General features: G+C 62.1%; 65 protein-coding genes, 9 pseudogenes, 1 riboswitch and 1 other annotated feature. Of the genes and pseudogenes, 37 read left to right on the top strand and 37 right to left on the bottom strand.

The genetic code is table 11. The features are described from left to right. Positions 1-1075 (bottom strand): L,D-transpeptidase family protein (locus JCM21793_RS04180; RefSeq protein WP_025029553.1); only part of this gene is annotated, 1075 nt, incomplete at its 3' end. Between the two features lie 448 nt (positions 1076-1523). On the opposite strand from JCM21793_RS04180, the gene JCM21793_RS04175 reads away from it, so the two are divergent. The 5 genes from JCM21793_RS04175 to JCM21793_RS04155 all read left to right on the top strand — a co-directional run bounded on the left by JCM21793_RS04175 (position 1524) and on the right by JCM21793_RS04155 (position 5785). After that, on the top strand, positions 1524-2267 hold the full coding sequence (locus JCM21793_RS04175; protein WP_007010263.1) for an amino acid ABC transporter substrate-binding protein: 744 nt from the start codon (positions 1524-1526) through the stop codon (positions 2265-2267). Between the two features lie 29 nt (positions 2268-2296). Then, positions 2297-2971 carry an amino acid ABC transporter permease gene (locus JCM21793_RS04170; RefSeq protein WP_007010264.1) on the top strand — a complete coding sequence of 225 codons (675 nt, stop codon included), beginning with the start codon at positions 2297-2299 and terminating at the stop codon, positions 2969-2971. Beyond that, positions 2968-3699 (top strand): amino acid ABC transporter ATP-binding protein, encoded by a 732-nt coding sequence (locus JCM21793_RS04165; protein ID WP_025029552.1) that lies wholly within the window; start codon positions 2968-2970, stop codon positions 3697-3699. The genes JCM21793_RS04170 and JCM21793_RS04165 overlap by 4 nt, the downstream gene beginning before the upstream one ends. Positions 3700-3881: 182 nt before the next feature. Beyond that, positions 3882-5102 (top strand): HTH domain-containing protein, encoded by a 1221-nt coding sequence (locus JCM21793_RS04160; RefSeq protein WP_025029551.1) that lies wholly within the window; start codon positions 3882-3884, stop codon positions 5100-5102. 35 nt (positions 5103-5137) lie between these two features. Continuing rightward, entirely contained in the window at positions 5138-5785 is a 648-nt protein-coding gene (locus tag JCM21793_RS04155) for a Vgb family protein (protein WP_007010267.1), read from the top strand. A gap of 7 nt (positions 5786-5792) precedes the next feature. On the opposite strand, the pseudogene JCM21793_RS24055 reads toward JCM21793_RS04155, so the two are convergent. The 3 genes and pseudogenes from JCM21793_RS24055 to JCM21793_RS04140 all read right to left on the bottom strand — a co-directional run bounded on the left by JCM21793_RS24055 (position 5793) and on the right by JCM21793_RS04140 (position 7927). Next, positions 5793-6742: pseudogene (locus JCM21793_RS24055) on the bottom strand (acetyl-CoA carboxylase carboxyltransferase subunit alpha). A gap of 100 nt (positions 6743-6842) precedes the next feature. Further along, entirely contained in the window at positions 6843-7769 is a 927-nt protein-coding gene (xerD, locus tag JCM21793_RS04145) for a site-specific tyrosine recombinase XerD (RefSeq protein WP_036539572.1), read from the bottom strand. An 8-nt stretch (positions 7770-7777) separates the two neighbouring features. Continuing rightward, positions 7778-7927: a hypothetical protein gene (locus JCM21793_RS04140; protein WP_007010270.1), complete on the bottom strand. Its 150-nt coding sequence runs from the start codon at positions 7925-7927 to the stop codon at positions 7778-7780. Positions 7928-8076: 149 nt separating this feature from the next. Here JCM21793_RS04140 and JCM21793_RS04135 point away from each other — a divergent pair, with 149 nt between their 5' ends. The 3 genes from JCM21793_RS04135 to JCM21793_RS04125 are packed head-to-tail and all read left to right on the top strand — an operon-like array spanning position 8077 to position 11083. Continuing rightward, positions 8077-8697: a shikimate kinase gene (locus JCM21793_RS04135; RefSeq protein ID WP_007010271.1), complete on the top strand. Its 621-nt coding sequence runs from the start codon at positions 8077-8079 to the stop codon at positions 8695-8697. Continuing rightward, positions 8694-9821: a 3-dehydroquinate synthase gene (gene aroB / locus JCM21793_RS04130; protein ID WP_007010272.1), complete on the top strand. Its 1128-nt coding sequence runs from the start codon at positions 8694-8696 to the stop codon at positions 9819-9821. Before JCM21793_RS04135 ends, aroB begins: the two co-directional genes overlap by 4 nt. Further along, entirely contained in the window at positions 9818-11083 is a 1266-nt protein-coding gene (locus JCM21793_RS04125; protein ID WP_007010273.1) for an HlyC/CorC family transporter, read from the top strand. The genes aroB and JCM21793_RS04125 overlap by 4 nt, the downstream gene beginning before the upstream one ends. 18 nt (positions 11084-11101) lie before the next feature. Here the strand turns inward: JCM21793_RS04125 and JCM21793_RS04120 are convergent, their stop codons facing one another. Next, the gene (locus JCM21793_RS04120) at positions 11102-11383 is read right to left on the bottom strand and encodes a BolA family protein (protein WP_025029548.1); all 282 of its coding nucleotides are present in this window, start codon (positions 11381-11383) and stop codon (positions 11102-11104) included. 145 nt (positions 11384-11528) lie between these two features. Between JCM21793_RS04120 and JCM21793_RS04115 the strand changes: the two genes are divergently transcribed. From JCM21793_RS04115 to JCM21793_RS04095, 5 genes and pseudogenes are all read left to right on the top strand, one after another. Continuing rightward, complete coding sequence (locus JCM21793_RS04115; protein ID WP_025029547.1) at positions 11529-12146, top strand: J domain-containing protein; 618 nt, start codon at positions 11529-11531, stop codon at positions 12144-12146. Positions 12147-12248: 102 nt separating this feature from the next. Beyond that, positions 12249-13234, top strand: a pseudogene (cobS, locus tag JCM21793_RS24050) (cobaltochelatase subunit CobS). Positions 13235-13308: 74 nt separating this feature from the next. Continuing rightward, entirely contained in the window at positions 13309-13656 is a 348-nt protein-coding gene (locus JCM21793_RS04105) for a GFA family protein (RefSeq protein WP_025029546.1), read from the top strand. Then, on the top strand, positions 13637-15568 hold the full coding sequence (gene cobT / locus JCM21793_RS04100; RefSeq protein ID WP_202901396.1) for a cobaltochelatase subunit CobT: 1932 nt from the start codon (positions 13637-13639) through the stop codon (positions 15566-15568). The genes JCM21793_RS04105 and cobT overlap by 20 nt, the downstream gene beginning before the upstream one ends. A 25-nt stretch (positions 15569-15593) precedes the next feature. Further along, positions 15594-16574: an esterase-like activity of phytase family protein gene (locus JCM21793_RS04095; protein ID WP_051556110.1), complete on the top strand. Its 981-nt coding sequence runs from the start codon at positions 15594-15596 to the stop codon at positions 16572-16574. Between the two features lie 159 nt (positions 16575-16733). Here the strand turns inward: JCM21793_RS04095 and JCM21793_RS24045 are convergent. Continuing rightward, positions 16734-18484, bottom strand: a pseudogene (locus tag JCM21793_RS24045) (hydantoinase B/oxoprolinase family protein). Then, entirely contained in the window at positions 18481-20568 is a 2088-nt protein-coding gene (locus tag JCM21793_RS04085; RefSeq protein WP_025029543.1) for a hydantoinase/oxoprolinase family protein, read from the bottom strand. The pseudogene JCM21793_RS24045 and the gene JCM21793_RS04085 overlap by 4 nt, the downstream one beginning before the upstream one ends. Positions 20569-20762: 194 nt before the next feature. Between JCM21793_RS04085 and JCM21793_RS04080 the strand changes: the two genes are divergently transcribed. Then, the gene (locus JCM21793_RS04080; protein WP_025029542.1) at positions 20763-21590 is read left to right on the top strand and encodes a ferredoxin--NADP reductase; all 828 of its coding nucleotides are present in this window, start codon (positions 20763-20765) and stop codon (positions 21588-21590) included. Positions 21591-21928: 338 nt separating this feature from the next. On the opposite strand, the pseudogene JCM21793_RS24040 reads toward JCM21793_RS04080, so the two are convergent. The 7 genes and pseudogenes from JCM21793_RS24040 to JCM21793_RS04045 all read right to left on the bottom strand — a co-directional run bounded on the left by JCM21793_RS24040 (position 21929) and on the right by JCM21793_RS04045 (position 30039). Then, positions 21929-23028, bottom strand: a pseudogene (locus JCM21793_RS24040) (branched-chain amino acid ABC transporter substrate-binding protein). Between the two features lie 160 nt (positions 23029-23188). After that, on the bottom strand, positions 23189-23542 hold the full coding sequence (locus JCM21793_RS04070) for a DUF6867 family protein (protein ID WP_007010284.1): 354 nt from the start codon (positions 23540-23542) through the stop codon (positions 23189-23191). Further along, on the bottom strand, positions 23542-24276 hold the full coding sequence (locus JCM21793_RS04065; protein WP_025029541.1) for an ABC transporter ATP-binding protein: 735 nt from the start codon (positions 24274-24276) through the stop codon (positions 23542-23544). Before JCM21793_RS04065 ends, JCM21793_RS04070 begins: the two co-directional genes overlap by 1 nt. Beyond that, positions 24273-25856 carry an ATP-binding cassette domain-containing protein gene (locus JCM21793_RS04060; RefSeq protein ID WP_025029540.1) on the bottom strand — a complete coding sequence of 528 codons (1584 nt, stop codon included), beginning with the start codon at positions 25854-25856 and terminating at the stop codon, positions 24273-24275. Before JCM21793_RS04060 ends, JCM21793_RS04065 begins: the two co-directional genes overlap by 4 nt. Next, positions 25856-27247: a high-affinity branched-chain amino acid ABC transporter permease LivM gene (gene livM / locus JCM21793_RS04055; protein ID WP_007010287.1), complete on the bottom strand. Its 1392-nt coding sequence runs from the start codon at positions 27245-27247 to the stop codon at positions 25856-25858. Before livM ends, JCM21793_RS04060 begins: the two co-directional genes overlap by 1 nt. Beyond that, positions 27247-28170 (bottom strand): ABC transporter permease subunit, encoded by a 924-nt coding sequence (locus tag JCM21793_RS04050; RefSeq protein ID WP_025029539.1) that lies wholly within the window; start codon positions 28168-28170, stop codon positions 27247-27249. The genes livM and JCM21793_RS04050 overlap by 1 nt, the downstream gene beginning before the upstream one ends. Positions 28171-28542: 372 nt before the next feature. After that, positions 28543-30039, bottom strand: a complete 1497-nt coding sequence (locus JCM21793_RS04045) for a CoA-acylating methylmalonate-semialdehyde dehydrogenase (protein WP_025029538.1) — start codon at positions 30037-30039, stop codon at positions 28543-28545. 145 nt (positions 30040-30184) lie between these two features. On the opposite strand from JCM21793_RS04045, the gene JCM21793_RS04040 reads away from it, so the two are divergent. The 5 genes from JCM21793_RS04040 to JCM21793_RS29670 all read left to right on the top strand — a co-directional run bounded on the left by JCM21793_RS04040 (position 30185) and on the right by JCM21793_RS29670 (position 33848). Further along, positions 30185-31066, top strand: coding sequence for a LysR family transcriptional regulator (locus JCM21793_RS04040; RefSeq protein WP_025029537.1), 882 nt, complete (start codon positions 30185-30187; stop codon positions 31064-31066). 74 nt (positions 31067-31140) lie between these two features. Then, entirely contained in the window at positions 31141-32703 is a 1563-nt protein-coding gene (locus JCM21793_RS04035) for a serine hydrolase (RefSeq protein ID WP_025029536.1), read from the top strand. Between the two features lie 67 nt (positions 32704-32770). Then, positions 32771-33073: an alkylphosphonate utilization protein gene (locus JCM21793_RS04030; protein ID WP_025029535.1), complete on the top strand. Its 303-nt coding sequence runs from the start codon at positions 32771-32773 to the stop codon at positions 33071-33073. 201 nt (positions 33074-33274) lie between these two features. Next, a complete protein-coding gene (locus JCM21793_RS29675) occupies positions 33275-33421 on the top strand; it encodes a hypothetical protein (RefSeq protein WP_202901395.1) in 147 nt (48 codons plus the stop codon). 94 nt (positions 33422-33515) lie between these two features. Further along, on the top strand, positions 33516-33848 hold the full coding sequence (locus JCM21793_RS29670; RefSeq protein ID WP_007010800.1) for a dihydrofolate reductase family protein: 333 nt from the start codon (positions 33516-33518) through the stop codon (positions 33846-33848). 17 nt (positions 33849-33865) lie between these two features. Here JCM21793_RS29670 and JCM21793_RS04020 read toward each other — a convergent pair whose 3' ends face one another. From JCM21793_RS04020 to JCM21793_RS03975, 10 genes and pseudogenes are all read right to left on the bottom strand, one after another. Beyond that, positions 33866-35032, bottom strand: coding sequence for a diphosphate--fructose-6-phosphate 1-phosphotransferase (locus JCM21793_RS04020; protein ID WP_025029534.1), 1167 nt, complete (start codon positions 35030-35032; stop codon positions 33866-33868). Between the two features lie 89 nt (positions 35033-35121). Continuing rightward, positions 35122-35976: a universal stress protein gene (locus JCM21793_RS04015; RefSeq protein ID WP_025029533.1), complete on the bottom strand. Its 855-nt coding sequence runs from the start codon at positions 35974-35976 to the stop codon at positions 35122-35124. Positions 35977-36087: 111 nt separating this feature from the next. Beyond that, positions 36088-37572 carry a SulP family inorganic anion transporter gene (locus tag JCM21793_RS04010; protein WP_025029532.1) on the bottom strand — a complete coding sequence of 495 codons (1485 nt, stop codon included), beginning with the start codon at positions 37570-37572 and terminating at the stop codon, positions 36088-36090. A 72-nt stretch (positions 37573-37644) separates the two neighbouring features. After that, positions 37645-37700, bottom strand: a sequence feature (sul1 is cis-regulatory element that is thought to sense ions involved in sulfur or methionine metabolism; They are found in Alphaproteobacteria). Positions 37701-37774: 74 nt separating this feature from the next. Then, entirely contained in the window at positions 37775-38524 is a 750-nt protein-coding gene (locus JCM21793_RS04005; RefSeq protein ID WP_025029531.1) for an SDR family oxidoreductase, read from the bottom strand. An 84-nt stretch (positions 38525-38608) separates the two neighbouring features. After that, positions 38609-40413, bottom strand: a pseudogene (locus JCM21793_RS24025) (DEAD/DEAH box helicase). Positions 40414-40573: 160 nt separating this feature from the next. Next, entirely contained in the window at positions 40574-41968 is a 1395-nt protein-coding gene (locus tag JCM21793_RS03995; protein ID WP_025029530.1) for a DHA2 family efflux MFS transporter permease subunit, read from the bottom strand. A 59-nt stretch (positions 41969-42027) separates the two neighbouring features. Continuing rightward, positions 42028-42426 carry an arsenate reductase (glutaredoxin) gene (gene arsC, locus JCM21793_RS03990; protein WP_025029529.1) on the bottom strand — a complete coding sequence of 133 codons (399 nt, stop codon included), beginning with the start codon at positions 42424-42426 and terminating at the stop codon, positions 42028-42030. A gap of 11 nt (positions 42427-42437) precedes the next feature. Beyond that, positions 42438-43517, bottom strand: a complete 1080-nt coding sequence (gene arsB / locus JCM21793_RS03985; RefSeq protein ID WP_025029528.1) for an ACR3 family arsenite efflux transporter — start codon at positions 43515-43517, stop codon at positions 42438-42440. A gap of 10 nt (positions 43518-43527) precedes the next feature. Next, a complete protein-coding gene (locus JCM21793_RS03980; RefSeq protein ID WP_025029527.1) occupies positions 43528-44037 on the bottom strand; it encodes an arsenate reductase ArsC in 510 nt (169 codons plus the stop codon). Between the two features lie 12 nt (positions 44038-44049). Next, positions 44050-44382: an ArsR/SmtB family transcription factor gene (locus JCM21793_RS03975; RefSeq protein WP_025029526.1), complete on the bottom strand. Its 333-nt coding sequence runs from the start codon at positions 44380-44382 to the stop codon at positions 44050-44052. 645 nt (positions 44383-45027) lie between these two features. On the opposite strand from JCM21793_RS03975, the gene pyc reads away from it, so the two are divergent. After that, positions 45028-48495: a pyruvate carboxylase gene (gene pyc / locus JCM21793_RS03970; RefSeq protein WP_025029525.1), complete on the top strand. Its 3468-nt coding sequence runs from the start codon at positions 45028-45030 to the stop codon at positions 48493-48495. Positions 48496-48584: 89 nt separating this feature from the next. Next, positions 48585-49763, top strand: a complete 1179-nt coding sequence (locus JCM21793_RS03965) for an MFS transporter (protein WP_025029524.1) — start codon at positions 48585-48587, stop codon at positions 49761-49763. 64 nt (positions 49764-49827) lie between these two features. On the opposite strand, the gene JCM21793_RS28555 is transcribed toward JCM21793_RS03965, so the two are convergent. From JCM21793_RS28555 to JCM21793_RS03950, 3 genes are all read right to left on the bottom strand, one after another. Beyond that, on the bottom strand, positions 49828-49986 hold the full coding sequence (locus JCM21793_RS28555) for a DUF3309 domain-containing protein (RefSeq protein ID WP_007010814.1): 159 nt from the start codon (positions 49984-49986) through the stop codon (positions 49828-49830). Positions 49987-50116: 130 nt separating this feature from the next. Beyond that, on the bottom strand, positions 50117-53278 hold the full coding sequence (locus JCM21793_RS03955; RefSeq protein WP_025029523.1) for an efflux RND transporter permease subunit: 3162 nt from the start codon (positions 53276-53278) through the stop codon (positions 50117-50119). 120 nt (positions 53279-53398) lie between these two features. Further along, entirely contained in the window at positions 53399-54538 is a 1140-nt protein-coding gene (locus tag JCM21793_RS03950; protein WP_025029522.1) for an efflux RND transporter periplasmic adaptor subunit, read from the bottom strand. Positions 54539-54850: 312 nt separating this feature from the next. Between JCM21793_RS03950 and JCM21793_RS31145 the strand changes: the two are divergent. Beyond that, a pseudogene (locus JCM21793_RS31145) lies at positions 54851-54976 on the top strand (TetR family transcriptional regulator); the annotation flags it as partial. 525 nt (positions 54977-55501) lie between these two features. Here the strand turns inward: JCM21793_RS31145 and JCM21793_RS03940 are convergent. After that, positions 55502-56299, bottom strand: coding sequence for a 3-hydroxybutyrate dehydrogenase (locus JCM21793_RS03940; protein WP_025029520.1), 798 nt, complete (start codon positions 56297-56299; stop codon positions 55502-55504). Positions 56300-56475: 176 nt separating this feature from the next. On the opposite strand from JCM21793_RS03940, the gene ispG reads away from it, so the two are divergent. After that, complete coding sequence (gene ispG / locus JCM21793_RS03935; RefSeq protein WP_007007565.1) at positions 56476-57753, top strand: flavodoxin-dependent (E)-4-hydroxy-3-methylbut-2-enyl-diphosphate synthase; 1278 nt, start codon at positions 56476-56478, stop codon at positions 57751-57753. A 3-nt stretch (positions 57754-57756) separates the two neighbouring features. On the opposite strand, the gene JCM21793_RS03930 is transcribed toward ispG, so the two are convergent. Beyond that, a complete protein-coding gene (locus JCM21793_RS03930; protein ID WP_025029518.1) occupies positions 57757-58284 on the bottom strand; it encodes a MarR family winged helix-turn-helix transcriptional regulator in 528 nt (175 codons plus the stop codon). 139 nt (positions 58285-58423) lie between these two features. On the opposite strand from JCM21793_RS03930, the gene JCM21793_RS03925 reads away from it, so the two are divergent. Continuing rightward, entirely contained in the window at positions 58424-58759 is a 336-nt protein-coding gene (locus JCM21793_RS03925; protein WP_025029517.1) for a cupin domain-containing protein, read from the top strand. A 44-nt stretch (positions 58760-58803) separates the two neighbouring features. Here the strand turns inward: JCM21793_RS03925 and JCM21793_RS03920 are convergent, their stop codons facing one another. Beyond that, positions 58804-61263: a response regulator gene (locus tag JCM21793_RS03920; RefSeq protein ID WP_036539548.1), complete on the bottom strand. Its 2460-nt coding sequence runs from the start codon at positions 61261-61263 to the stop codon at positions 58804-58806. Between the two features lie 193 nt (positions 61264-61456). Further along, positions 61457-62365 carry a polyprenyl synthetase family protein gene (locus JCM21793_RS03915; RefSeq protein WP_051556111.1) on the bottom strand — a complete coding sequence of 303 codons (909 nt, stop codon included), beginning with the start codon at positions 62363-62365 and terminating at the stop codon, positions 61457-61459. 139 nt (positions 62366-62504) lie between these two features. Between JCM21793_RS03915 and mtgA the strand changes: the two genes are divergently transcribed. Both mtgA and rpmF read left to right on the top strand, forming a co-directional pair. Then, a complete protein-coding gene (gene mtgA, locus JCM21793_RS03910; protein ID WP_025029514.1) occupies positions 62505-63281 on the top strand; it encodes a monofunctional biosynthetic peptidoglycan transglycosylase in 777 nt (258 codons plus the stop codon). Between the two features lie 152 nt (positions 63282-63433). Then, complete coding sequence (gene rpmF / locus JCM21793_RS03905) at positions 63434-63616, top strand: 50S ribosomal protein L32 (RefSeq protein WP_007007560.1); 183 nt, start codon at positions 63434-63436, stop codon at positions 63614-63616. A 61-nt stretch (positions 63617-63677) separates the two neighbouring features. Here rpmF and JCM21793_RS03900 read toward each other — a convergent pair whose 3' ends face one another. Further along, positions 63678-64094, bottom strand: a complete 417-nt coding sequence (locus JCM21793_RS03900; RefSeq protein ID WP_025029513.1) for an ACT domain-containing protein — start codon at positions 64092-64094, stop codon at positions 63678-63680. A 48-nt stretch (positions 64095-64142) separates the two neighbouring features. Further along, positions 64143-64754, bottom strand: a complete 612-nt coding sequence (gene phaR / locus JCM21793_RS03895) for a polyhydroxyalkanoate synthesis repressor PhaR (protein ID WP_025029512.1) — start codon at positions 64752-64754, stop codon at positions 64143-64145. Between the two features lie 305 nt (positions 64755-65059). Here phaR and JCM21793_RS03890 point away from each other — a divergent pair, with 305 nt between their 5' ends. The 7 genes and pseudogenes from JCM21793_RS03890 (at position 65060) to JCM21793_RS24010 (ending at position 73912) form a co-directional block, all read left to right on the top strand. After that, positions 65060-66244: an acetyl-CoA C-acetyltransferase gene (locus JCM21793_RS03890; RefSeq protein WP_007007557.1), complete on the top strand. Its 1185-nt coding sequence runs from the start codon at positions 65060-65062 to the stop codon at positions 66242-66244. A 109-nt stretch (positions 66245-66353) separates the two neighbouring features. After that, positions 66354-67073, top strand: a complete 720-nt coding sequence (phbB, locus tag JCM21793_RS03885; protein ID WP_025029511.1) for an acetoacetyl-CoA reductase — start codon at positions 66354-66356, stop codon at positions 67071-67073. A gap of 667 nt (positions 67074-67740) precedes the next feature. Further along, a pseudogene (locus JCM21793_RS24015) lies at positions 67741-70780 on the top strand (helicase-related protein). A gap of 9 nt (positions 70781-70789) precedes the next feature. Further along, positions 70790-71179 carry an RNA-binding S4 domain-containing protein gene (locus tag JCM21793_RS03875; RefSeq protein WP_007007555.1) on the top strand — a complete coding sequence of 130 codons (390 nt, stop codon included), beginning with the start codon at positions 70790-70792 and terminating at the stop codon, positions 71177-71179. A gap of 138 nt (positions 71180-71317) precedes the next feature. Continuing rightward, a complete protein-coding gene (gene fdxA / locus JCM21793_RS03870; protein ID WP_007007554.1) occupies positions 71318-71656 on the top strand; it encodes a ferredoxin FdxA in 339 nt (112 codons plus the stop codon). Positions 71657-72036: 380 nt separating this feature from the next. Next, the gene (locus JCM21793_RS03865; RefSeq protein WP_007007553.1) at positions 72037-72609 is read left to right on the top strand and encodes a CarD family transcriptional regulator; all 573 of its coding nucleotides are present in this window, start codon (positions 72037-72039) and stop codon (positions 72607-72609) included. 446 nt (positions 72610-73055) lie between these two features. Continuing rightward, positions 73056-73912, top strand: a pseudogene (locus JCM21793_RS24010) (RNA polymerase factor sigma-32). Positions 73913-74003: 91 nt separating this feature from the next. Here JCM21793_RS24010 and JCM21793_RS24005 read toward each other — a convergent pair. The 4 genes and pseudogenes from JCM21793_RS24005 to thiB all read right to left on the bottom strand — a co-directional run bounded on the left by JCM21793_RS24005 (position 74004) and on the right by thiB (position 79026). Continuing rightward, positions 74004-75490 (bottom strand): annotated as a pseudogene (locus JCM21793_RS24005) (M48 family metalloprotease). A 107-nt stretch (positions 75491-75597) separates the two neighbouring features. Beyond that, on the bottom strand, positions 75598-76329 hold the full coding sequence (gene thiQ / locus JCM21793_RS03850; RefSeq protein WP_244439652.1) for a thiamine ABC transporter ATP-binding protein: 732 nt from the start codon (positions 76327-76329) through the stop codon (positions 75598-75600). Continuing rightward, a complete protein-coding gene (thiP, locus tag JCM21793_RS03845; RefSeq protein WP_244439654.1) occupies positions 76229-78001 on the bottom strand; it encodes a thiamine/thiamine pyrophosphate ABC transporter permease in 1773 nt (590 codons plus the stop codon). The genes thiQ and thiP overlap by 101 nt, the downstream gene beginning before the upstream one ends. Positions 78002-78021: 20 nt before the next feature. Further along, entirely contained in the window at positions 78022-79026 is a 1005-nt protein-coding gene (gene thiB, locus JCM21793_RS03840; protein ID WP_007007549.1) for a thiamine ABC transporter substrate binding subunit, read from the bottom strand. A gap of 37 nt (positions 79027-79063) precedes the next feature. Continuing rightward, positions 79064-79177, bottom strand: a riboswitch (TPP riboswitch). On the opposite strand from thiB, the gene JCM21793_RS24000 reads away from it, so the two are divergent. The 4 genes from JCM21793_RS24000 to JCM21793_RS23995 form a co-directional block, all read left to right on the top strand. Then, positions 79152-79823, top strand: coding sequence for a thiamine diphosphokinase (locus JCM21793_RS24000; RefSeq protein WP_502685572.1), 672 nt, complete (start codon positions 79152-79154; stop codon positions 79821-79823). It overlaps the preceding riboswitch by 26 nt. After that, the gene (locus tag JCM21793_RS31685) at positions 79802-79918 is read left to right on the top strand and encodes a hypothetical protein (protein ID WP_502685571.1); all 117 of its coding nucleotides are present in this window, start codon (positions 79802-79804) and stop codon (positions 79916-79918) included. The genes JCM21793_RS24000 and JCM21793_RS31685 overlap by 22 nt, the downstream gene beginning before the upstream one ends. 80 nt (positions 79919-79998) lie before the next feature. Further along, positions 79999-81732, top strand: a complete 1734-nt coding sequence (locus tag JCM21793_RS03830; RefSeq protein ID WP_025029508.1) for an ABC-F family ATP-binding cassette domain-containing protein — start codon at positions 79999-80001, stop codon at positions 81730-81732. Positions 81733-81796: 64 nt separating this feature from the next. Continuing rightward, positions 81797-82039: site-specific integrase (locus tag JCM21793_RS23995; protein WP_162175210.1), on the top strand; the 243-nt coding region annotated here is incomplete at its 3' end.

The raw sequence follows: 82039 nt of genomic DNA, 5'->3' as shown, positions 1-82039 counted from the left end.
CGGCTTCCAGCGCATTGCTGAAGGCGTGAGGCAGGCTCTGCCGTATAGGCCGAAGCCGTTGCTGCAACAGCAGGTGTCGATGCCGGCTGAGGCGCTCGGCGACCGCGGTCGGCGAGGGAATGTTGGGCGGCAGGCGCGAAACCTTTTCGCCCCGCGCGCGGCGTTTGCTCCAATCCGCCACCAGGCGTGCTTCCTCATGCCCGGCGATGGTTTCGGAGCGTGTAGCAGTCGACTGCGCCTTGAGGGCCTTGTTGAAAGCGATGTCGTATTGCGCCTGGTATTGCCGGTAGGCCGTAAGCAGCGATTCGGGCTGGCTCATCGGCGGGCATGCAGCGGTCGGCGAAAGACGCTCTCCGTCCACGGCCTCGCGGTTGAACACATAGCGCTTGCCGCACACATCCACCTTCGGCGGGATCTTGGTCAGCTCGAAGTGGTCGTAACCTTCCTTGAGCATTTTCCAGAAATCGTAATTCGGGTCGCTCCGGTAGCGGACCATGTTTTCGGCCGTCATGCGGAACGGAAAGGCCTGAACCTGGAACTCGCGCTGCCCGCCCTTGAAGGAGTCGCGGGCGAAGGCGTAGATCTCCGAGATCTGTTCGTCGGTCATCGAGTAGCAGCCGGCGGAGGAGCAGGCGCCATGCACCATGAGGTGCTTGCCGGTGCGGCCATTGGCCTGATCGTAGGCGTTCGGAAAACCGATGTTGAAGGCGAGGTAATAGCTCGACTTCGGGTTCATCTGGCCGGGGCGGACCGTGTAGAAACCTTCCGGCGCCTGGCGGTCGCCCTCAGTGAATTTCGGCCCGAGCTGGCCCGACCATTTGCAAATGTCATAGCTGGCTATGATGTCGTAGCGGCCATTGGTCTTGGCCTTCCAGACTTCCAGCTTTCCCTCTTCCTTGAAGATGCGCATCATCACGGGAGAGGTCTTGCTCATCCCCTTGGCCTTCATCGTCTGCACGACGCGCGCCGGCAACTGACGCTCGGCCTTCGGCGCGATGTCTTCAAGTGTTTCGTTGCATGCAGCCAGCGCAAGCGCTGTCGACAGCAAGAAGGCGTATTTGATCAGGCGTGTCATGGATGGTTGTCGTGTCCCGCCTATTTGGCCCCCGTGCGGAGAATCTAAAATGCCACTCCGCTTATAGAAAATGAACCCTTATGCTTTCGAAAAGATTACCCGGCTCGTTAGGCATTGCAGTCATGCCGTGACCATTTTGTGGCATTTTGTCGGGCTTTGTGGCCTTTTCGCGGCTTCTAGGGGAGGAATGTTGTGCGCGCAAGAGGCTGAAGCGTGTTCGCGAACTGGCTTTCTGCCCGGTAGATCGCCTTCGTGCCTATGACAAAGCGGTTAAATCATACTCAAACAATCCTTATTTTTGGTATCCGATACGTCTCTCTGCGCCATAAGTATAAGAATTTTGCTTTTTAAATAAGGAAATCGGCATGCCTATAGAAAATTTTTCTACACTGACTATTTGTGCCGCACCGAGCAACACGCAGGCGCAGGGGCGCCGCTGGAGATTACAATGCGCAAACTGGCACTAGCAGCCGCAATTTTCGCCGCCACCGTTTCGGCATCCCAGGCAGAGACCATTCGTGTCGGCATGTCGGGAGGCTATTTCCCGTTCACCTTCGTCAAGCAGGACAAGCTTCAGGGCTTCGAGGTGGATTTCATTGATGCCGTGGTCAAGGAGACGGGTGATGACGTGGAATATGTCACCATGAGCTTTTCCGGCCTTGTCGGCGCGCTCGAATCCAACCGCATCGACACGATCGCCAACCAGATCACCATCACGCCCGAGCGCGAGGCGAAGTTCGCCTTCTCGCAGCCCTATGTGATCGACGGTGCGCAGGTGGTCGTGAAGAAGGGCAATGAGGGTGAGATCACCGGACCCGAAAGCCTCAAGGGCCGCTCGGTCGCCGTCAACCTTGGCTCCAATTTCGAGCAGCTTCTGCGCGAACTGCCCTATGCCGACGAGATCGAAATCAAGACCTATGAGAGCAATCTCGAGCAGGACACGGCGCTCGGCCGCGTCGACGCTTTCGTCATGGACCGCGTCAGCGCCAGCCAGGTGATCAAGGAAACGCCGCTGCCGCTGGCGCTCGCCGGCCAGCCCTTCTCCGAGATCCGCAACGCGCTCCCGTTCCGCAACGACGATGAAGGCAAGGCGCTGCGCGACCGCGTGGACGCGGCCATCACCACGCTGAAGGAAAACGGGACGCTGACCGAAATTTCGCAGAAATGGTTTGGTACCGACATTACGCAGTAAACACGCAACGCCACTGAGAGCCGGGGACGATGAGACCGCTTGATCTCGACTATATGCTGGGGCTCGTCCCCGTGCTTCTCAAATATGTGCCGCTGACGCTCGCCATGGCGTCGGTGGCCATGGTTTTTGCGCTGTTGCTCGCCTCGCTGATGGCCATTGTGCGCGTCATGCGGGTGCCCCTGCTTGATGGTTTCACACAGATCTTCATCAGCTTCTTTCGCGGTACGCCGCTTCTGGTGCAGCTCTTCCTGTTTTATTACGGTCTGCCGCAGGTGTTTTCGTTCCTGACAGCCATCAATGGCGTCACTGCGGCCATCATGGGGATCACCCTGCATTTCGCGGCCTACATGGCCGAAAGCATTCGCGCCGCGATCCTCGGCGTTGATCGCTCACAGTGGGAGGCGGCGCGCTCAGTCGGCATGACGACATCGCAGATGATGCGCCGCATTATCCTGCCGCAGGCGGCCCGCATCGCTGCCCCCACGCTGGTCAACTATTTCGTCGACATCATCAAGAGCACCTCGCTTGCATTCACGCTGGGTGTGACCGAACTGATGGGCGCGGCACAGAAGGAAGCGGCCGGCAGCTTTCTCTATTTCGAGGCCTTCATTCTCGTCGCCATTGTCTACTGGGTCATCGTCGAGGCGCTGACGGTCGTCCAGCGCCAGCTCGAAGCACGGCTCGGAAAGGCGGTGGCGCGATGATCTCGGTCAAGGGGCTCACCAAGCACTTCGGCGCTAATACCGTGCTTGACGGCATCGACCTCGACATTCGTTCCGGCGAGCGGGTGGCGATCATCGGACCCTCCGGCACCGGCAAGTCGACTTTGCTGCGCTCGCTCAACTTTCTCGAAAGGCCGGACGAGGGAACCATCACCATCGGCCCCGTCACCGTCGACGCGCGCAGGGCAGGTTCGGCGGACGAACTGGCGCTCAGGCGGCAGACCTCCTTCGTGTTCCAGAACTACGCGCTCTTTGCCAACAAGACCGCGCGCGACAACATCGCCGAGGGTCTCATCACCGTCCGGGGCTGGGAGAAGGCCAGGGCGCACGCCCGCGCCGAGGAGATTCTTGCAACGATCGGTCTCGCCGACAAGGCGCAGAGCTATCCCGCCGCGCTTTCCGGCGGCCAGCAGCAGCGTGTCGGTATCGGCCGCGCCATGGCGGCAGAGGCCGAGATCATGCTGATCGACGAGCCCACCTCGGCGCTCGATCCCGAATGGGTGGACGAGGTGCTGCAATTACTCAAGCGTATCGCGGATGCGCGCCAGACCATGCTGATCGTCACCCACGAGATGCAGTTCGCCCGCGACATAGCCGATCGCATCCTGTTCATGGATGGCGGGAAGATCGTCGAGCAGGGGCCGCCCGACACGATGTTCACCGAGCCCAGGGACCCGCGCACCCGCGCATTTCTGCGCAAGGTGCTTTGACCGGGCTGATGAGCCTTACATGGCTGGTATGAGCCCCGGTACGTATCCCGGTCGTGTGCACAGTCATGATTTTCTCCTTAGCACGACCGCATTTCATCCGCGTCTTGTCGGTGGGCGGCTGTCCGGTAGAGTAGGGAGCGGTTTTCGGGGCGGGGGAGTGAGACAATCGTGGCGCGATTTAGATGGACGCTCTGATCACGGCAGCGGGCCGTGCCCTGGCGGCGGGTGATCCTCTGGCCGCGCTCAATCGCATTGCCCTGCGCAGTGATGCGCCGGCACTCGCATTGCGCGGTATTGCCATGGCGCAACTCGGCGATCTGGAACTGGCCAAGGCGCTTCTGCGCCGCGCGGCCCGCGCTTTCAGTCCGCGCGAACACAGGGCCCGGGCACGCTGTATTGTGGCGGAAGCCGAGATTGCCCTTGTCTCGCGCGATCTCGGCTGGCCGGAGAAGGCGCTTCAACGGGCACGCGATACGCTGGAACGTCACGGCGACACCATCAACGCCGCCTATGCCCGCTACCTCTCCGCGCGGCATCTCCTGCTGATCGGTCGTCTGGATGAGGCCGAGCGGGAACTCGATATGCTCGAACCGGGCTTGCTGCCACTGCAGGCGCAGGCCGGCTGCGACATGGTGGTCGCTGGCATCGCCATGCGTCGGATCGAAGCCGCGAAGGCGAAAAGGGCTTTGGAGCGCGCTGCTGCTTCTGCAGGGCAGGCTGGTATTCCAGCGCTGTTAAGCGAGGTCGACGACGCCACTCGGGCGCTGGCGGCGCCGGCGGCGAGGTTGGTGGCGAGCGAGCGGGACGAACTGCTCCTGCTCGAACAGGTGGAGGCGCTTCTTGCGGGGAACATGTTCGTGGTGGATGCCTGCCGGCATGTGATCCGCAGCGAAGGCGCGATCATCGGGCTTGAGACGCGTCCGGTTCTCTTCGCCCTTGCGCGGGCGCTTGCCGAAGCATGGCCGTCGGACGCGTCACGCGAGACGCTGGTGGCAAAAGCGTTCAGAGGCCGCGTTGCGGACGAGTCCCACCGTGCACGTTTGCGGGTCGAGATCGGCAGGTTGCGCGCGCTTCTCAAGGACCATGCAGGTCTGCGCGCCACGGATGCCGGTTTCGTTCTGACCGTTCCGGAGGGGCGGAACGTGGTTGTTCTGGCGCAGCCTGTGGAAGACAGCCATGCCGATGTGCTTGCCCTGCTTGGCGATGGCGAGGCGTGGTCCAGCGCGGCGCTTGCTCTGGCGCTTGGCGTCAGCTCCCGCACTGTCCAGCGGGCGCTTGAGCGGTTGCGGGAGGGGGGCAAGGTGCGGTCTTTCGGGCGCGGCCGTGCCTGTCGCTGGGTCGTGCCCACACTGCCCGGTTTCCCGACAAACTTGTTACTCCCGGCCAAAATCACCGACGGATAGGCTCGATCCATGATCAATCGGAAAGGAAATGGATCATGACCAGATCAAAAGCAGACATCATCCAGGAACTCGGCCCCTTCCCGGAGGTGGAGGCCGTTCACGGCGTCACCCATGACGGACAGAATGTGTGGTTTGCTTCGGGAGACAGGTTGAACGCCGTCGATCCCGGAACAGGGAAGATCGTTCGCTCGATCGAAATGACGGCAATGGCGGGCACGGCTTTCGACGGCACGCACATGTTTCAGATCGCGGAAGACCGGATACAGAAAATCGATCCGAAAACGGGTTCGGTTCTGGCAAGCATTCCGGCACCGCAGGACGGAGGCAGCTCCGGTCTGGCCTGGGCCGATGGCGCGCTTTGGGTCGGGCAGTATCGTGAGCGGAAGATTCACAAGATCGACCCGGAAACCGGTGCGATCCTGCGCACGATCGAGTCCACCCGGTTTGTTACGGGCGTCACATGGGTGGATGGAGAGCTATGGCACGGTACGTGGGAAGGTGACGAAAGCGAATTGAGGCGCATCGACCCCGAAACCGGGGCAGTGCTGACCCAACTGGACATGCCGTCCGGTATGGGCATTTCGGGTCTCGAATCCGATGGTGGAGACCGCTTTTTCTGCGGTGGCGGAAACAGCGGTACCGTCCGCGTTGTCCGCAGACCGCAGCGCGCTTCCGCCGCCTGATCGGGGCCTACAATGTCCGGCCGATGGCGAGGAACTTCTCGCGGCGATGCTCGCGGTAATCCATCTTGCCGTCGGCCATTTCGGCAAAACCCTTCTCGATCTGGTCGCCGGCCGCCGCAATCACCTTTTCCGGTGCCCGGTGTGCGCCGCCGATGGGCTCGGGGATAATACCGTCGATCACCTTGAGGCCCATCAGGTCCTGTGCGGTGATCTTCATGTTGGTGGCGGCATCCTTGGCGCGCGCTGAGTCGCGCCACAGGATGGAGGCGGCACCCTCCGGCGAGATCACCGAATAGATGGCGTGTTCCAGCATGTAGACCTGGTTGGCCGTGGCGATGGCAATTGCACCGCCCGAGCCGCCTTCGCCGATGACCACGGCGATGTTCGGAACTTTCAGACCAAGGCAGCGGGAGGTCGACTGGGCGATGGCTTCCGCCTGTCCGCGCTCTTCCGCGCCAATGCCGGGATAGGCGCCGGTCGTGTCGACGATGCTGATCAGCGGGATGCCGAAACGGTCAGCCAGGTCCATCACACGCACCGCCTTGCGGTAGCCTTCGGGCCGGGCCATGCCGAAATTGTGCTTCAGCCGGCTCTGCGTGTCATTGCCTTTTTCCTGTCCGATCACCGCAACGGATTCGCCATTGAAGCGTGCAAAGCCGGCGATCACCGCATTGTCTTCGCCATAGGCACGGTCGCCGGCCAGTGGCGTGAAGTCGGTAAAGAGCCCGCGCACATAATCGAGGCAGTGCGGGCGGTCGGGATGGCGGGCGACCTGTGCCTTCTGCCAGGCGTCAGCGACCTGTAGATTTCGATAAGCGCGTCCTTGGAGCGCTTCTCAAGGCGTGCGATCTCGTCGGCAACGTCCACCGCTTCGCCGCTTTCGGCGAGCTTTTTCAGTTCAAGGATCTGGCCTTCGAGATCGGCAACGGGCTTTTCAAAATCGAGATAGTTGTACATTCACTCGCCAAATCGAACACGAGACACTGCGATAGAGGCATCTCTTGGTTGAACACGGCCTGCCGCCGGTAATGTGACGCTCCACATAACGTTGATGAAGCTAATCGGCAAGCGGATGGTGCTTTTGAACCAGCTCGGCAAGGCGTTTTTCAAGCACATGCGTATAGATTTGCGTCGTGGAGATGTCCGAATGGCCGAGCAGTTCCTGCACGGCGCGCAGGTCCGCGCCGTTCTGCAGAAGATGGCTTGCAAAGGCGTGGCGCAGCACATGCGGCGAGATTTTTGCCGTGTCGATCCCCGCCCGCGCGGCGGCCCCCTTCAATTCCCGTGCGAAGACCTGGCGTGGCAGGTGACCACTCTCAGAACCGGCGGGAAAGAGCCAGGTGCTTTCTGCCCGGGAGGGGCTCGTCTTCCGCACCGCGAGCCAGGCCTGCATGGCCGCGCGCGCCTTGCCCGAAAGCGGCACGATGCGCTCCTTGCCGCCCTTGCCGCGCACGGCAAAGAAACGCTCATCCCGCAGCGCAACCGTGACCGGCAGGCTCACCAGTTCTGAAACGCGCAGCCCCGAGGCATAAAGCACTTCGAGCAGCGCGTGGAGCCGTAACGCGGTAACGTGCTCTGGTGTGCCCGGAGCGGCCTCGCGGGCCTCCGTTTCGGCCCGTTCCAGCAGGCTTCCGGTCTCTTCCTCGCTCAGCGTCTTCGGCAGGCCGCGCCCCTTCTTCGGGCTGTCGAGCACGCCCGTCGGGTCGTCGCCGCGCAGTCCTTCGGCATAGAGAAACTGGAAAAACTGCCTGAGTGCCGAGAGCTTGCGGGTCTGGGTCGTCGCCGCAAAACCCTGAGCCGAGAGGGCGGTGAGGAAATCGCGCAGATCGTCAGCGCCGGCATCCTGCAGGGCCTGTCCCTTTGCCGCCACGTGCTGGGCGGCGTCTTCCAGATCGCGGCGATAGGAGGCAAGCGTGTTGTCGCTGGCGCCGCGCTCGGCGGCCATCATCTCCAGAAAGGCCTCGATCCGCGCGCCGCTGCCGATCCGGGAGGTCATTGTGACGGGTTCAGTTTATCTGCCGGGATCCGCACGCTCATCTCGCCGGTCTGCGGTTCCACGAAGGTCACGAGGGCGACCATCGCACCATAAACCAGCCCGGCCAGCACCGCGATGATCATCAATAGCCGAAAAAGTGTCGGCATGCCTTCAATGCCCCATTCTGACTTCCCCTGCCCAGCCCGTTTATGGGATGCCGGTCTGTCGATTGCAAGCGGGTAACTGCGTTGCCTGCCTGTCAAGCGCTTGACGGATCATGGCTTTTGTGTCGAAACCGGCAGGCAGAGGCGCGAGCATGACAGTCACCGAAAACCTATCCGTTCCAGATATCGAAAATCTCGCCCACCGGCTTGGCAGGCGCTCGCTTGTGTTCGTCGGCCTGATGGGTGCCGGCAAGACGGTGATTGGCCGGCGTGTGGCCGATGCACTGAAGCTGCCATTCATCGACAGCGATCACGAGATCGAGACCGTTTCGCGCATGACGGTGCCGGACCTGTTCGCGGCCTATGGAGAGAGCGAATTCCGCTCGCTGGAGCGTCGGGTGATCGCGCGTCTGCTTAAAAGCGGGCCGCGTGTCGTCTCCACCGGCGGCGGTGCGTTCATGAGCGCGCAGACACGGCGGGCCGTCGCGCGCCGCGGCATCTCGGTCTGGCTGAAGGCCGACCTGCCGACCCTGATGGAACGCGTCGGCCGCCGCTCCAACCGGCCGCTCCTGAACAATGACGATCCCGAAGGGGTCATGCGTCGCCTGATGGACGAGCGCTACCCGCTTTATGCCGAGGCCGACATCGTTGTTCACTCGCGCAACGAGGCCAAGGAGGTCATCGTCGCCGAAGTGATTGCCGCTCTTGACGACCATCTGCAGAACCAGGCCCCGAAAGGGGAGGACGAACACCGGAAGGACACCCGATCATGAACGATGTGAATGCCGCGCCCGCCAAAGTGCGTGTTTCGCTTGGCGCGCGCTCCTACGACATCCTGATCGGGCCGGACCTGCTTCGGCGGGCGGGTGCGGAGATCGCGCGCCGCCTTCCGGGCGTGCGCGCCGCCATCGTCACCGACGCCAATGTCGCGGAAAATCATCTGGCGACACTTCAGGGCAGTCTCGCTGATGCCGGCATCGAGGCGAGCGCCATCACAGTTGCCCCCGGCGAGCGCTCGAAAAGTTTCGCAACGCTTGAAGAGGTGGTGTCCGGCATTCTCGATGCCCGGCTTGAGCGCGGCGACATCGTCATTCCGCTTGGCGGCGGCGTGGTGGGCGATCTGGCTGGCTTCGCGTCCGGCATCGTGCGGCGCGGCATGCACTTCGTGCAGGCACCCACGTCGCTGCTCGCCCAGGTGGACTCCTCCGTTGGCGGCAAAACCGGCATCAACACCGCCCATGGCAAGAACCTCGTCGGCGTGTTCCATCAGCCGCAGCTTGTCATTGCCGATACGGCGGTGCTCGACACGCTCTCGCCGCGCGAGTTCCGCGCGGGCTATGCCGAAGTCGCCAAATACGGCCTCATTGACCGGCCAGAGTTCTTTGCCTGGCTGGAGAAAAACTGGCAGGCGGTGTTTGCCGGCGGGTCCGAGCGGGTTGAGGCGATCGCGCAGTCCTGTCAGGCCAAGGCCGATGTGGTGGCCCGCGACGAGCTGGAAAAGGGTGACCGCGCGCTGCTCAATCTCGGCCACACATTCGGTCACGCGCTGGAGGCAGCCACCGGTTATGACAGCGCGCGTCTTGTGCATGGCGAGGGCGTTGCGATCGGGATGGCTCTGGCGCACCGCTTCTCCACGCAGCTCAATCTGGCAAGTCCCGACGATGCCGAGCGCGTCGAGGCGCATCTCGCCGCTGTCGGCCTGCCGACCCGGCTTTCCGATGTGCCGGGCGGTCTGCCTGGCGCAGAGCAGCTTTTGACCTATATCGCGCAGGACAAAAAGGTGTCGCGCGGCGCGCTCACCTTCATTCTCACCCGCGGCGTTGGCCAGTCTTTCGTTGCGAAAGACGTGCCGACCAGCCAGGTTCTTTCCTTTCTTGAGGGAGCTCTTTCGCAATGACAGCCGAGATGTGGATCACCGGTGGCATCATTCTGGGCCTGATCGCGCTCTCCTTTCTCTTTTCGGGAACCGAGACCGGCATGACGGCTGTCTCACGGGCCAGGCTCCATACGATGGAGGCCAATGGCGACGCGCGCGCCGGCCTGGTCGACCGGCTGATCCAGCGGCGCGACAGGCTCGTCGGCGCGCTGCTGATCGGCAACAATCTGGTCAACATCCTTGCCTCGGCGCTGACAACCAGCCTGTTTCTGAAACTCTTCGGCGATGCCGGCGTGCTCTACGCCACCGTCATCATGACTGTTCTGCTCGTCATCTTCGCCGAGATCCTGCCGAAATCCTGGGCGCTGGCAAAGCCGGAGCTTTTCGCTCTCACCGTGTCGCCCTTCGCCCGTGTTGTGGTGCTTCTGTTCGGCTTCCTGTCATCGCTCGCCAATGCGATTGTCCGGCTTCTTCTGGCAATCTTCGGTGTCGACCTGCAAAGCCGCGAATCGATGCTTTCCGCCCATGAGGAGCTGCGCGGCACCGTGGAGGTCCTGCACCGTGAGGGCGCCGTGGTCAAACAGGACCGCGACCGTGTCGGTGGTCTGCTCGACCTGCATGAACTGGAAGTTTCGGACGTCATGATCCACCGCACCAACATGCGCTCGGTCAATGCGGATGAGGCGCCCGAAGTCGTGGTGCGCGAGATCCTTCAAAGCCCCTATACCCGCATCCCGATCTGGAAGGGCTCGACGGAAAACATTGTCGGCGTGGTCCACGCGAAGGATCTGCTGCGCGCGCTGGGCGATGTGCAGAACGACTATACCAGGATCGACATCGCCAAAGTGGCCTCGAAACCATGGTTCGTGCCCGACACGACCACGCTGCAGGATCAGCTCAACGCCTTTCTGCGCCGCAAGGCGCACATCGCCATCGTTGTCGATGAGTATGGCGAGGTGGAGGGCCTGGTAACGCTCGAGGACATCATCGAGGAAATCGTCGGCGATATCGCCGACGAACACGATGTGGAGGTGCAGGGCGTCAAGCAGGAAGCAGACGGCTCCATCGTCGTGGAAGGTTCCGTGCCGATCCGCGACCTGAATCGCGCACTCGACTGGGACCTGCCGGATGAGGAAGCGACGACGATCGCGGGTCTCGTCATCCACGAGACCCAGACCATTCCGGACGAGAAGCAGGCATTCACCTTCTTCGGCAAGCGTTTCATTGTCATGAAGCGCGACAAGAACCGCATCACAAGGCTGCGGATCAGGCCGCTGGGGTAACCGCCCGGTACTGCCGTATCACCAGCGCGTCGGCTCTCCCGGCGCTGCCGGCTCGATCGCCAGTGCGTGCACGGGGTCCTTGAGCTCTTCGGCAAGCAGTTCGTTGACGGCGCGGTGCCGCTCGACGCGGCTCATGCCGGCAAAGGCTTCTGCGACAATCCGCACACGAAAATGCGTTTCGCCCGTGCCGTCGAAATGCTCCTGATGGCCCGCGTGCAGGTGGCTTTCATTGATCACGGCAAGCCGTTCCGGCGAAAATGCGCTGGTCAGCTTGCTTTCTATCGTTGACTGGATGGACAATCGCGTCTCCTCACACCATATGGGGGACATCCCCAAATTCACGTTCGATTCAAGCGCTAGGTCGAACTTTGGCCAAAAGTCAATTCTTGTATCCCGGCGCTGAGCGGCCATACTTCCACACTGATTTGGTGACACGCAGTCCGATATGAAACCCTACTCGAAATATTTCGAGAAAATTCGCATTCGACCCGACCCGCAGGCGGAGGCGAAATCTCGCGCGCCACGCTGCCAGTGGGATGGCTGTGATGAGCCGGGCATGCACCGTGCGCCTGTGGGGCGTCACGCGGAGGGCCAGTATTTCCGCTTCTGCGTCGATCACGCGCGGCAATACAACAAGGGTTATAACTATTTCTCCGGTCTCAGCGACACGGAAGTCGCGCGCTACCAGAAGGAAGCGCTGACCGGGCATCGCCCGACCTGGAAGATGGGCGGCAGTGGCGAGACCCGAGCGGCGGCCGATTTTTCGACCTATCGCTCCGGCCGCGCTGCCTATCACAACCGGATGGGCGACCCTTTCAACATGTTCGGCGAGCAGCAGGCCGCGCGCAAGCCGCGCGAAAAGCGGCTGAAGCCGCTTGAGGCCAAGGCGCTCGAAACACTGGGCCTGGGAGCACAAGCGACTGGCGAACAGATCAAGTCGCGGTATAAGGATCTGGTGAAGCAGCACCATCCCGATGCGAATGGTGGCGACCGGGGTTCTGAAGACCGGCTCAGAAACGTGCTTGAAGCATACCGTCTGTTGAAACAGGCGGGTTTCTGTTAAAGCGGGCGTCTGATAAGACGCGTTGAACAAAGTCTGATGAGACGCTCCGGAAAAACGAACAGTTCAAGCGATGCAGGCGAGGGCCTGGCCGCTGGAGGCATGATGAACAAGATTGACCGCGATATCGCCAATTTGCCCGACACGACCGTTTCGGTGAAAGACACGTTCGGCTTTGAGTCCGACATGGTTGTGCCGGCCTATTCCGTGGCCGATTCCCACGTGCCGGATGTCGATCCCGACTATCTGTTCGACAAGCAGACGACGCTCGCGATTCTGGCAGGTTTTGCGCACAATCGCCGCGTGATGGTTTCCGGCTATCACGGCACCGGCAAATCGACCCACATTGAGCAGGTCGCCGCGCGTCTCAACTGGCCCTGCGTCCGCATCAACCTCGACAGCCATGTCAGCCGTATCGACCTCGTCGGCAAGGACGCCATCGTGGTCAAGGAAGGCAAGCAGATCACCGAATTCAAGGACGGCATCCTGCCCTGGGCCTACCAGCACAATGTCGCGCTCGTCTTCGACGAGTATGACGCCGGCCGCCCGGACGTGATGTTCGTCATCCAGCGCGTTCTGGAATCCTCGGGCCGCCTGACCCTGCTCGACCAGAGCCGCGTCATCCGTCCGCATCCCGCTTTCCGCCTGTTCGCCACCGCCAACACGGTCGGCCTGGGCGACACGACCGGCCTCTACCACGGCACGCAGCAGATCAACCAGGCGCAGATGGACCGCTGGTCCATCGTCACCACGCTCAACTATCTGCCGCATGACGATGAAGTCGCCATCGTTCAGGCCAAGAACAAGCACTTCCAGACCGAGAAGGGCCGCGAGACGATCTCGCGCATGGTCCGCGTTGCCGATTTGACGCGCTCGGCGTTCATGAATGGCGACCTGTCGACCGTCATGAGCCCGCGTACGGTGATCATGTGGGCCGAAAACGCCGAGATCTTCGGCGATGTCGCTTCGCCTTCCGCTTGACCTTCCTGAACAAGTGCGACGAGTTGGAGCGGGCGCTGGTCGCCGAGTTCTACCAGCGCGCTTTCGGTGAGGAACTGCCGGAGAGCGCTGCCAACGTTGCGCTGAGCTAAAGCATTTTGCAGTCAGGTGGAAACACCTGACGTCCGCAGAAATGCGGAAAAACACACAGTTCCAGGAGGAACGGATGCGTTATCAGGGTGGATGTCATTGCGGCGCCGTGCGCTACAGCGTCGAAGTTGATCTCGAGAATCCGATCACCTGCAATTGCTCCTATTGCAGCAAGCGCGGCAGCATTCTCGCCTTTACGCCGCTCGACAATTTCACTCTGGAAAAGGGTGACGAAAGCCTGACGGAGTATCGCTTCAACACCAACACGATCGAGCATCTCTTCTGCTCAGGTTGCGGTATGGAATCCTTCGCCCGAGGCGCGATGCCGGACGGCACGAAAATAGCGGCGGTGAATGTACGCTGCCTCGACGGTGTCGACCTCAACGGTCTCAAACCCCAGGAATATGACGGCCGCGCCCACTGAGCCGATCCCGAGAAAAAGACGACCCGTGAGCCAGACCAACCGAAAGCCCGGACAACCCACCGACGCACCGCTCGACCCGTTCAAGCGGGCCACCACCGCCTGCATGCGCGCTGTTGCGGGTGATCACGAGCTTGAGGTTTCCTTTTCCAAGGACAAGCCGTCGCTCACGGGCAGCCGCGCCCGCCTTCCGGATCTGCCCAAGCGGGCGACCGCCGAGGCGCTCACCGTCACGCGTGGCATCGGCGATTCCATGGCGCTGCGCCGCGCCTGCCACGACACCGATCTGCACCGCCGCCTTGCGCCGGAAGGCAATGAAGCGCGTGCCATTTACGACGCCGTCGAGCAGGCTCGCGTCGAGGCCATCGGTTCGCGCGCCATGCAGGGCATGGGCGACAACATCGCCGCCATGCTGCAGGACAAATATGAGCGCGCCAACCTCGCGGAAGTTTCCGAGAAAGCCGATGCGCCGCTTGAGGAGGCCATCGCGCTGATGGTGCGCGAAAAGCTGACCGGTCGCCCTGCGCCGAAGAGCGGCGAAAAGCTCGTGTCGCTCTGGCGCGACTGGGTCGAGGACAAGGCGGCGGCCGACATCGACGCGCTTGCCAGCCAGATCGACGATCAGAACGGCTTTGCCCGCGCCGTGCGCGATCTCCTTTCCTCCATCGACCTTGGCGAGGACCTTGCTGAGGAAGAGCAGACCGAGGAAAGCGAGGAAGACAGCGACGCACCCGAAGCGCAGGAACAGGCCGAGCAGAGCGAGGAAGACGAATCCGGCGGCGAAGAGAGCGAGGGCGAGGAGTCCAGCGGCGAGAGCGAGGACACCGAGACCGGCGAAAGCGAGGCCGGTGACACCACCGCCGACGATGTTTCCGAGGACGACGAGATGGATTCGGAGACGCCCGGAGAGGCGCGCCGTCCCGACAGCCCGTTCGACCAGGCCGCCCGCGACATCGACTACAAGGTCTTCACCACCGAGTTCGACGAAACGGTCGGCGCCGAAGAGCTTTGCGACGAGGAAGAACTCGACCGCCTGCGCGCGTTCCTCGACAAGCAGCTTGCCAATCTGCAGGGCGTGGTCGGGCGTCTCGCCAACCGTTTGCAGCGCCGCCTGATGGCCCAGCAGAACCGCTCCTGGGATTTCGATCTGGAAGAGGGCGTGCTCGATACGGCGCGGCTCGTGCGGCTGGTCATCGATCCCATGCAGCCGCTCTCCTTCAAGCAGGAGCGCGACACCAATTTCCGCGACACGGTGGTGACGCTGGTGCTCGACAATTCGGGCTCCATGCGCGGCCGGCCGATCACGGTGGCCGCCACCTGCGCCGACATTCTGGCCCGCACACTGGAGCGCTGCGGTGTGCGCGTCGAAATCCTCGGTTTCACCACGCGTGCGTGGAAGGGCGGGCAGGCGCGCGAGAAATGGCTCAAGGATGGCAAGCCCGCCAATCCCGGCCGTCTGAACGATCTGCGCCACATCATCTACAAGAGCGCTGACGCGCCCTGGCGTCGTGCCCGGCGCAATCTCGGCCTGATGATGCGCGAGGGGCTTCTGAAGGAAAACATCGACGGCGAGGCGCTTCTGTGGGCGCACCAGCGCCTGATGGCGCGGCCCGAGCAGCGCAAGATCATGATGATGATTTCGGATGGCGCGCCGGTCGACGATTCCACCTTATCGGTCAATCCCGGCAATTATCTGGAGCGGCATCTGCGTGGCGTTATCGACCTGATCGAGACCCGCTCGCCGGTCGAGCTTCTTGCCATCGGCATCGGCCATGACGTCACGCGCTACTACCGCCGCGCCGTCACCATTGTCGATGCGGAGGAACTGGCCGGCGCCATGACCGAGCAGCTTGCTTCGCTGTTCGAGGAAGAGGGCGCGCGCCGCGGCGGCGGCGCGATGCGGCGTGCGGGCTAGTCTGCGTCCCTTAGGCCTGCGCCTGTTGCTTGTGGCGCTCACCCTTGCGATCGCCATCTCGGTAAAGGCTCAGGAACCGGCCATTTCCATGGCGGTCAATGCGGTGCCCATCCGCCATTTTGCCGTCGGTTCTCACGATAAGCGCTTTGGACCGCTGGAGTTTGTCGGCGGTCTTTCCATGACCTCGCCGGTCGATCATTTCGGTGCGTTTTCGTCTTTTCGCTTCATTTCGCCTGGCAGTGAGTTCATCGGCGTTTCCGATACGGGCTTCTGGTTCTTCGGAACATTGACCCGGGATGCCGAGGGGCGTCCGTCCGGCTTTGCCGAGTTCTCCATGCAGCCCATGGTGGACGGAGACGGCAACTCCACCCGCGAGAAATGGACCACCGATGCCGAAGGCATCGCCGTCAGGGGCGAACTGGCGACGGTGAGCTTCGAGCGCGTTCAGCGCATTGCCGAGTTCGAGATCGAGCGCGATGCCATGGGATCCGCCATCCGCGATCTGGATTATCTCGTTCCGCGAGAGGAGTTGCGCAGCAATCGCGGCTTCGAAACCATCGCCTATGCGCCGTCGGGCGGACGGCTGGACGGGGCGCGTGTCGTCGTTGCCGAGCGCAGCATCGATGAGGACGGCAATTGCTTTGCCGCCATTCTCGAAGGGCCGATGAAAGGCGTCTTCACCGTCGCGCGCTCCGAAGGTTTCGACATCACCGATGGCGCGTTTCTGCCCGATGGCGATCTGCTTCTGCTGGAGCGTCGCTTCACCTTCGCCAGCGGTGTGGCCATGCGCATTCGCCGGATCGATGGCGCAACCATCGCGCCGGGCAGGGTGGCCGACGGCCCGGTGCTCTTTACCGCCGGCATGGATCACCAGATCGACAATATGGAAGCGCTCGATGTCTGGCAGCGCGCCGATGGCGCGACTATGGTCTCGCTTATGTCCGACGACAACCACTCGCTGCTGCAGCGCAATCTCTATCTGGAGTTTCGGCTGATGGGCGAGTGAGTGGCGCCCTATGGGACCAAGCACCCTCGCCCTGCGACAAGCTCAGGATGAGGGTTACTGAGAGGGCAATTGTTGGCTCGCTGCCTTGTGCTTTGCGCCGGCGGCTCAACAGCCTCATCCTGAGCTTGTCGAAGGGCGAGGGCGCCTGGCTCGACCCTCTCAACCGCCGCGCTTCGCCAGCGTTGCCACTTCGTCCACAGCCTGACCATTCGCGCTGAGCACCACGCCAAACAGCGCTTCGGCTTCGTCTGCCGTATAATATCCGAGCGCCACATCCCGCAGCACCTTTTCCGGCGCGCGCTTCAGCGGATCGCCATAGCCGCCGCCGCCCGGCGTGCCGACACAAACGCGGTCACCGGCTTTCAGCGGAATATCCTGTTCCTTGGAAAGATGAGGCGGCACATGCGCTTTTCCATCGCGCCTCACCGTCACTTCGTTCACCCTGCCGTCTCTGCCGCCCAGCACGCCTTGCGGGCCTGTCCGGCCGTGATCCATCACGAAGGAGGCGCGGGCGTCGCCGCGCAGAAGCTCCACCTCATAGGAAAGGCCGAACCCGCCGCGGTGCTCGCCGGCCCCGCCGGAGCCTTCGCGCAGCGCATAGCGCCGATAGAGCACGGGAAAGGCCTGCTCCATCACCTCCACCGGAGGCGATTTCGAGATGCCAATGGTGGAGCAGCCATTGGTCAGCCCGTCATGGTCGACATTGCCGCCATATCCGCCACCGGAGATCTGGTACATCACGAAATCGCGGCCGCGCGCCGGGTCGTGCCCGCCAAGCGCAAAATTGCCGCTGGAACCGGCAGGGGCCGCGGTGACCTTTTCCGGCAGCGCCTTCACCATCGCCGCGAACACGGCTTCCGCAATGCGCTGCGACACCTCCGCCGCGCAGCCTGAAACGGGGCGCGGATAGCTCGCGTCGAGAAACGTGCCCTCCGGCCGCTTTATGATCAGCGGCTCGAATGCCCCCGCGCTGAGCGGCACTTCGGGGAAGATGTGGCGCATCGCCAGATAGACGGAGGAAAGCGTTGTCGCGAGCACGCTGTTCATCGGCCCAATGCAGGGCGGGCTCGATCCTTCGAAATCGAAGGTCAGCGTGTCGCCCTTCTTTTCGATGGCGAGCGCAATGGTCAGCGGTTCGTCCACCACGCCATCGGAATCCACGAAAGCCTCGCCGCGGTAAACCCCATCGGGGATCGGCGCGATCAGCGCGCGCATCTGTGTCGCCGCGCGGGTTCGAAGTTCGGCGATGGCCTGCCGCACCGTCTCGTCGCCATAGCGGTCGAGCACCTGCGCCAGCCGCTCCGCACCCACTTCCAAAGCCGCGCCCTGCGCCCGAATATCGCCGATACGCTGATCCGCAACGCGGATGTTGGAGCAGATGATGGCGTAGATTTCAGGATCCAGTTCGCCCTTCTTGAAAAGCTTCACCGGCGGCAGGCGCAGCCCTTCCTGCTCCACCGCCGTGGCGGAGGCGGAAAAGCCGCCCGGAACCGCACCACCAATGTCCGGCCAGTGGCCGGTGTTGGAGAGCCAGCAGAAGATTTTCCCATCACGCCAGACTGGCATGGCGAAGCGCACATCCATGAGATGTGTGCCGCGAGATACGGGTCGTTGACGATGTAGATGTCGCCGGGTTCGGGCGCTGCCGTCTCGCCGCTGGCGATGCGCTCGATGAGCGTGTGCGTGGAATACTGCATCACGCCGACGAAGACCGGCAGACCGGCCGAGCCCTGCGCAATCAGCGCGCCATCCTCGGCGGCGTAGATGCCGTCCGAACGGTCGTTGGCTTCCGCAATGACGGGCGAGAAGGCGGCGCGCGAGAAGGTCAGGTCCATCTCGTCGCACACCTGCTGAAGTGCCGCCTGAATAACGGAAAGCGTGATGGCGTCGAGAGAAGAGGTGTTGTTCATCGGCCCGCTCCCACCGTGATGATGATGTTCCCATCCGCATCGGATGCCGCCCGGTCGCCGGGCTCGATCACCGTTGTCGTGTCGAGCTGTTCGAGGATCGCCGGCCCCTCGATCACCGCATCGAGCGGCAGTTTTTCGCGGGCATAGACCGGCGTGTCGTGCCATTCCCCAACAAACCAGACCTGCCGCCGCTCGTTCAGCGCCTCGGCCAGCGTTGCCACACGTCCTGCCGGGTCGATCAGGCTGGCAAGGTCGATATCCGCGCGCACGCCGATCACGGACGTGTTGAGATTGACGAGATTGGCGCGGATCTCCGGCAGCCGCACCTTGAAGCGATTGTAATAGGCCTCCTCGAAGAGCGCCTGCAGCGTATCGCGATCAACCTCGGGGCCGGGCAGTGGCACATTGATGAGATGCGTCTGGCCGACAAACTGCATGTCCGCCGTGTGCACACATTCAATGCGCTCCGGCTGCACCGTCTCTTCCGCGATCAGCGCCTCGCCCTCGGCGCGCTGCTCTTCAAGCACGCTTTTGACGAGTGCTACATCGAGGCTCGCCACAGGGCGGTTCACCGTGCGCACGAAATCGTGCCTGAGGTCCGCGACCACGCAGCCGAGCGCGTTGGTGATGCCGGGGCGCGCCGGCACCATCACGCGTGGAATGCCCAACTCGCGGGCAAGGGCCGCCGCGTGCAGCGGTCCCGCGCCGCCAAAGGCGAAGAGCGCAAAATCGCGCGGGTCGTGCCCCTTGCCGAGCGAAACCATGCGGATAGCGCCCGCCATCTTGATGTTGGCGATCTGCAGCACAGCACCCGCCGCTTCCACGCCGGAAAGTCCGAGACGGCTTCCAAGCCTTTTTGCAAAGATCGCCTCCACATCGGAAACGGAAACCGGATTGTCGACGGAGAGAAGTTTTTTCGAGTTCAATCTGCCAAGCAGGAGATTGGCATCGGAGATGGTCGGCTCCATGCCGCCGCGGCCATAGCAGATCGGGCCGGGCTTTGCGCCCGCGCTCTGGGGCCCCACTTCCAGAAGCCCCGCATCGTTGACGCGTGCAATCGATCCGCCGCCGGCACCCACAGTGTGCACGTCCACCATGGGCACGTGGATCGGCATCGCATACTCCACCTCGATCTCGTTGGAGACCGCAGGCCGCGCCCCGCGCACAAGCGCCACATCGGTGGAGGTGCCGCCCATATCGTAGGTGATGAGATTGTCGACGCCCGCCCGCCGCGCGGTAAAGGCGGCGGCCATCACGCCCGAGGCCGGGCCGGACATCACCGTCTTGGCGGCCTCACGGGCCACGTGGGCAGCGGAGATCATGCCGCCATTTCCGTTCATCACCAGAAAGTCGCGCGCATAGCCGAGGCCTTGCAACTCGTTCGAAAGCCGGGCGATGTAGCGCTCCAGGATCGGCTGCACCGAGGCGTTGACCGCAGCCGTTACGCCGCGCTCGAACTCGCGCGCTTCGGAAAGCAGCGCATGTCCAGTGGTGATGTAATTGTTGGGCCAGAGTTCGGCGGCGATTTCGGCAGCGCGCTTTTCGTGCGCCGGGTTGGCATAGGCATGGAGAAAATGGATCACCAGTGAAACGCAACGCTGATCGAGCAGCGCCTTTACCGCCGCGCGCACGCCATCCTCATCGAGCGGGGTGAGCACGTTTCCGGCGGCGTCCATGCGCTCATCCACTTCGAGCCGCAGATTGCGCGGCACCACCGGAGTGAAGGTCCCCGTCATGCCATAGGCCTGTGGCCGTGTGCGGCGGCCAAGCTCGATGATGTCGCGGAAGCCGGCGGTGGTGATCATGCCGGTTCTGGCAAGCTGCCGCTCCAGAACCGCATTGGTCGTGGTGGTGGTGCCATGCACGATCAGGCCGATTTCGGAGGCCGGAACCCCGGTCTCGCGTATCGCGTTGACCACGCCAAAAGCCTGGTTTTCGATGGTGGTTGGGGTCTTGGCGACCCGCACTCGCGGACCCATATCAGATCCTTCGCGGGAATCGATCAGGATCAGGTCGGTGAAGGTGCCGCCCACATCGATGCCGACGACGACAGAACCCGAATTGATGCCTTTTTTCTCATTCATGGGTGAAATCCGGAATGTGAAACCTTTGTTGACCCGACGAATTGAAATAGGTGTCGAACGTACGAAACTTGCGTCAAATTCATTTGTATACTAATAAATTTGACAGGCAAGAGCAGCCATTGATACCGCGATTTGGGTTTGCATCCGGACCGGAAACAGGCATAGAGACTTCCGACCGAACGAGGATAGTATTCATGGACAGCGCTGCGCTCCGCGAGAACGACGCCGAAAAGACCCCTGAATTCCCGATTCCCGCCGGCTGCTTTGCCGAGCGCGTGACATCGGTGAAACATTACACGGACAATCTCTTTGCCTTCCGCATCACGCGGCCGCAAAGCTTCCGTTTTCGCTCCGGCGAGTTCGTGATGATCGGCCTGCCCAATGCGGAAAAGCCGGTGTTTCGCGCCTATTCCATCGCCAGCCCTGCCTGGGACGAGGAAGTGGAGTTTTTCTCCATCAAGGTGCCGGATGGCCCGCTGACCCAGCACTTGCAGAAGATCCAGCCCGGTGACACGGTGCTCATGCGCCAGAAGTCCACGGGCACGCTGGTCAATGATGCGCTGACGCCGGCGAAAAACCTCTACATGATCTCCACCGGCACGGGCATCGCGCCCTTCGCGAGCCTGATCCGCGATCCGGAGACCTATGAGAAGTTCGACAACATCATCCTCACCCACACCTGCCGCGACGTGGCCGAGCTTGAATACGGCAAGGAACTGGTGACCGCTCTTAAAGACGATCCGCTGATTGGTGAGCTGGTCCAGGGACGCCTGACCCATTTCACCTCAACCACGCGCGAGACCTCGTCCGTCATGGGGCGCATCACGACGCTGATCGAGAATGGCGAGTTGTTCAAGGCGCTCGGCACCGAGCCCTTCGACCGCGAGAACGACCGTGTCATGATCTGCGGCTCCATGGCCATGCTCAAGGATGTGAAGGCGCTGGTCGAGAAAGCGGGTCTCGAGGAAGGTTCCAACGCTGAGCCGGCGGATTTCGTCGTCGAACGCGCCTTCGTGGGCTGATTGCTCCTCCGCTGAGTTCGCGAGGGGGAATGCCGCGCTCCCCCTTTGCTCTACTGGTTGACGCGCCTGCGCAGCTCGATGCAAAGCCCTGCTTTGTTGTCTGATGGCTTGACCACAGGATTCATGCCGGCCGGCAGGTGTCAGGAGGCAGGCACAACAGAGACGGGTGTTCTTCAGAAGTTGCGGTTTATGCTGATGTTTTGGCATGGACCCTTGGATCAGGTCCAAGGATCACGAGGGCGTGGGTGAAGGGGCATAAACGTCTGTGACATGCGCTTCGCCAAAAGAAAACGGCCCGGCATCGCTGCCGGGCCGCAGACCTCACACCGAGCAGTGGCTTACTGCTCGAGGTAATCGTATTTGCCGTCTTTCCACTCGTAGAAGACATAGCCGGGCAGCGTCACGTCGCCCTTGTCGTCGAAGGACAGGTCGCCAAGAACGGTCGAGAAATTGCCGTCATTGAGTGCGGTAACGACCGGATCGTAATCGGTGGAACCGGCTGCCTCGACGGCATCCTTCCAAGCCTGGATGGCGGCATAGGTGTAGAGTGCGTAGCCTTCAGCCGTCTTGCCGGCAGCGAGCAGCTTGTCGACGACTGGCTTTGCGATCTCGTTCTTGCGCGGATCGGGCGAGAAGGTCATCAGCGTGCCCTCGCCGGCATCGCCGGTGATGGCCCAATACTCGTCGGTGACGAGGGCGTCACCCGAGACAAGCACCGTGTCCATGCCCTGCTCGCGCATCTGACGCGCCATGAGGCCGGCTTCCGTGTGGTAGCCGCCGACATAGAGAACGCCAATACCTTCCTGCTTCAGCTTGGAGACGAGCGCGGTGTAGTCCTTTTCACCGGCGGTGTAGGCTTCGTAGAGAGCCGGGGTGCCCCCGGCAGCTTCGTAGGCAGCCATCGTCGCATCGGCAAGGCCCTTGCCATAAGCGGTCTTGTCGTGAACGAAGGCCACTTTCTTGTCGCCGAAATTCTCGACGAGGAACTTGCCGGCGACATCGCCCTGCTGATCGTCACGGCCGCAGACGCGATAGACGCCGGGGCCGGGGCGGTTGTCGGTGAAAGCCGGGTTCGTAGAAGCCGGCGAGATCTGGATGATGCCTTCCTCTGCATAGACCGACGAGGCCGGGATGGACGAACCCGAGCAGAAGTGACCTGCAACGAAGGAAACGCCGGAGCCTGCGAACTGGTTGGCAACAGCGACAGCTGCTTGGGATCGCAGGCGTCATCGCCCACTTCCAGCTTCAGCATTTCGCCGTTGACGCCACCGGCCTCGTTGATGTCAGCCACGGCCTGCTCGGCACCGGCTTTCATCTGCTCACCGAAGGAAGCATATTGACCCGTCATGGGGCCAGCAACTGCAATCGTGATGTCCGCCCATGCGGAACCGGTCATCATCAGGCTGAGTGCTGCGCCAGCCATAAGTGCCTTTTTCATGACTTCTCCCTTTAAAACACCAGAAGTTCCCTTGGCTCTCCGGAAATGGTGTTTGGCTTTCCGGTTTGGCCTTTGCGGACCGCAGCGGCCCGCTTAATCGGCATGAAACCCCAATTCAAACAAGAAATAAAGGCTTCATACCGGTTAATCATGAATCCGTTCAGCCTGAACGTTGCCAGCCCAGTGGTCCACTGCGCCGATACTGGAAGCTATACTGTGTCGCCATCTGCCCGGCGCGCGTAATACGCTTGCCGACAAAAGCGATAATCAGCAACACGATCAGGTCGACGATGTAGTAGTGAAGCGAGAGCAGCGTGCCGCTGAACAGCGCGAAATGGATGAAGCGCGTCGCTGCCGCCAGAAGCACGATGTAGAAGGCAAGCTGAGCATCGGCCTGCCAGGTGCGCGCCATGGCGCGGCCCGTAAGGTAGGCGGCACCGCCTGCAAGAAGGATTGTGACGAAGAAGAACTCCCAGAAAGTGACTTCCCAGATCGGTCCATTTGCGTGTTCCATCAGTGCCTCCCGCCTTCGAGATACGCCGCGCGCACTTCTTCCTTCTTGAGAAGCTCCGCGCCGGTGCCGCTCATGGTCACATTGCCGTTGACCATGACATAGCCGCGATGAGCAAGCTTCAGCGCGTGGAAGGCATTCTGCTCGACCAGGAAGACCGTCAGCCCCTCCTTCTCGTTCAATTCGCGGATGGCATCGAAGATCTGCTTCACGATCAGCGGTGCAAGGCCGAGCGACGGTTCGTCCAGTAGCAGAAGCTTGGGCCGGCTCATCAGCGCTCGCGCGATGGCAAGCATCTGCTGCTCACCACCCGACAGCGTGCCGCCGCGCTGGCTGATGCGTTCCTTGAGGCGCGGGAACAGCTTGAAGACCTTGGCGATGTCCTCGTCGAAATACTTCGGATCGACGAGAGCTGCGCCCATCTGCAGGTTCTCCATCACCGTCATGCGCGGGAAGATGCGGCGCCCTTCCGGCGACTGGGCGATGCCGAGGCTGACAATGTCGTGCGTCGGCATCATGGTAATGTCGATGCCGTCATAGACGATCTGGCCGTTGCGGGCGCGGGGATCGCCGCAGATGGTCATCATCAGCGTCGACTTGCCGGCACCATTGGCGCCGATCATGGTAACGATTTCGCCGCGATGGACATCCATATCGACACCACGCAGGGCGACGATGTTGCCGTAATAGGTCTCGACGCCGCGCACCGAGAGCAAGGGTTCGTTCTGAGCGCTCATGCCTTGCCTCCCTTACCGGTGGTCTTCTTTTTGGGCTGTGCGCCCCGCTTGCCGGGCACGCTGCTGGCCACCTCGCCCTTGTCAACGCGTTTGGAGAACTCGGTTTCGCCGCCCTTGGCGAGAACTCTGGCCTGCTTGACCCACTCTTCACGCTCGATGCGACCGGGGAAGGCGAGATAGGAACCGACCCATTGAACCTCGGCCTTTTTCCACGCCGCGATCTGGTCGAAATGCCAGACGCCGAGCGCATTCAGCTTCTTTTCGCTGGCGGGGCCGATCCCCTTGACGCGGGTGAGGTTGTTGGCACCGCCCGCGCGCGGCTTTTTGGTGCCGTGCGGCTGGCTGCCGGGATAATCCCCGGCATTGGCGATCTTCACCTCGCTGGCGGCTGGAGCGGGTTTCGGCTTCGCAGCGGTCCTGGCGGCAGTTTTCGGCTTCGCTGCGGTGGATGCAGCGCTCGAAGCCTTTGCAGAGGACGCCTTTGTTGCCGTGGATCTGGCTGTCGATGTCTTCGCAGTCGAGGCCTTTGACGAGGGTTTTGCCTTTGCTGCCGTCTTCTTCGCGGCGGGGGCCGCCTTTGATCTAGCAGTCGGCTTTTTCTTTGCGGGCCCGTCGCCTGCAACCTTTTCGATGTCCTCGCGCACTTCGGGCATATCGATCTCGGCCTCGTCGTCGACACCCAGATAGGCGGCGATGACCTTGGGATCGTTCTTGACGAAATCCGCCGGCCCGTCGGAGATCTTCACACCGTAATCGAGCACGATCACATGGTCGGAGATTTCCATCACTACGCCCATGTCATGCTCGATCAGCAGCACCGACACATCGTGCTCGTCGCGGATATATTTCAGCAACTCGTTGAGCTCGGCGGATTCGCGCGGGTTGAGGCCGGCGGCCGGCTCATCGAGGCACAGAAGCTGCGGCTTCGTGCACATGGCGCGCGCGATCTCCAGACGACGCTGCGCTCCATAGGGCAGATCGGCCGCCGGATCGTCGGCGCGATCGATGAGATGCGTGCGCTCCAGCCAGTAGACAGCCCTGTCGACAGCCTCCTTTTGCGCCTTCTTGTAGCTCGGAAGGCCCAGAATCCCCCCGATCGAGAAGCCGGAAGCAACCATCAGCGGGTTGTGCTGGGCGACAAGCAGGTTTTCCAGAACCGTCATACCGCCGAACAGGCGGATGTTCTGGAAGGTGCGCGCCACCTTGGCCTTGTGCGAGATCTCGTGATCCGGCATGCGCTCGAGAAGATAGACCGCACCGTTTCCGGTGGTCTTCCAGCGCTGGCCGCTATCGGTCAGCGTTTCCACATCATCCTGCTGCCGGCCCGGCCCGTGGCGCATCACGATGCGCCCCTCGGTGGGTTTGTAGAAGCCGGTAACGCAGTTGAAGACCGTGGTCTTACCCGCACCGTTGGGGCCGATCAGGGCGGTGATGTCGCCCCGGCCGACATTGAAGGAGAGGTCTCCGACGGCCACGAGGCCGCCGAAGCGCATGGTCAGATGCTCGACGCTCAGGACCGGATCGCGATCCCAGCCGGGCGTCGACTGATCAGAGTTTTTCATGGTCGTTGCCGCGTCCATCAGTGTCCCTCACCCTGAGCCACCATATCGGCGCCGATACGTTTCTTTTCCTTCAGAACCACGGAAGGTTCGCGGGTCGAAATCAGGCCGCGCGGCTTCCACACCATGATGAGCACCATGGCGAGGCCGAAGATCAGCATGCGGTACTGCACCGGATCGAAGCCTGAGCCGAAGACCTGCTGGAGGAAGCCGAGATTGCGCAGCATCTCGATGCCGCCGATCATCACGATCGACGCGATCACCACGCCCACCTGCGAGCCGAGACCGCCCAGAACCACGATGGCGAGAATGATCGCCGATTCCAGGAAGGTGAAGCTCTCCGGCGAGATGAAGCCCTGCCGCGTGGCAAAGAAGGAGCCTGCAAAGCCGCCGAACATGGCGCCGATGGAGAAGGCCGTCAGCTTGGTGTTGCGTGTGTTGATGCCGAGCGAACGGCACGCGATTTCATCCTCACGCAGCGCCTCCCAGGCACGCCCGATGGGCAGGCGGCGCAGACGCATGGTCACGAAATTGGTGATCAGCGCCAGAATGAAGATGATGTAGTAGAGGAAGATGAAGCGCTGGATCGGGTCATAAGCAATGCCGAAGAAATCGGCAAAACCGCCTTCGCCACGTTTCAGTTCCAGACCGAAGAATGTGGGCTTGGGAATGCCCGAGATGCCGTCCGGCCCATTGGTGAACTCGTACCAGTTCAGGAGAACGACGCGAATGATCTCACCGAAGGCGAGCGTGACGATCGCCAGATAGTCACCACGCAGGCGCAGCACCGGGAAGCCAAGCACGATGCCCCAGCACGCTGCGAGAATGCCCGCCAGCGGCAGCGCGAACCAGAAACCCATATCGAGATACTGCGCGAGCAGCGCGAAGGAATAGGCGCCAACCGCATAGAAGGCGACGTATCCCAGATCGAGCAGGCCTGCGAGCCCCACCACAATGTTCAGGCCCCAGCCGAGCATGATGTAGGTCATGATCAGGATGGCCAGGTCGATGAACTGGCGGTCCTTGCCGGGAAAGAAGGTGGTGAAGAAGAAGGGCAGCACGAGCGCAAAGGCAAAGAGCGCCCGCATGAGCCATTTGCCCGTTCCGGCAAAGCGCGAGCCGCTCGGCATCGCGCCGGCAATCTTCCGTGTGATTGGGCTGTCGGTCTTGAGCACGAAGAGATTGAGGAGGAGCCGGCCCACAAAGACGACGAGGATCGAGACGATCCATGCGCCCCAGCGCATCTTGAGATCAAGTCCGCCGGGCGCGATGTCCGTGCGGATGCCGATGAAGAAGAAGCCGAGAACGGCGACCAGAAAGCCGGCAGTGGCGGCATCCTTGACCGAAGCGGCAAAGGAATTGGGATCGTTCTGCGGCGCAGCGACCGCCCTGTTAGAACCGTTCGTCGCCATCAGACCTTCTCCACTTCAGGCTGCCCCAGAAGGCCGGACGGCAGGAAGATCAACACGATTGCCAGGATCGAGAACGCCGCGACGTCTTTGTATTCGACCGAGAAATAACCCGACCAGAACACCTCGATAAGGCCGATCAGAAGACCACCCAGCATGGCGCCGGGGAGGGAGCCGATACCACCCAGAACGGCCGCGGTGAACGCCTTAACCCCGGCCAGGAAGCCGATGTAGAAGTCGATCACGCCATAGAGCAGCACAAACATCAGGCCGGCCACGGCGGCCAGCGCGGCCCCCATGACGAAGGTCAGCGAAATGGTGCGGTCGACATTGATGCCGAGCAGCGCCGCCATCTTTCGGTCCTGTTCGCAGGCGCGCTGTGCGCGACCGAGCGGCGTGCGGGTGATCAGCAGCGTGAATCCCGCCATCAGCGCGATGGTCGTCAGAATGATGATGATCTGCATGTAGGAAAGCTGAACCGAAATGCCGGTCGCACTGCCTTCCATCAGCGTTATGCCACCCTGGATCTGCGGCGGCAGCGGCTTGACGCGTGCGCCCTGCGTGATCTGCACGAAGTTCTGCAGAACGATCGACATGCCGATTGCGGTGATCAACGGAGCGAGGCGGAAGGACCCACGCAGGGGGCGGTAAGCGAGCCGCTCGACCGTCCACCCCCAGGCGGACGTGAAGATCATGGCCACGATGAGCACGATGAGCAACACCACGGGCAGAAATGCAAAGCCGAGCACGGTCGTCAGGATGAGGAACATCGCCAGAGCGATGAACGCACCGATCATGAAGACGTCGCCATGCGCGAAATTGATCATTCCGATGATGCCATAGACCATGGTGTAGCCAATGGCGATCAGCCCATAGATGGAACCCAGCGTCAGCCCGTTGATAAGCTGCTGGACGAAATATTCCATGTTATATGCAACTCCCCTGAAATGTCGCCATTCAGGCGCATTTCTTATTCTTTCCCCTTGATAGTCGTAGAGGAATGACGCCCGATTGCAACGGCAAACTTCCCACGACCGGCTCCAGACCGAAGGCCGGTTTCTCCGGCTCTTGTTGACGCGGGAAGCTAGCACTGGACCAGTGCAATGTCATTGCATTGACAGGAAAAATTTGAGCGCATCGCGCAGATTCCCTCGGAATTTACGGTAAAGACGCACCAATATTGCAAGTTTTAGACAAAAAAGAACAAAACAGCGCTACGGAGACCGAAAAGCAAAAAGCCCGCATCGGGTGTCGATGCGGGCCTGGCGAAACACTGGAGAAAACAGGCGGAAATCCGCCTAATTCATTGTCGGAATGACGAATTCCGCACCATCCTTCACACCTGAAGGCCAGCGTGAGGTGACCGTCTTGGTCTTGGTGTAGAAGCGGAATGCATCCGGTCCGTGCTGGTTCAGATCGCCGAAAGCGGACGCCTTCCACCCTCCGAAAGTATAATACGCGATCGGCACTGGAATGGGGACATTCACACCCACCATGCCGACATCCACGCGGGCAGCGAAATCACGCGCCGCGTCACCGTCACGGGTGAAGATGGCAACGCCATTGCCGAATTCATGATCATTGGGCAGCGCCAGGGCTTCCTCATAGGTGTTGGCACGCACAACCGAGAGCACCGGGCCGAAGATTTCTTCCTTGTAGATGCGCATGTCTTTCGTGACGTTGTCGAACAGACAGCCGCCCATATAGTAGCCGTTCTCATAGCCCTGCATTTTGAAATCGCGGCCATCGACGACAAGTTTCGCGCCTTCCTTCACGCCAAGGTCGACATAGCCCTTCACGCGCTCCAGCGCCTGCTGGGTGACGAGGGGCCCGAAATCGGCCGAAGCATCGGTCGAGGGGCCGACCTTGAGGCTCTCGACACGCGGGATGAGCTTCTCAACCAGCCTGTCGGCCGTCTCCTGGCCCACGGGTACGGCCACCGAAACGGCCATGCACCGCTCGCCGGCGGAGCCGTAACCAGCACCGATCAGCGCATCGACCGTCTGATCCATGTCGGCATCCGGCATGATGATGAGATGGTTCTTTGCACCGCCGAAGCACTGCGCGCGCTTTCCATTGGCGGTGGCGCGGCTGTAGATGTATTGCGCGATCGGCGTGGAGCCCACGAAGCCGACAGCCTTGATGTCCGGATCGTCGAGGATGGCGTCAACCGCTTCCTTGTCGCCGTTGACGACATTGAGAACCCCCTCGGGCAAACCCGCCTCAAGGAAGAGTTCGGCAATGCGCATCGGCACGCCCGGATCGCGCTCGGAAGGCTTCAGCACATAGGTGTTGCCGCAGGCGATGGCTGGCGCGATCTTCCAGAGCGGAATCATGGCCGGGAAGTTGAAGGGCGTGATGCCCGCCACCACGCCGAGCGGCTGGCGCATGGAATAGACGTCGATGCCCGGGCCCGCGCCCTCGGTGTATTCGCCCTTCATCATGTGCGGCGCACCGATGCACACCTCGACCACTTCGAGCCCGCGCTGAATATCGCCCTTGGCATCCGGAATGGTCTTGCCGTGTTCGCGGGCGAGAAGCTCGGCAAGCTCGTCATAGTCGCGGTGCACGAGTTCAAGAAACTTCATGAGCACGCGCACGCGGCGCTGTGGATTGGTCTTCGCCCATCCGGGCTGTGCGGCCTTCGCATTCTCGACCGCAGCACGCACTTCGGCGGCGCTGGCAAGGGCAACCTTGCAGCGCACCGTGCCATCCATGGGCTGCATGACGTCCTGGCTGCGCCCGCTCGTTCCGGCAACATGCCTGCCGCCGATGAAGTGACCGAAATCCTCCATAAGACTTCTCCCTGATTTTGAAGTTGGCGTCATTCTCTCCACTCCCTCCCGGATTTGCAACGTGACACGCACAGCAACCGTTGTGCAAAAAATAAAGTCGAAATAAAATGTCGCGTGCGAAAAATATCGAGCATGGGAGAGCCGGTTGAATTGGGACGATGTGCGCGTTTTTCTGGCCGTCGCGCGGGCCGGGCAGATTCTTGGCGCGGCGAAGCGGCTCGGGCTCAACCATGCGACGGTCTCACGCCGGGTGGCTGCACTGGAGGAGTCCATAGGGGCAAAGCTCTTTCACCGGTTGACGACCGGAACCGAACTCACGGCCGCGGGCGAGCAGTTGCTGGCAACCGCCGAGCGCATGGAAGCCGACATGATCGCCGCGCGGGCCGAAATCGCCGGCGAAAGCGAGGATGTGACCGGCACGGTGCGGATCGGCGCGCCGGACGGTTTCGGCGTGGCTTTCCTCGCTTCGCGGCTCGGCGCCCTGACCGAGCGGCACCCGGGACTTTCCGTACAGCTTGTGCCGGTTCCCCGTTCGCTCTCGCTATCGCGCCGCGAGGCCGACATCGCCGTGACGGTGGACCGCCCGACGGAAGGTCGGCTTGTGGCCGCCAAGCTGGTGGATTACACGCTCGGGCTCTATGCTTCCCGTGCCTATGCCAGGAAGCACGATCTTCCGAAGCGCGCTGCCGACCTTGGCCGTCATCGGCTTGTTGGCTATGTGCCTGATCTCGTGTTCAGCCCGACGCTCGACTACGCCGCTGAAATCTCGGAAAACTGGACTGCCGACTTTGCCGTTTCCTCAGCCATGGGCCAAGTGGAAGCGGTGCGCTCCGGTGCCGGCATCGGCATATTGCACACCTTCATCGCGCGCGGGGATGAAGAGCTGATCGCACTCGACTGGGTCGAACCGATCCGTCGCAGCTACTGGACGGTCTATCACGAATCCATGCGCCCGACGCGCCGCATTCAGGTGACGTCAGCGTTCATAGGCGAACTGGTGGACAGGGAGCGGCATCTCTTCTGCTGAGCTGGCGTTTTACTTTCGTTAAAGACTTCCTTTCAGAACGGTCGGTGCAATCGGTTTATACTGGAGGTTTAAACATGGCGCCCCGCATTCTTGCAGCCGCTGCCGCGCTGGCTCTGACTGCCGCAACGGCAGCCGCTCTGGCCAATGACCTGCCGCCACCCGCACAGACTGCAGGGGTAGCCATTCCGGAGGGGCAGATCGGCAAAGCCGTTGAAGCGCTCGACGGCATTATCGAGAAGTCCATGAAGGAACATGGCGTTCCGGGTCTGGCGGTCGCGGTGGTTCGCAAGGACGAAGTTCTGTTTGCCAGAGGCTATGGCGTGCGCAAGGCCGGCGAGGAAGCAGTGGTCGACACCGACACGGCATTCCAGCTCGCCTCGCTTTCCAAACCGGTGGGTGCGACCGTGGTTGCCCAGCAAGTCAGTCAAGGCACAGTTGGCTGGGACACGCCGATGACCGACATCCTGCCCTGGTTCAAACTTTCCAATCCCCAAAGCACGGCGCTCCTGACCATTGGCGACCTTTATGCGCATCGATCGGGCCTGCCCGACCACGCGGGCGACGATCTTGAGGATCTGGGCTACCCGCAAAAGGTGATTCTGGAGCAGCTCCGATACCTGAAGCTTGGCGCGTTCCGGCTCAAGTATGCTTATACGAATTTTGGCCTTACGGCCGCCGCCGAGGCAGTGGCGAGCGTTGCCGGCAAGGACTGGGCCACGCTCAGCGAAGACGCAATCTACAGGCCGCTCGGCATGAACAGTACATCCTCGCGGCTGAGTGACTTTCTGGCGCGGGATAACCGCGCTTTCGGCCACATGCGCAATGGTAATCACTGGGAGGTGCTCTACCAGCGCGATCCCGACGCACAATCGCCCGCCGGCGGGGTGAGCGCCAGCGTGAACGACATGGCGACCTGGCTCCGTATGCTGCTTGGCAACGGTGAATACGATGGGCGCCGGATCGTCGATGCTGCTGCGCTCCTGCCGGCACTCAGCCCACAGTCGGTGTCCGGCAGGCCCGAAACACCCGCCGCTCGCGCCAGCTTCTACGGATACGGCTTTGGCGTAGGCGTCTCGCCTGCGGGCCGCGTGATGATCAGCCACTCGGGCGCGTTCGCCCTGGGAGCAGCCACCAACTTCATCATGATCCCGTCGGCTGATATCGGCATTGTTGTCCTGACCAATGCGCAACCGATCGGCCTCGCCGAAGGTATCTCCATGAGCTTCATGGATCTTGTGCAATACGGTGAAATCCAGCGCGACTGGCTGGCCATGTATCCCGTCGCCTTTGCGCCGATGCTGGCGCCGGTAGGCGAATATGCCGGAAAGGAAGCGCCCGCAGACGCGAAGCCCGCACGCACGCTTGCCAGCTACACCGGCACTTTCGCCAATGATTATTTCGGCAACCTCGTTGTCGAAGAAGCGGACGGCGGGCTCGTGATGAAGGTTGAAGGCACATCGAGCAGCTTCCCGCTGCAACACTGGTCGGGCGATGAGTTTGTCTTCTATCCGCTGAACGAGAACGCCATGTCGGGCTCGATCTCGTCGGTCCAGTTCTCCGTTGATGGCGCGCTGGCGCAAGACGTTCGTGTGGAGTATTTCGACCAGTTGAACGACGGCACGTTCGTTCGGAAATAGTCCGAGCAACCATGACACCTGTTTGAGAAAGCGGCGGGCTCTTTGCCCGGAGCAAAGAAGGCGCGATATGACCGACAGTGATGACGAGTATGTGTATGACGAGGTAACCGGCGAATGGATGCCAGCCTCGGAAATGAAAGCGCTTGAGGCGCAGCGCGGCGCGGTCGTCGACGCTGAAGGCAATCCGCTGGCGGATGGCGATTCCGTAACGCTGATCAAGGACCTGAAAGTGAAGGGCGCCGGCCAGACGCTGAAGCGGGGCACGGTGATCAAGACGATCCGCCTGACGGACAACAGGGAAGAGATCGATTGCCGTCACGAAGGCATCAAGGGTCTTGTGCTGCGCACGGAATTCGTGCGTAAGCGCTAGCACAGATTGCGCCTTCCGGACTTCAGCCTGGAGGTCCGGGATGGCCCGCATGGTGTTTTAAATCATCTCGTTTGCACCACGATGCGCGTACTCCGCTGCACCGTGTCGGATATCACCCCGTACGTTCGTCTTGCAGACACAGCGTTCCCGCTGATGTTCAGTTTCACGCAAGTCGGCGGCAGGCCGCCCTGGGAGATATCCATGTCCAGAAAGATCATTGTCACACAGTACATGTCGCTCGACGGGGTTATCGAAGACCCCGTCGGCATGGAAGGTTCCGGCCTTGGAGACTGGACCGGGCCGTTCAGCCGTGGCCCGGACGGAGACGCTTCAAGCATGAGGAACTGATGGGCTGCGACGCCATGATCTATGGCCGAAAAACCTATGACGGTTTTGCTGCTGTCTGGCCCAGGTCGATGACGAGGCGGGTTATGCGCGCCGGATGAACGCGCTGCCGAAATATCTCGCATCAACGACGATCGAAGACCCGCAATGGAACAACACGTCGCTGCTCCGCGGCGATCTGGTGGAAGCGGTGCGCGCGCTCAAGGAAACCCCGGGAGGCGACATCCTGATCTTCGGCAGCGGCTCGGTGGCGCATACGCTGATGCCGCACGGGCTGATCGACGAATTCCGGTTGATGGTCTATCCGACCGTGCTCGGCCGTGGCAAGCGGCTCTTCCCTGAAGGGACCGCCACCATGCTGGAACTCGCCGAATGCCGCACTTTCAACGACGGGATCGTGCTCCTGCGCTACACGATGCGCAACAGCTAGTCACACGCCGGCAGGCTTCATACAAAAGGCGTCGCCGGATCGTAGCGGCGCGGCAGGAGGCGGTGGAGATAGGCGAGGCCCTCGTCTGACAGACGGTTTTCATCCGGCCTGAGATAGGTCTCGGGCATGTGGCGGGTCTTGCCGGCTACGGCGTCGAGATCGACCAGACGGCACACCGTCTTTTCGCCATCGAACTGAAGCGCGACGGATCCGTCGCCTTTTTCCACCGAACGGATCGCGAAGGCACCGGCATCGAACGCCTCGCGCGCGTCGATCTCGCTGGTGGTGGCGATGTTGCCGCGCGGCAGATAACCGAACGTGTCGACGCGGGCGCGCTGGCCGGCGAGATCTTCGGCCAGAATGCGCTCGATGGCTTGGCCAAGATCGCTACCGGAGAGCTTGAGATTGCCGTGGGCATCACGCTCCTGCATCTCGGCTGGCACCAGCGTTTCAACGAGCGAGCGACCGTCGGCATCGGCCACGCCCTCCGACATGGCCACGACACAGCGCCCGTGGCGGGCGACCGTCGCCTTCACATCCTCGATGAAGCGACCACGCTCGAAGGCGCGCTCGGGCACATAGACGAGGTGCGGGCCGCTTTCTTCATCGAGCGCCCAGGCGGCAGCGGCGGCCGTGAGAAAGCCCGCATGGCGGCCCATGACGATGCCCACATAGACGCCGGGCAGAGCGCGGAAATCGAGATCGACGCTCAGGAAAGCGCCGGCCACCATTTCACCCGCCGAGATGAAGCCCGGTGTGTGGTCGTTTTCCATCAGGTCGTTGTCGATGGTCTTTGGCGCGTGCATGAAGGTCATGCCACCGCCAGAAGCATCGCGCAGGATTGCCTGCGTGCCGGAGGTGTCGTTGCCACCAATGTTGATGAAGGCATCCGCGCCGACGTCCTTGAGACCTTTCATAATCTCTTCGCAATAGGCCGCGTCGGGCTTGTCGCGGGTGGAGCCGAGCGCCGCACTCGGCGTGGCGGCGATGCGCAGCAACTCGGTCTCGGAGAGATCGGACAGGGTGACGAAGCGGCCATCGCGAATGCCCCGCACGCCATGCAGCGCACCGAGCACCCGACATCCGGGATAGAGTTTCATGGCTTCCAGCGCAGCACCGGCAACGGTCTGGTTGATGACGGCGGTGGGACCGCCGCCCTGGGCGATGACGAAGGTTTCGGCCATGGCTCGCGCTCTTTCCTTGCAATGCGATTTTGCCATTCATGGCATGGCGAATGCGGGGCTGGAAAGAGCTGTCATGCCAGCATGAAAGATTAGCGGAAGAGCATGACCGGTATCTTGCAGGAGCGCAGCATCGTCTCGGTGGTCGAGCCGATGATCAGGCTGCGAATGCGCGAGTGGCCATAGGCGCCCATGACGAGCAGACCGAAATTCTCGCTCTCGACACGCTCGGAGATGACCGTTTCAGGCTGACCGGGCAGCACTTCGCTTGTCGCTTCGATGCCACCGCCCCGCAACACGGCTTCTGCATCGGCAAGCCGGTTGCGCGCCTCGCTGGTGTCGCTTCCAACCGTGAGAAGCTTGACGGCGAGGCCGGCAAAGAGCGGCGAGCGCGCCATGGCATCCACCGCCTTCATGCTGCTTGCGCCCCCGTCATAGGCGACAAGCACCTTGTCGATCGGCTTGAAAGCGCGGTTGGCGACGAAGACCGGGCGGTGGCTCGACCGCACCACACGCTCAAGATTTGAGCCGAGATGCAGTTTTGCAAAATCCGCCGCCTCGCCGCGCTTGCCGATCACCAGAAGATCGGAATCTTCCTCCACTTCGGCCACCGTCTCCACCACATCGCCATGGCGAATGCGGCCAGAGACCTTTTCGATACCGGCGGCACGCACGGCAGCCTCGCCATCTTCGAGGATGGCACGGCCGCGCTTCATGGCAAGGCGCGCGCGTTGCTCGTCAAGCTCGGAAAGCTCCTTAAGGAGCGATGACCGCGCGCCAAGCGCGATGTTGCCGGAGAGATCGGACGGGGCGCTGCCCGTCTCACGGCGACCAAGGACGTGGAGAAGCTCCACGGATGCTTCAAGCCTGCCGGCGATCCATGCTGCGTGTTCGCAGACGCTCTGCGAATAGATGGAGCCGTCGATGAATGCGGTGATCTTTGACATCTATTTCCCCTGTAGCATCGGGCCGAAAAGTTGAATCCGGTTTTCGGCGATACCGATGCTCAATTAAAAAACTAGATCGTCCCTTGTGCGTCCGAAAGGACGCACGGCGATCTAGTGGCCCATCAGCTTTTCAAGTGCGCCCGGCTTGTCGTGAATGCCAAGCTTGTCGACGATCGTTTCGCTGGCCTCGTTCATGCCGATGATTTCCACCTCGGCACCGTCGCGGCGGAATTTGAGCACGATCATGTCCAGTGCGCCAACACTGGAAATGTCCCAGATATGCGCGCGCGAAACATCGATGGTGACCTTGTCCAGCCCTTCCTTGAAGTCGAAGGCAGCGTTGAAGTCTTCAACCGAGGCGAAAAAGAGCTGTCCCTCCACGCGGTAGGTGCGCTCGCGCCCATCGTCCGACAGGGTGGAGGTGACGCGGAAGATCTGAGCGATCTTGCCCGCGAAAAAGATGCCGGAGAGAAGCACGCCAACCAGCACGCCGATGGCGAGATTGTGGGTTGCCACCACACAGACGACCGTGGCCAGCATGACCACGGAGGACGACAGCGGATGCTCGCGCAGGTTCTTGATCGACGACCATGAGAAGGTGCCGATCGAGACCATGATCATGATGGCGACAAGTGCGGGCATCGGGATCTGCCGCACCCAGTCGCCCAGAAGCACGATCATGAACAGAAGAAAGACACCGGCGACAAAGCAGGAAAGACGCCCGCGACCGCCGGATTTCACATTGATCATCGACTGGCCGATCATGGCGCAGCCGGCCATGCCGCCGATAAAGCCAGTTGCCGTGTTGGCAAGGCCCTGGCCGATGCATTCCTGGTTCTTGTTGCTCTGCGTGTCGGTGAGCTCGTCCACCAGCGAGGCGGTCATGAGCGATTCCAGAAGGCCAACCGCTGCCACCGCCGCCGAATAGGGCAGGATGATCTGGAGCGTTTCCAGATTGAGCGGAATGTCCGGAATGAGGAAGACCGGGAAGGTGGAGGGAAGCTCGCCCATGTCGCCCACCGTGCGCACATCGAGGCCGAAGGCGATGGACACCGTGGTGAGCACGATGATGCAGATGAGCGGCGACGGAATCGCCTTGGTCAGACGCGGAAACAGATAGATGATGGCAAGGCCTGCGGCGACCATCACATAGGTGAGGTTCGGCACACCGATCAGCTCGGGCAGCTGCGCCATGAAGATCAGGATCGCCAGAGCGTTAACGAAGCCTGTCATGACCGAGCGCGATACGAAACGCATCAAATGGCCGAGCTTCAGGAGGCCTGCCCCGATCTGCAACAGGCCGGCCAGCACCGTGGCGGCGAGCAGATATTGCAGCCCATGCTCCTTCACCAGTGTGACCATGAGCACGGCGGTGGCGGCTGTCGCCGCCGAGATCATGCCCGGCCGGCCACCGGCGATGGCCGTGATGACCGCGATGGAGAAGGAGGCGTAGAGCCCGACCTTGGGATCGACACCGGCAATGATGGAAAAGGCGATGGCTTCGGGGATGAGCGCAAGCGCGACCACGAGGCCGGAAAGGAGATCGGCGCGAATATTGCCGAACCATTCGTCACGGTAATGGGAAAGCGAGAACATGGAACCTTCAGGAGACATGACCTCCCAACCGCCGACAGGCTTCTGCGGCCGGGAAAGACAGAAACGATCGAGGTTGCGCCGGCGGATCAGCGGCCGGCAGAGCCACCCGGAGTTTCACCGGGTCCTAAGCGGATGCGCGGTGTTTAACCCGGATGATGCTGCAGCGCAACACGTGCGCACAGCCCTTCGCCCATTCGAATGGTCAGCGCGGGTGCAGGCCGCCCTCGTCGGCATCGATGTCGATGGTCAGGGAGACATGCCTGGGTCTGGTGAGCGCAAAAATCACGGCTTCAATCACATCGCGGCCAGTCCCCCTCTGCCCTTTCTGCCTTTGACCGGCGGCCTTCCAGTCGGGGTGGTCTGGCTGGACATCATCGAGATAGGGGGGATTGACGAGGATCGAGCGAAAGTCCGTGCCCGCGAAGGTCTGCCGGAGGCCTTCGGCCAGCGCTGTCTGACCGTGCTTGGCGGCGTAGAACGGCACGGAGACCGACTGCAATGCCGCATTCGGGAGGCCGCTTATGGAACCGATGGTCACAACGTCCGGTGCTTCGGATGCTTCCATCAGGGAACGTAGGCCCTGGGTGAACAGGAAAGTTCCGGCTATGGCAGAGTTGATCACCTGTAGCACGGCCTTATCCTCATAAGGCTCCGTGCTGCTTTCAAGCCACATGGCCGCGTTGTTGATCAGGATGTCGACATGAGACAGGCGCGCTTCAATCTGCTTTACGGCATCCCGCACGCTCGGTGCGTCCGCCAGGTCGAGGGTTACGAGGTCGGGGTGATGCCCGGACAGCCGGGTCACGGCGCGACCAACCGTCTCGAGATCACCCATGCGTCTCCCGCAAAGGATTAAGCGGCACCCGGCCATGGCGAGGCTCGTGGCAAAGGCCGCACCTAGCCCGCGACCAGCACCCGTAACCACGACAATCTTGCCCTCAAGTCCACTCATCGCAGTCCCTCATGCCCATATTCAACCGGATTCAGATGGCTGATTTGGGCATGCGAAGGGAGAGCGACAAGCTCCCAGAAACGACTAGTCCTTGGGCCTGCGGGCGGGCTTCTTCTTGCCGCCTGCGGGCTTGGCGAATTTCGGCTTGCCGGGTTTGCCGTCTTTCTTCGCCCAGGGCTTGGCATCGTCGCGCCATTCGCCGCCCTTGCGATGCGGCTTGCCGGCCGGCCTGCGCTTGCCGGCGAAGGGTTTCGGCCCGCTGCCGCGCGCTGCGAATTCAGGCGCTCCGTCCAATTGCACGACCCGGATGCTGCGCTCTAGAACGGCCTGCGGGCCGATGGCCGCAAGGAAGCGGTCGACACAGGCGGCATCGAGCTGAACGAAGGTCTCGTCCTGCTGCATTTTGATAGCGCCGATCTCGCGCTTGGTGATATCGCCGGCACGGCACAGAAGCGGGATGAGCCAGCGCGGCTCGGCATTCTGCTTGCGGCCAACCGACAGGGAGAACCAGACGCTCTCGTCGAATTCCTCACGGCGCGGCGCGCGTTCCTCGCGCATGCCGCCACCGTCCTGGATGGTCACTTCCGTGACATCCTCCGGCGCGGAGAGCTTTGCGCGGTGAAGCCTGACAAAGGCCGCCGCGATCTGCTCGGCCCCGTGCTTCTCAAGAAGCGCTTTGACGAAGTCTGCCTCGTTTTCCTGAATGGGATCTTCGAGATGCGGGTCGGCCATCAGGCGTTCGTCATCACGCTGAAGAACCTCGTCGGCGGAAGGCGGGCTGGTCCACTCAAGCCGCACCTTGGCATCGCGCAGAAGGCGCTCGGCCCGGCGGCGACCATTGGGCGCGACGATGAGCGCGCTGACACCCTTGCGCCCTGCCCGCCCGGTGCGGCCAGAGCGGTGCAGAAGCGTTTCGGCGTTGGTTGGCAGATCCGCGTGAACCACGAGTTCAAGATTGGGCAGGTCGATGCCGCGGGCTGCAACATCGGTCGCGACACAGACACGGGCGCGCCCGTCGCGCATGGCCTGAAGCGCATGGGTGCGCTCGCTCTGGCTGAGCTCGCCCGAGAGGGCTACGACCGAGAAGCCGCGATTGTTGAACCGCGCGGTCAGATGGTTGACGGTGGCGCGCGTGTTGCAGAACACCAGCGCATTGCGCGCCTCATGGTAGCGCAGCGCGTTGATGATGGCGTTTTCGCGCTCCTGCGGAATGGCGAGGAAGCGCGATACTCGATATCGCCGTGCTGCTTCTGCTCGGCAGCCGTTGTGATGCGGACTGCATCGCGCTGATAATTCTTCGCCAGATTGGCGATGGTGCGCGAGACAGTCGCCGAAAACATCAGCGTGCGGCGCTCGGCGGGTGCGGCATCCAGAATGAACTCTAGATCCTCGCGGAAGCCGAGATCGAGCATCTCATCGGCCTCGTCCAGCACGACAGCGCGCAGGTCCGACATGTCGAGCGCGTTGCGGCGGATGTGGTCGCACAGGCGGCCGGGTGTGCCGACGACGATATGCGCACCGCGCTCAAGCGCGCGGCGCTCAGTGCGGATGTCCATGCCGCCGACACAGGACGCGATCACGGCGCCGGTCTCGGCATAGAGCCATTCGAGCTCGCGCTTGACCTGGAGTGCCAGTTCACGCGTCGGTGCGACAGCAAGGCCCAGCGGGGCGGCAGCACGATCAAAACGCTCCTCGCCATCAAGCAGGCTCGGCGCCAGCGCGATGCCGAAGGCAACGGTCTTGCCGGAACCGGTCTGCGCGGAAACGAGCGCATCGGCGCCCGCGGGTTCCAGCTCCAGAACGGCCTTCTGTACCTGGGTCAATTCGGTATAGCCGCGCTTGTCCAACGCCCGGCCAAGCGCTGGCACAATGCCTTCGAACTCGGTCATTCATCTTCTTTCGGAAATGAGCGCGCTTTGTGAGATCGTCTGTGGCAGATGGTCTGGAGGGCGCGCAGCGCGGCCATTTCGCCAACGCTTTTGCGCCCTACTACGCGTGTCGGAGGCAAATGTACAGCGTGGTGAAATAAATTCCGCTCACTTCGAACGCTCATCCGGCAGTGGCTTCGTGCTGGTCCCGCGCGGTCAGGCGCATCATGACCAAAGCGAGGAGCATGGTGAGCGCCGAGATGATCGAGAGCGTCACGAACGCATTGAAATACCCCCCGGCACCATCCGCATGGGCGAGAAGGACGACGATCAGGACAGCACCGATTGCGCCGCCGACACGCTGAACGATGTTCACCAGCGTTGCCGCATCGCCCATTTCCTCTTTATGCGCGGCGGCGTAGGCAGCCGTCATGGCCGGCATCTGGCCAAGCGCCATGCCGATGCCCCTGACAACGAGAAGCGGTGCCAGCCACAGGGCCGGGAGCGGCGTGGGCAGAAGGAAGGGCAAGGTGCTCAAGAGGAGCGCAAGTGCGCCGACGAGCGTTACCCGACCGGCACCGAAACGGTCAGTCAGCGCGCCGCCGACCGGCAGGGCCAGAGCGCTGCCGAGCCCCATGGCCAAAAGCAGAAATCCGGTCTCCACCGTGTCGCGGGCCGCGATCACCTGAAGGTAGAGCGGCAGAAGCAGGAGCCCGCCATACATGTTGGCACCGGTCAGGCTGGTTGTGAGCGTGGCTGTAGAAAAAATCGGCCGCCGAAGAAGCGTAAGGTCGATAAGCGGTGGCCGCGCACGTGTGGTGTTTGCAACGAAACCGGCGACGAGGACGAGGCCGGCGATGAAGCAGACTAGGTTGGTGCGTGTGAGGCCTTCGGCACCGAATTCGGTCGCGCCATAGAGGAAGAGCGGCAGCCCGGCACCAAGCAGAAGCAGACCCGCAATATCGAGACGCCGCGTCTCGTCCCGGTCGCCGGCTGGAACAAGGCCCTTTGCGAGAAGAAGAGCCGCAACGCCGACCGGAACGTTGATCCAGAACAACCAGCGCCATGACGCATGATCGAGCAGGAGTCCGCCAATTGCCGGGCCGATGGCCGGCCCCAGTGCAACGACAAGCCCAAGCGCGCCCATGATTCGGCCAAGCTGCCTGGGACCTGCGGTCGCGCCGATGATCGCCTGTCCCGCCGGCACCATGAGTCCACCGGCCAGCCCCTGAAGGAAGCGGGCCGCGATCAGCGACCACGGCCCGGGCGCGATGGCGCAGAGCACCGATGCTCCCGTAAACCCCGCAAGGCCGAACGCCCACAGGCGGCCATAGCCGAAACGGTTTCCGAGCCAGGCGGCGGCAGGAAGGGAGATTGCCAGCGCGACCAGATACCCAGTGGCAATCCACTGGATCAGAGGCAGCGTGGTGGTGAGATCTTCCCGTATCGTTTCGAGGGCGAGATTGACGACCGTGGAATCGAGCATCGCCATGAACGCGCCGGCGCCGGTGAGGGCGGCGATCTTCCATATCCGCGCGGGGATGGCCGGCGGCGGTGTCTTGCGATCCGTGCTCACGGGCCGGAACTCTCAACCGGCCCGGAGCTGAAGTCAACGCGCGATCACGTCGCAGCCTGCTACCGCACCACTTCGCCGTCTTCCTTGGTGAAAGCTTTCACCGCGTCTTCCGGCAGGAGCTCCAGCACGGTCTCGGACGGGCGGCAGAGTTTCGTGCCGAGCGGTGTCTCCACGATGGGGCGGTTCATCAGGATCGGGTGCTCGACCATGAAGTCGATCAGCTCGTCATCGCTCCATTTGTCTTCGCCAAGGCCCAGCTCGTCATAAGGCGTGCCCTTCTGGCGCAGGATCGCGCGGGGCGACACGCCCATGGCGGCGATCAGCGACACCAGTTTTTCGCGGCCGGGCGGGGTCTTGAGATATTCGATCACCTGCGGTTCTTCACCGGCTTCGCGGAGCATGGCCAGCACATTGCGCGAGGTGCCGCATTTCGGATTGTGATAGATGGTGACGGTCATGATTGTCTCGCTCAGCTCGTGGGAAACCAGTCTCGGGTGCGGTTGGCGAAGGCTACCAGCGACAGCATCACCGGCACCTCGACCAGAACGCCGACCACCGTGGCAAGGGCCGCGCCGGAATTCAAGCCGAACAGGCTGATGGCGACGGCGACGGCAAGCTCGAAGAAGTTCGACGTGCCGATCAGGGCGCAGGGTGCGGCGACATTGAACGGCACCTTCCAGATGCGGGCCGCGAAATAAGTCAGGAAGAAGATGCCATAGGACTGGATCAGGAGCGGCACCGCGATCAGCACGATCAGGATCGGCCGTTCGACGATGACATGCCCCTGGAAACCGAAGAGAAGCACCACCGTGACCAGAAGCCCGATGACGGAGACGGGTTTGAGCGAAGCAGTGAAATCCGCAACCGCCTTCTGCGCCTCCGCACCCGAGGCGCGGCCGGTCAGCCATTTGCGGGTCAGGAACCCGGCGACGAGCGGGATCACCACGTAAAGGCCTGTGGCCAGAAGCAGCGTCTCCCACGGCACGGCGATGTCGGTCACGCCGAGCAGAAGCGCGACGATGGGGGCGAAAGCGAAGATCATCACCACATCGTTGAGCGAGACCTGAACGAGCGTGTAGGTGGCATCCCCCTGGGTGAGCTGGCTCCACACGAAAACCATGGCCGTGCAGGGTGCGGCACCCAGAAGGATGAGACCGGCAATATATTGCTGCGCATCGGCGGGCTCGATCCACTGCGCGAAGACATATTCGAAGAACAGGACGCCTAGGGCTGCCATGGTGAAGGGCTTGATGAGCCAGTTGACGGCAAGGGTCAGGACGAGGCCCTTGGGCCGGTCGCCGATATGGCTGAGGCTGGCAAAGTCGACATTGACCATCATCGGGAAAACCATGGCCCAGATGAGCACGGCGACGACCAGATTGACCGAGGCGTATTCGAGCGAGGCCAGAAAGCCGAACAGGCCCGGCATCAGATTGCCAAGGGCGATGCCGGCGATGATGCACAGCGCCACCCAGATGGAGAGGTATTTTTCGAAGAAGCCGATGCCGCCGGCAGGGGCTTCATCGCGGTTCAGAATATGGTCGGTCATCAAATGGATCCTATTGCGAATGGGCCGGCGTACGGCCGATCTCGTCGAGACGGCGCTGCAGGGAAAGCCGGTCGAGCGAGGCGAGCGGCAGCGCCGTAAATATTGAGATGCGGTTGTTGAGCATGCGATAGGTGTCGGCGAAAGCGAGATGCTTCTCGGCCCCGGTGCCCGTCACCGCCGCCGGGTCGGGTAGCCCCCAGTGCGCCGTCATCGGCTGGCCGGGCCAGACCGGACAGGCTTCCTGGGCCGCGCTGTCGCAAAGCGTGAAGACGAAATGGAGGGTGGGCGCGTCGGGCGTTGCGAATTCGGCCCAGTCCTTCGAGCGGGCGAAGGAAATGTCGTGGTTCATGTTTTCGAGCAGTTCCAGCGCGAATGGATGGACCGAACCCTTGGGCTGGGAGCCAGCCGAAAAAGCTTTGAAACGCTGGGTGCCAACCCGATTCAAAATTGCTTCTGCAAGAATGGAGCGGGCCGAGTTTCCGGTGCACAGAAAAAGCACATTGAACGTTTTATCACTCATGGCGCAGGCCTCCTAGCAGTGACAGGTCGCAGCCTCGATGGCGGGGCGACACAGGTCAGGGTTTCCGTTGCAGCAATCTTCAAGGAGGAAGGCGAGAAGATCGCGAAAGCCAGTCATGTCGGCCGTGTAGCGAATGATGCGTCCTTCCCGCTCGGCGCGGATCATGCCCGACTGTGAAAGAACCTTCAGGTGCGCGGAGGCGGTGTTCTGGACAACGCCCAGTCTGGCCGCAACCTCCCCCGCCGGCAGACCCTGCGGTCCGGCTTGAACGAGTAGGCGGAACACATCAAGCCGGGTCTCCTGACCGAGCGCGGCGAGCGCGTATATGGCTTCGGTTTTTTGCATTATCGAAATATCCGGATTTATCGATATATTGAGCCCGCTTCTCGCATGGTTGCGGGATGGCGTCAAGAGGGATCGGGAATGCGGGGGCGGCTGGATGAAGACGGGGCCGAGCGTCTACGCATTCTGCCGATGGGTCCAGGGGCAAGCCCGGGACGACGACCTCCCGCTCCCCGCCTGTCGGGAGAAGGTCCCGGCAGGGGGAAGGGGCAGGTGGCGCTTTGCGATCTTCTCCACCTCTGTCGGTATCCCTGCCATTGATTGCGCTCGCCCTCATTTTCACCTGCTCCCCACAAACGGGGAGAAGGGGACGTTCGATGCTGGCCTGCACTCTTCAAACGGAGCATGAGCGAGCACCTGGCCGCGTTCCTGCGCACTCTGCGGCATCTGGAGCCACCGCTCAATGGACCCAGCCTCTCGCTCCCGTCCGCCGGAACGACGAAGATGGAGCCGTCCATCAGGTCGAAGCAGGGGGCGGTACCATGCGAAACGGAAAATCGCCGCGTCAAAACCTGCCAATCTTCCTTCGCGTCAAGAAAGTTTGCACCGCAGCATCGTCCACGCTAATCATACGCGTCGTTTTGGCGCGGAGGGGAGTTTCGCGCCGGGCAATCCCGCACCATCCTTCTCTTCCCGGAGTTTTTGCCAGTGCAGATTAAGAAGATTCTTGTCGCAAACCGTTCTGAAATCGCCATCCGCGTCTTCCGCGCAGCCAATGAACTCGATATCCGAACGGTGGCCATCTGGGCCGAGGAGGACAAGTACTCGCTGCACCGGTTCAAGGCGGACGAATCCTATCAGGTCGGGCGTGGGCCGCACCTTGAACGCGATCTCGGCCCCATCGAGAGTTATCTGTCGATCGATGAGGTGATCCGCGTTGCCAAACTGTCGGGCGCGGATGCCATTCATCCAGGCTACGGCCTTCTGTCGGAGAGCCCGGAATTCGCCGAAGCCTGCGCGGAAAACGGTATTGTCTTCATCGGGCCAAAGCCCGAGACCATGCGCCGCCTTGGCAACAAGGTCGCTGCCCGCAACCTGGCCATCGAGGTCGGTGTGCCGGTGGTTCCGGCCACGGAGCCGCTGCCGGACGATATGACCAGGGTTGCAGAGATGGCCGAGGAGGTGGGCTTCCCGGTCATGCTCAAGGCTTCCTGGGGCGGTGGCGGGCGCGGCATGCGCGTCATCCGCACCCGCGAGGACCTGGAGCATGAAGTCACCGAGGCGAAGCGCGAGGCCAAGGCCGCTTTCGGCAAGGACGAGGTCTATCTGGAAAAGCTGGTCGAGCGCGCGCGCCATGTGGAGGTGCAGGTGCTGGGCGACACGCATGGCAATGCCGTGCATCTGTTCGAGCGCGATTGTTCCATCCAGCGCCGCAACCAGAAGGTCGTGGAGCGCGCACCGGCACCGTATCTGAACGATGAGAAGCGCGCCGAGCTTTGTGGCTATGCGCTGAAGATCGCCGAGGCGACCGACTATGTGGGCGCCGGCACAGTCGAATTCCTCATGGATGCCGATACGGGCGCATTCTATTTCATCGAGGTCAATCCGCGTATTCAGGTGGAGCATACGGTCACCGAGGAGGTGACCGGCGTCGACATCGTGAAGGCGCAGATCCACATTCTGGAAGGCAAGAAGATCGGCGACAAGGCGTCGGGCGTGCCTGCGCAGGCCGATATCCGCCTCAATGGCGATGCCCTCCAGTGCCGCATTACCACCGAGGATCCGGAGCAGAATTTCATTCCCGACTACGGCCGCATCACCGCCTATCGCGGCGCGACCGGTTTCGGCATCCGGCTCGATGGCGGTACGGCTTATTCCGGCGCCGTCATCACGCGGTTCTACGATCCGCTCCTGGAAAAGGTCACGGCCTGGGCGCCGACGCCCGAAGAGGCAATCGCCCGGATGGACCGCGCGCTGCGCGAGTTCCGCATTCGCGGCGTGGCGACCAACCTGACCTTCCTTGAAGCGATCATCAGCCATCCGGATTTCCGCAACGCTTCCTATACGACCCGGTTCATCGATGAGACGCCTGAACTCTTCACGCAAGTCAGGCGGCAGGATCGCGCTACCAAGCTTCTGAACTATCTGGCCGATGTTACGGTGAACGGCCATCCCGAGGCGCGGGGTCGGGCACTGCCCAATGCCGAGGCGGCCGCACCGCATGTGCCCTATGTGGATATGCCGGTGCCGGATGGCAGTAAGCAGACTTTCGACAGTCTGGGCGCCGATGGGTTCGCCAAATGGATGCGCGAGCAGGAGCGCGTACTCGTCACCGACACCACAATGCGCGATGCGCATCAGTCGCTGCTCGCCACACGCATGCGCACATTCGATATGGTGCGGATTGCCGGCGTCTATGCCCGCGCGCTGCCAGAGCTTCTGTCGCTGGAATGCTGGGGTGGGGCGACCTTCGATGTCGCCATGCGCTTCCTGACGGAGGACCCGTGGGAGCGTCTTTCACGCATCCGCGAGGGCGCTCCGAACCTGCTTCTGCAGATGCTTTTGCGCGGGGCGAATGGCGTCGGTTACACCAACTATCCCGACAATGTCGTGCAGCATTTCGTCAAACAGGCGGCGGCAGGGGGCATTGATCTCTTCCGTGTGTTCGACTGCCTGAACTGGGTGGAGAACATGCGCGTGGCGATGGACGCGGTGCGCTCCGAAGGCAAACTGTGTGAAGCCACGATCTGCTTTACGGGCGATCTCCTCGACCCGGACCGCGCCAAATACGACCTCAAATACTACGTCGGTCTAGCTGGCGAGCTTGAGGCTGCCGGTGCCAACATCATCGCCATCAAGGACATGGCGGGCCTCCTTAAACCCGGTGCTGCGCGTGTGCTGTTCAAGGCGCTGCGCGAGGCGACCGACCTGCCGCTCCACTTCCACACGCATGATACGTCCGGCATTTCCGCCGCGACGGTGCTTGCTGCCGTGGAAAGCGGTGTCGACGCGGTGGATGCGGCCATGGATGCCCTTTCCGGCAACACCTCGCAGCCCTGTCTCGGCTCCATCGTCGAGGCGCTCAAGGGGGATGCCCGCGATACCGGGCTCGACCGTGAGTGGGTGCGCCGTATCTCCTTCTACTGGGAGGCCGTGCGCAACCAGTACGCGGCCTTTGAGAGCGATCTGAAAGGACCGGCTTCCGAGGTCTATCTGCACGAAATGCCTGGCGGCCAGTTCACCAATCTAAAGGAGCAGGCCCGCTCGCTGGGGCTGGAAACCCGCTGGCACGAGGTTGCGCGTGCCTATCATGACGTCAACATGATGTTCGGCGACATCGTCAAGGTCACGCCCTCCTCCAAGGTCGTGGGCGACATGGCGCTGATGATGGTCTCGCAGGATCTGACGGTCGCCGATGTCGAGAACCCGGAGAAGGATATCGCCTTCCCGGATTCGGTTGTCTCCATGTTGCATGGCGACCTCGGTCAACCGCCTGCGGGCTGGCCGGTGGCCCTTCAGAAGAAGGTTCTGAAGGGTGGCAAGCCGATCACCGTGCGCCCGGGCTCCCTGCTTGAACCTGCAGACCTTGAGGCCGATCGGACGGCGCTGGAAGAGAAGCTTGGCCGCAAGGTCAGCGAGTATGAGTTCTCGTCCTGGCTTATGTATCCGAAAGTTTTCACCGACTTTGCCGCAGCATCGGAAAGCTACGGCCCTGTCAGCGTTCTGCCGACGCCGGTCTATTTCTACGGGATGGAGCCGGAGGATGAGATTTTTGTCGACATCGAGCGCGGCAAGACGCTCGTCATCCGCTGTCTTGCCGTCGGCGAGGTGGACGAAAAGGGCATGGTCACCGTCTTCTTCGAGCTCAATGGCCAGCCTCGCCGCGTCAAGGTTCCCGACAGGGTTCACGGTGCATCCGCTTCCGCCGCCCGCCGCAAGGCGGAGGCCGGAAACGAGGCGCATGTGGGGGCGCCGATGCCGGGCGTGGTTTCCACGCTCGCCGTCAAGCCGGGGCAGAGCGTGCAGTCCGGCGATGTGCTCCTGTCAATCGAGGCCATGAAGATGGAAACGGCGCTTCACGCCGAACGCGACGGCACGATTGCCGAGGTTCTTGTGGGCGCCGGCGATCAGATCGACGCCAAGGACCTTCTCGTCGTGTTCGAGAATGGTGATTGACGCCATGGATTGACGTGCTCGATTAAACCGATTTAGATGCGGCGCATCAGGTGGTTTTCCTGATGCGCCGTTTCCTTTTGGAGCCCCACATGTCTTTCCGGAATGCGTCCATCGGGCGCTGGGCCGTAGCGGCCTCATTCTTTGTCAACGGTTTCATGGTGGGTAGCTGGGCACCGCAGATTCCCGTGGTTGCTTCGCGTTTCGATCTGAGTGAGACGGCACTCGGGCTGTTGATCCTCGTTTTCGGCTGCGGCGCGGTGTCGGTTATGCCGCTCTGCGGTTATCTGATCGGTCGTTTTGGTTCCCGCGCCATCCTGCGGATCGCCGCTTTCATATGCACGCTGTCCTTTGCCGGTCTCGTCGCGGCCACGCAGATCTGGCAGATGGTTGCGGCGCTGGTCTTTTTTGGTGCGTTTCTTGGAGCGATGGACATTTCCATGAACGCCAATGCCGTGGCGGTGGAGCGGTCGCTCGGGCGGGCGGTGATGTCCTCTTCGCACGGTTTCTGGAGCCTCGGCGGCTTTGTCGGCGCCGGTGTCGGCGGTCTGCTTCTCGAGCGCTACGGCTACATGGCGCATGCGGGCATGGTGGTTGCATTTGCCTTTGCGCTTGTGCTGATTACGCTCCCCTTTTTGATTGTCGAAGCGCGCCCCGTGGCGGGGCAGGCGGGCCATGGGCGCGGCAGGCTGCCGCGCAACCCCATGATCTATGTAACGGGGCTGGTCGCACTCATCTGCATGCTGCCGGAGGGCGCGGTGCTCGACTGGGCGGCACTCTACCTGCGGCAGGAAATGGGCGCCGGCATTGCCGAGGCGAGCCTCGCCTTCACGGCGTTTTCAGGCACGATGGCGATGATGCGGTTTGCCGGCGACCGGCTGCGCAACCGTTTCGGTGCCGTGCGCACATTGCGTTATTCGGGGGTCGTTGCGACTGTCGGCATGCTCGGGGCAGGGCTTGCTCCGACGCCCATGCTGGCGACGATCGCCTTTGCGTTAAGCGGGATGGGGATCGCCAACATGGTGCCGATCGTCTTTTCGGCGGCCGGCAATCAGCCGGGACTTTCACCCGGAGCAGGCATGAGCGTTGCGACCACGATCGGCTATTCCGGCATGCTCGTTGCCCCCTCGCTTGTGGGGTTCATTGCCGAGCGCACCGGTTTCGCACCGATCTTCATCGCGTTTTCGGTTCTGCTCGCCTGCGTCCTGATGCTGGCCAATCTCGTGAGCTCCGCTGACACGATCGTCGTCCAGCCAGCCGGCGAAGCCTGATCTAAACTATTGATTGAGCATCGGAATAACCCGAAAACCGATATTCACTTTTCGGTCCGATACTCTAGATATTGCCCATCAGCATCAGGATCAGGACGATGACAAGGATCAGGCCAAGTATGCCTGACGGTCCGTAACCCCATCCACGCGAATGCGGCCATGCGGGGATGGCGCCGAGCAGAATGAGGATGAGAATTATGATGAGGATTGTGCCGAGCGACATCGCGTTCTCCTCGCTGTCTTGAAAGCCTTGCAATTCAACGCTTCAGATGGCTTCAGGTTCCCTCAAAACAAAAACGGGCCGGCGCGCTGCGAGGAGCGCGCCGGCCCGCAAATCTGACAGGCTGGGCCTGTTATTCAGCCGGCTTGGGGAAGGGGTCCTCCGGAATGTCGGAAGTCTTCGTCGAAGCCTCCTGTTTTTTACCGCGCCGGAAGAGACGCGCGAACAGGCCGCGCCGCTTCTGTCCGGCCGGAAGGGTTTCTCGCGTGAACACCATCAGGGCCGAAGGGGTCACGATGAGGGTCAGAGCTGTTGCGAAGGTCAGGCCGTAGACGATGGCGCCGGACAGCGAAATCCACCATTGAGTGGAGGGTGCGCCGATGGTGATCTCCTGGTGGAACAGTTCGAGGCCCAGACCAAAGGCGATCGGCAGAACGCCAAGCACGGCAGAGATGGCCGTCAGCATCACCGGACGCGCGCGCTCGCGGCAGGTCTGGAGGATGGCCTCCCGCTTTTTCCAGCCCTCGTGCCGCAGCCTGTCATAAGTGTCGATCAGCACGATGTTGTTGTTCACCACCACGCCGGCGAGCGCGATCACGCCGATGCCGGACATGACGATGCCAAAGGGCTGGCCGGTGATGAGCAGGCCGAGGAACACGCCAATGGTGGCCATGACAACGGTCATCAGCACAAGGAAGACGCTGGTGAACTTGTTGAACTGGGCAAGGAGCACCACGAAGATCAGGAAGATCGCCGCGCCAAACGCTTTTGACAGGAAGGCACTTGCCTCCTCGCTTTCCTCGTTCGAGCCGGCGAGCTTCCAGCGCGTTGCGCCAAGATCCATGTCGCTCAACGTCTGGGTGACCTCGGCCTGAACGGAGGAGACCTGATAGCCGCTTGCAATATTGGCGCTGACCACGATGGTGCGCTGACCGTCGATGCGGTTCAGGATGCCGGTCGAGCGCTCGGGTTCGCGTGAGACGAAGTTGGCAATCGGCACCGGCCCCTGCGAAGTCTGCACACGCAGTTGGTCGAGTGCGGATAGGGTGCGTCGGTCCTCGGGCAGGCGCAGGCGGATATCGACAGCGTCGTCGACGCCGGCAGGCCGGTATTCCGAGAGCTTCAGGCCGTTGGTCACGAGTTGAACCACGGTACCCACGGAGACAGGGCTGATCCCGTACTGCGCGGCCCGGGCGCGGTCCACGTTGATCGCCCAGTCGATACCGGGCGGGGGAAGACCATCAGAGATATCGATGACTCCCGGAACATTCGCGATCGCCCGCGCCACATCCGCAGCCTGATCGTTCAGGTTTGCCGGATCCGCTGCCGAAAGGCGAATCTGGATCGGCTGTCCCGTCGGCGGCCCTGCATCGGGCACGCGAACCTCGATTTCAACGCCCGGCGTGCCGGCGAGTTCACGGCGCAGATCGTCGAGAATCTTGCTGGCCGGCTCACGTTCGCGCCAGTCGATGAACTCATACTGGATGACGCCGATGACATCTTCATCGATATCCTGCCCGCCGCCGCGGGTCTTGCCGACGCGGGTGTAGACGGATTCGATGCCCGGCCAGTTGAGCAGCTTTTCCTCGGCGGGCTTTGTCAGCCGGTCCATCTCTTCGAGAGAGAGATTGCCGCGGGCATGCACATACATCAGGCCGTATTCCGGCTCGACATTGGGGAAGAATTCAACGCCGGCGCCGTATTGCGAGTAGGAATAGATGATGCCGCCGAGAAGGCCGACCGTGAGAAGCAGAACGGTTTTCGGGAAGCGGACGGCCTGCTTCACGAGCTTCATATACCAGCCATCCGGCTTCTGTTCTTCCTCGACATGCGCCTTGGCGAAAATCGCGCCGAGAGTCGGGGTGAAAATCAGGGCGTAGATCATGGATGCGCTGAGCGTGACGATCAGCGTGATCGGCAGGTATTTCATGAACTCGCCGACAATGCCCGGCCAGAAGAGGAGTGGCGAGAAGGCGGCGATGCGGGTCATGGTGGCGGCAATGACGGGACCGGCCATGCGTTTGGCCGCCAGTTCGAAGGCCTGCGCCTTGTCCATGCCTTCGGTCATGCGGCGTTCGGCGAATTCGGTCACGATGATCGCGTCGTCCACCAGCATGCCGACTGCCAGAATGAGGCTGAAGAGCACCACCATGTTGACGGTGAAGCCACCGAGCGAGAGCGCATAAATGCCCATCAGGAAGGATGCGGGAACCGCAAGGCCGATCAGCAGGGAGGCGCGGCCGGAAAGGGTGTAAAGGACAACGATGAAGACCAGGATCACGGCGATCAGGACGTGGTTCTGAAGGTCCTTCAGCATATCGCGGATCATCACCGACTTGTCTTGGCTGTAGGACACGGTGATGTTGCCATCGGCGGCCTGCTCGAATTCGGCGGCCGCGGCCTTAACCGAGTCGACCGTTTCGACGAGATTGGCGCCGACGCGCTTCTTGACCTCAATGGCGATCGCGTTTCTACCATTCAGACGGGTGATGGTCTCGGCGTCCTTGAACGTGGAGCGGATTGCGGCCAGATCGCGGGCGCGCACAACGGCATCCGGGCTGGAGACGATCGGCAGGTTGGCCACATCCTCGACCGTTTCGATCAGCGAAGGCACCTTGACCGCATAACGTCCGGCTTCGCCTTCCAGCGAGCCGGCTGCCACCAGGCTGTTTGAAGCGTTGACACCATTGATCATCTGGTCGAGCTGCAGGCCGTAGGACGACAGTTTCATCGGATCGATGAGAATCTCGACCAGTTCGTCCCGAGAGCCCTGAAGCGTGCCCTCGAGTACGCCGGGAATTTCCTCGATCCGGTCCCTGAGCTCCCGCGCGGCGGTGGACAGGACACGCTCCGGCACATTGCCGGCCAGCGTTACGACCAGGATCGGGAATTCCGAGATATTGACCTCATGCACCGAAGGTTCGTCGGCGCCCTGCGGCAACTCGCGCCGGGCATCGGCCACTTTGGCGCGCACATCCTCGATGGCGTTGGAGAAGTCGTAGCCGGCCTGGAACTCGACAAGGACAAAGCCGCCGCCCTGATAGGCGGAGGAGCGCATTTCCTTGACACCCTCCAGGCTTTTCAGCCGGGTTTCGATGGGGCGAAGCAGGAGCCGTTCCGAATCTTCGGGCGAGATGCCCTGATAGGTCAGGCTCACATAGATGATCGGGATCGGAACATCCGGCTCGGCTTCCTTCGGAATGCTGACATAGGCCAGCGACCCGGCGATCACGAAGAAGAGCAGGATGGATAAGGTCAGCCTGGCGTTCTGAATTGCAATACGGACGATGTCCATCGGGCAGGTCCTGTCTTGTCCCGTCAGCGCGCTGCCGTCGTTCTCCTGATAACGGAGGCGCTCTGTTTCGTTGTCTTGCAGCCTCCCGGGCGGAAACGAGTTCCGCCGTTGCGGACTGCCTCAGCGGCTGGTCATTTCAGAGGCGAGGACGCCGGCCAGTTCCCGTATCAGCTTCTGATCGGCAGCCTCGGTCTTCACCGCATCGCCCTCGGTCACCAGATCCTGCCCGGAAACGATCACCCGGGCGTCGGCCGGGATACCCGCAAGGAAGAGGGCGCGCGGCGTGTCGTCGACCAGATCGATGGGGTAGAACACGACCTTGCTGTCGTCATCGACGGCGCGGACGCCGAGTTCACCGTCCTCGTTCAGCGTAACCACGGAGCGCGGCAGGGCTACAGCCTCCACCGGCTCGGCATGGATGTTGATCTCCGCGGTCATGCCCGCTGGAATGTCGCCGTCCGGATTGGGTACCGCCACTTCGATGCGGAAGGTGCGGGTCTGTTCCGATGCTTCACGGCTGACGAAGCGCACTTCGCCTCTGACACTGGAGCCGTTGACAAGCCGAACCTCCGCACCGTCGCCGACATCGACGGAACCGAGATCGTGTTCGCTGACCTCGCCCACGGCAATCACCGGGTCGAGTTTGATCAGCGTGGCGACTTCCTGGCCCTGCATGGCGGAGGAACCGAGCTCCACGTCGACTTTATCTATGATGCCGTCGAAGGGTGCGCGAACCGTAATGCGTGCAAGGTCGGCTTCGGCCGCTTCAAGCTGTGAGCGGGCGGTGGCCAATGCAGAACGAGCGCTGTCGAGTTGCAGCCGTGCCAGATTTCCGGACTTGGCCAGACGGTCAGCGGCTTCGGATTCAGCCTCGCGCTGTGCCAGGACCTGGCGCGCGGTTTCGACCGCAGCTTCCTTGCCTTCGGTCTCAAGCCTCAGGATCAGGTCGCCAGCGGAGATATTGTCACCTTTGGAAACCGGCAGTTCTGAAACGACGCCACCGGCACGCAGGGCCAGGGCGGAGCGCTTGTCTGCAGCAGTCTTGCCGGAAACGCGGATGGTGCGTGAATGATCGATGCGCGGCGGCGTGGCGACGGTTACCGTCTGCGCTTCCGCAGGCTTGTTCTCCGGACGCTGCGCAACGGTCTCTGTTTCCTCGCTGGCGCTGCCGACGGAGGAGAATTCCCCCGTAGCGATCCAGGCGGTTGTCGCGACCAGAACGGCAATCGCGGCAAGTTTATGCAACCTTATCTTCGGCATGTCGTTTTCCGATGCGATAGAGCCGGCCGGTCAAGTAAGGACTGGCCCGATATGGGGACTGCCCGCGCAGAATTCAATTCGCCTGGGCGCAAGGGCACGAAGCCCGTATCTTGCGACAAAAGCACGCTCCTATATCGCACGCGCGGGCTTTACAAAAGCCAAAGGGCTATTGCTCCTGACATCAACGAACGTTGGCCTGGAGCCAGAGTGCGGGCGAATAAAGGCGGCCTCTGCGCGCATGTTGCGCGAGGGTTGGGACATATTGACAAAATCCGTTATTTTGTCAATGGTCATTGAAAGAAAGTGCGTGCAATGAATCTGATCGCCAGATGTACCGATGATCCGAAGCGGGAGCGTATCCTTGATGGCGCCATGAAGGTGTTCCTCGCCTATGGCTTCGCGCGGACCACGATGGACGACATTGCCCGCTCGGCCGAGGTCTCCCGGCCCGCGCTGTACCTTCAGTTCCGCAACAAGGCCGATATTTTTCGCGCCATCGGCGCGTGTGTTCTCGAGCAGTCGCTCGAGGGTGCGCGGCAGGGACTGGCCGAAGACGGCACTTTTGGCGAGCGAATGATGACGGCGCTCGATCGCGCCCTGTTCGGACTGATTGAAACCATCGACCAGTCGGCGCACGGGCAGGAGATTCTCGATATGGAGAACAAGATCGCCGCCGACATCATCGCCGAGTGGCGTGACGGGCTCACCTCCATCGTTGAGGCGGCGGTGGCGGACGAGGCAGCCCGGACGCATGCCGATCTTGAGGGGCAAGGGCTCTCAGCGCGCGGGCTGGCGGAGATCCTGCTTGACGGTCTCGAAGGCATGCGCATGCGCGGACTGTGCGGCAAGCCGGCGATAGAAGGCGCGCGACGGCTAGTACGCATTCTCGAGATTTCCATGGCCGCGGCGCAGCGGGGCGCGGCTGAGGCCTTGATCCGGGACGTTTGCATTCCTGGAATTTCTCTACTGTGCCGTCCAGCCGCCATCCATGGGCAAGGCTGTGCCGGTCATCTGGGCCGCATGGCTGGAGCACAGGAAGATCACCAGTCCACCCAGTTCCTCAATGGTGACAAATTCGCGGGTCGGCTGTCTGGCGAGCATCACTTCGCGTACGACCGTCTCACGATCCATGCCATGCACTTTCATCTGGTCGGGAATCTGCGCTTCCACCAGAGGCGTGAGCACATAGCCGGGACAGATAGCGTTGCAGGTGATGCCGGTCTCAGCCAGTTCCAGAGCGACTGTCTTGGTCAGGCCCACGACGCCATGCTTTGCGGCCACATAGGCGGATTTGAAGGGCGAGGCGCGCAAGCCGTGCGCCGACGCTATGTTGACGATGCGACCGCTGCCGGCCTTCTTCATGTGCGGGATCGCAGCGGCGATGGTGTGGAAGGATGACGAAAGATTGATCGCCAGAATGGCGTTCCACTTTTCGACGGGAAACTCCTCGACCGGAGCGACATGCTGGATGCCGGCGTTGTTGACGAGAATATCGACGCCACCGAAGCGCTTTGCGGCCTGTTCGACAAGATCGCGACAGGCGTTCGCGTCCGACATGTCGGCGCTCGCGTAGGCCGCTTCCACGCCGTGATCATCGGCAAGCTTCTTTGCGAGAGCGTGGTCGTCGGCGCTGTCGGTGAACGAGTTCAGCACGATGTTGCAGCCGCTGGCTGCCAGCGCTTCGGCAACACCGAGGCCGATGCCGGAGGTTGAGCCGGTGATGACAGCCGTCCGATTGTGATTGCCCGGTTCGTCCTGCATGGCATGGCCCTTCGTTGAAGCTGGGGAAACTGAAGTGATGCTGCAACGCAGCAAAGCGACGGATGCAGACGCTGTCAAGCGAGCCGATCTGCGCAAATGCGCTTCTGCGCCATTGACATTCGGGCCGGTCTCGGCCACCTCAAGCCCGATACGGCTGAAAACGGGACAGTTCCCCCATGACCGGAACATTCACGGCCAGCAAATCTGTGAGCGGCTATTTCTCTTCGCCATTCCCGCGGCGTGATGCGGTGGGTGTTGCCGTCGGCAACGTTATTGTCGGCGGGGATGCGCCCGTGGTCGTCCAGTCGATGACGAACACCGACACGGCGGATGTGGACCGCACGGTTGCACAGGTGGCGGCGCTTCACCGTGCGGGCTCCGAGCTGGTGCGCATCACGGTTGATCGCGACGAAGCTGCGGCTGCCGTCCCGCGTATCCGCGAGCGGCTGGAGCGTGTCGGCATTTTCGTCCCGCTGGTCGGCGATTTCCACTATATCGGCCACAAGCTGCTGGCCGATCATCCGGCTTGTGCAGAGGCGCTGGCGAAATATCGCATCAACCCCGGCAATGTCGGCTTCAAGGACAAGAAGGACCGCCAGTTCGCTGCGATCATCGAGACGGCGATCAAATACGACAAGCCGGTCCGCATCGGCGTCAACTGGGGGTCGCTCGACCAGGAGCTGCTGACGCGTCTGATGGACGAGAACCAGAACAATGGCTCGCCCATGACGGCGCAGGAGGTGACGCGCGAGGCCATCGTGCAGTCGGCGCTGCTTTCGGCGGAACTTGCCGAGGAGATCGGCCTCGGCCGTGACCGGATCATCTTGTCGGCCAAGGTGAGCCAGGTGCAGGACCTGATCGCGGTCTATACCGAGCTCGCACGGCGCTCCAACCATTCGCTGCATCTCGGGCTCACGGAAGCCGGGATGGGCACGAAGGGTATCGTTGCCTCGTCGGCGGCGATGGGCATCCTGCTGCAGCAGGGTATTGGCGACACGATCCGCATTTCCCTGACGCCGGAGCCCGGTGGCGACCGCACCCGCGAGGTGCAGGTGGCACAGGAGCTTCTGCAGACCATGGGCTTCCGCCAGTTTCTGCCGGTGGTTGCCGCATGCCCCGGTTGCGGCCGTACGACGTCGACCGTCTTTCAGGAGCTGGCCCAGAAGATCGAAGGCGATCTGCGCAAGAACATGCCGGTCTGGCGCAAGAAGTATCCGGGGGTGGAAAGCCTCAAGGTTGCGGTGATGGGCTGCATCGTCAACGGGCCGGGCGAATCCAAACATGCCGATATCGGCATTTCGCTGCCTGGCACGGGCGAAACTCCGGCTGCGCCGGTCTTCGTCGACGGCAGGAAGGCCGCGACGCTGCGGGGCGAGGACATCGCCGCGGAGTTTGAAAAAATGGTCGGCGACTATATCGAAAAGCGTTTCGGACCCCGCGAGGCGGCGGAATAAAGTTTAGTTTTCCCGGTCCGCCAGGTTTGACGTCACATTCTCGGTGAGCTCGCGCAACAGCTCCGCCAGAAGTTCACGGCGCGCGGCTGGCATTGACGCGAAGAGGGCAAGCTCGCTTTCCATGTCTGCCCGGAAGGCCTCTTCCGCACGCTTTATCCCGGTGCCCGTCAGACCGACGATCATGCTGCGCCCGTCCTCAGGCGAGGGGATACGCTCGACCAGGCCGGCCTTTTCAAGGCGTTTCAGCCTGTGTGTCAGGCCGCCCGAAGTGATCATCAGGGATTTGTAGAGTTCGGTTGGCGTCAGCCGGTAGGGCGGCCCCGCGCGGCGCAGGGTGGCGATGACGTCGAACTCGCCGCGATCAAGATCGAAGGCGGCGAAGGTTTCCTCGATACCGGGGCGGACGAGCATTGAAAGCCGGTAGATGCGGCCGAGAATGCTCATGGGGCTCGTGTCCAGATCGGGAAGCTCGCGCGCCCACTGCGCGCGCAGGCGATCGACATGATCCCCGCCGGTTTTCTCAATGCTCATGAAGGCCCTCAATCGTCTGCGACTCCGAATGGCTCACTATATATCTTGACACAAAGATATATTGCAACTATCTTTGCGTTAAGATACTTGCTCTCAGGCCATCGCCTGCGGACGCTCAAGGAGGAAGGGAGAGACAGCCATGTTTGAGATCATCCGACGCTCACAGCAGAAGCCAAGCCCGAAGGGAACCGTGACGTTCGAGGGAGAACCCTATGGCGGACAGGTTTCGATGTTTGTCATGAACAGTCCGCCCGGCCACGCCACCGGCCTGCACAAGCATCCCTATTCGGAAACCTGGGTGCTGCATTCGGGGGAGGCGGAGTTCACAGTGGGCGATGAGACTGTGCGGGCACATGCCGGCGATATTGTCGTCGTCCCGGCCGACACGCCGCACAGCTTTGCCAATGTCGGATCGGAACGTCTCGACATTGTGTGCATCCATGCGTCGGGGCGCATCGAGCAGGAGAACCTTTAAAGCATGCAGGCGGGGCCGGTGGGACAGGGGGTCACCGGTGTGTCTCAGGCGCTTGCGGTAAGCTGCTCCGGATCGTTGCGCCAGTGCGTGATCTTTTCGGCGAGTTTTTGCGGGGAGATCGGCTTGGGCAGATAATCGTCCATGCCCGCGCCCAGGCATTTTTCGCGGTCGCCCCTCAGAGCGTGCGCGGTGATGCCTATGATCGGTGTATGCGTGCCGCTGGCGGCTTCATGCTCCCGGATCGCGGCCGTTGCCTCGAAGCCGTTCATTTCCGGCATGGAAACGTCCATGAGAACGAGCCGGGGTTTCAGCGTGTGCAGCATCTCCACTGCCGTCTTGCCGTTGCCTGCAATTCTGTATTTCAAGCCCATTCCATCAAGAATCTGGCTGAACACCAGCTGGTTGACCTCGTTGTCCTCGGCGACCAGGACGTCGAGCGGCCCGTTGGCGCCGCGCGACCCCGAGAGACCGCGCTCGAGCGGTGTCGAGGCGTGAATCTGGATTGGCTTCGCCGGCGCAGGGGCATCGCCCTGCGGCTGGTCCGGGAGGGCTCGGCTTACCTGCATCACGGAGACGAGTGTTTCGAGAAGCATGGATGAGCGCGTCGGCTTGTTGAGATGGGCGGCGATGCCACATTCGCTGACGAGACGCGCGGTGTCGGTCTGATCGACCGATGTCAGGAGGACAAGCGGGATGCCAGCGAGTGCCGGATCGGTCTTGATCTTCTTGGCGACGTCGGCGCCGTTCATGTCGGGCATCTGGTAATCGAGGATCACGCAGTCCACGCGGGCGTCGAGCTGGGCAGAGCGCTGAAGGAAGGCAAGGCCAACGGCACCACTTTCCGCGGCTGCGCACTCGAACCCCCAGCTGTTCAGCTGTTCCAGAAGGATCTCGCGGTTGATCGCATTGTCGTCGATCACGAAAACACGGGCCCCGGAAACGTCGACGGGTGCTGTCACCTGTGTCGCGTTTGCCGTGTCGATGGCGAACGGCAGGGTGAAAACGAAGGTCGAGCCTTTTCCGACCTCGCTTGTTGCTTCAATCGAACCACCCATCAGTTCGGCGAGCTTCACGGCGATGGCGAGCCCGAGACCCGTTCCTTCGTGACGGCGGGTGGATGAGGAGTCGACCTGTGCGAACTTGTCGAAAACCGCTTCCAGCTTGTCCGGCGGGATGCCGATGCCGGTGTCTTCTACACGAACCGTAACCTGTGCAGTGTTGCCTTTGGTTTTCCCCGAAACGTCGATCAGTACGTGCCCCCGTTCGGTGAATTTTACGGCATTGCCGACGAGGTTCGTGGCGATCTGCCTGAAACGCCCGACATCGCCGATGAAAGACGCGGAGAGCTCCGGGTCGACCCGAACGATGAGTTCCAGATTCTTTTCGGCCACGCGGGAGGAGACGAGAGCTGCCACATCCTCAATCGCTTCCCTGATCCGGAAGGGCGCCTCGTCCAGTTTGAGCTGACCGGCATCGATTTTGGAGAAATCGAGAATGTCGTTGATGATCGTCAGAAGAGCGGTGCCGGACTTGACGATCACGTCGACGAACATCGCCTGACGCTGGTCGAGATTGGTGCGGGCGAGCAGTTCCGCCATGCCCATGACGCCATTCATCGGCGTGCGGATCTCGTGGCTCATATTGGCCAGGAACTCCGATTTCGTGCGGTCGGCGGATTGCGCTTTTATCTTCTCGGCGGCGAGCGAAATGTTAGCGCTGTGTAGCTCCTGGTGCGCTTTGGAAATGCGGCGGATCATTGGCTCAAAGATGCGAAGCGCAAGCAGGAGGCTTGCGCCAACCATGGCCCCGGCAACGCCGAAGAGACCCCACTGGAGGGTGCCATGGCTTTCGATCATCCCCGCATTGAGCAGATCGGAGATGCGTTTAAGCTCCGGGCGCACCTGCGTGTTGGCCAGTGTCTGCAGTTGTTTGAAAACGCGACGTGCCGTGGCGTTCTCATAGTCGGTGAACACCTCCAGCCTGTTGGCGAGCGAGATGATGTCGCGGATCTGGCTGCGGAGCGCCGGTTCCCCATTCTGGCCAAGCCAGATACGCCGCACCGAAGCCGGGACGGCATGGCCGGTGATGTCGGTAGCGGTCGGGGTGGTTTGCGGAACCGGTGCGCCAGCGTTTCCGCCGACCTGAAGGTTGCTGAGGCGCTGGCTTTCCAGCGTGGTTATTTGCCCGCTGATGGCGAATTCGAGCGCCTGATAGGCGTCCTTCAATCTGGCCAGAGCCATCTCAAGTTCGCTGTGGCTCGCTTCGGTCTCGGCTGCGCCGCCGTTTGAGAGGAGCTCGGCCTGCTCCAGTCGCAGCGCATTGTGAATCACGTCGTTGGTGGCATCGGCCATATGGCTGATGAACGCACCGAAGCGCACCTGGTTCTTGGTGACCTGTGTCTGCCAAAGCAGGAACCCCGTTCCCATGGCAACCGCGACCACGAATCCAATCAGAAGCACGAACAGGCGCCCGCGCATATACTGCTGTGTACCCACGGTAGGCATTACTCTTCCCAAGACATCCCCATCCCCGTAAGAATTGAATATCCGGATTAATGCCCGATTAACGCTAAAAGAATTTGTTTTTACATGGCCTTCCAAGATCGAAGGCAGCGCAGCGAAATGAAATACGCCGCGCAGAGAAGCAAGGCGAAGCTCACTTTTTCCGGTCAGAAGATAAAGATGCGGTGCGGTCGGGTTATTTCTGCCGGTCGGCCACAAATCGCGCGGTCTGCCGCAGGGTTTCGGCGCGCTCGCCGAATGGCTCCAGAATATCCTCTGCCTGGGCGACAAGCCCATTCAGCTGACGGCGCGTCCAGTCGACGCCGTGCAGGCCTGCCAGTGTCGCCTTGCCGGCAGCGGCGTCTTTGCCGGTCGCTTTGCCCATTGTCTCGCTGCTGGATGTGAGGTCCAGAAGATCGTCGGCCAACTGGAAGGCCAGTCCGATGGCTGCGCCGAATTCACCGAGACGTTCTATATCTGCCGGTTGTGCGCCTCCGATCACGCCGCCGGCCTCGCAGGCGTAGCGAATCAGGGCTCCCGTCTTCATGGCCTGAAGGCGAAGTATTTCTTCTTCACTGAGCCTCGAGCCTTCCGCGGCCAGGTCCAGCGCCTGCCCACCCGCCATGCCGCCGATACCGGAAGCGCGGGCAAGCCGGTTGACGAGCGCGAGCCGCGCTTCTGCTGGCAAGGGCGTCTCGGGGGCGCTCACAATGTCGAATGCGTAGGTCAACAGGCTGTCGCCAGCAAGGATCGCCGCGGCTTCGTCAAATGCGCGATGCACGGTCGGCTGGCCCCGCCGCAGATCGTCATCATCCATCGCCGGCAGGTCGTCATGGACGAGGGAGTAGCAATGCACGCATTCCAGCGCTGCCGCCACGCGCAGCGCCGCCACGTCGTCGCTCGTATCGAAAAGCGCGGCTGTTTCAAGAACGAGGAAGGGGCGGAGACGCTTGCCGCCGTTCAGCACGCCGTGGCGCATGGCCCTGAGCAGCCGTTCGGGCCGATAAAGCTCACCCTCAAGCGGACGGGCATCGAGCAGATCGCGCAGGGTGTTCTCCACCAGGCTCGCGCCGGCGGCCAGTTTCACCTCGAAGGGGAGTATCATTGTCTCTTCCATGCCCGGAGCGATGCCGCTAATGGGCGCCCGGGTCAAGCCCGATTGCCGGTGCCATTGCGCCGCAGGCATTGGACCGCTATGCGAAAAGCTGTTTTTTAGAGGCGTACATGACACCGGGGGAACAGGTTTGAGCGGCCCGACAGTCGATCCCGAGAAAAAACCGTCGACCAGAGGCGGCAGACGTCGTGGCCGCAGCGGCAAAACACGGACGGGGGCTGCGCGTCGCTGGCGGGGATGGCTTCTTCGCCGTGTTGTGATTGTCCTTGCCGTTCTGGCACTGATTCCCGCCGGGTTGACCATTCTCTACAAGGTCCCGTTCATTCATCCTGTCTCTACATTGATGCTGCGGGATCTGGCGACGCTTGAGGGGTATGACCGCCGCTGGAAAACGCTCGAGGAAATGGGCCCGCTGATCCAGTACTCCGTGATGATGTCGGAGGACGGGCAGTTCTGCGCCCATGACGGCATAGACTGGGCGGCGCTGAACCTTGTCATCAATGATGCGCTTTCCGGGGAAAAGGCCCGCGGCGCTTCCACCATTCCGATGCAGGCGGTGAAGAACCTCTATCTGTGGCAGGGCCGTTCCTTCGTTCGCAAGGGGCTGGAACTGCCCCTGGCCGTCTATCTGGACCTTGTGCTTTCCAAGCGGCGCATCCTTGAAATCTATCTGAACATCGTCGAGTGGGGACCGAACATCTATGGTGCTGAAGCTGCGGCGCAGCACTATTTCGGCCGACCGGCTTCCGAGCTTACCCGCCGGCAGGCGGCCCTTCTGGCGGTGACGCTGCCCAACCCGCTGGAGCGCAATCCGGCAAAGCCATCGGGCGGCCTCAACCGGCTCGCCGCAAACATCGAGCAGCGGGCGCGCAAGGCGGGCGGTTATGTGGGCTGCCTGAAACCCTGATTATGGCGATTCTCCAAAAAAATGCGCTGCGCCCCACTGGCCAAAACCCGTTTGGAGGTGTATAGGCACGCCGACTTCCAATTCCCGGCCGAAATGCTGGGCCCTGGATCAAGGGGCCGCAACGGCCTTTGACCGATTAGCGGAGCAGGACAATGGCTGTACCAAAAAGGAAAACGACGCCTTCGAAGCGCGGCATGCGCCGCTCGGCCGATGCCATCAAGGCACCGACCTATGTCGAAGACAAGAATTCGGGCGAGCTGCGTCGTCCGCACCACATCGACCTGAAGACCGGCATGTATCGCGGCCGTCAGGTTCTGGAGCCGAAGGACGCATAAGCGCCTACTCTCCACTGGATTGCGAAAAGACCGGTCTCTGGCCGGTCTTTTTTCGTTTGGGCTATTTGGTAGACTGTGCACGCTTCTGAACGCCCTGAAGCACCAGGAGCGCCTTTTCGGCCTGATTCCCGGGCACGAAGATGTGGTCGTGGTGGAAAGCGGCGATCACATTGCAGGGGATGTCTTCCTCCGCCAGAGCCGTGGCGACGGCCGCGGTGAGCCCGACACCGTCGAGTGCGGAATGGACCATAAGAACGATCCGGCGCATCGGCATGCCGGTGTCGAAGCCAAGCGCCTCTGCGCGCTCGAGGGAAAGCACCAGCGTCGTGCCTTCCTCTTCGATGAAGATACCCCTTGCGTCGCTGAACAGTGTCTGCGCGACGTCCGGTCTGACGCTGCATAAGATATAAATGTCTTCACCCAGAACCGGCGTCATACCGGAAAGCATGGCCAGCCTGTCGCGAATGGGGGAGGACATTTGGTGTTTCCCGGGAGGTGGTTTCGGTCCGCGGGTGTATCCGCCGGATCAGGTATCGCCCATTGAATCGATCTTGCGTTGCATTGCCGCGATCTGCTCCCGTAAGTCCTTCAGGTCATCGGACCGGGGGTTGTCGTCACCCGTTTCCGTGTCCGCGGCAGCGGGCTGTTCGGGTGCGCCGGGCATCGGCGTGAACATGCGCATGGCGTTCTGAAACATCTCGATGTTGCGGCGGGTCTGCTCCTCGACCATTTTCATGGGCGCCGACATGCCCATCATGTCCATGGAAGATGTGCCGAATGCTTTGTTCATCTGCTCGCGCATGCGTTCCTGTTCTTTCGAGAAGGCCATCATGGACTGTTCAAGAAAGCTCGGGACGACCATCTGCATCTGGTCGCCATAGAATGCGATGAGCTGGCGCAGGAACGACACCGGCAGCATGTTCTGGCCGTTGCGGTCGTTCTCCAGTTCGAAAATGATCTGGGTCAGCACCGAATGGGTGATGTCGTCGCCGGACTTGGCGTCCTGAACGACGAAATTCTCATCGCGCTTCACCATTTCGGCGAGGTCTTCCAGCGTCACGTAAGTGCTGGTGCCTGTGTTGTAGAGGCGGCGATTGGCATATTTCTTGATGACGATCGGGTCGTCCTTGGCTGGCATTACTGACCTCCCCGTAGCACGGTGTCTATGGCGTCGCGTCCGGCCGTCTCTTTGCGTCGACCTGGAAAAACGATGCCCTGGATTCAAGGACCATGGGCAGGATATGCGCAAAATCCGGTCGAATGAAAGCGGTTTTCGCAGTGGCGAAGACGCGAGCGCTTTCGTTCGGCACTGCGCATGGGTTGCTGCGCTGCACACATCCGTTTGACTCGGCCCTGATTAGCCGCGACAAATGCGGATAAGGACAGTCCGTCACATGGGCTGCACATTTTCGCGTGTATGCCTTTTCCAAGGGAGAACCTTCCATGTCGTCAGCCGAAGCCATTGTCGTCGCCAGCGCCGCCCGCACACCGGTCGGTTCCTTCAACGGGTCGTTCGCCACGGTGCCGGCGCATGAGCTGGGCGCTACCGCGATCCGCGAGGCGCTTTCGCGCGCCGGGGTGGCGCCGGAAGAGGTGAACGAGGTGATACTCGGTCAGGTGCTGACCGCGGGCCAGGGGCAGAACCCGGCGCGTCAGGCGTCGATCGCCGCCGGCCTGCCGAAAGAGACAACCGCCTGGGTGCTCAACCAGGTCTGCGGTTCGGGCCTTCGCACCATCGCCATCGGCATGCAGCAGATTGCAACCGGCGATGCCGACATCATCGTTGCCGGCGGGCAGGAATCGATGACCCTCTCGCCACATTGCGCCTATCTGCGTGCCGGCGTGAAAATGGGCGATTACTCGATGATCGACACGATGATCCGCGATGGTCTGTGGGATGCCTTCAACGGTTACCACATGGGCATCACGGCGGAAAATGTGGCGCGGCAGTTCCAGATCACGCGCGACGAGCAGGATGCTTTCGCGCTCGCCTCGCAGAACAAGGCGGAGGCCGCGCAGAAGACCGGGCGTTTCAAGGACGAGATCGTGCCGGTGACCGTCAAGAGCCGCAAGGGTGAGACGGTCGTCTCCGACGACGAATATATCCGCCATGGCGCGACGCTGGAGGGGATGCAGAAACTGCGCCCGGCCTTCGACAAGGAAGGCACCGTGACCGCGGCCAACGCGTCTGGCATCAATGATGGCGCTGCCGCTGTCGTGCTGATGCGCGAAAGCGAGGCGGAGCGCCGGGGCCTGACACCGCTCGTCCGCATCGCCTCGTGGGCAACGGCGGGTGTCGACCCGGCGATCATGGGCACCGGGCCGATCCCCGCGTCTCGCCGTGCTCTGGAGAAGGCTGGCTGGAAGGCGGAAGATCTCGATCTGGTCGAGGCCAACGAGGCTTTTGCCGCGCAGGCCTGCGCCGTCAATAAGGATATGGGCTGGAACCCGGAGATCGTGAACGTCAATGGCGGAGCGATTGCCATCGGGCATCCGATAGGAGCTTCTGGCACCCGCGTTTTCAACACGCTCGCCTTCGAAATGCGCCGCCGGGGCGCGAAGAAGGGGCTGGCGACACTTTGCATCGGTGGCGGGATGGGCGTCGCCATGTGCGTGGAAGCGCTGTAGGCTGATTGGCGGCGCGCCGCGGGAGACCGTTGCGCGCCAGCCGGATTATCGCTCAGGCACAATAGGGCGAAGGCGGCGGGGAACATTCATCTCAAGGGAGGCGATCTGCATGAAGACGGCACTTGTTACCGGGGGAACCCGTGGTATCGGCGCGGCGATAGCGACAGCTCTCAAAGAGGCGGGCTATCAGGTTGCGGCGAACTATGCGGGCAATGACGAGGCGGCGTCCCGGTTTACCGAGGAAACCGGCATCGCCACCTATAAATGGTCGATCGCCGACTATGACGCCTGTGCCGAGGGTGTGGCGAAGATCGAAGCCGATCTCGGGCCCGTAGATATTCTGGTCAACAATGCCGGGATCACGCGCGATGTGATGTTTCACAAGATGACGCCGGAAGACTGGCGCGCGGTGGTCGATGTCAATCTCAACGGCGTCTTCAATATGACGCATCAGGTTTTCGCCGGCATGCGCTCGCGCAAGTTTGGCCGGATCATCAGTATTTCCTCGATCAACGGTCAGAAAGGCCAGATGGGCCAGGCCAATTACTCGGCCGCCAAGGCCGGGGAGATCGGTTTCACCAAGGCGCTGGCCCAGGAGGGGGCGCGTTTCAATGTGACGGTGAATGCGATCTGCCCGGGCTATATCGCCACCGACATGGTGATGGCCGTGCCGGAAGCGGTGCGCGAGAAGATCATCGCGCAAATCCCGGTGGGGCGGCTGGGCGAGGCGTCGGAAATCGCACGGTCGGTGCTCTTCCTGGCGTCCGACGATGCAGGCTTCGTGACCGGCTCGACGCTGACCGTCAATGGCGGGCAATACTTCATCTGATGAAAATCAGGTATGCCGCGCCGTAAATTTTCGGGACGCTGTGGATCGATCATGGCGTTCCGGGCCCCTCGATCCTGTATCAATTTGAAGCAATTCGGTTAACGGAGCTTTCATCTTGCCGGAGCCGAGCTGTGGATAAGGTGTGCGCTGTCTGTCGACAGGCAGTGGAAAACACCAGATGTAGCGGTGAACGTAACGGGAACATTGCGATATCACTGATTCGTCGCTGATTCGTTCCGGGTTTGGTCGAAGTGTTAATGCCAGGTCTCCATCTGCACGGTGCGGCTGTTAACAGACGGTCAAATTTTCCTAACAAAATCTTATGCTTGTGCAGGGAAGAACGGACCTGCGTCTCCGCTGCCTGCAAAAGGTTAACGGTCACCCTTCCTTTGCGGCACTTCCCGTTTGACACAGATTCAGCATCTAGTTCCGCTTCCTCTGCGTCATACAGTATGTTGGGGTGAACAAAACGGGAAATCTGCAAAGTCAGTGATTCGTCGCCGATTCGTTCCAGACTCGTTCCAAACCTTAACGGATGCATGGATATGCGAAGGCATATGGCAGTCATTGTCGGGGGAATGACAGTCTTGCCTTGGAATGCGGAGGCAAAGCGTGCTAACCCGTGTGCTCGCCTTTTTTCGCTGAGGTAGACGGCTTTCCGGGCCCTATGAATTTCCAGAATCAGAACGCCAGCCCCCGGGTGCTTTCGGGGCGCAACGTCACAGCCATCCTCGGCCCTACCAACACGGGCAAGACGCATCTCGCCATCGAGCGCATGGTTGCGCATTCCAGCGGCATCATCGGTCTGCCGCTGCGCCTGCTTGCGCGCGAGGTCTATTCGCGCGTGGTCGCCAAGGTGGGCGAGCAGCATGTGGCACTGATAACCGGCGAGGAAAAGATTGCGCCGCCGGGGGCACGCTTTTCGGTGTGTACGGTGGAGGCCATGCCGCGTGAGGCCGATGTGGCCTTCGTTGCGATCGACGAGGTCCAGCTTGCCGCGGATCTCGAACGCGGCCACATTTTCACCGACCGTATCCTGCATCTGCGGGGCCGCGAGGAAACGTTGCTGCTCGGGGCCGGCACGATGCGTGGCATACTGGAAAAGCTCCTGCCGGGCCTCTCCGTCATCACCCGGCCGCGCATGTCGGTGCTCACCTATTCCGGCTCGCGCAAGATCACGCGGCTGCCGCGTCGCTCGGCCATCGTGGCGTTTTCCTCCGACGAGGTTTATGCCATTGGCGAACTGATCCGCCGCCAGCGCGGCGGGGTGGCCGTGGTGCTCGGCGCGCTGAGCCCCGCACGCGCAACGCACAGGTCGCGCTCTATCAGTCCGGCGATGTCGACTATCTGGTGGCGACGGATGCGATCGGCATGGGGCTCAACCTCGATGTCGATCACGTGGCCTTCGCGCAGAACCGCAAATTCGACGGTTTCCAGTATCGCGATCTTAATCCGGCGGAGCTCGGGCAGATTGCAGGCCGCGCCGGCCGGCACCTGCGCGACGGCACGTTTGGCGTTACCGGCCAGGTCGACCCCTTCGCCGATGAACTGGTCCACCGCATCGAGGCGCATGAGTTCGATCCCGTGAAGGTGCTGCAATGGCGCACCGCCTCATTTGATCTTTCCAGTGTCGATGCGCTCAAGGCGTCGCTCGATACGCCGCCGCCCGTGGACGGCCTGACGCGCGCGCTGCCGGCCGCCGATGCGAAAGTGCTCGAATTCCTTTCGCGTGACGGGGATGTCCGGGCGCTGGCCGAGGGACGCGAGCGTGTCGGGCTCCTGTGGGAGGCCTGTGTGCTGCCCGATTACCGGCGCATCGCACCGGCCCAGCACGCGGAAATTGTTGGTGCAGTCTTTTCTGATCTGGCGCGAATGGGCCATGTCGATGAAGACTACATGGCCGAACAGGTCAAGCGTGCCTCTTCCACCGAGGGGGACATCGACACGTTATCACAGCGGATCGCGCAGATTCGCACATGGACATTTGTCTCGCACAGGCCCGGATGGCTGGCCGATGCGACACACTGGCAGGAAAAAACACGAGAGATTGAGGACAGTTTGTCCGATGCGTTGCATGAGCGATTGACGAAACGCTTTGTGGACCGCAGGACTTCCGTGCTCATGAAGCGCCTGAGAGAGAATGCAATGCCGGAAGCAGAAATCAGCCCCGTTGGCGAAGTCCTTGTCGAGGGGCATCACGTTGGTGAGATGCTAGGGTTCCGCTTTACCGCCGACCGTTCGGCGGAAGGAGAGGACGCGCGCGCCGTAAAGGCTGCCGCCCAGAAAGCGCTTGCCGCCGAGTTTGAAACCCGCGCGGACCGTTTTGCCGCGTCGGGCAATGGGGACCTGGCGCTCGATTCCGACGGCCTGCTGCGCTGGCTCGGGCAGCCGATTGCCACTCTGGTGGCCGGTGAGGATGCGCTGAAGCCGCGCATCGTGCTCCTGGCCGACGAGCAGTTGACTGGACCGGCGCGCGACAAGGTCGCCGCCCGCGCCGAGCGCTTTGTGACCTATCAGGTCGAATCGCTCCTGAAGCCGCTGGTGGACCTGCGCGATACGGAAAGCCTGTCGGGCATGGCGCGTGGCATCGCCTTCCAGCTCGCCGAGAATTTTGGCGTTCTGAACCGCCGCACTGTGGCTGAAGACGTTCGGGCGCTGGACCAGGACGCGCGTGCATCGCTGCGTCGCCTCGGCGTGCGCTTCGGCGCGTATCACATCTTTGTCCCCGCGCTGATCAAGCCGGCACCGGCCGGTCTCCTGTCGCTTCTCTGGGCGCTCAAGAACGACGCAAAAGACAAGCCGGGCTATGGCGATGTGGTGGCCGCGCTTGCCGCCGGCCGCACGTCCATCGTGACCGATCCGGCCTTTGAGAAGGCCTTCTACGGTCTTGCGGGGTATCGCAATCTCGGCCGCCGTGCCGTGCGCGTCGACATCCTGGAACGCCTTGCGGACCTCATCCGTCCCGCGCTTTCCTGGAAGCCGGGAACGGGAGCACGTCCGGAGGGTGGTTATGACGGTGCGGCCTTTGTGGTCACGCCGGCGATGATGTCCATTCTTGGTGCGACTGCCGACGACATGGAGGCGATCCTCAAGGGGCTGGGCTATCGCGGGGACCGAAACCGGCCGAAGAGGTGGCGGCGCATCTGAAGGCGCTGGATGAGGCGGCGCATCTGAAGGCGCTGGATGAGGCGGCTGCGGAAAAGGATGCCACGCAGAAGGCCGAGGAGGGGGCCAAACCCGCCGAGCCTGTGGCTGAGGGCGCGGACGCTGCCACGCAGCCGAATGAGGAAGTGGCAGTGGAACCCGCCGTAGCGGAGACACCTGCAGAGCTCTCGGCGCCTGAGGCAGAGATCGAACCGGATGCGACGCCCGAGGCGGCGGCTGAAGCACCTGCTTCCGAAGCCCCGGCCGAAAAGCCAGCCGGCGAAGAAGAAGAACCCAAGCCGGTCCTCATCTGGCGGCAGGCCCGTTTTGACGGGCGCAAGCGCCATGGTGCAGGCAAGGGGAACCCGCGTCAGCAGGCGCGCGGGCGTCAGGAGCGTGACGGGGCCCAGAAGCGAGGCAAGCCGCACCGCAAGGATGGCGAAAAGCCGGGCTTCAAGCGCAAGGGCGCACCGCACCGCCCGCGTGAGGAGCGCCCGGCGCGCATTGATCCGGATTCACCCTTTGCGAAGCTCGCTGCCCTGAAGGACCAGCTGAAGAAGTAGCGCCATGCAATGAGCGGAACGGCTTTAGAACGGCAGCGCATCGACAAGTGGCTGTTCTTCGCGCGGGTGGTAAAATCACGCTCGCTCGCCGCCAGGCTCGCCCAGGCCGGGCGGGTTCGCGTCAACCGCAACAAGATCGAGCAGGCCGCCTACCAGATCAAGGTGGGCGACGTGCTCACCATTTCCCTCGACCGGCGGATACTCGTCTACCGTGTCCTCGCGCCGGGCGCGCGGCGAGGTCCTGCAGAAGAAGCGCGAACGCTTTACGAGGACATGACCCCGCCAGCTCCGCCGAAGGAGGCCGTGACCGCGGCGGTGCCGCCAAAGCGCGATATGGGGGCCGGGCGCCCGACCAAGAAGGAACGTCGTGCCCTCGACCGATGGCGCGACGATGGGTGATGCTGAATTGCGGTCTGTGAAGGCTGGAATGGGATTCCGCCTGCGACGATTGCGGCGCAACAACGGGCCTTGCAACGGCTCTTCAAAGGGGATACCTCACCTCTCGACATTCGAAGAAGCTGTCAGCCGAGAGCACCAATGACCTATATCGTCACCGACAACTGCATCAAGTGCAAGTACATGGACTGTATAGAAGTCTGTCCGGTAGACTGTTTCTATGAAGGTGAGAACATGCTCGTCATCCATCCGGATGAGTGCATTGACTGCGGTGTCTGTGAGCCGGAATGCCCGGCAGAGGCGATCAAGCCCGACACGGAGCCGGGGCTGGACAGCTGGCTTCAGCTCAACTCCGAATATGCCGAAAAATGGCCCAACATCACCGCTAAGAAAGAGCCTCCGGCCGACGCCAAGGAATTCGATGGCGTCGAAAACAAGCTGGAACAGTATTTTTCGCCGGAGCCCGGCGAAGGAGACTGAACCCACTTTTTGACCGTGGGGCATAACGCTAAAAGACGGGGCGATCGCGCAGGATTCTGCCGCGACATCTTCGCACATGCGTCAAATTCTTGATTCTTTCGGCTTTTTGTGGTAGCTTCACAAAATCATGCCGGTGACAACACGTCTTTTGATGGCGCACACAGACTAATCACTGAAAGGTGGGGCTCAAAATCCGGACCGGGGCTATCTGGGTCAGGGTGTATTGGTTTGCGTGGCGGGCCTTAGGTGCAGGCGCTGTCACCATCTTCCAGAGCTTTCAATCTTCTATGCGTCCGAGAAGCCGGCAGGCGTATGGGCACGGGGTATCGTCGAGGCGAGACGAAACCTGCATGTCCCACTAGAACAGGAGTGTTAGGCGGATGACCACCCAGCAGAAGAAATCGGCGCAGCGCCAGGGATTCAAGACTGGCGAATATATTGTGTATCCGGCGCATGGCGTCGGGCAGATCGTTACGATCGAAGAGCAGGAAGTCGCCGGTCACAAGCTGGAATTGTTCGTCATCGATTTCCAGAAGGACAAGATGCGCCTCAAGGTGCCGGTCGCCAAGGCGACGTCTATCGGCATGCGCAAGCTTTCCGAAACCGACTATGTTGATCGCGCGCTCAAGGTTGTGCAGGGCCGCGCCCGCGTGAAGCGCACCATGTGGTCGCGCCGCGCCCAGGAATATGATGCAAAAATCAATTCGGGTGACCTGATCTCGATTTCGGAAGTCGTGCGCGATCTCTACCGCGCCGACAACCAGCCGGAGCAGTCCTACTCGGAGCGTCAGCTTTATGAAGCCGCGCTCGATCGCATGGCGCGCGAGATCGCGGCCGTTAACCGCATGTCGGAGACGGAGGCCGTGCGCCTGATTGAGACCAACCTCAACAAGGGCCCGCGTCGCGGTGCGAAGGCCGACAATGAGGAAGGCGAGAAGGAAGAGGCGGCATAAGCTTCCCCTTCAACTGGTTTCAGGGCATCGAACCGAAAGGTGAAATCCGGTTTTCGGATTGTTTCGATGCTCCATCAATCGTTTAGATCGTCCTTTGTGCGTCCGGATGGACGCATGGTGAACTAGAAAACCCGGCTGGCTTCAGCCGGGTTTTTTGTTGCCGGCTTCAATTTTGCCGCGGCTGGAACTTTTCCTGTTTCCGACTCGTTACTTTAGGTGATGTCTCGTTGCTTCGGTCGAGATCACCGCAGTTTGCGAAGCCTTGTGACGGCTCTTGTCGGGGTTTGCGGGATATCCGCCATTGGCGTGGGCCGCGCGTGTTCGGACGGTGCGTCAACGACGCTCTGACAGAACGAACCGCGCATTGGCCAGAGCCGGTGCGTTTGGGCTTGGAGGTCCGCGAAGCCTTTGTTTAAGGGGGGCGGGCCGTAACGCGGGAGTGCATCATGCAAGACCGGGCGGAACGCAAACTGATTGAAAGTGCCATGAAGGCGCCGTATCTGGCGCTGGAAGAAGAACAGGATCTGGCGAAGCGCTGGTACAGGAAGCACGATCAGCAGGCGCTTCACCAGTTAACCGTGGCCCATATGCGGCTGGTTATTGCCATGGCCGCCCGCTTCCGGAACTTCGGACTGCCGGTGGGTGATCTCATTCAGGAAGGCCATATCGGCCTTCTGGAAGCCGCCGCGCGCTTTGACCCGGAGCGGGGCGTGCGCTTCTCGACATACGCAACCTGGTGGATACGCGCTTCGATGCAGGACTATGTTCTGCGCAACTGGTCCATCGTGCGCGGCGGAACGAGTTCTGCGCAGAAGGCGCTGTTCTTCAAGTTTCGCCGGCTGCGGGCGAAGCTGCAGAAGAGCATGGGAACCTCCAGCGAGATCCACGAGGAAGCGGCCAGGCTTCTCGGTGTGTCGCCGGCAGACGTGGCCATGATGGATGCAAGACTTTCCGGTCCCGATCTTTCCCTCAATGCCCCGATGCGCGATGAAGGGAGGCGTCCGCAGAGCGGATGGATTTTATTCCTTCCGATGACGATCCAATCGACGAAACGGTTGAGCAGATGATCGATGGCGAACGCCGGGCGCTCTGGCTTACCGATGCGCTCGATGTTCTCGACAAACGCGAACTGAAGATCATCCGCGAGCGTCGCCTGTCGGATGAGGGGGCCACGCTGGAGGCGCTTGGCACGGCGCTCGGAATATCGAAGGAACGCGTCCGCCAGATCGAGAGCAGGGCGATCGAGAAGCTGCGCAGCGTGCTTTCGCGCGAACATCCCGCGCTTGCAGGTGGCGCAGTCTGAGAGACTGTTCGGTAGTGCTGCTGCGTGGCCCGCTTCGGCGTTTCACGCAGTTCCGGACAAACAACCGGTTTCAGCTTTCCCTGGAATTGCCCTACTGGTCGGTGACGATCTTCACCCTGGTCCCCGCTGACGGCGTGCGCCCGGGCTGAGCGCATTCAGGAGGCGGAACAGTTCGACTTTCCGATCGACGCCGCGCATTTGTGCGGCCAGCGAACCCAGTGTTTCGCCGGGCTGAACCGTAACCACGCGAATGCGCAGGGGCTTGAGGGCCGCACGCTCGGTCTGGTCAAGAACACGGAAGCTCTGGCTGACCGAATCGGCGACCCTCTCAAGATCACCGCTCGTCGCCGGCGCGGCTGTCAGCAGACGATAAACCTGCCCGCCGGAGCGGATCACCGTCACGTCGAACTGCCAGCCGTCGGCACTGGCGCGGCCTTTTGCAGCCGGGTAGCCATTGATGGTGAGCGTGCGGATGGTCTCAGGTTCCAGTCCGGCCACCCAGCCGCTGGTCAGATAGTCGGACAGGGACGTGCCCTGGGGCACCGTTGCGCCATCGAAACGGACCGCGATGTCGTCGGGCCCGACGGCGGTGACCGCCTTTGCTGAATTGTCGATGACGAACCTCTGGGGGACGCGGAACGCGACGCCGAGGCCCGGGTGCAGAAAATCGCGCCCGCGCACAAAGCCTTCTTCCGGCGAATCGCCGTAGATCATCCCGTCAATGCCGGCGAGGAAAGATTCGCGGTCACGCTTGCCTGCCGCGTCCGGCTGTTGCAGTTCGCGGGCATGGCGCTGTGCGAGTTCGATACGGCGCGGCGCATTGGGGTGGCTGGCCAGAAAGTCGAGGCTGGCGTCAGTCGCGCCGCTGACGCTGCGAAAGCCCTGATAGGCGTCCATCGCCTGAAGGAAACGTGCCGCCGCGAAAGCGTCATACCCCGCATGGGAGGTGGTGCGGATGCCGATACGGTCGGCTTCAAGCTCCTGATTGCGGGAGAACTGCGCAAGCCGGAGCTTGCCGCGCACCAGAGCGGCCTGGGCCGCCTGATCGCGCCCGCCGACCACTTCATTGACCACTTTCGACGCGAATTTTTCTTCCGCTTCGAGCTTCTGCCGCTCGATGCCGTGATTGGCGGTCACATGCGCCATCTCATGCGCGAGCACGGCAGCAAGTTCCGCCGAATCGTTGGCGAGCGCGAGAAGGCCGCGTGTGACGTAGAGGTAGCCACCGGGCAGGGCGAACGCATTGACGTTCGGCGAGTTGAGGATGGTGATCCTGTAGGCGGCGCCGGTGTTCTGTTCGTCGAGCGTGAGCGAGCCGACGACCTTGGCCACCATGCGCTCGAGCTTCGGATCGGAGTATTCGCCGCCGTAAGTCTGCAGGATGCGCGGGTGCTGCTGGCGGGCAAGGCGCGCCAGGCGGTTGCCGCGTGTTACCGTGTCCACCGTGACCGGGTTGGACGAAGGCATGAAGCTGCCTGTGTCGGTCGGAATCATCTGGCAGCCGGACAGGAGCGCGGTGAGCGTCAGGGCCAGGACAGTTTTGCGCGGCAAGGAACGCGCTGACGGCAGGAAGTTCATGGTAGCGGGCGCTCGATTGGACAGGTGAATGTCCTTCCGGTTGATCTTGTCCAAAGCATGACCGGCATTAATGTGCGAGTCACGCGTTTGGTTCCCTCAGCATTTCGTCATGTCCCATCCGGGGCACGGTCTAGCGTATAAGCTGCAAAAGGGGAATCCATTTCTTGGAGCTTAATTGATTTCCCGGCGTGCGCTATATAGCGGTTGAAGGCTTCCGACGCTGTGCCTGAAACAAACGCCCCGGTTGTACCCGTCGCCGAGATTATTCCATCTTCCACGAAGATCATGGTTTTGCAGAGCCGCTCCGCATCGAGCGGATCGTGCGTGGCCATAAGGACCGTCATTTTCTGTTCTGCGTGCAGCGCGGCTATGAGCGCGAGCATTTCGTCGCGCAGCGCCGGTCCAAGCGAGGCGAAGGGTTCATCCATCAGGAGAACCGGACGTTTGCGAATCAGAACGCGGGCAAGTGCCACGCGCTGGCGCTCGCCGCCCGAAAGCGCCTGCGGCAGCCGGTCTTCCTTGCCGGCGAGGCCGGTTCTCGCAAGAGCGTCCGAGACGGCCGCGCGGTCTTCTTCCGTCAGTTTCAGAGAGGGTGAGCGGCCAAGCCCTACATTCTGGGCGACGGTGAGATGCGCGAAGAGATTGTTTTCCTGAAACACCATGGAGACCGGCCGGCGGTGGGGAGTAAGCGCAGAGACATCCTGGCCATCGATGAGGATGCGGCCCGATGCGGGTCGCTCAAAGCCTGCAATCAGGCTGAGCAGGGTCGACTTGCCCGAGCCGCTCGGGCCCATGACGGCGACGATGTCTGACGCAGCGATGGTCGCGTCGAACGCCATCGGACTCCCGCCCGGGTAAGCGAACTGCAACGCCTCCAGAGCGATTCGGGCGCCATGTCCAGCGGCGGTCTTGATCATGTCTTCTCCCTGCCGAGCGATCGGCGATAAACATCAATCCCAGACACAGCAGCCCGAGGAAAAGGGCAATGCCGGCGGCATCCGCCGTGCGATAGCTGCCCATGCGCTGCAGCAGGAGATATGGCAGGGTCTGCACCTGATCGGAGCCGAACAGGGCAATGACGCCAAGATCGCCCAGCGAAAGGGCCGCGGCAAAGGCGAGTGCGGTGGCGGCGGGGCGTTTGAGCGCCGGCCAGTCGACAAGGCGCAGCCGGGTCCAGCCGGTGATGCCGAGCGACAGACACAGCCTTTCATGACGGGCGCTCGCGGCATCATAAGCCGGACGGATGGCGCGTATGGCGAAGGGCATGGCCATCACTGCATTGACCGTAACGACCATGGCCGGTGCGAAAGCGAAGACATTGCCCACATGACGCAGGAGAATAAACCAGCCCGCGCCGATGACCAGCGGCGGCACGATCAACACCATGGCGGCGCCGCTGTCCGTTGCGCGCTCCAGCAGGGTTGCGGGCAGGGCGCCGCGCTTCATTTCCAGTGCGCGCCGGGCGGCGACCAGCGCCAGAGAAAGGATGAGGCAGAGAAGCGACGAAAGGCCCGCGAAGACAAGGCTGGTCGTCGTGGCGGAGAAGACCGCGCTTTCGGTCGCAAGGCGCCCGAGATCGGCCCTGAGGCCGGCAATCACGGTCGCGCCCATCGGACCGGCGACGAAGAACAGGCCGATGAGAATGAGGGTCGCGTTGAGACCGGTTTCGGCGGGTGTGTGCCAGACGATCCGGCGGGGCGCGACAGGCAGGTTCGCGTCGCCGCTGAAGGAAGCGCCGAGACGGCTCATCGCCAGAACGATGCTGCCCGCGAGCGCCACCTGAATGAGGGTGAGCACCAGTGCGCGCGCGGGGTCGAAGTCGAAGCGCAAGGCCTGATAGATTGCCACTTCCAGCGTGGTGGCGCGCGGCCCGCCGCCAAGCAGCAAGACGATGGTGAAGGATGTGACGCATAGCATGAAGACGAGCCCGGCGATGCCGGGCAGGGCAGCGCGCATGGCCGGCCATTCGAGAAACCGGAACGAGGCGCGCGCGCCCATGCCAAGCTGGGCCGAAAGACGCCACTGGTCTGCCGGCACGCTTTCAAGCGCGTTCAGGAAGAGCCGCGTTGCGAGCGGCAGGTTGAAGAAGACATGGGCGACCAGAATGCCCGAAAGGCCATAGATGCCGGGCCAGTGCTCGTTGAAGGCGACCGACAGGAACGGTGCAAAGAAGCCCGCGCGGCCATAGAGCGCGAGCACGCCAAGGGCTGCCACGATGGCCGGTAGCGCAAGCGGCACGGCGAACAGGCGCAGGATGAAGGCACGGCCTGGAAAGGCAGGGTGCCGTGCCAGCGCCCGCGCCAGAAGGATCGCTGGTAAAACAGAAAGCAGTGTTGACAGCAGCGCCTGCCAGAGCGTGAAGCGCGCAATGCGCAACAGCCAGGCATCGAACGCCTCCAGCGCGCCGGCACCCTGGCCTGCTGCCTCCACGGCGAGACCGATGAAGGCCCCGCCGATCAGCAGGCCGATGGCGGTAAGCGCGAAGCGCCCCGCTGTTATGCGTCTGTCCATGGCGGGCGCGTGCGGGATGGTCAGCGGCTCATCACCGAAAGCCACTCATCCACCCAGGCCCTGCGGTTCTTTGCAACCTCCTCAGGTGAAAATTCGAGCGTCTTTTCCGGTTTCACAAGGTCATCGAAGACCGGGTTCAGCGGGCCGGAGATTTCTCCGGCCGGGAACATCCAGTTGGTTTCGGGAATGGCGTCCTGAAAGCCGGGACCGGTCATGAAGGCGAGGAACTTCTGCGCCAGCGGGTTCTTCGCTCCCGCAATCGTCTGTGCGGCCACTTCCACCTGCAGGTAATGGCCTTCCGCGAAGCTGGCTGCCTTGTAGCGCTCTGTATCCTCGGCGATGCGGTGATAGGCGGGCGAGGTGGTGTAGGAGAGCACCATGGGAACCTCACCGCTGGTGAACAGCCCATAGGCCTCGCTCCAGCCGGGTGTCACCGTCAGCACCTTGTCCTGCAACCGGCTCCAGGCGGTGGCCGCCTCGTCGCCATAGACGGCCTTGACCCAGAGCAGAAGACCAAGCCCCGGTGTGGAGGTGCGCGGGTCCTGAATGGCGATCTTCAGATCACCCTCGCTCTCCACCAGATCCTTCAGACTTTCCGGCGGCGTCTCGATGGCTTCGGTGTCGTAGACGAAAGCGAAATAGCCATAGTCGAAGGGCACGAAAACGTCGTTCTCAAAGCCACCCGGCACGCTCACTTTCGCCATGTCGATGCCATGGGGCGCGAAGAGGCCGGTCTCCTGCGCCTCATGGATCAGGTTGTTGTCGAGGCCGAGAACGATGTCGGCCCTGGTGGATGCACCCTCAAGCCGGACACGGTTGAGCAGTGCCACGCCATCGGCGACCGAAACGAATTCCACGTCGCAGGCGCATCCCGCCTCAAACGCCTTTTCCACCTGTGGGCCTGGGCCCCAGTCGGACGTGAAGCTCTCATAGGTGTAGACGGTGAGCTTTTCCTGGGCGAATGCCTGGCCGGAAAGAACCAGCGCGCCGAGCGCCAGAGTGGAAAGCAGGGTGGTGGTGCGCATTTGCGCCTCCTCTTTTCTGGTCTGGGAATGAGGCGCTGTCCGAAAAGCGTCTAATCCCTCCGCCGGTATCAACCGGATCAGGTTCCGCGGGTTGGTTGGGTTCTTCCCAAGCCTCTCAGCCGACAATGCGTCGGCACCCCGTTAGAGCGACCGGGAAAATAGGGCGCGGTGCGCAGCTCCGCAAGGGGGGTGAATGGCGCAAACGCCGTTGGCGCTGGCCCGCCGGCATGATATGGGCCTCGCCCATGAGCCGATTTACCCTTCTCCTTGGCGGAGACCTCACCCGGACACCGGCCCTCGATGCCGAAATCGCCGACAGCCGCATCATCGCAGCGGATTCGGGCATGCGCCATGCTGCGCTTCTGGATGTGAAGCCCGAGCTCTGGGTGGGGGATTTCGATTCCGTGCCCGACGGGTTTGAGGATGCCTATGCCGACGTGGCGCGCCGCACCTTCCCCTCCGAGAAGGACAAGACCGACGGCGAGATCGCGATTGCGGCAGCTCTGGAGGCAGGGGCGACAAGCCTTCTGCTGGCCGGCGCCTTCGGAGGCGAACGGGCCGACCACATGTTCCTGCATTTCGCTCAGGCATTGCAGCTCTCCGAGCGCGGCATTGCCGCGAAGCTGACGAGCGGGCATCAGGAAGGCGTGCCGCTCGTCTCCGGGCAGCGCCACAGCTTCGCCTATGCTGATGGCACACTGTTTTCGATCCTCGCTTTTCGGAGCTTTCCGGCCTCACGGTCGAAGGCGCGAAATGGCCGCTCGATGCCGTTGAGGTGCCCTTCGGATCGTCTCTGACGCTTTCCAATGTCGTGAAGGGCGACCTCTCGATCACCTTGAAAAAGGGCCGAGCGCTGTTCATGGCGCATCTACTGCATGACGGAGAACGCTGAACCATGCGCCGCCCCTTTTAAAGCTGGATGATATTCGTCTCACGTTCGGTGGCACGCCGCTGCTCGCCGGTGCCTCGCTGATGGTCGGCCCCGGCGAGCGGCTTGCGCTGGTGGGGCGCAATGGCTCCGGCAAATCGACACTGTTGAAAATTGCCGCCGGGATCGTGGAGTCGCAGGACGGCGAGATTTTTCGCCAGCCGACGGCAACCATACGTTATTTGCCGCAGACACTCGACTGGCAGGGCTTTGCGACCGTGCGCGCTTATGTGGAAGCGGGGCTCGGCCCTGCCGACGACATCAACCGGGTGGCGCTGGTCATCGACCGGCTGGGGCTCACGGGCGATGAAGACCCGGCGACACTGTCGGGCGGTGAGGCGCGGCGGGCGGCACTTGCGCGCGTGCTTGCGCCGGAGCCGGATCTGCTATTGCTCGATGAGCCGACCAACCATCTCGATCTCGCCACCATCGAGTGGCTTGAGGAAGAGTTGCAGCGGACCTCTTCCGCTTTGGTCACCATCTCGCATGACCGCCGATTTCTGGAAAAGGTAAGCCGCGCAACCGTGTGGCTCGACCGGGGTGTGACGCGGCGGCTCGACAAGGGGTTCGCTCACTTCGAGGACTGGCGCGATCAGGTGCTCGAAGAGGAAGAGCGCGAGCAGCACAAGCTCGCCCGCAAGATCGAGCGTGAAGAGCACTGGCTGCGCTATGGCGTGACCGCGCGCCGCAAGCGCAATGTGCGCCGCCTTGGTGAGTTGCAGGCGCTGCGCGAGAAACACCGCAGCCACCGCGGCGCGGAAGGCGTGGCGACCATGGCGGCCAGTGATGCTGCCGAATCCGGCAAGCTCGTCATCGAAGCGAAAGGGCTCGCAAAATCCTATGACGGGTTGCAGGTGGTCAAGGACTTCTCCACGCGCATTCTGCGCGGCGACCGGGTTGGTCTTGTCGGGCCCAATGGCGCCGGCAAAACGACGCTTATCAACCTTTTGACAGGTAAGCTTGAGCCCGATGAGGGATCGCTGCGGCTCGGTGCCAATCTGGAAATCGCCATTCTGGACCAGAAGCGTGCTCTCGATCCGCTGGAGACGCTCTCTCACTTCCTGACCGACGGGCGCGGCGACAGCGTCGTCGTCAACGGGCAGGAGCGGCATGTCGTTTCCTACATGAAGGACTTTTTGTTCAAACCCGAGCAGGCGCGTACGCCGATCCGCGAGCTTTCGGGCGGTGAACGCGCGCGGCTGGTTCTGGCCCGACTTCTCTCGCGTCCGGCCAACCTGCTCGTGCTCGATGAGCCGACAAACGATCTCGATATGGAGACGCTCGATCTTCTGCAGGAGCTTGTTGAGGGTTTTCCGGGCACGGTGCTGCTGGTCAGCCATGACCGCGATTTCCTCGACCGTACGGTGACGAGCACCATTGCGCCTGCTGGCGATGGCCGCTGGGTCGAGTATGCGGGCGGCTATTCCGACATGATAGCGCAGCGCAAGGGCGAGGAGCTGGAGCGGCGCAAGACCCGTAGTGCCGAGCAGCAGAAGGCGAAGCCAGCCGGCAATGCGGGCACGCCCAAGCCGGCATCGAAGAAGCTCTCCTACAAGCAGAAGTTCGCGCTGGAGACGCTGCCGCAGAAGATCGACGAGCTGGCGGATGAGATCGCGGCATTGGAAGAGAAACTTGCCGATCCGAACCTCTACACGCGGGATGCAGCCGCTTTTCAGCGCTATTCCAAAGAGCTCGATGAAAAGCGCGCGAGCCGCGAGACGATGGAAGAGGAATGGCTGGAGCTGGAGATGCTGCGCGAGGAGGTTGAGGGCGCATAGCACCTCTTGCAGGAGGGCTCTGACCTTCACCGCTCGCTAACCAGACTGGTTCAGAATGCCGCGTATGGACCAGGATTTCCTCATTTCCGCAAAGCCCGATCTCCAGAAGGCCCGTGTCAGGTGGCTTGCCTCGCTGGCCGATGAGCGGCGTCTTTCGGCGCTGACCGTCGATGCCTATGAGCGCGACACGCGGCAGTTTCTGCAGTTTCTCACAGGGCATTGCGGCGAGGCACCGGGTCTCTCCGACATTGCCGAGTTGCGCCCGGCGGACCTGCGCGCCTTTCTGGCCTTTCGGCGGGGCAAGGGG

It is taken from the genome of Nitratireductor aquibiodomus NL21 = JCM 21793, assembly GCF_000615975.1.
Classification (GTDB): Bacteria; Pseudomonadota; Alphaproteobacteria; order Rhizobiales; family Rhizobiaceae; genus Nitratireductor; species Nitratireductor aquibiodomus.
Note: the sequence above shows the minus strand (reverse complement) of the source record. Positions and strands in the feature narration are given on the sequence as shown.

Coding starts and splice junctions, on each gene's coding strand:
- JCM21793_RS04175 (WP_007010263.1), top strand. CDS start 1,524: ATGCGCAAACTGGCACTAGCAGCCGCAATTTTCGCCGCCACCGTTTCG.
- JCM21793_RS04170 (WP_007010264.1), top strand. CDS start 2,297: ATGAGACCGCTTGATCTCGACTATATGCTGGGGCTCGTCCCCGTGCTT.
- JCM21793_RS04165 (WP_025029552.1), top strand. CDS start 2,968: ATGATCTCGGTCAAGGGGCTCACCAAGCACTTCGGCGCTAATACCGTG.
- JCM21793_RS04160 (WP_025029551.1), top strand. CDS start 3,882: ATGGACGCTCTGATCACGGCAGCGGGCCGTGCCCTGGCGGCGGGTGAT.
- JCM21793_RS04155 (WP_007010267.1), top strand. CDS start 5,138: ATGACCAGATCAAAAGCAGACATCATCCAGGAACTCGGCCCCTTCCCG.
- JCM21793_RS04140 (WP_007010270.1), bottom strand. CDS start 7,927: ATGCCGACACTTTTTCGGCTATTGATGATCATCGCGGTGCTGGCCGGG.
- JCM21793_RS04135 (WP_007010271.1), top strand. CDS start 8,077: ATGACAGTCACCGAAAACCTATCCGTTCCAGATATCGAAAATCTCGCC.
- aroB (WP_007010272.1), top strand. CDS start 8,694: ATGAACGATGTGAATGCCGCGCCCGCCAAAGTGCGTGTTTCGCTTGGC.
- JCM21793_RS04125 (WP_007010273.1), top strand. CDS start 9,818: ATGACAGCCGAGATGTGGATCACCGGTGGCATCATTCTGGGCCTGATC.
- JCM21793_RS04115 (WP_025029547.1), top strand. CDS start 11,529: ATGAAACCCTACTCGAAATATTTCGAGAAAATTCGCATTCGACCCGAC.
- JCM21793_RS04105 (WP_025029546.1), top strand. CDS start 13,309: ATGCGTTATCAGGGTGGATGTCATTGCGGCGCCGTGCGCTACAGCGTC.
- cobT (WP_202901396.1), top strand. CDS start 13,637: ATGACGGCCGCGCCCACTGAGCCGATCCCGAGAAAAAGACGACCCGTG.
- JCM21793_RS04085 (WP_025029543.1), bottom strand. CDS start 20,568: ATGAATGAGAAAAAAGGCATCAATTCGGGTTCTGTCGTCGTCGGCATC.
- JCM21793_RS04080 (WP_025029542.1), top strand. CDS start 20,763: ATGGACAGCGCTGCGCTCCGCGAGAACGACGCCGAAAAGACCCCTGAA.
- JCM21793_RS04070 (WP_007010284.1), bottom strand. CDS start 23,542: ATGGAACACGCAAATGGACCGATCTGGGAAGTCACTTTCTGGGAGTTC.
- JCM21793_RS04065 (WP_025029541.1), bottom strand. CDS start 24,276: ATGAGCGCTCAGAACGAACCCTTGCTCTCGGTGCGCGGCGTCGAGACC.
- JCM21793_RS04060 (WP_025029540.1), bottom strand. CDS start 25,856: ATGGACGCGGCAACGACCATGAAAAACTCTGATCAGTCGACGCCCGGC.
- livM (WP_007010287.1), bottom strand. CDS start 27,247: ATGGCGACGAACGGTTCTAACAGGGCGGTCGCTGCGCCGCAGAACGAT.
- JCM21793_RS04050 (WP_025029539.1), bottom strand. CDS start 28,170: ATGGAATATTTCGTCCAGCAGCTTATCAACGGGCTGACGCTGGGTTCC.
- JCM21793_RS04045 (WP_025029538.1), bottom strand. CDS start 30,039: ATGGAGGATTTCGGTCACTTCATCGGCGGCAGGCATGTTGCCGGAACG.
- JCM21793_RS04035 (WP_025029536.1), top strand. CDS start 31,141: ATGGCGCCCCGCATTCTTGCAGCCGCTGCCGCGCTGGCTCTGACTGCC.
- JCM21793_RS04030 (WP_025029535.1), top strand. CDS start 32,771: ATGACCGACAGTGATGACGAGTATGTGTATGACGAGGTAACCGGCGAA.
- JCM21793_RS29675 (WP_202901395.1), top strand. CDS start 33,275: ATGTCCAGAAAGATCATTGTCACACAGTACATGTCGCTCGACGGGGTT.
- JCM21793_RS29670 (WP_007010800.1), top strand. CDS start 33,516: ATGAACGCGCTGCCGAAATATCTCGCATCAACGACGATCGAAGACCCG.
- JCM21793_RS04020 (WP_025029534.1), bottom strand. CDS start 35,032: ATGGCCGAAACCTTCGTCATCGCCCAGGGCGGCGGTCCCACCGCCGTC.
- JCM21793_RS04015 (WP_025029533.1), bottom strand. CDS start 35,976: ATGTCAAAGATCACCGCATTCATCGACGGCTCCATCTATTCGCAGAGC.
- JCM21793_RS04010 (WP_025029532.1), bottom strand. CDS start 37,572: ATGTTCTCGCTTTCCCATTACCGTGACGAATGGTTCGGCAATATTCGC.
- JCM21793_RS04005 (WP_025029531.1), bottom strand. CDS start 38,524: ATGAGTGGACTTGAGGGCAAGATTGTCGTGGTTACGGGTGCTGGTCGC.
- arsC (WP_025029529.1), bottom strand. CDS start 42,426: ATGACCGTCACCATCTATCACAATCCGAAATGCGGCACCTCGCGCAAT.
- arsB (WP_025029528.1), bottom strand. CDS start 43,517: ATGACCGACCATATTCTGAACCGCGATGAAGCCCCTGCCGGCGGCATC.
- JCM21793_RS03980 (WP_025029527.1), bottom strand. CDS start 44,037: ATGAGTGATAAAACGTTCAATGTGCTTTTTCTGTGCACCGGAAACTCG.
- JCM21793_RS03975 (WP_025029526.1), bottom strand. CDS start 44,382: ATGCAAAAAACCGAAGCCATATACGCGCTCGCCGCGCTCGGTCAGGAG.
- JCM21793_RS03965 (WP_025029524.1), top strand. CDS start 48,585: ATGTCTTTCCGGAATGCGTCCATCGGGCGCTGGGCCGTAGCGGCCTCA.
- JCM21793_RS28555 (WP_007010814.1), bottom strand. CDS start 49,986: ATGTCGCTCGGCACAATCCTCATCATAATTCTCATCCTCATTCTGCTC.
- JCM21793_RS03955 (WP_025029523.1), bottom strand. CDS start 53,278: ATGGACATCGTCCGTATTGCAATTCAGAACGCCAGGCTGACCTTATCC.
- JCM21793_RS03950 (WP_025029522.1), bottom strand. CDS start 54,538: ATGCCGAAGATAAGGTTGCATAAACTTGCCGCGATTGCCGTTCTGGTC.
- JCM21793_RS03940 (WP_025029520.1), bottom strand. CDS start 56,299: ATGCAGGACGAACCGGGCAATCACAATCGGACGGCTGTCATCACCGGC.
- ispG (WP_007007565.1), top strand. CDS start 56,476: ATGACCGGAACATTCACGGCCAGCAAATCTGTGAGCGGCTATTTCTCT.
- JCM21793_RS03930 (WP_025029518.1), bottom strand. CDS start 58,284: ATGAGCATTGAGAAAACCGGCGGGGATCATGTCGATCGCCTGCGCGCG.
- JCM21793_RS03925 (WP_025029517.1), top strand. CDS start 58,424: ATGTTTGAGATCATCCGACGCTCACAGCAGAAGCCAAGCCCGAAGGGA.
- JCM21793_RS03920 (WP_036539548.1), bottom strand. CDS start 61,263: ATGCCTACCGTGGGTACACAGCAGTATATGCGCGGGCGCCTGTTCGTG.
- JCM21793_RS03915 (WP_051556111.1), bottom strand. CDS start 62,365: ATGATACTCCCCTTCGAGGTGAAACTGGCCGCCGGCGCGAGCCTGGTG.
- rpmF (WP_007007560.1), top strand. CDS start 63,434: ATGGCTGTACCAAAAAGGAAAACGACGCCTTCGAAGCGCGGCATGCGC.
- JCM21793_RS03900 (WP_025029513.1), bottom strand. CDS start 64,094: ATGTCCTCCCCCATTCGCGACAGGCTGGCCATGCTTTCCGGTATGACG.
- phaR (WP_025029512.1), bottom strand. CDS start 64,754: ATGCCAGCCAAGGACGACCCGATCGTCATCAAGAAATATGCCAATCGC.
- JCM21793_RS03890 (WP_007007557.1), top strand. CDS start 65,060: ATGTCGTCAGCCGAAGCCATTGTCGTCGCCAGCGCCGCCCGCACACCG.
- phbB (WP_025029511.1), top strand. CDS start 66,354: ATGAAGACGGCACTTGTTACCGGGGGAACCCGTGGTATCGGCGCGGCG.
- JCM21793_RS03875 (WP_007007555.1), top strand. CDS start 70,790: ATGAGCGGAACGGCTTTAGAACGGCAGCGCATCGACAAGTGGCTGTTC.
- fdxA (WP_007007554.1), top strand. CDS start 71,318: ATGACCTATATCGTCACCGACAACTGCATCAAGTGCAAGTACATGGAC.
- JCM21793_RS03865 (WP_007007553.1), top strand. CDS start 72,037: ATGACCACCCAGCAGAAGAAATCGGCGCAGCGCCAGGGATTCAAGACT.
- thiQ (WP_244439652.1), bottom strand. CDS start 76,329: ATGGCGTTCGACGCGACCATCGCTGCGTCAGACATCGTCGCCGTCATG.
- thiP (WP_244439654.1), bottom strand. CDS start 78,001: ATGGACAGACGCATAACAGCGGGGCGCTTCGCGCTTACCGCCATCGGC.
- thiB (WP_007007549.1), bottom strand. CDS start 79,026: ATGCGCACCACCACCCTGCTTTCCACTCTGGCGCTCGGCGCGCTGGTT.
- JCM21793_RS24000 (WP_502685572.1), top strand. CDS start 79,152: ATGCGTCGGCACCCCGTTAGAGCGACCGGGAAAATAGGGCGCGGTGCG.
- JCM21793_RS03830 (WP_025029508.1), top strand. CDS start 79,999: ATGGTCGGCCCCGGCGAGCGGCTTGCGCTGGTGGGGCGCAATGGCTCC.